This window comes from Halobacillus salinarum, from assembly GCF_022919095.1.
Lineage (GTDB): Bacteria > Bacillota > Bacilli > Bacillales > Halobacillaceae > Halobacillus_B > Halobacillus_B salinarum.
The window spans coordinates 862,668-978,010 of record NZ_CP095073.1 but is presented as its reverse complement, the minus strand read 5'-3'; the positions used below and the strand labels follow the sequence as shown (position 1 = coordinate 978,010).

General features: G+C 45.0%; 102 protein-coding genes, 3 pseudogenes and 1 riboswitch (2 of these 106 cut by a window edge). Of the genes and pseudogenes, 27 read left to right on the top strand and 78 right to left on the bottom strand.

What is annotated here, in order from left to right; genetic code table 11:
- From MUN89_RS05080 to rpoE, 4 genes are all read right to left on the bottom strand, one after another.
- Positions 1-291: the start of a CTP synthase gene (locus MUN89_RS05080; RefSeq protein ID WP_244711959.1), read on the bottom strand. It extends 1,314 nt beyond the left edge of the window; 291 of the gene's 1,605 nt are visible here — the first part of the coding sequence; the start codon lies at positions 289-291; its stop codon lies off the left edge, out of view.
- 45 nt (positions 292-336) lie between these two features.
- Positions 337-2,172, bottom strand: coding sequence for a hypothetical protein (locus MUN89_RS05075; protein WP_244711958.1), 1,836 nt, complete (start codon positions 2,170-2,172; stop codon positions 337-339).
- Positions 2,165-3,241 (bottom strand): bifunctional glycosyltransferase family 2/GtrA family protein, encoded by a 1,077-nt coding sequence (locus MUN89_RS05070; protein WP_244711956.1) that lies wholly within the window; start codon positions 3,239-3,241, stop codon positions 2,165-2,167. The genes MUN89_RS05075 and MUN89_RS05070 overlap by 8 nt, the downstream gene beginning before the upstream one ends.
- A gap of 353 nt (positions 3,242-3,594) precedes the next feature.
- On the bottom strand, positions 3,595-4,140 hold the full coding sequence (gene rpoE, locus MUN89_RS05065) for a DNA-directed RNA polymerase subunit delta (protein ID WP_244711954.1): 546 nt from the start codon (positions 4,138-4,140) through the stop codon (positions 3,595-3,597).
- A 581-nt stretch (positions 4,141-4,721) separates the two neighbouring features.
- On the opposite strand from rpoE, the gene MUN89_RS05060 reads away from it, so the two are divergent.
- Entirely contained in the window at positions 4,722-5,036 is a 315-nt protein-coding gene (locus MUN89_RS05060; protein WP_244711952.1) for a hypothetical protein, read from the top strand.
- Positions 5,037-5,076: 40 nt separating this feature from the next.
- On the opposite strand, the gene MUN89_RS05055 is transcribed toward MUN89_RS05060, so the two are convergent.
- The 9 genes from MUN89_RS05055 to MUN89_RS05015 form a co-directional block, all read right to left on the bottom strand.
- Complete coding sequence (locus MUN89_RS05055) at positions 5,077-6,351, bottom strand: helix-turn-helix domain-containing protein (protein WP_244711950.1); 1,275 nt, start codon at positions 6,349-6,351, stop codon at positions 5,077-5,079.
- Positions 6,352-6,517: 166 nt separating this feature from the next.
- On the bottom strand, positions 6,518-9,763 hold the full coding sequence (icmF, locus tag MUN89_RS05050; RefSeq protein ID WP_244713577.1) for a fused isobutyryl-CoA mutase/GTPase IcmF: 3,246 nt from the start codon (positions 9,761-9,763) through the stop codon (positions 6,518-6,520).
- 13 nt (positions 9,764-9,776) lie between these two features.
- On the bottom strand, positions 9,777-10,409 hold the full coding sequence (locus MUN89_RS05045; RefSeq protein ID WP_244711948.1) for a TetR/AcrR family transcriptional regulator: 633 nt from the start codon (positions 10,407-10,409) through the stop codon (positions 9,777-9,779).
- Positions 10,399-11,349, bottom strand: a complete 951-nt coding sequence (gene meaB / locus MUN89_RS05040) for a methylmalonyl Co-A mutase-associated GTPase MeaB (RefSeq protein ID WP_244711947.1) — start codon at positions 11,347-11,349, stop codon at positions 10,399-10,401. Before meaB ends, MUN89_RS05045 begins: the two co-directional genes overlap by 11 nt.
- 17 nt (positions 11,350-11,366) lie before the next feature.
- Positions 11,367-12,506 carry an acyl-CoA dehydrogenase gene (locus MUN89_RS05035; protein ID WP_244711945.1) on the bottom strand — a complete coding sequence of 380 codons (1,140 nt, stop codon included), beginning with the start codon at positions 12,504-12,506 and terminating at the stop codon, positions 11,367-11,369.
- A 14-nt stretch (positions 12,507-12,520) separates the two neighbouring features.
- The gene (locus MUN89_RS05030; RefSeq protein ID WP_244711943.1) at positions 12,521-13,666 is read right to left on the bottom strand and encodes an acyl-CoA dehydrogenase; all 1,146 of its coding nucleotides are present in this window, start codon (positions 13,664-13,666) and stop codon (positions 12,521-12,523) included.
- Positions 13,667-13,686: 20 nt separating this feature from the next.
- On the bottom strand, positions 13,687-14,538 hold the full coding sequence (locus MUN89_RS05025; RefSeq protein ID WP_244711941.1) for a 3-hydroxybutyryl-CoA dehydrogenase: 852 nt from the start codon (positions 14,536-14,538) through the stop codon (positions 13,687-13,689).
- Positions 14,539-14,551: 13 nt separating this feature from the next.
- The gene (locus tag MUN89_RS05020; RefSeq protein WP_244711940.1) at positions 14,552-15,739 is read right to left on the bottom strand and encodes an acetyl-CoA C-acetyltransferase; all 1,188 of its coding nucleotides are present in this window, start codon (positions 15,737-15,739) and stop codon (positions 14,552-14,554) included.
- 147 nt (positions 15,740-15,886) lie between these two features.
- Positions 15,887-18,019, bottom strand: a complete 2,133-nt coding sequence (locus tag MUN89_RS05015; RefSeq protein ID WP_244711938.1) for a heterodisulfide reductase-related iron-sulfur binding cluster — start codon at positions 18,017-18,019, stop codon at positions 15,887-15,889.
- Between the two features lie 192 nt (positions 18,020-18,211).
- On the opposite strand from MUN89_RS05015, the gene cls (MUN89_RS05010) reads away from it, so the two are divergent.
- Entirely contained in the window at positions 18,212-19,402 is a 1,191-nt protein-coding gene (gene cls / locus MUN89_RS05010; protein ID WP_244711936.1) for a cardiolipin synthase, read from the top strand.
- A 3-nt stretch (positions 19,403-19,405) separates the two neighbouring features.
- Here the strand turns inward: cls (MUN89_RS05010) and MUN89_RS05005 are convergent.
- From MUN89_RS05005 to speE, 6 genes and pseudogenes are all read right to left on the bottom strand, one after another.
- Positions 19,406-19,584 (bottom strand): annotated as a pseudogene (locus MUN89_RS05005) (XapX domain-containing protein).
- A 145-nt stretch (positions 19,585-19,729) separates the two neighbouring features.
- Positions 19,730-21,400 carry an arginine--tRNA ligase gene (gene argS, locus MUN89_RS05000; protein WP_244711934.1) on the bottom strand — a complete coding sequence of 557 codons (1,671 nt, stop codon included), beginning with the start codon at positions 21,398-21,400 and terminating at the stop codon, positions 19,730-19,732.
- Positions 21,397-21,837: a YwiB family protein gene (locus tag MUN89_RS04995; protein ID WP_244711932.1), complete on the bottom strand. Its 441-nt coding sequence runs from the start codon at positions 21,835-21,837 to the stop codon at positions 21,397-21,399. Before MUN89_RS04995 ends, argS begins: the two co-directional genes overlap by 4 nt.
- A gap of 84 nt (positions 21,838-21,921) precedes the next feature.
- Positions 21,922-22,368: a hypothetical protein gene (locus tag MUN89_RS04990; RefSeq protein ID WP_244711930.1), complete on the bottom strand. Its 447-nt coding sequence runs from the start codon at positions 22,366-22,368 to the stop codon at positions 21,922-21,924.
- Positions 22,369-22,454: 86 nt separating this feature from the next.
- Entirely contained in the window at positions 22,455-23,327 is an 873-nt protein-coding gene (speB, locus tag MUN89_RS04985; protein ID WP_244711928.1) for an agmatinase, read from the bottom strand.
- Complete coding sequence (speE, locus tag MUN89_RS04980) at positions 23,324-24,163, bottom strand: polyamine aminopropyltransferase (protein ID WP_244711927.1); 840 nt, start codon at positions 24,161-24,163, stop codon at positions 23,324-23,326. The genes speB and speE overlap by 4 nt, the downstream gene beginning before the upstream one ends.
- 152 nt (positions 24,164-24,315) lie before the next feature.
- On the opposite strand from speE, the gene MUN89_RS04975 reads away from it, so the two are divergent.
- On the top strand, positions 24,316-25,452 hold the full coding sequence (locus tag MUN89_RS04975) for a transglycosylase domain-containing protein (RefSeq protein ID WP_244711925.1): 1,137 nt from the start codon (positions 24,316-24,318) through the stop codon (positions 25,450-25,452).
- Positions 25,386-26,369 (top strand): penicillin-binding transpeptidase domain-containing protein, encoded by a 984-nt coding sequence (locus tag MUN89_RS04970; protein ID WP_244711923.1) that lies wholly within the window; start codon positions 25,386-25,388, stop codon positions 26,367-26,369. The genes MUN89_RS04975 and MUN89_RS04970 overlap by 67 nt, the downstream gene beginning before the upstream one ends.
- 543 nt (positions 26,370-26,912) lie before the next feature.
- Here MUN89_RS04970 and MUN89_RS04965 read toward each other — a convergent pair.
- Together MUN89_RS04965 and MUN89_RS04960 are read right to left on the bottom strand one after the other, a co-directional pair.
- Positions 26,913-27,254, bottom strand: a complete 342-nt coding sequence (locus tag MUN89_RS04965) for a YolD-like family protein (RefSeq protein ID WP_244711922.1) — start codon at positions 27,252-27,254, stop codon at positions 26,913-26,915.
- A 174-nt stretch (positions 27,255-27,428) separates the two neighbouring features.
- A complete protein-coding gene (locus MUN89_RS04960) occupies positions 27,429-27,968 on the bottom strand; it encodes a YwhD family protein (RefSeq protein ID WP_244711920.1) in 540 nt (179 codons plus the stop codon).
- Between the two features lie 175 nt (positions 27,969-28,143).
- Between MUN89_RS04960 and MUN89_RS04955 the strand changes: the two genes are divergently transcribed.
- Positions 28,144-28,326 carry a 2-hydroxymuconate tautomerase gene (locus tag MUN89_RS04955; protein WP_244711918.1) on the top strand — a complete coding sequence of 61 codons (183 nt, stop codon included), beginning with the start codon at positions 28,144-28,146 and terminating at the stop codon, positions 28,324-28,326.
- 62 nt (positions 28,327-28,388) lie between these two features.
- Here the strand turns inward: MUN89_RS04955 and MUN89_RS04950 are convergent, their stop codons facing one another.
- The 6 genes from MUN89_RS04950 to MUN89_RS04925 all read right to left on the bottom strand — a co-directional run bounded on the left by MUN89_RS04950 (position 28,389) and on the right by MUN89_RS04925 (position 33,479).
- Entirely contained in the window at positions 28,389-28,736 is a 348-nt protein-coding gene (locus tag MUN89_RS04950) for a VOC family protein (RefSeq protein WP_244711915.1), read from the bottom strand.
- On the bottom strand, positions 28,736-29,314 hold the full coding sequence (locus tag MUN89_RS04945) for a GNAT family N-acetyltransferase (RefSeq protein ID WP_244711914.1): 579 nt from the start codon (positions 29,312-29,314) through the stop codon (positions 28,736-28,738). Before MUN89_RS04945 ends, MUN89_RS04950 begins: the two co-directional genes overlap by 1 nt.
- A complete protein-coding gene (locus tag MUN89_RS04940; RefSeq protein ID WP_244711912.1) occupies positions 29,311-29,514 on the bottom strand; it encodes a hypothetical protein in 204 nt (67 codons plus the stop codon). Before MUN89_RS04940 ends, MUN89_RS04945 begins: the two co-directional genes overlap by 4 nt.
- Before the next feature lie 34 nt (positions 29,515-29,548).
- A complete protein-coding gene (locus MUN89_RS04935; RefSeq protein ID WP_244711910.1) occupies positions 29,549-31,534 on the bottom strand; it encodes an ABC transporter permease subunit in 1,986 nt (661 codons plus the stop codon).
- 131 nt (positions 31,535-31,665) lie between these two features.
- Positions 31,666-32,166 carry a YwgA family protein gene (locus MUN89_RS04930; protein ID WP_244711908.1) on the bottom strand — a complete coding sequence of 167 codons (501 nt, stop codon included), beginning with the start codon at positions 32,164-32,166 and terminating at the stop codon, positions 31,666-31,668.
- Positions 32,167-32,183: 17 nt separating this feature from the next.
- Positions 32,184-33,479, bottom strand: a complete 1,296-nt coding sequence (locus tag MUN89_RS04925) for an HD domain-containing protein (protein ID WP_244711906.1) — start codon at positions 33,477-33,479, stop codon at positions 32,184-32,186.
- Between the two features lie 206 nt (positions 33,480-33,685).
- Here MUN89_RS04925 and MUN89_RS04920 point away from each other — a divergent pair, with 206 nt between their 5' ends.
- Positions 33,686-34,528: an octanoyl-[GcvH]:protein N-octanoyltransferase gene (locus MUN89_RS04920; protein WP_244711904.1), complete on the top strand. Its 843-nt coding sequence runs from the start codon at positions 33,686-33,688 to the stop codon at positions 34,526-34,528.
- 703 nt (positions 34,529-35,231) lie between these two features.
- Here MUN89_RS04920 and pta read toward each other — a convergent pair.
- A complete protein-coding gene (pta, locus tag MUN89_RS04915; RefSeq protein ID WP_244711903.1) occupies positions 35,232-36,206 on the bottom strand; it encodes a phosphate acetyltransferase in 975 nt (324 codons plus the stop codon).
- Positions 36,207-36,423: 217 nt separating this feature from the next.
- On the opposite strand from pta, the gene hemQ reads away from it, so the two are divergent.
- The 4 genes from hemQ to MUN89_RS04895 all read left to right on the top strand — a co-directional run bounded on the left by hemQ (position 36,424) and on the right by MUN89_RS04895 (position 38,517).
- The gene (gene hemQ, locus MUN89_RS04910; RefSeq protein ID WP_244711901.1) at positions 36,424-37,161 is read left to right on the top strand and encodes a hydrogen peroxide-dependent heme synthase; all 738 of its coding nucleotides are present in this window, start codon (positions 36,424-36,426) and stop codon (positions 37,159-37,161) included.
- A 128-nt stretch (positions 37,162-37,289) separates the two neighbouring features.
- Positions 37,290-37,712 (top strand): cell wall hydrolase, encoded by a 423-nt coding sequence (locus tag MUN89_RS04905; protein WP_244711899.1) that lies wholly within the window; start codon positions 37,290-37,292, stop codon positions 37,710-37,712.
- Between the two features lie 21 nt (positions 37,713-37,733).
- Positions 37,734-38,189 carry a spore coat protein GerQ gene (gene gerQ, locus MUN89_RS04900; RefSeq protein ID WP_244711897.1) on the top strand — a complete coding sequence of 152 codons (456 nt, stop codon included), beginning with the start codon at positions 37,734-37,736 and terminating at the stop codon, positions 38,187-38,189.
- Positions 38,190-38,268: 79 nt separating this feature from the next.
- Entirely contained in the window at positions 38,269-38,517 is a 249-nt protein-coding gene (locus tag MUN89_RS04895) for a hypothetical protein (RefSeq protein ID WP_244711896.1), read from the top strand.
- A 54-nt stretch (positions 38,518-38,571) separates the two neighbouring features.
- Here MUN89_RS04895 and MUN89_RS04890 read toward each other — a convergent pair whose 3' ends face one another.
- The 3 genes from MUN89_RS04890 to MUN89_RS04880 all read right to left on the bottom strand — a co-directional run bounded on the left by MUN89_RS04890 (position 38,572) and on the right by MUN89_RS04880 (position 40,898).
- Entirely contained in the window at positions 38,572-38,940 is a 369-nt protein-coding gene (locus MUN89_RS04890) for a DUF423 domain-containing protein (protein WP_244711894.1), read from the bottom strand.
- Between the two features lie 15 nt (positions 38,941-38,955).
- Positions 38,956-39,270: a YwdI family protein gene (locus tag MUN89_RS04885; RefSeq protein WP_244711892.1), complete on the bottom strand. Its 315-nt coding sequence runs from the start codon at positions 39,268-39,270 to the stop codon at positions 38,956-38,958.
- Between the two features lie 287 nt (positions 39,271-39,557).
- Complete coding sequence (locus MUN89_RS04880) at positions 39,558-40,898, bottom strand: sodium-dependent transporter (RefSeq protein WP_244711890.1); 1,341 nt, start codon at positions 40,896-40,898, stop codon at positions 39,558-39,560.
- A 228-nt stretch (positions 40,899-41,126) separates the two neighbouring features.
- Between MUN89_RS04880 and MUN89_RS04875 the strand changes: the two genes are divergently transcribed.
- Genes MUN89_RS04875 through MUN89_RS04865 form a run of 3 tightly spaced genes read left to right on the top strand, consistent with a single transcriptional unit; the run spans position 41,127 to position 42,863 of the window.
- The gene (locus MUN89_RS04875; protein WP_244711888.1) at positions 41,127-41,333 is read left to right on the top strand and encodes a hypothetical protein; all 207 of its coding nucleotides are present in this window, start codon (positions 41,127-41,129) and stop codon (positions 41,331-41,333) included.
- Positions 41,330-42,361, top strand: a complete 1,032-nt coding sequence (locus MUN89_RS04870; RefSeq protein WP_244711886.1) for a GNAT family N-acetyltransferase — start codon at positions 41,330-41,332, stop codon at positions 42,359-42,361. Before MUN89_RS04875 ends, MUN89_RS04870 begins: the two co-directional genes overlap by 4 nt.
- Positions 42,362-42,374: 13 nt before the next feature.
- The gene (locus MUN89_RS04865) at positions 42,375-42,863 is read left to right on the top strand and encodes a GNAT family N-acetyltransferase (RefSeq protein WP_244711885.1); all 489 of its coding nucleotides are present in this window, start codon (positions 42,375-42,377) and stop codon (positions 42,861-42,863) included.
- Here MUN89_RS04865 and MUN89_RS04860 read toward each other — a convergent pair.
- The 4 genes from MUN89_RS04860 to coxB are packed head-to-tail and all read right to left on the bottom strand — an operon-like array spanning position 42,860 to position 47,646.
- On the bottom strand, positions 42,860-44,443 hold the full coding sequence (locus MUN89_RS04860; protein WP_244711883.1) for an FMN-binding glutamate synthase family protein: 1,584 nt from the start codon (positions 44,441-44,443) through the stop codon (positions 42,860-42,862). The two genes, MUN89_RS04865 and MUN89_RS04860, sit on opposite strands and share 4 nt — an antisense overlap.
- A 12-nt stretch (positions 44,444-44,455) precedes the next feature.
- Entirely contained in the window at positions 44,456-45,031 is a 576-nt protein-coding gene (locus MUN89_RS04855) for a cytochrome c oxidase subunit 3 (protein ID WP_244711881.1), read from the bottom strand.
- Positions 45,028-46,935 carry a cytochrome c oxidase subunit I gene (gene ctaD / locus MUN89_RS04850; protein ID WP_244711879.1) on the bottom strand — a complete coding sequence of 636 codons (1,908 nt, stop codon included), beginning with the start codon at positions 46,933-46,935 and terminating at the stop codon, positions 45,028-45,030. Before ctaD ends, MUN89_RS04855 begins: the two co-directional genes overlap by 4 nt.
- A 3-nt stretch (positions 46,936-46,938) precedes the next feature.
- The gene (coxB, locus tag MUN89_RS04845) at positions 46,939-47,646 is read right to left on the bottom strand and encodes a cytochrome c oxidase subunit II (protein ID WP_244711877.1); all 708 of its coding nucleotides are present in this window, start codon (positions 47,644-47,646) and stop codon (positions 46,939-46,941) included.
- Positions 47,647-47,798: 152 nt separating this feature from the next.
- Here coxB and MUN89_RS04840 point away from each other — a divergent pair, with 152 nt between their 5' ends.
- Positions 47,799-49,553 carry a methyl-accepting chemotaxis protein gene (locus MUN89_RS04840; protein WP_244711875.1) on the top strand — a complete coding sequence of 585 codons (1,755 nt, stop codon included), beginning with the start codon at positions 47,799-47,801 and terminating at the stop codon, positions 49,551-49,553.
- Positions 49,554-49,885: 332 nt separating this feature from the next.
- Here MUN89_RS04840 and MUN89_RS04835 read toward each other — a convergent pair whose 3' ends face one another.
- Together MUN89_RS04835 and MUN89_RS04830 are read right to left on the bottom strand one after the other, a co-directional pair.
- The gene (locus tag MUN89_RS04835) at positions 49,886-50,176 is read right to left on the bottom strand and encodes a phasin family protein (RefSeq protein ID WP_244711874.1); all 291 of its coding nucleotides are present in this window, start codon (positions 50,174-50,176) and stop codon (positions 49,886-49,888) included.
- On the bottom strand, positions 50,173-51,840 hold the full coding sequence (locus MUN89_RS04830; protein WP_244711872.1) for an ABC1 kinase family protein: 1,668 nt from the start codon (positions 51,838-51,840) through the stop codon (positions 50,173-50,175). The genes MUN89_RS04835 and MUN89_RS04830 overlap by 4 nt, the downstream gene beginning before the upstream one ends.
- 162 nt (positions 51,841-52,002) lie before the next feature.
- Between MUN89_RS04830 and MUN89_RS04825 the strand changes: the two genes are divergently transcribed.
- Positions 52,003-52,896, top strand: coding sequence for a GNAT family N-acetyltransferase (locus MUN89_RS04825; protein WP_244711870.1), 894 nt, complete (start codon positions 52,003-52,005; stop codon positions 52,894-52,896).
- Between the two features lie 76 nt (positions 52,897-52,972).
- A complete protein-coding gene (locus tag MUN89_RS04820; protein WP_244711868.1) occupies positions 52,973-53,839 on the top strand; it encodes a fructosamine kinase family protein in 867 nt (288 codons plus the stop codon).
- Here the strand turns inward: MUN89_RS04820 and MUN89_RS04815 are convergent.
- Positions 53,812-54,465, bottom strand: a complete 654-nt coding sequence (locus MUN89_RS04815) for a DUF1722 domain-containing protein (RefSeq protein WP_244711866.1) — start codon at positions 54,463-54,465, stop codon at positions 53,812-53,814. The genes MUN89_RS04820 and MUN89_RS04815 overlap by 28 nt on opposite strands.
- A gap of 158 nt (positions 54,466-54,623) precedes the next feature.
- On the opposite strand from MUN89_RS04815, the gene MUN89_RS04810 reads away from it, so the two are divergent.
- A complete protein-coding gene (locus tag MUN89_RS04810; protein WP_244711865.1) occupies positions 54,624-55,979 on the top strand; it encodes a YjiH family protein in 1,356 nt (451 codons plus the stop codon).
- Positions 55,980-56,043: 64 nt separating this feature from the next.
- Here the strand turns inward: MUN89_RS04810 and MUN89_RS04805 are convergent, their stop codons facing one another.
- From MUN89_RS04805 to ribD, 8 genes are all read right to left on the bottom strand, one after another.
- Positions 56,044-56,703 (bottom strand): type 1 glutamine amidotransferase domain-containing protein, encoded by a 660-nt coding sequence (locus MUN89_RS04805; protein ID WP_244711863.1) that lies wholly within the window; start codon positions 56,701-56,703, stop codon positions 56,044-56,046.
- A 439-nt stretch (positions 56,704-57,142) separates the two neighbouring features.
- Positions 57,143-58,159 carry an acyltransferase family protein gene (locus MUN89_RS04800; protein ID WP_244711862.1) on the bottom strand — a complete coding sequence of 339 codons (1,017 nt, stop codon included), beginning with the start codon at positions 58,157-58,159 and terminating at the stop codon, positions 57,143-57,145.
- Between the two features lie 416 nt (positions 58,160-58,575).
- Positions 58,576-59,817 carry an aminopeptidase gene (locus MUN89_RS04795; protein ID WP_244711861.1) on the bottom strand — a complete coding sequence of 414 codons (1,242 nt, stop codon included), beginning with the start codon at positions 59,815-59,817 and terminating at the stop codon, positions 58,576-58,578.
- A 93-nt stretch (positions 59,818-59,910) separates the two neighbouring features.
- A complete protein-coding gene (locus MUN89_RS04790) occupies positions 59,911-61,335 on the bottom strand; it encodes a cryptochrome/photolyase family protein (protein ID WP_244711859.1) in 1,425 nt (474 codons plus the stop codon).
- A 157-nt stretch (positions 61,336-61,492) separates the two neighbouring features.
- Positions 61,493-61,960 (bottom strand): 6,7-dimethyl-8-ribityllumazine synthase, encoded by a 468-nt coding sequence (gene ribH, locus MUN89_RS04785; protein WP_244711858.1) that lies wholly within the window; start codon positions 61,958-61,960, stop codon positions 61,493-61,495.
- A gap of 12 nt (positions 61,961-61,972) precedes the next feature.
- Positions 61,973-63,166 carry a bifunctional 3,4-dihydroxy-2-butanone-4-phosphate synthase/GTP cyclohydrolase II gene (locus MUN89_RS04780; RefSeq protein WP_244711857.1) on the bottom strand — a complete coding sequence of 398 codons (1,194 nt, stop codon included), beginning with the start codon at positions 63,164-63,166 and terminating at the stop codon, positions 61,973-61,975.
- 15 nt (positions 63,167-63,181) lie between these two features.
- Entirely contained in the window at positions 63,182-63,832 is a 651-nt protein-coding gene (ribE, locus tag MUN89_RS04775) for a riboflavin synthase (protein ID WP_244711856.1), read from the bottom strand.
- A 2-nt stretch (positions 63,833-63,834) separates the two neighbouring features.
- Entirely contained in the window at positions 63,835-64,926 is a 1,092-nt protein-coding gene (ribD, locus tag MUN89_RS04770) for a bifunctional diaminohydroxyphosphoribosylaminopyrimidine deaminase/5-amino-6-(5-phosphoribosylamino)uracil reductase RibD (protein ID WP_244711854.1), read from the bottom strand.
- A gap of 143 nt (positions 64,927-65,069) precedes the next feature.
- Positions 65,070-65,217, bottom strand: a riboswitch (FMN riboswitch).
- Positions 65,218-65,397: 180 nt separating this feature from the next.
- On the opposite strand from ribD, the gene MUN89_RS04765 reads away from it, so the two are divergent.
- Entirely contained in the window at positions 65,398-67,053 is a 1,656-nt protein-coding gene (locus tag MUN89_RS04765; RefSeq protein ID WP_244711853.1) for a glycoside hydrolase family 13 protein, read from the top strand.
- A 67-nt stretch (positions 67,054-67,120) separates the two neighbouring features.
- On the opposite strand, the gene MUN89_RS04760 is transcribed toward MUN89_RS04765, so the two are convergent.
- The 5 genes from MUN89_RS04760 to pepT form a co-directional block, all read right to left on the bottom strand.
- Positions 67,121-67,567: an OsmC family protein gene (locus MUN89_RS04760; RefSeq protein WP_244711851.1), complete on the bottom strand. Its 447-nt coding sequence runs from the start codon at positions 67,565-67,567 to the stop codon at positions 67,121-67,123.
- Between the two features lie 48 nt (positions 67,568-67,615).
- On the bottom strand, positions 67,616-68,071 hold the full coding sequence (locus MUN89_RS04755; RefSeq protein ID WP_244711850.1) for a GNAT family N-acetyltransferase: 456 nt from the start codon (positions 68,069-68,071) through the stop codon (positions 67,616-67,618).
- 40 nt (positions 68,072-68,111) lie between these two features.
- Positions 68,112-68,306, bottom strand: a complete 195-nt coding sequence (locus MUN89_RS04750; RefSeq protein ID WP_244711848.1) for an SE1561 family protein — start codon at positions 68,304-68,306, stop codon at positions 68,112-68,114.
- A gap of 121 nt (positions 68,307-68,427) precedes the next feature.
- The gene (locus MUN89_RS04745; protein WP_244711846.1) at positions 68,428-69,201 is read right to left on the bottom strand and encodes a TerC family protein; all 774 of its coding nucleotides are present in this window, start codon (positions 69,199-69,201) and stop codon (positions 68,428-68,430) included.
- A gap of 344 nt (positions 69,202-69,545) precedes the next feature.
- A complete protein-coding gene (pepT, locus tag MUN89_RS04740; protein ID WP_244711845.1) occupies positions 69,546-70,772 on the bottom strand; it encodes a peptidase T in 1,227 nt (408 codons plus the stop codon).
- A 155-nt stretch (positions 70,773-70,927) separates the two neighbouring features.
- Between pepT and MUN89_RS04735 the strand changes: the two genes are divergently transcribed.
- Entirely contained in the window at positions 70,928-72,013 is a 1,086-nt protein-coding gene (locus tag MUN89_RS04735; RefSeq protein ID WP_396266079.1) for an AI-2E family transporter, read from the top strand.
- Between the two features lie 137 nt (positions 72,014-72,150).
- Here the strand turns inward: MUN89_RS04735 and MUN89_RS04730 are convergent, their stop codons facing one another.
- From MUN89_RS04730 to MUN89_RS04715, 4 genes are all read right to left on the bottom strand, one after another.
- Positions 72,151-73,167 (bottom strand): DctP family TRAP transporter solute-binding subunit, encoded by a 1,017-nt coding sequence (locus tag MUN89_RS04730; protein WP_244713575.1) that lies wholly within the window; start codon positions 73,165-73,167, stop codon positions 72,151-72,153.
- Between the two features lie 91 nt (positions 73,168-73,258).
- Entirely contained in the window at positions 73,259-74,524 is a 1,266-nt protein-coding gene (locus MUN89_RS04725; RefSeq protein ID WP_244711841.1) for a TRAP transporter large permease, read from the bottom strand.
- A 42-nt stretch (positions 74,525-74,566) separates the two neighbouring features.
- Positions 74,567-75,106, bottom strand: coding sequence for a TRAP transporter small permease (locus MUN89_RS04720; protein ID WP_318036119.1), 540 nt, complete (start codon positions 75,104-75,106; stop codon positions 74,567-74,569).
- A gap of 272 nt (positions 75,107-75,378) precedes the next feature.
- A complete protein-coding gene (locus MUN89_RS04715; RefSeq protein WP_244711838.1) occupies positions 75,379-76,221 on the bottom strand; it encodes a GNAT family N-acetyltransferase in 843 nt (280 codons plus the stop codon).
- 96 nt (positions 76,222-76,317) lie between these two features.
- Here MUN89_RS04715 and MUN89_RS04710 point away from each other — a divergent pair, with 96 nt between their 5' ends.
- A complete protein-coding gene (locus tag MUN89_RS04710; RefSeq protein ID WP_244711836.1) occupies positions 76,318-76,500 on the top strand; it encodes an SE1832 family protein in 183 nt (60 codons plus the stop codon).
- Between the two features lie 75 nt (positions 76,501-76,575).
- Here the strand turns inward: MUN89_RS04710 and MUN89_RS04705 are convergent, their stop codons facing one another.
- A complete protein-coding gene (locus tag MUN89_RS04705; protein WP_244711834.1) occupies positions 76,576-78,438 on the bottom strand; it encodes a cation:proton antiporter in 1,863 nt (620 codons plus the stop codon).
- A 335-nt stretch (positions 78,439-78,773) separates the two neighbouring features.
- On the opposite strand from MUN89_RS04705, the gene brnQ reads away from it, so the two are divergent.
- Positions 78,774-80,093, top strand: a complete 1,320-nt coding sequence (gene brnQ, locus MUN89_RS04700) for a branched-chain amino acid transport system II carrier protein (RefSeq protein WP_244713573.1) — start codon at positions 78,774-78,776, stop codon at positions 80,091-80,093.
- Positions 80,094-80,275: 182 nt separating this feature from the next.
- On the opposite strand, the gene MUN89_RS04695 is transcribed toward brnQ, so the two are convergent.
- The 4 genes from MUN89_RS04695 to MUN89_RS04680 form a co-directional block, all read right to left on the bottom strand.
- Complete coding sequence (locus MUN89_RS04695) at positions 80,276-81,127, bottom strand: transglutaminase family protein (protein WP_244711833.1); 852 nt, start codon at positions 81,125-81,127, stop codon at positions 80,276-80,278.
- A 35-nt stretch (positions 81,128-81,162) separates the two neighbouring features.
- The gene (locus MUN89_RS04690; RefSeq protein WP_244711832.1) at positions 81,163-82,125 is read right to left on the bottom strand and encodes an alpha-E domain-containing protein; all 963 of its coding nucleotides are present in this window, start codon (positions 82,123-82,125) and stop codon (positions 81,163-81,165) included.
- Complete coding sequence (locus MUN89_RS04685) at positions 82,118-83,578, bottom strand: circularly permuted type 2 ATP-grasp protein (protein ID WP_244711830.1); 1,461 nt, start codon at positions 83,576-83,578, stop codon at positions 82,118-82,120. Before MUN89_RS04685 ends, MUN89_RS04690 begins: the two co-directional genes overlap by 8 nt.
- Before the next feature lie 133 nt (positions 83,579-83,711).
- Entirely contained in the window at positions 83,712-84,644 is a 933-nt protein-coding gene (locus MUN89_RS04680; RefSeq protein ID WP_244711828.1) for an NADP-dependent oxidoreductase, read from the bottom strand.
- A 104-nt stretch (positions 84,645-84,748) separates the two neighbouring features.
- Here MUN89_RS04680 and recQ point away from each other — a divergent pair, with 104 nt between their 5' ends.
- The 3 genes from recQ to MUN89_RS04665 all read left to right on the top strand — a co-directional run bounded on the left by recQ (position 84,749) and on the right by MUN89_RS04665 (position 88,866).
- A complete protein-coding gene (gene recQ / locus MUN89_RS04675) occupies positions 84,749-86,881 on the top strand; it encodes a DNA helicase RecQ (RefSeq protein WP_244711827.1) in 2,133 nt (710 codons plus the stop codon).
- Between the two features lie 65 nt (positions 86,882-86,946).
- A complete protein-coding gene (gene kynU, locus MUN89_RS04670) occupies positions 86,947-88,227 on the top strand; it encodes a kynureninase (protein ID WP_244711825.1) in 1,281 nt (426 codons plus the stop codon).
- 15 nt (positions 88,228-88,242) lie between these two features.
- Positions 88,243-88,866 carry a cyclase family protein gene (locus tag MUN89_RS04665; RefSeq protein ID WP_244711823.1) on the top strand — a complete coding sequence of 208 codons (624 nt, stop codon included), beginning with the start codon at positions 88,243-88,245 and terminating at the stop codon, positions 88,864-88,866.
- 50 nt (positions 88,867-88,916) lie between these two features.
- Here MUN89_RS04665 and MUN89_RS04660 read toward each other — a convergent pair whose 3' ends face one another.
- From MUN89_RS04660 to MUN89_RS04630, 7 genes and pseudogenes are all read right to left on the bottom strand, one after another.
- Positions 88,917-89,090, bottom strand: a complete 174-nt coding sequence (locus MUN89_RS04660; RefSeq protein ID WP_244711822.1) for a hypothetical protein — start codon at positions 89,088-89,090, stop codon at positions 88,917-88,919.
- Positions 89,091-89,323: 233 nt separating this feature from the next.
- The gene (locus MUN89_RS04655) at positions 89,324-90,571 is read right to left on the bottom strand and encodes an aminopeptidase (RefSeq protein WP_244711820.1); all 1,248 of its coding nucleotides are present in this window, start codon (positions 90,569-90,571) and stop codon (positions 89,324-89,326) included.
- 135 nt (positions 90,572-90,706) lie between these two features.
- Complete coding sequence (locus MUN89_RS04650; protein WP_244711818.1) at positions 90,707-92,599, bottom strand: ABC-F family ATP-binding cassette domain-containing protein; 1,893 nt, start codon at positions 92,597-92,599, stop codon at positions 90,707-90,709.
- Positions 92,600-92,746: 147 nt separating this feature from the next.
- Positions 92,747-94,155 (bottom strand): annotated as a pseudogene (locus MUN89_RS04645) (alanine/glycine:cation symporter family protein).
- Between the two features lie 375 nt (positions 94,156-94,530).
- Positions 94,531-95,046, bottom strand: a complete 516-nt coding sequence (locus tag MUN89_RS04640; RefSeq protein ID WP_244711816.1) for an acyl-CoA thioesterase — start codon at positions 95,044-95,046, stop codon at positions 94,531-94,533.
- Between the two features lie 62 nt (positions 95,047-95,108).
- Positions 95,109-96,437, bottom strand: a complete 1,329-nt coding sequence (locus tag MUN89_RS04635) for a sensor histidine kinase (RefSeq protein ID WP_244711815.1) — start codon at positions 96,435-96,437, stop codon at positions 95,109-95,111.
- Positions 96,434-97,128 (bottom strand): annotated as a pseudogene (locus tag MUN89_RS04630) (response regulator transcription factor). The gene MUN89_RS04635 and the pseudogene MUN89_RS04630 overlap by 4 nt, the downstream one beginning before the upstream one ends.
- Positions 97,129-97,294: 166 nt before the next feature.
- Here MUN89_RS04630 and MUN89_RS04625 point away from each other — a divergent pair.
- Positions 97,295-98,467, top strand: a complete 1,173-nt coding sequence (locus MUN89_RS04625) for a S1C family serine protease (protein ID WP_244711813.1) — start codon at positions 97,295-97,297, stop codon at positions 98,465-98,467.
- A gap of 145 nt (positions 98,468-98,612) precedes the next feature.
- Here MUN89_RS04625 and cls (MUN89_RS04620) read toward each other — a convergent pair whose 3' ends face one another.
- The 9 genes from cls (MUN89_RS04620) to MUN89_RS04580 form a co-directional block, all read right to left on the bottom strand.
- The gene (cls, locus tag MUN89_RS04620; protein WP_244711811.1) at positions 98,613-100,055 is read right to left on the bottom strand and encodes a cardiolipin synthase; all 1,443 of its coding nucleotides are present in this window, start codon (positions 100,053-100,055) and stop codon (positions 98,613-98,615) included.
- 123 nt (positions 100,056-100,178) lie between these two features.
- Positions 100,179-100,721 (bottom strand): transcription repressor NadR, encoded by a 543-nt coding sequence (locus tag MUN89_RS04615; RefSeq protein WP_244711809.1) that lies wholly within the window; start codon positions 100,719-100,721, stop codon positions 100,179-100,181.
- Between the two features lie 139 nt (positions 100,722-100,860).
- On the bottom strand, positions 100,861-102,324 hold the full coding sequence (locus MUN89_RS04610; protein WP_244711807.1) for a glycoside hydrolase family 32 protein: 1,464 nt from the start codon (positions 102,322-102,324) through the stop codon (positions 100,861-100,863).
- A gap of 13 nt (positions 102,325-102,337) precedes the next feature.
- A complete protein-coding gene (locus MUN89_RS04605; protein WP_244711805.1) occupies positions 102,338-103,282 on the bottom strand; it encodes an aminoimidazole riboside kinase in 945 nt (314 codons plus the stop codon).
- A gap of 164 nt (positions 103,283-103,446) precedes the next feature.
- Positions 103,447-103,941 (bottom strand): PTS sugar transporter subunit IIA, encoded by a 495-nt coding sequence (locus MUN89_RS04600; protein WP_244711804.1) that lies wholly within the window; start codon positions 103,939-103,941, stop codon positions 103,447-103,449.
- 146 nt (positions 103,942-104,087) lie between these two features.
- Positions 104,088-105,269, bottom strand: coding sequence for a methionine gamma-lyase (megL, locus tag MUN89_RS04595; RefSeq protein WP_244711802.1), 1,182 nt, complete (start codon positions 105,267-105,269; stop codon positions 104,088-104,090).
- 415 nt (positions 105,270-105,684) lie between these two features.
- The gene (locus MUN89_RS04590) at positions 105,685-106,884 is read right to left on the bottom strand and encodes an MFS transporter (RefSeq protein ID WP_244711800.1); all 1,200 of its coding nucleotides are present in this window, start codon (positions 106,882-106,884) and stop codon (positions 105,685-105,687) included.
- Positions 106,881-107,309 (bottom strand): MarR family winged helix-turn-helix transcriptional regulator, encoded by a 429-nt coding sequence (locus tag MUN89_RS04585; protein ID WP_244711798.1) that lies wholly within the window; start codon positions 107,307-107,309, stop codon positions 106,881-106,883. Before MUN89_RS04585 ends, MUN89_RS04590 begins: the two co-directional genes overlap by 4 nt.
- 87 nt (positions 107,310-107,396) lie before the next feature.
- Entirely contained in the window at positions 107,397-108,668 is a 1,272-nt protein-coding gene (locus MUN89_RS04580; protein ID WP_244711797.1) for an EAL and HDOD domain-containing protein, read from the bottom strand.
- A 146-nt stretch (positions 108,669-108,814) separates the two neighbouring features.
- Here MUN89_RS04580 and MUN89_RS04575 point away from each other — a divergent pair, with 146 nt between their 5' ends.
- Complete coding sequence (locus tag MUN89_RS04575; RefSeq protein ID WP_244711795.1) at positions 108,815-110,410, top strand: FAD-dependent oxidoreductase; 1,596 nt, start codon at positions 108,815-108,817, stop codon at positions 110,408-110,410.
- Positions 110,411-110,619: 209 nt separating this feature from the next.
- Complete coding sequence (rarD, locus tag MUN89_RS04570; protein WP_244711793.1) at positions 110,620-111,537, top strand: EamA family transporter RarD; 918 nt, start codon at positions 110,620-110,622, stop codon at positions 111,535-111,537.
- A 195-nt stretch (positions 111,538-111,732) separates the two neighbouring features.
- Here rarD and MUN89_RS04565 read toward each other — a convergent pair whose 3' ends face one another.
- Positions 111,733-112,698, bottom strand: a complete 966-nt coding sequence (locus MUN89_RS04565; protein WP_244711791.1) for an NAD(P)/FAD-dependent oxidoreductase — start codon at positions 112,696-112,698, stop codon at positions 111,733-111,735.
- A 303-nt stretch (positions 112,699-113,001) separates the two neighbouring features.
- A protein-coding gene (locus MUN89_RS04560) for an efflux RND transporter permease subunit (RefSeq protein WP_244711790.1) crosses the window boundary here: on the bottom strand, positions 113,002-115,343 show its 3' portion. The gene runs 862 nt beyond the window's last position; only the last 2,342 of its 3,204 coding nucleotides appear in the window; the start codon falls outside the window, past its right edge; it ends in the stop codon at positions 113,002-113,004.

Here is a 115,343-nt window from a genome sequence, read left to right as displayed (position 1 = left end):
CGAGTACACTTTCCCTGTTGTTACGTTACTGTATTTATTTAAGTTAATGTCAATAAAACGCTCATAGTGTCCAAGGTCGAGGTCTGTTTCTGCTCCGTCATCAGTTACAAACACTTCACCATGCTGATAAGGACTCATCGTTCCCGGATCCACGTTGATGTATGGATCAAACTTTTGGATGGTGACTTTTAAGCCCCGGTTTTTTAGCAGCCGTCCTAGGGAAGCCGCCGTAATTCCTTTTCCTAAGGAGGAAACAACGCCTCCAGTTACAAAAATGTATTTAGTTGCCACGATAATCCCTCTTTCTCTATGATCTTTTTTATAAAAAGCAGCGCGTTACTGCTCCGTCTCATCACCCTGAGGCAAATTCACTCGTTCTGTAATTTTGCCATCTTCTACTTTATAGGCGCCTTTTTTCACTTCCATCTGGCTGCCTATGCACTGCTTCATGTCTTTCCCGATGTTTCTCGTTACGACTAAATAATCGCTTTTCTTTAAGTCCTTATTCAGCCGCTGCTTTAATTTTTCTGAATCACAATACGTAAAAGTATAAGTGTTGAAATTCAATCGTTCGTAAGTCATCACATGATCCAAATAAAAGCTGTCCCGGTGGCCGAGGTCCTGGATCAGTGTCACCTCATCTTGCCCGGAGATGTTTTCAGCTTTTTCCAGCTTGTGATACATGTCCAACGCTTCTAAACGTAAGGAGCCTTTAGACATTTTCTGATGCAGCAGTGCATCCGCTTCTCCTTTGATCGGCAGGAGCAGAAGACCAATGCTTGCGGCCATCACTACCTTTAACAGCCAATACCGTTCAAGTCTTGTAATTTCCCGAATGATAAAGACGAGCAGCGTGCCCATGCAGAAAATCGCTGCCGATGCTTCGTACCGGGTAAAGCCGGCAAGATTAATCGCTTCGTTTTCCGGCATAAGAAACAAATAAAGCAAGTAAAGCAAAGCGCCGTAGAGCGCTTGAAATAAATTAACGAAAATAACACTCCAACTCAATGTCTTCGGCCAGCGCTTGTCTAAAGCTCGAATGATAAAAATCGCTGCCACGGCAATAACCGAACTGATGACCATCAAGTGGACTAATGTTGAATCTGCGATCGCATGACCAAGCTTGGATACCATCGTCCTTCCAAAATCGGAAGTGAACCGGTCTAAGCTGAACCGGCCTGCTGTCACCGCATGGCGGTTCGACCCATAGCTTGCATCATAAGCAAACAAGGTGTAAGCCATGAATAGAAAGTTCATCGCAATGGGAATGGCGAGCAGATTGACGAATCCACACAGGAAAGCCTTACCTTTGGCTCTCCCTTTTAAACGATGATTCTTCACGTAATTAATCATTAAACCGATGAGCCAGATTAAACAGAACGCATAAAAGATTTTGCCGCTGTCTTTTGTCAAAATCACAAAGGAAAGAATCGGCATTAGCAATACGGTCATCTTTTCAAATCGGTCCCGGTAATAGTAGGCGACCAACAGCGCCGCAGCAGGAATGTAGCCAAGAATTAAATCGACGAGCAGGGAATACACGTTATCTCCATCGACGAGTAAAAGAAACAAGGCAACAAAAAAGGAGGCAATCACAGCGAATGGCTTTTTCCAGCTTGAAAAAATAAAGAATGTAGACAATAAGCCTGCAATCAGCACCCCCTGCCCGATGAGTGCCGCACTCTCAGAATAGCCCACGAGCGTGACGACGTAGTACACAAAAATCGCTGTCCCTGGCGGATAATTCCTGAATGTAATCACAGTGGAACGGTCAGGAAGGCTGTTTTCTTCGACCATCTCTTTTACAATTAAACCCCAATGGCTGAAAATATCATACTGTATAAAAATGGCATCCCTTAATAAAAAAGCAAAAAACGCCGTACCGGCAATAAAAAACACCGTCGAAGGCGTAAGCAGATTGATAAATAACCGTTTGTCTCTAGCCATAAGAAACAAGCCGTATACAAACAGAAGAAGACCCACAGCAAAAATAAGGTAAACAGCAGGCAGGATCAATTGGACAAGCCCGCTGATAAATAAAACAACGACTATACTCGAAAACAAAACGATCGGAATAGCCGCTGGGACTAGGTTGAACTTGGATTTCAAGTAAATTCCATAGCCGGTAAAAGAAATCAGCATCAAAGTAAACATGATGATGACGCTACTCATATTCCACCTCTCGAATGCTCTCGGCAGGGCTTTGATCAAAGACCCATGCTTTTTGAATATAGAAGCTGAATAAGAATAAGACGGAGTCGACCCCAAGCTTAATCAATACTTCGTGATCACCTATCCATTCATAGAGATAATGCACACCAGCGGAAGAGCCAGCCAAAATAACAACAGCCAGCGCATAATACTTCACAAGCGTTCGTTTCGTATACTTATAAGATTTGAATACAATGTTGCGGTTCACAAAGTAATTAAACAAGGACGAAACAATCCTAGCAAGAATGGTCGGCACCACGATAAAACCGATCGGCAGAAACGCCTTAAAGATCGCTGAGAATAAAGCGAACATCCCGATATCCACGAGAAACGATGCGGCCGACGACACTAAAAACCTTAAAAATACGTAATAAATTTTGATCGAGTCGACGATCGGGTTAAAGTGGGAGGATTCGTTTTCATCAATATAGATGGTTTCGATCTCTACTTCGGAAATCTCACGCTTGTATGTTTTACAAGCGAGAATCATCCGCATTTCAAATTCGTAGCGGTCTCCTTCGACATAAAGGAGCTCGCGGCCAAATTCACGCGGGATCCCTCTCAGTCCCGTCTGGGTATCCGTCACTTTCATACCTGAAGTCAGACGAAGGACCGACTTTGTCATATTATTGCCAAAACGGCTTCGAAACGGAATATTTTCCGTAGTAAAATCCCTGACGCCTAGAACGAGTTCCTCAGGCTTATCAATAAGCGCTTCAGCTACCCTTTTAATATCTTCAGGAGAATGCTGGCCGTCCGCATCTGCGGTCACCATGCCGACTCCTTCAGGGTGATGATCTTTATAGTATTGAAAAGCGGTTTTCAATGCCCGGCCCTTCCCTTTGTTCTCAGGATGCTCAAGCAAAACACAGTTGCTGTATTCTTTCGAAATCTTGTCAAAAATCGTCTGACTTTCCAGGTGGCTTCCATCATTGATTACGACAATTTCATGAAAGCTGAACCTTATTAACTTGTCCAGCAAATCCAGTAATTTATGGTCAGGATTATAAGCCGGTATCACCACCGACACGTCCTTGTAAGAGTATGTCATGTATTAGCCAACTTTCTCCAGGAAGATAAAACATATGAGATTTCATTAATAAGTTACCAAAGCAATTATATGACACGGGACACGCGGTAGCAAATTACGCTTCATAGGTTACAGGCATGACTTCATTCACATTTCCGGCTGTAAAATTCCGCGCTTGAGCAATGGAACAGTTCCATCGTGATCATACCCTTTTGAAAGTCATTTATTACTCGTGTAAAAATAAAAAAACGCTCCCCGCTTTTGGGGAGCGTTCCGCATTTCATTTTAGAAAATTAAAGAGCCCAAATTGAATTGTACTTATTTACATTTGGAAAGTCAACCATACTTTTATGCTATTCTTCTTTCTCTTCGTCTTCTTCTCCTATGAAGCTGACATCGTCCTCGATCATCTCTTCCTCTTCTTCATCAAGGTCGTCATCTTCATAGTCACCTTCATAATCATCATCGTCGTCGTCATCAAGGTCGAGATCTTCGTCCGTCAGCTCTACGTCTTCTTCCAAGTCCTCATCGTAATCTTCATCATCATAATCTTCTTCGCCAAGCTCTTCGTCAAGCATCTTAGAAGGCTTCTTCTTTTTCTTCTTCCGTTTCTTAGGAAGGTTGGCAATCTCTTCTTCCATTTGTTCAACCGGATACCAGCGTTTCAGACCCCATTGGTTTGTTCCAATCGTCATGAACCGGCCATCAATATTCATATCCGTATAAAATTGAGCGATGTAGCTTTCCTTCTGCTCCTCTGTGAAACCTTTCATCGCAGCAATGCGGTTAAACATTTCATTAAAGTCGAGGGCCTGTCTCTCCTCTTCTAAAATGATCGTTGCAAGTTCGATCATGGAAATCTCATCCACTTGGTCTTTGCTTAGTTCTTTTAAGCTCACGATCCAGCACTCCTTTACCTTCTATAAATAGTATCCATAACTCCATAGGCATACGAATCACATTTTAATCATACCACCCATTATATGACCATAAAAAACAAAAATCAAATAGAAAAGCGGCGACGAGCGTTCAGATCCCTCAGGCTAAGCAAGCAGCCGCAAGAGGCATGGTTTTCTGCCTCTGGAGGATGATTGCTTAGATCAGCGGGGAGCTGCGAGTCAGAGCTGGACAATAGAAAAATGGAAGCGCCTTGGTCAGCTGCGACATGCATAAGACAAACGGTGCCGTGGCGTTCTTCGCCACAGCACCGGTTGACTTATGTCACGAGCAGCTAGGCGCTGGAATTAGACATAGAAAAGCGGAAGCGCCCGGATAGACACGACCAGCATAAGACAAACGGTCTATGCTATTTTCAATCATTCATAGACTACCATCCCTAAACCCCGGAATCAGGTGTTTCTCATCATTATACCAAGGAAACACGTCTCCCATACGGTGAGAACCGCATTTAACTTGGTCTTCCTTATCTTTTATCGTAAAATATAGAATAGACTGCACAGAAATAAAGGAGCGAGCTTGGATGAAAAACCACCCCCTGAATTGGATTTTTACGATCATCCTTGTCCTGACTGCCGGGGTATGGCTCTATACGAATTATGGCTTGATCCATACAAAGGAAATAAGTGAAGCGGTCATTTCCGAAAAGACCCATAATGATGAAGGGTATTTCATCAAAGTGAACGGGAAGGAGCTTCAAGTGAAGGACGAAAATACGTGGATGCTGCTAAATAAAGGGGAGGCCTACCATGTTACCTATGAATGGTACGGCACGAAAACCCCGTTTGTGACCCATGTCAATCAGCCGCATGATAAAGACCAGATTGGCGGCCATTAAAAAAAGGCCCTGTGTCGTCTTCATGACGTCTACCGGGCCTTTATCTTCCATTCATCCCGAACGCTTCGTATTGGTTCGTGCGATACCGGGCCGCTTCACGATAAACCATCGCTGACTTCCTGTACTCCTCTTTTTCAAGGAAAATCTCTGCCAGCATTTCCATCCCCCGCAAATAGTCTTCACGATCTCCACGGGCAAGAAAATAGGGAAGGATTTCATACTCCAGCTTATTCATACAGGCAAGCGTATCGGCGGTGTTCGTCACCGAGGCGTGCAGCATGTAAAGACGGTAGTGCTGTTTCGTATCGCTTGTCTCCTGAAACGCGTGCTGAATACAGGAGATCGCTTGTTCTTCCTCGCCTAGTTCATAATGAGCCCTTGCCAGACCATAATAAACGGCAGCCGTTTCCCCTATGGATGCCTCTAAATACGTAAGGGCCTGATAAAAACTGTCTAACGCAAGCTTTGCATTCCCTTTTCTTACAGCAATTGTGCCAGACAAAAGATACGCCTTCCCCGCTATCTCTGCATGCTCTTTTTTATCCTGAAGCGCTAAGATTTTCTTAACCGTTTTATGGGCTTCTTCGTGATCTCCAATAGCGTGAAAGCTTTCAGCAAGCAGGAGCTTACACTTGAGCACAGCTTTTTCATTTAAGGCCTCATGATAGAGCTGGAGAGACTCCTGCACATTGGAAATCGCTTTTAATGGCAGTCCGATTTCCAAATAAGTGACAGCCAGATAATAAAACAATTCAGGATCAACGTTATCAATGGTCCGATCTGTCTGCTGCTCCGCTGCCAGGAAATAATCGAGCGCTTTGTGGTGCTCGCCCGTTAAATGATAATAAAACCCCAGCATCTTGCTCGCTAAATAATGGCGGTCTCCCGTCCAATGGGGATGCCACTGCATCAGCGTGTGGACCTCCGCATTGACCATGACCGTCTGCTTTGCGGCCACTTCAAAACGAAAGCGGAATAAATCGTAATAATCATTGAGCTCCGTATAAATGGGATGGGGAAAACAGCTTGATAATTCGATATATTTCTGCGCTGCTTTCATATGCTGGTCATGCTTCATTAAATGGTACCAATGGAATAACTCTTTCTCTAAGAGCTCTCGCTGTTCTCCGCGGCGCTCTCCTTGTGCAATTCCCAGCCGCTCGCCTAAAAGATCTAGAATTTCGCTGCTCGGCTCAAGCGTCTCATTCTCCACTTTGCTCAAATAGGAAATCGAACAAATGCCTTCCGCCAGCCATTCCTGTGTAACACCCTTCTCTTTCCTTACGTATTTAATAATACGCCCGGAAATTCCCATAGTAAGGCTCCCCTTTTATAAAATCTCCTAATCCCAGCCTTATTTTCTTTCCTATTATTATCTCAAATTGATGCCGTCGAACTCCACTGGAGTTTGTCGAATGGTATGAACTTTTCGACAAAAAAGACCTCCAAGTCCTATTCCACCATGGCTTGGAGGTCTGCTTTTACATATTTCGACGATACTGCCCGCCCACTTCGTATAGGGCGTGGGTGATTTGGCCGAGACTCGCGTATTTCACAGTTTCCATCAGTTCAGCAAAAACATTGCCGCCGCTGTGTGCTGTTTCCTGCAATCGGCGCAGCGCTTCTGCTGCCTTAGCTTCATGCTGCGTTTGGAACTTGCGGAGTTCTGTAATTTGATGTTCTTTCTCCTCTTTACTGGCTCTAGCCAGTTCCATCGCGTTGATTTCATCTTCGGTAGGAGGATTCGGGTTCAAGTACGTATTGACCCCAATGATCGGCAGTTCGCCGGAATGCTTCTTCCCTTCATAATACAGGGATTCTTCCTGGATTTTGCCGCGCTGATACTGGCGTTCCATCGCGCCAAGCACTCCGCCGCGGTCGTTGATTCGTTCAAATTCCTGCAGCACCGCTTCCTCAACAAGGTCGGTGAGCTCACGAATGATATAAGACCCTTGCAGCGAATTCTCATTTTTCGTCAAACCGAACTCTTTACTGATAATCATTTGGATCGCCATCGCCCGGCGCACGGACTCCTCAGAAGGGGTGGTGATCGCTTCATCATAAGAATTGGTATGCAGTGAGTTACAGTTATCCTGAATCGCAATCAGTGCCTGCAAAGTTGTGCGGATATCGTTAAAGTCGATTTCCTGTGAGTGCAGTGAACGGCCGGACGTCTGAATGTGGTATTTCAGCTTCTGGCTCCGTTCGTTGGCTCCGTACTTATTTTTCATCACAATCGCCCAGATTCGGCGCGCCACTCTGCCGAGCACGGTATATTCAGGGTCGAGCCCATTGGAGAAAAAGAAGGACAGGTTTGGAGCAAACTTGTTAATATCCATCCCCCGGCTCAAGTAATATTCCACGTACGTAAACCCATTGGCAAGGGTGAACGCAAGCTGGGTAATCGGGTTCGCTCCTGCTTCAGCAATGTGATAACCGGAAATCGAAACGGAATAATAGTTACGTACTTCGTAGTCAATAAAGTACTGCTGGATATCGCCCATCATCCGGAGGGCAAATTCTGTGGAGAAAATACACGTATTCTGCCCCTGATCTTCCTTCAGGATGTCGGCTTGCACCGTCCCTCGGACAACCTTAATCGTGTCTTCTTTAATTTGGGCTGCTTCTTTTTCATTCGGCTTTCTTCCCTGTTCCTGCTCAAACTTATTCAGCTGCTGGTCGATCGCCGTGTTGAAATACATCGCAAGGATAATCGGAGCCGGACCGTTAATGGTCATTGAGACGGAAGTTGTCGGATCGACGAGATCGAAGCCATCATACAACTTTTTCATATCTTCAAGAGTGCAGATGTTTACTCCGCTTTCGCCGACTTTCCCGTAAATATCGGGACGTTCATCCGGATCTTCCCCGTATAACGTGACCGAGTCAAAAGCGGTACTGAGCCGCTTCGCCTCATCGCCTTCAGATAAATAATGAAAACGGCGGTTCGTACGCTCCGGCGTTCCTTCACCGGCAAACTGGCGCTTCGGATCTTCGCCTTTTCGTTTAAACGGAAAGACTCCCGCAGTAAATGGAAATGCTCCGGGCACGTTCTCGGTGAGCAGCCAGACGAGCCGGTCGCCCCAATCCGAATATTTCGGCAAGGCTACCTTTGGTATTTTTAACCCGGTCAGGCTTTCGGTAGTGATGTCCATCGTAATCTCTTTTTCTCTCACCTTAAACGTGTACGTATCTCCGCTGTACCTTTCGTGGAGACCATCCCAGTCCGCCAGTTTATCAGCAGCCTCTTTATCCAGCGACCGTTCATAATCCTCAATCAGGCGCTCGAGGCTCCTTTTTACCTCTTCCTCTTCGAGTGCTTCTACGGTCCCTTTGAGCTGGTAGAGCTTACGCGCTTTAGCCGCTTGATCCTGTGCTTCTTCATGATAGTTGCGGACCGCAAGGGAAATATCGCGTAAATACTGTTTACGTTCGTTCGGGATGATGACGTTCTGCTTTTCTACTTTACTGACACGCTCAAGCGTCGTTTCATCCTGCCAGTTGAAATCTTCGTTCAGCTTATCGACAATCGCTGCAAACAATGTGTTCGTACCAGGATCATTAAACTGGCTGGCAATCGTACCGTACACAGGAAACGCGCTTTTATCCTCGTGAAAAAGCATATGGCTGCGCTCATACTGCTTGCGCACCTGGTTCATGGCATCCTCAGAACCTTTCTGCTCAAACTTGTTGATGACAATAAAGTCAGCAAAGTCGATCATATCAATTTTCTCAAGCTGAGAAGGCGCTCCGAATTCAGCTGTCATCACGTACATGGACAAATCGGTGACATCGGTAATGGCAGCATCGCCTTGGCCGATCCCGCTCGTTTCAATAATAATAAAATCGAATCCGGCTGCTTTCGTAACCTGTACGGCTTCTGCAACAGCGGCAGACAGCTCAGACCGCGCTTCCCTTGTAGCAAGCGAGCGCATATATACACGCGGATTGAGAATTGCGTTCATGCGGATCCGGTCACCAAGCAGCGCGCCTCCGGTTTTCTTTTTCGTCGGGTCCACCGAAAGAATCGCAATCTTTTTGTCAGGGATCTCATTGATAAAACGGCGGATCAGCTCGTCGGTTAACGAGCTTTTTCCGGCGCCCCCGGTTCCCGTAATTCCGAGGACCGGCACTTTTTTATCGGTCATTTTTTCGACGGCCGTTTCAAAAGCAGCGACATCTTCCCGCTCATTCTTCGGCGTGTTTTCCACATACGTGATAAACCTCGCTACCGCCGGATGGCTGCCTTTGCACAGAGCTTCCACCCCTTTTTCGACATCAAGCGGCGGAAGAAAATCACATTCCTCCACCATTTGATTGATCATGCCCTGGAGCCCTAAGCTGCGGCCGTCTTCCGGTGAAAAGACACGAGCTACCCCGTAATCGTGCAGCTCTTTAATTTCCCGCGGGATAATGACCCCACCCCCGCCTCCGTACACCCGGATATGACCGGCTCCTTTTTCCTTTAGTAAATCGACCATATATTTAAAATACTCGACATGGCCGCCTTGATAGGAAGAAATAGCGATGCCCTGAACATCCTCCTGGATGGCCGCATTGACGACATCTTCCACAGAGCGGTTATGCCCTAAATGAATGACTTCAGCGCCTGTCGCTTGTAAAATTCTCCGCATAATATTGATCGAAGCATCATGGCCGTCAAACAAACTGGAAGCGGTTACAAATCGGACTGGATGCTTCGCCTTATATAAAGCAGGCTGTTCCATCATGATTCCTCCTTTATGATTGAGTTTCTTTGAGTTGACTGCTTAAGCCTTCCAGCAGTAAGTGGGTTTGACGTTCAATATAAGTGTCCAACGTAAACGACCGTTTTAAAATCCAGCGGCGGAAGCCCCACATCTGTCCTTGAACGAAAATGTTATTCGCAATTAAGGCGACATCTGCTTCTGGAATCTTTTCAGACAGGCTGTTTACAATCACCTGTTCAAGCATGGCAACCATGTCCCGTTCTTTTTGCAGCACGTAATCCTGCGCATCCTTCGATAAGGATTTGACCTCCTGGTACATGACGAGCACTTCGTCCTGCATGCCATCCATCAGCTGAAAATAGGAGCGAATGGCTTGCACGAGATTTTGAAGACTCGTTTCATTCGTATCAATCGAAGCTTCCATGCGTTCCTTTACGCGCTGGTAAATGGAATCACAGACGAGAAATAACACATCCTCTTTCTTGCGAATGTATTCGTAAAGCGTGCCGATGCTGAATCCGGAAGCTTTGGCAATTTCACGCGTGGTCGTCTTGTGGAAGCCTTTTTCTTTAAAAAGAGCCACAGCCCCTTTGATCATTTGATTCCTTCGTTTCGAGACGAGCGCTTCATCCTTGATCGAAGATGGAACTTGGTTATTCACCATGGTCATTCTCCCTTCTGATCCATTGTTGGAACCATTCGCGGGCAAGCTGGTAAGGATCAGCATCTACTTCTTTCAATGCTTGTTGTTTTTCCGGGTCTTTTTCGACCTCTGCCTGCACACTGCGCCAAATTTCCTCGCGGATCAGTTCGTATACTTCAAGCTTGAGCTGCTGATTGCGCTGCTTTTCACCTTGGGCTGTGTTCCATAAATAATCCCGGTGCCGGTTCAGCTCATTCCAAAGTGTATCCATCCCCGCATTTTCCGTGGAGATGGTCTCAACAATCGGCGGCTGCCACCCTTTCGGCTGGGCGATCATCATATATTCTTCAAGGGTGGTTTTTAATTTTTCCACCCCGGGTAAGTCTGCTTTATTAATGATAAATAAATCGGCAATCTCCATAATCCCTGCTTTGAAGATTTGCAGCACATCACCGCTGTTCGGCGTCAGCACGAGACCAGTTGTGTCGACGACCTTCATAATATCAAGCTCCGACTGTCCGACGCCGACGGTTTCGACGAGGATGATATCAAAACCGTAAGCATCGCAGACGCGGATCGCGTCTTTCGTCGCTCGTGCAAGCCCCCCTAAGCTGCCGCGTGTCGCCATGCTGCGAATGAAAATGCCGGGATCGGTAAAATGCTGGTTCATCCGGGTTCTGTCACCGAGAAGCGATCCGCCGCTGAAAGGACTCGTAGGATCAACGGCTACGACTGCAACCGTGAGATCCTGGCTGCGAAGGTAAGTGAGCAGGCGGTTGATGAGCGAGCTCTTCCCCGCCCCTGGTGAACCGGTGATCCCGATGTAGTGGGCATTTTTCTTAATGGAAAAAATGTCGCTCATCAGCTTCAGCTTCTCTTCGCCTTCGCCTTCTGCGAGTGAAATGGCCCTGGCGAGAGCCCTCATATCCTGTTTTTGAATCCTTTCAGCAAGCGGGTGCATACCATCGTCCCTTTCTGTTACTGTGTGACCATCCGCCCGATGACGAGTCGTTGAATTTCATTAGTACCTTCATAGATTTGTGTAATTTTCGCATCACGCATGTATCGTTCGACAGGATAATCCTTCGTATAGCCATAGCCGCCGTGAACCTGGACGGCTTCGGTCGTAATGTTCATCGCGGCATCTCCGGCAAACAATTTCGCCATTGCAGACGCTTTGGCATATGGAAGGCCTTCGGATTCCAAGTACGCCGCCTGGTATGTTAATAGACGAGCTGCTTCAATGTCCGTCGCCATATCTGCCAGCTTAAAGGAAATGCCTTGCATCTTCGCGATCGGCTTGCCGAATTGTTCCCGCTCTTTCGCGTAACCGACTGACGCATCAAGAGCCCCTTGAGCGATTCCCACGGCTTGGGCAGCAATGCCGTTGCGGCCGCCGTCCAGCGTCATCATCGCAATTTTAAAGCCCTGCCCTTCTTCTCCAAGCAGGTTTTCTTTAGGAATTCTGCAATTTTCAAAAATAAGTTCTGTCGTTGGAGACGAACGGATGCCGAGCTTTTTCTCTTTCTTTCCGAAGCTGAAGCCTTCTGTGCCTTTTTCTACGATAAAAGCACTGACCCCTTTACTTCCGGCACTCGGGTCTGTCTTGGCGAACACGATATAAAGGTCGCCGACGCCTCCGTTAGTGATCCATACTTTGTTGCCGTTCAGCACGTAGTGGTCGCCGTCAAGCTTCGCCTGGGTACGCATGGATGAAACGTCGCTTCCTGCTCCTGGCTCCGATAAAGCATAGCCTCCTAGTTTTTCTCCCGTTGCAAGCTGGGCTAAGAACGTTTTCTTTTGTTCTTCGTTCCCGAACTTGTAAATCGGCCAGCTGGCGAGGGAAATGTGGGCGGACAACGTTACCCCTGTCGACGCACACACACGGGATAGCTCTTCTACAGCGATTACATAGCTGACAAAATCTGAACCGATGCCGCCATACTCCTCCGGCCACGGAATCCCCGTCAAACCGAGCTCTGCCATTTTGTCAAAAATCTCACGGTCGAACCGTTCTTCTTCATCACGCTCAGCAGCCGTCGGCTCGACTTCTTTCTTTGCAAAATCCCGGACCATTTTTCTGAGCATTTCCTGTTCTTCTGATAATTTAAAATCCATTGCTGCTCCTCCTCTTAATCTTTCAACAAGTGGTTACTAATGACAATTCTCTGGATTTCACTCGTGCCTTCATAGATTTCGCATACTTTGGCGTCCCTGAAAAATCGCTCAACTGCATAATCCTCGGTGTAGCCGTAGCCTCCGTGAACCTGGACGGCTTCAATCGCTGTGTTCATCGCTGTCTTTGAAGCAAACAGCTTGGCGATGGATGCTTCTTTGCCGCATGGCTCGCTGTTGTTATGCAAATAGGAAGCCTGGTAAACTAATAGTTTTGCAGCCTCCACTGAGGTGGCCATATCGGCAAGCTTGAAGGAAATCCCCTGGTTTTTAGCGATCGGCCTGCCAAACTGCTCACGTTCCTTCGCATACGCCGCTGCGTGTTCAAAAGCGGCTTCCGCAATTCCAAGTGACTGGGCAGCGATACCGATTCTTCCAATGTTCAAGTTGGAAAGAGCAATTTTAAAGCCTTCGCCTTCGTTGCCAAGCAGCTGAGAAGCAGGCACCTGGCAGTTGTCAAAATTTAAAGAAACGGTACTTGAACCATGGAGCCCCATTTTTTTCTCAGGCTTTCCGACTGAAAAGCCAGGTGTGTCCCGTTCGACAATAAAAGCGCTGACGCCCCGGCCATTCTTCTCTTCCCGGTTAGTCCGGGCAAAAACGATAAACGTATCGGCTTCCCCACCGTTAGTAATAAATACTTTCGAGCCATTTAATACATAATGGTCTCCTTGCTTCTCCGCACGTGTTTTTAAGCTGCCGGCATCAGAACCGGCACTCGGTTCCGTTAAGGCAAACGCGCCTAAGTATTCCCCTGAAGCGAGCTTAGGCAAGTACTTCTGCTTCTGCTCATCTGTGCCAAAGTAAAGGATAGGATTGGTCCCGACAGACGTATGCACAGACAGGATTACCCCTAACGTCGCACTCACTTTTGACAGTTCGTGAATAGCAATAATGTACGAGGTATAATCCATAGCTGCCCCGCCGTACTCTTCCGGCACCGGAATTCCCATCAAGCCAAGCTCTCCCATCCGCTTGACTAACTCGACCGGAAAACGGTCCTCTCTTTCCATCCGTTCTACGGCCGGAGCTGCTTCCTTCTCGGCAAAATCGCGGACCATTTTTCTCATCATTTCCTGTTCATCGGTAAACCGTATGTTCATGCAGCTTCTCTCCTTCACCTTTATTCGTAGGTGTAAAAACCACGTCCTGACTTTTTGCCAAGCCAGCCCGCTTTCACATACTTTCTCAGTAACGGACAAGGACGGTATTTGCTGTCGCCAAAGCCATCATACAGAACTTCCATAATGTATAAGCACGTATCGAGACCGATAAAATCAGCGAGCGCGAGTGGGCCCATCGGGTGATTCATGCCGAGCTTCATCACCGTATCGACATCCTCAGGGGAAGCGACACCTTCATAAACCGTGTAGATGGCTTCGTTAATCATCGGCATCAAAATCCGGTTGGAGACAAAGCCTGGAAAATCATTCACTTCCACCGGGGTTTTTTCAAGCCTATTCGTCATATCTTTAATGGCTTCAAACGTTTCGGCGCTCGTCTGAATGGCACGGATGATTTCCACGAGCTTCATCACCGGCACCGGGTTCATAAAATGCATCCCGATGACCTGGGACGGCCGCTTTGTTGCAGCTGCGATTTCGGTAATCGGCAAGGACGAGGTATTGGAGGCTAAAATCGTATGCTCCGGCGTAATTCCGTCGAGCTGCTGAAACACTTTCGTCTTCACTTCCATGTTTTCAACAACGGCTTCGATGACGAGATCACAGTCCGCCGCGTCTTCTATGTTGGTAGTCCCGGATAAATGGTGGAAGGCCGTGTCCTGTTCTTCGGATGTCATCCTGCCTTTTTCCACTGCCCGTGCCAATCGCTTTTCAATGCCTGCCAACCCTTTATCGAGGGCTTCCTGCTTCAGGTCGTTGAGCTTTACATCGACACCTGCCCGGGCAAATACTTGGGCAATCCCTGCTCCCATCTGCCCGGCGCCGATGACCATTACGTTATTGATCGTCATCTATTTCTCCCCCTTATTGCTTTGGAACTTCGATTAAGACCGCATCGCCCTGGCCGCCGCCTGAACAGATCGCTGCAATGCCAAGACCACCGCCGCGGCGTTTCAATTCATAGGCAAGCGTCAATAAAATACGCGCTCCGCTCGCTCCAATCGGGTGACCGAGAGCAACGGCTCCGCCGTTGACGTTGACTTTCTCCGGATCGATGCCCGCTATTTTCCCACTCGCAAGAGAAACAGCAGCAAAAGCTTCATTGATTTCAAATAAATCAATCTCATCGATGGATCTGTCTGCTTTTTTCAATAGTTTATTAATGACAAGCCCCGGCGTCTGCGGGAAATCCTGAGCTTCGACAGCCACTTCATCGTGAGCCACAATCGTTGCGAGTGTCTCTGCCCCGATCTGCTTGGCTTTTTCATCCGACATGAGCAGCATCGCGCAGGCGCCGTCATTGACTCCAGGAGCGTTCCCGGCAGTAATCGTTCCATCTTTGTCAAAAGCCGGACGCAGCTTTGAAAGCCTTTCGATGGAAGTATCCTTTCTCGGGGCTTCATCGGTGTCGATGACTAGAGGATCCCCTTTTCGCTGCGGCACTTCAACCGCTACGATTTCGTCGTTCAACTTGCCGTCTTCCATTGCTTTAACGGCCCGCTGATGACTGCGGTAGGCCCACTCATCTTGAGCTTCGCGCGTCAATTCAAATTGTTCAGCCGTACGGTTGCCATACGTTCCCATGTGGACGTTTTCAAACGAGCACGTCAGTCCGTCGTGGACCATCATGTCCTTGACAGCAGCATCGCCCATGCGCAGTCCCCACCTTGCCTTTGGCATAAAGTAAGGAGCGTTGCTCATGCTTTCCATTCCACCCGCGACAACCACGTCTTCATCCCCCAGCCGGATGAACTGATCCGCCATCGTAACGCTGCGCATGCCGGAAGCGCACACTTTGTTTACGGTTTCGGTTTTTATATCCCAAGGAATCCCTGCTTCGCGGGAAGCCTGCCTGGACGGAAGCTGACCTTGGCCGCCTTGCAGAACAGATCCCATAATGACCTCATCCAGCTCCTCTGCCTTGTAGCCCGCTCGTTCAAGCGCTGCTTTTATGACAATTCCCCCTAGCTTCGCTGCTGTTAATGGAGCAAGCCCGCCTCCGAATTTGCCAAATGGTGTCCGTGCCCCTGAAACGATCACTGTTTTACGCATGTTTGATTTCCTCCCTTTATTGATAACGCTTTCAAAAAACGACGATTGAACGCTCGCTCAATTTCGCCTCATAAGGAAAGTGTACATAAAAGAGCGTACACTTTCCACAAATTTCATAATAAATTTACTTTTTTTACACGCTTTTCGCTAAGCGGTCTTTTCCTGTTTTTCAGGAAAGACAGACTTGGCGAGAATCTCGGCAATATCCATCGTGCTGACTTCTTCTTCCACTTCCTTCGCCTTCGTCCCGTCCGAAAGCATCGTCAGACAGAACGGACAGCCGCTTGAGATCATCGTTGGATTAACTTCCAATGCCTGTTCGGTCCTGGCAACGTTGACACGGTTGCCGGATTTTTCTTCCATCCACATCATTCCCCCGCCGGCGCCGCAGCACATTCCGTTTTGGCGGTTTCGCTTCATTTCTACCACCTTCACCCCAGGAATCATTTCAAGCACTTCCCGCGGTGGCTGGTACACTTCATTGTACCGGCCGAGATAGCAGCTGTCGTGATACGTGATCGTCTCATTCACTTCTGCTTCAGGTTTTATCCTGCCTTCTTTCAGCCACTGGGACAGCATTTCGGTATGGTGGTACACTTCAGCCTCCAGCCCGAAGTCCGGGTATTCATTTTTGAAAATGTTGTACGCGTGCGGATCAATCGTGATGATTTTCTTCACGTTATGTTTTTCGAATTCTTTCATGTTTTTCTCGGCAAGCTCCTGGAATAAAAACTCATTTCCCATCCGGCGCGCCGTGTCACCGGAATTCTGTTCTCTATTACCGAGAATCGCAAATTTGATCCCTGCTTTATTCATCAGCTTCGCAAAAGCAACCGCGATTTTCTGACTGCGGTTGTCGTAAGATCCCATCGAGCTGACCCAGAATAAATAGTCAAAGTCTTCGTCTGATTTCTTCAGTTCCTTCACGGTTGGGATATGAACATCCTCATCGATGTCACGCCAGTTTTCCCGTTCTTTTTTGGAAAGCCCCCACGGATTGCCCTGACGTTCGATATTCATCATCGCCCGCTGTCCATCGGAATCCATCTTTCCTTCCGTCAGCACTAAATACCGGCGCAGGTCGATGATTTTATCGACGTGTTCGTTCATGACTGGACACGCATCTTCACAGTTCCGGCAAGTCGTACATGCCCAGAGCTCTTCTTCGGTAATGACATCACCGATTAAGTTCTTTTTGTTGACTTCCTCAACAGCTGCCGCTGCTTCACCCGTGTCTTGAGAGCGGGCCATTTGCGCAAGCTGGTTGCCCTCGGTTCCGGAAAAAGCATACGCCGGCACCCATGGATTATTACCGGTTACGGCGGCTCCTTTTTCTGTTAAGTGATCGCGAAGTTTAATAATTAAGTCCATCGGCGACAGCATTTTACCTGAGCCGCTGGCCGGGCAGACATTCGTACAGCGGCCGCATTCCACGCAGGCATAGAAATCGATCATCTGCAGCTGCGTGAACTCTTCGATTTTGCCGACTCCAAAGGATACATCCTCTTCATCAGCCTCTTCATCAATTTCGAAATCAATCGGCTTAAGCTTGCCCGGCGGGTCTTCCCTGCTTAAAAACACATTGACCGGTGCCGCCAGCAAGTGGGCATGCTTCGATTGAGGCACATAGACGAGAAATGTTAAGAGAATGAGCAGGTGCACCCACCAGCAAATAAAAAACACGGTAGCTGCAGCAGCAGGCGGAAACCACGAGAAAGCGCTTGCAATTAAAGTCGCAACAGGCTCTGTCCAAGCTCCTTCATGCCCGTGCCATACAAGCCCCATGCCATTCCCCAAGAGGACGCTGATCATCAATCCGCCGATAAAGAGCAGCACAAGCCCTGCTTTAAAGCCGCGTTTTAAGCGGACGAGCTTTTCAATATAACGGCGGTAAAATGCCCAGATGACAGCGACTAAAATCATCAGTGTGACAAGTTCCTGAAAAAACGTAAAGCCCGGATACAGCGGTCCTAAAGGCAGATGGCTGTCCGGAGCCAGTCCCTTCCAAATGAAATCAATGGCGCCGAATTGTACTAATAAAAATCCATAAAACATCATGACGTGAATCGCGCCGGATTTTTTATCTTTTAGCAGCTTTTTTTGTCCAAATACATAAATCCATATTTTCTTTAGTCGTTTCTTAATCTCCCCATCAAACTCAAATTTCCGTCCCATTTGGATGTAAGCGATACGCGTTCTAACGATACGGACAAATAAGTACAAGCCGTAAACGGTTACACCAAGGAACAAAATCCAGTTTGCCACTAACAACGGATTCATTACCTCTCCCCCTCTTTGTTGTCATCGCAGCATGCGACATACAGCTCAGAAACCTGCCAATTTTCTGAATCTTATACCTTTACTATAAATTATGAATGAGCATTCAGTCAACATATATTTTCGCGTTCCTTTTGTTCAAAACCGTGAAATTGGGGAAACTATGTCTACCGATCGCAATAGGAGGAGATTCGTGTGGGACTGCTGCTTGCCATTTTTATCCTAATCATGTTCATATTACTGTTAATTGTTGATTTTATCATGGGCCGAAAAGCACATAAGCCATCTGCCCAGTACCTTTCGTTCGGAAAAAGTGAAGGAGAATACCAGCTCTATCAGAACGGTGCTCCTTTGTTTGAAGATTTCTTTCAGGATATCGCCGAAGCGAAAGAACAAATCGACGTGCTTTTTTATTTAATTGACGACAGCCAGATCAGTTTACAGCTGCTTGATTTACTGAAGAAAAAAGCCGAAGAAGGTCTTCCCGTCCGCTTAATGGTCGACCGCCTCGGCGGCTATAAAATGGACCGGAATATCGTCCGCGGGCTCAGGGAATCCGGCGTTTATTTCAGTTTTTCAGAATCCCCGCGGTTTCCCTTCTTTTTTTATAAGCTGAACCGGAGAAATCATAGGAAGATTACGGTGATTGATGGGAAGGCGGCCTATGTCGGAGGGTTTAATGTCGGGAAAAATTATATTGGGGAAAACGCCAAATTCGGGAATTGGCGGGACTACCACCTACGGATCGTCGGCCCTGCTGTCGAAGACCTTCACACCATTTTCGCTGCGGACTGGGAAATGGCTACAGGTGAAAAAATGGAACCTGTAAACTCCGATCACCAACTGGACCGTTACCGCCTTCGGTTCGCGGCGACTGATGGTGTGAATTTGGAAGAGGAGTTTCTGCAGTTGATCCACATGGCTGAGAAAGAAATCTTTATCGGCACGCCTTATTTCATCCCTACTGAACAACTGATGAGCGCCTTGGAGCAGGCGCTTACGCGGGAGGTAAAGCTTCACATCCTCGTCCCATTAAAAGCGGACCACCCGTTTGTCAAACCTGCAGCTATCCCTTACCTCAAACGGATGAAAGACCTCGGGGCAAAGATCTCCTTGTTTGACGCCGGTTTTTACCACTCCAAAATCTTCATTATCGATGAAAAAGTGGCTGATATCGGGACGGCAAACTTCGACCGCAGAAGCCTGTTTTTAAATAAGGAGGTCAATACATTCGTTTACGACCCTGGATTTATAAAAGAATTAAAAGAATTGTTTATGAAAGATGCCGGTCAGTCGATTGCTTTTGACGAAGCGTGGCTGTCCAAACGGTCGCTCACTACGAAAATAAATGAAAAGATCGCAATACTATTGCGACCTTTACTGTAACTGCTATTTAAACAGCTGAACGATCATCGGTCCCGCCCAGCTGAACAATTTAAATCCGAGGTAAATGCCGACGATGCCTGTGATCCCTGATAAGGCAGGGGAGCAGGTATCGGAAGCTTCAACGCGGCAAAGAGAACACCAACGATCAAGCCGGCTAATAAGGCTAAAAAAATTTTATCCATAAAAAACGGTACTCCTCTCATGGTTTCTGCTGTTTATATTATATGAATGCTGTTCTATTCTAGCAGAAAAATCTCTTACATCAAGCACAAAAAAAGAACGCCCCTGCCCAGCTTGGCAGAGACGCCCTTTTGTTATCCTATGCACTTACATTTGATCTGGTGCAGAAACACCGATCATTTTTAATGCATTCGAAAGTGTAATCTGAACCGCCTTCATCAAGGAAATACGTGAAGCTGTCCGCTCAGGTTCGTCTGGATCGAGCACTTTCTCCGCGTTATAGAAACTATGGAGATTTGAAGCGAGATCGAAGGCATACTGCGTTACGCGGTGCGGCGTTCTGTTCCCCGCTGCTTCTGCGACCACTTGCGGGAATTCCCCCAGCCGCTTCAAAAGATCCTCTTCTTTTTCGGAAGAAAGCCTGCTTCCGTCAAATTCCCCGACTTCGGTGAGTCCTTTCTCTTCTGCCTGCTTGAGCATCGTGCAAATCCGAGCATGAGCATACTGGACGTAGTAGACAGGATTTTCATTGGACTCGGAACGAGCCAGGTCCATATCAAAATCAAGGTGCGAATCGCTTGAACGCATCGAGAAGAAGTACCTCATGGCATCGATTCCAACTTCTTCCATTAATTCTCTAAGCGTTACGGCTTTCCCGGTCCGTTTACTCATCTTTACGCGTTCCCCGTTTTGGAACAGGTTGACCATCTGGATGATTTCAACTTCGAGTGTATCTTCCTTGTAGCCCAGCGCCTGGATGGCCGCTTTCATCCTTGGAATATATCCGTGGTGATCGGCGCCCCATATGTTAATTAGCGTATCAAAGCCCCGGTCAAGCTTATTTTTATGGTAAGCGATGTCCGGCGTTAAGTACGTATAGGTGCCGTCATTTTTAATAAGGACGCGGTCTTTATCGTCGCCGAATTTCGTCGTTTCAAACCAGGTGGCATCGTCTTTCTCATAAACATACCCTTGCTCTTTCAACACGTTTAATGCGGACTGGATTCTATCTCCTTCATACAGGGACATCTCAGAAAACCATTCGTCAAACGGAACACGGAACTCTTCCAGGTCCGTTTTGATCTTATTTAATTCGTATTTTAACCCGTATTCACGGAAGAAGCTGAGCCGTTCCTCCTCAGGCTTGTCCACCCACTTGCTGCCATCTTCGTCTGCGAGCTTCTGACCAAGGTCAATGATGTCCTGTCCGTGGTAGCCATCCTCCGGCATCGCCCACTCTTTACCAAGTGCCTGCATGTAACGGGCTTCTACAGACAGGGCAAGGTTGGCCATCTGGTTGCCGGCATCATTAATATAGTATTCCCGGGAAACTTCATAGCCTGCCGCTTCCAGAACATTGCAGAGAGAATCGCCTACTGCCGCTCCTCGTGCGTGTCCAAGGTGCAGCGTCCCTGTCGGGTTGGCCGAAACAAACTCGACTTGAATCCGGTGGCCGCCTCCTGTATTGGTCCGGCCGTATTGATCATTTTCCGTAATAATGGCCGGCACAAGGTCCGTTAAGTATTGATTGTTCATGTAAAAATTAATAAAGCCGGGACCGGCGATTTCCATTTTTTCGATCGATGCTTTCGACTTGTCGAACTCTTCAACAAGCTCTGCTGCGATGGCACGAGGATTCTTTTTAGCAATACGCGCGAGCTGCATGGCCATATTTGTCGCGTAGTCCCCATGAGCTTTATCCTTCGGCTGCTCAAGCACAACCGCCGGCATTTCATCCTCACCTGCCAGTCCTGCTGCCTTAACCGCACGAACGATTTCCTCCTTGAGCTTAAGCTCCGTTTTTTCAACGATATTCATGCTTTCCTCTCCTCCTCAAACGTCACGATCAAGCGATGGGCTTGGATGACTTCATGGTTTAATGTCATTTGATACTTAATGAACAGACGGCCGAGCTTTGACCCTTCAAGCGGCTCAAACTCGATGTGATCGGTTTTCGTTTTCATATGAAAAACGCCATACGTATGGCGGTACGTATTCTCGGTTTCGATTTGAGGATTGAATACCTGCCGCATGTCTACGCCCCCGGAACGTTTAATACTGACATGATTCGGCTTAACCGTAATCATCGTATCAACGGGCTCTCCTTCATCAGGATGCTCCGTAAACGTCAGCACCTGGGTATCCCCGCGCTGAAAAAACTGCCCTGGCTCCTCGATGGTCATCTGTTCTTTTCGATTTTCATCGCTGATTTCTGTCACGAGCTGGACCTGGACATCCGTGGCATTGCTCGGCATAGTTCATCGCTCCCTCATCACGTACTCTTTAACTTATCTATTATAAGAATTCACAAGAAAAAACACAAGCGCGACCTGTTTCCATCATGCGAGCAGCTGCTGTAACTGGCTCCGGATATCCTCGATCTCCTTTAAATGACCCGATGTGCTGTAGGCGGCATACAAGGCTGTAATTGCTAGTATTATAGTCACATACCAAGAATACGAAACCTGGTTTTTAAAGGGGCGCCGCTGTTTATAAAATAGAAAGAGCACAAACGGCAGCAGCAGCCCGATGACTGTCACATCCTGCCGCCAATGCTCGCGCTCGACCGACAACGCAAGCAGAAATTGGAGCATCTCTGCCTGCTTCCCTTCGACATTGATGGTATTTTCATCTGGGCTGATCCAACCTTTTTCCACGGTCAAGCTCTGGTCGCCGATCGTATAATCGTACCCCGACGGATTCCATTGAAAGCTGAAGGTAAGAATTAACAACAGCCCCATAATAACGGCATAAGAACCGATGATTGCTAGCATTTTCTTATTCAAATGAACGCGCTCCTTTTCATGAATAAAAGCCACTATGAAACCAATCACAGTGGCTTTTTTACCATTAACTTTTTCTATTCTATCATTTATTTCACAAAGCCTAAAAGCATTTCACGTACAAATTTACTGGCAGCGATGGGAGTTTTTTCAGTCGGATCATAAACAGGCGCCACTTCAACTAAATCTGCTCCGATCACTTCTACATTGGAACGGGAGATCGCATGGATGGCTTCCAAAAGCTCTTTGGAGGTGATGCCTCCTGCTTCTGCAGTCCCTGTACCCGGAGCAAATGCCGGATCGAGTACATCGATATCGATCGTAACATATACGGGACGACCACTTAATTCCGGAAGCACTTCCTTCAGCGGCTCTGCGACTTCATATTTCGACATGTACATTCCGCTTGTCTTCGCGTACTGGAACTCCTCACGCATGCCTGAGCGAATCCCAAACGAATAGACGTTGTCCGCACCGATCAGCCCGCAGGCTTTTCTCATCGGAGTGGAATGGGAAAGTACTTCGCCTTCGTATTCCTCACGCAAGTCGGCATGGGCGTCAATATGAATGACAGCCATGTCTGGATACTTTTTGTACATCGCCTGAAGCACCGGCCACGTAACGAGATGCTCCCCGCCGAGACCGAACGGGAATTTTCCTTTTTCAAGCAGCGAATCGATATAACCTTCGATGATTTGCAAGCTTTTTTCCGCATTGCCAAACGGGAGCATCATATCGCCTGCGTCAAAATAGTTTACCTCTTCTAAATGCCGGTCCAAATACGGGCTGTATTCTTCAAGTCCGATCGAGGCTTCGCGTATCCGGTTAGGACCGAATCGGGATCCCGGACGGAAGCTGACCGTCCAGTCCATCGGCATACCATAAATCACCACATCGGCGTCCTCTTCTTCTTTCCTGCTCATAATAAAGACTTTTCCGGAATAGCCGTGGTCAAAAATCATCGCCCTTCACCCTCCGTTAAATCTTTAACGAATTTCGGCAGCGCAAAGGATGCGGTATGCAGCTCTTTCGTATAATAGTTCGTCTCGATGTCGTGGAAGCGATCTTCAGCCACTTGAAGGGGGTCATAAATTTTGCTTCCCATCGTAAACGTCCACAGACCACTTGGATAAGTCGGGATATTAGCCGTGTACACTTTTGTAATCGGGAACGTTTCTTTTACATCGCTGTACACCTGACGGATCAGATCGCTCTTAAACCAAGGGTTGTCCGTTTGTGCAACGAAGATGCCATCTTCCTTCAGTGCTTTTGCGATTCCTTCATAAAAGCCTTTGGAAAACAGCTGAACAGCCGGCCCCACCGGTTCGGTTGAATCGACCATAATCACATCATATTTCCGTTCACTTTCTGCGATATGCATAAATCCGTCTTCGACTTTTACGGCCACCCGCTCATCTTCAAGCGCTCCAGCAATACTCGGCAGATATTGCTTCGAATATTCTATGACTTTCCCGTCAATCTCAACAAGCGTCGCCTGCTTGACACTCGGATGCTTCAGCACTTCACGAATCACACCGCCATCACCTCCACCGACAACGAGCACCTCTTTCGGACTCGGGTGGGTGAACAGCGGAACGTGAGCCATCATTTCATGGTAGACAAATTCATCCTTTTCCGTCGTCATCACCATATCATCAAGCACAAGCATATTGCCCCACTCTTCGGTTTCTAACATTTCCAGGTTTTGAAAATCGGTTTGTTCTTTATGCAAAGACCGGTTGATTTTAGCAGTAATGCCAAAGCTCTCCGTCTGTTTTTCTGTAAACCATGTAGCCATCTTTTATTCCCCTTCCGGTTAAGTAAAATCATGAAGCCTTAGAAATCATAATTTCTAATCCAGTAAAAAGCAACAATACGTTTATTTTACTAACTATTTATCCATAATAATAGCAATCTTATTGAATTCTTTACAGGCAGGAGTATAGAGCCATGATATTATTTATCCGTTTTACATTCAGATGGGCCAAACGAGGCCTGAAGCTCGCCGTGCTCGCAGCTGTACTCGGTGCCATTGCTGCTGCCGGGCTGCTGGGCTACGCCATTGCACTCGGACCGCCATCGCTTATGACTGAGCAGAATACACTCTATTACAGCAAGGACGGGTCGGTCATTGGCGAAGACCATGGGGCCGAAGAACGGTATTGGATCAAAAAAGAGGACATGCCGGAATCGATCATCGATGCGACTCTAGCGATTGAAGACCACCGGTTTTATGACCACTTCGGCTTTGACGTGCGGCGGATGGCTTCTGCTGCACTTACTGATTTAAAAACGTTGAGCATGGTTGAAGGAGCGAGTACGATTACGCAGCAGTACGCGAAAAATCTCTACCTTTCCCAGGACAAAACGCTGTCGAGAAAGCTGACCGAAGCTCTTTATGCCGTGCGGCTGGAATTATTTTATAAAAAAGATGAGATTTTAGAAGGGTATTTGAACACGATTTATTATGGACACGGGGCTTATGGAATCGAGGCTGCCAGCCGTTATTATTTTGATAAACACGCGCAGGATTTGAATCTTGCGGAAGCTTCTATGCTTGCCGGGATTCCAAAAGGACCAAGCTATTATTCTCCGTTCGCGAATGAACAGAATGCCGAAGAACGCCAGGAGAAGGTTCTTTCCGAAATGAAGGAAAACGGCTATATTAACACCTCAGAAGAAGCTGATGCTGCGGTCGCTTCGCTGAATTATACTGGGAAAAAAGAAACCAATCATAAAGATATTGCTCCGTACTTCCAGGACCAAGTCGTGAAGGAAGCCGCCGGTCTGTTGAACATTTCAAAAGAAGAGCTCAGAACCGGCGGGTATCATATTTACACCACTTTAGTACAGGATCACCAGAAGGATCTGGACAAAGCGATGTCCAAAGAAATTACAGACCAAACGAAAGTCCAGACAGCTGCTGTCGTCATGGACAGTCATACCGGTGCAGTAACTGCGCTTGCCGGGGCCGGGATTATGAGGAGAGTTCGTACAACCGGGCAACTCAAGCAAAGCGGATGGTCGGGTCAACCATTAAGCCATTTCTTTATTATGCGGCCCTTGATAAAGGATTTTCTCCCGTGACAATGCAGGTTAGTAAACCGACGACCTTTGATTTGAAGGATGGCAAGGTGTATGCTCCGACGAACTACAACAACTACTATGCCGACAAGGCGATTACAATGGCCCAAGCGCTCGCTTTATCCGACAACATATATGCCGTAAAAACCAACTTAAAAATCGGTCCGGAGAACCTGGTAAAAACACTGCACACGTTTGGCGTATCCGGAAAGCTGCCTTCCGTGCCTTCTCTGGCTCTCGGGACTGCTTCGATTTCTTTATACGATATGGTCAGCGCCTACGGAAGAATGGTAGCCGGTACAGAATCCATTCATGCTCATACGGTTGATAAAATTACTGACCGTCATGACAATGTGCTGTACGAATTCAAGCCTGTGTACAAAGAAGACGATAAAATCGATCCCGACCGCGCTTTTGAAGTCACTCACATGATGACCGGGATGTTCGATTCTTCCTTGGACGGATATATGAGCGTTACCGGCTCGACCATTGCCAACCGCCTGACGCGGATGTATGGCGGCAAGTCCGGAACGACCGATTACGACAGCTGGATGATCGGCTTCAGCCCGCAATACGTCACAGGTGTATGGACGGGGTTTGACGATGGCAGCAAGCCGCTCACGAAAACAGCTGATCACCAGATTCCGAAAGAAGTATGGGCGGATACGATGGAAGATATCCATAAACCGCTTCCTAACGCTGCTTTTACCCCTACTCCCGGGGTGAAGGGGGTCTATATCGATCCGGAAACGGGTAAGCTTTCTGGTCCGAATTGTCCGAAGGAACGGCTTGTTTATTTGGAGAAAAAAGATATTCCGAAAGAGACGTGTGGTGGGAATGAAAGCAAGCTGAAAGAGGAAATTGAGAAGCAGTTCAAGCATGATCCATGGTTCAAGGGGATTGTGGACTGGTTCTTCTAAATAAAAATGTGGAACTTCCAATCGGAAGTTCCTTTTTTGTAATCTGAGGATGAGGAGGTGAAAAGGGTGGCGGAAAACGCTCGCTTTCCGCAGGCGACGGTGTGTCTCCTCGGTCTGCGACCTGCGGGGCCACACCCTGTCTTGTACTCCTGCAGGAGTCTCACATTTCCCGCCACCCTTTTTGCCATAGATAGGCTTTCTGATTTTTTCTTTAATCGGCAATCCTTTTATCTAATGGCTCATAGTCTTGTCTAGTGCAAAGGAAAGCTCCACTGTTTCAGCTAAGGTATTTCTCCCTTCCCTATAGTTTCTCTTAGCCAGCAGGAATATTCCCTCTTCCTTTTCCACCACATTCAACATAGAACTTCCTTTTAAGGAAGAAGACAGAAAAAACGACCGGTGGTGTGCCGGTCGTTTTTTCTGTCCTAGTAATACATGTATGGTCCATGTGATACCTAATATATTACCACGAATGGATGGTCGTCAAGCAACGTATTCTAAAAATTCCAACATTAGATGTGAACATTTTGTGAACATGTTTTTTCAAACAATCGAAATGTCCGAAATTTCCTCAAGCTGAAAAGCCACTTTTTCCTTCGTCAGCCAGTCGACACCGAAGATTTTCCGATCCATCTTATTGATGTATTCCATTTTCATTTCTATTTCATCATAATCAAATCCATTATATACCTTCACTCGTACTGTTAAGTCATCATGCAAGGCGCGCTGTAAAATAAAATCAATTTCAATGGCTTTCTGTTCATCCATGATCCCTTTCTCCACGCGTTCATCTTCTTTCCAAAGCTTTTTGATCATTTCAACGTGCTCTGGAAGCATTAGTGATGTCCATTTAATCGACCCGCGGTCACGATTACTGCTGTCCATAGATGATCCTCCTTTAATACGAACGTTTGTTCTTATTGTACCATAAAGAAGCGAACCGTAAACTGGAATTTTCAGGATTATTAAATGAACTTATAGGAATCTAGTTGAAATTGAGCGTTAAACAGGCTGCTGGGATATTACTCCCAACAGCCTTCATTCATTCGGTAAATAGTGCTAATGCACACCTAACGAGTCTTTTAATTCCTGAGCCGTATTTTCCCAAAGTTCAGGTTTAAAGTCACGCAAGTATTCTCCTAAAATTTTCTTTGAAACATCGTCCATATGGTCAACGACAAAGCGGCCTTTCATCGATTTATCCATATGGTTGACATGCTCAGGCATCCGCTTGTAGCCGCGCTTAATTGAACGGTCCACGCGGAGCTCACTGCAGGCTACCCCGTAATAACAAGGATTCCCTTCACGATAATCCACGGTTACCCAGCCAATCCAATAAAGCTTGCCATTCGGAACTTCCGCTTTATCCGAAAGAAACTTAATGCGTTTTTCCACTTTACTTCGGGCGTGCAGGGCGCCCATATCGACAAAGGCCTCGCCTTCGTTTGGATCAACAATGACCGGTGTCATATTCTCCAGGCTGATGGAACCGACCCCATAGCCGCCATGACCGTCCGTGGAGTCATCTTTAATAATTGTAAACTGGTTTTTCTTCTTATCACGATCTTCTTTATTTTTAAATTGATCAAATTCCTTCATGCTCGCAATGTCCTCCTTTTGGCCTTTCTATTGTTCTCATTTTAACATATGCACTTGCTGGTTTTCAGCGTAGAGCAGGGCAGCAGGAAAATTTTTGTCTCGAAAGAAGGATTTTGGCCGAACATGGCGAATAAAGTAATGATCGATCTATACATATAAAAGGGGAGGTCGTGACATGCCTATTGTGACAGTTCAAATGCTGGAAGGGCGCACAGACAAACAGAAAAAAGCCTTAATTGAAGAAGTGACTAACGCCGTAACGGAAACAACGGGCGCTAGTAAATCAGCGGTGACTGTAGTGATTGAGGAAATGTCAAAAAGCAACTACGGTGTCGCAGGTCAACGACTTATCGATTGAACACATAGCTAGGCAGCAAAAGACCCTGAGCTCTCTTATTGCTCAGGGTCTTTTGTCTGCCTTCACGCCTGGATAAAACCTAGTTCATTGCCATCTAAATCAGCGATCGTAAACTTTGTAGAGCCATATTCCGTGTCAAACAGCTCTTCGACAACGGTTACTCGTGCCTTAAGCTCCTTCCAAAGCTCGTTCACGTCGTCGATATAAAAATTGAACCGGCCAGGGGAGGGATAGTCCGGATGCTCCATAATCGCAAAGATCGCGCCGTTTCCTTTTTCAAAATGAGCATAATTCGGCTTCTCAGGCGGCCACAAAGCTTCCACTTTAAAACCTAAATGAGTTTCGTACCAACCGATTGCTTTCTGTAAGTTCTTCACGTTGGCACGTACGTGTCCAAGACTCGTTTCCATTAGGATTTACCCTCCTTAATCAAACGTTTGTTTAACGCTGAGAATTCCTGTTTTAATAATGAAAAAACGACCGTATCGTGAAATTCACTGCCGTCAAAATCCGTTTCCCGAAACCTTCCCTCTTCCTTGAATCCATATTTCTCGAGCAGGCGGCGGGAATGGGCGTTCCCCGAAAAAATGTCGCCGACCAGACGGTTTAACTCAAGGTCTTCAAATACAAACGGAAGGATGCACGCGAACACTTCACTCATCACGCCTTTATTTTGGTGATCCGGATGTATGATCGCTCCCATTTCTGCTTTTCTGTGCCAGAAATGAAGCTTGTGAAGCCGGAAAAAGCCGATGACCTTTTCCTGATCCATAATGACCCACGGAATTTCTTTTTCGCCATAAAACTGATGAATTCGCTGCTCAATATACTCATTCATGTCTTCCAATGTTTCAACAGGATGAGGCGTAATAAATTTCATTGTTTCCTTATCTCCCATAAAAGCGAGCAGTTCTTGAGCATCACATATATTCAATCCACGGAGTTGATAGTTTTCCGTTGTCAGCACTGGTATCGTATCCCACTTCACTTATCCCCACTCCTTTTCATGGCGGTGACCTGTTTTTTAGTATTCACAAAGGCAGAACCATTGGTGGTCCATTCGCCATTTTTTGTATTTAATCCTCTTCTCCGCTTCTTTAATCGTTCTATCCAATGCTTTTTTTCTACTGTTAGAACTCCTACTTTTGCCTGCTGTACATTCTTAATTCCTTCTACGATGAACTGCATTGCGGAGCAAACGACCCACAAACAGCCCTTCTTTCTACAAGGTATTTGAACGTTCACTGTGGGTAAAAACAAAATCCCCTTCTTTCGGTGTATGGGGCTGAACGCCTGGTTTAGAGCGCTGTGGCAGCAGCCTTTTCAGCCAGTTGGTGTGTTCAACCGGAACCCCGACGCGTTTTTGCTGCACTTCTTTTATCCCTTGAACAATAAGCTGCATGGACAGGATTAAAATCATAAAGGAAACAAGAGCTGGAATGATCAGCCACCAATGCCCAGTCATAAGCGAATTCTTTGCTGAACCGATCAATCCGGACCATTCATAGGTCATGGACCTGGGAGGGTCCTGCATCAGCCCTCCATGCGTCAGCTTCGTTCCGCCAAAGAATAAGGAAAACACCCCTAAATGAATAAAAATCAAAAGTGTCTGGATAAATTGCTGGCCAAATACGATCCCCATGCGGGCACTTAAGTGCGGAAGAAGATGCTTCCATAACAGATGGAGAGAACTTCCTCCGAGAATCTTGGTACTCATGACAAACTCCTGCCTCATAATCAGTTTCATTTCATTGCCAAACAGCGTCACAATGAGCGGAACTACGACAAGCGTTAATACAAAGCCCTGATAGATAATCCTCTCGCTCATCGTCGTTGTAAATCCCCCGGGCGGCATGCTTAAGACGGGAGCAAGCAGAATAAACGCAATAATGGTCTGCGGCAGAAAATGCATGCCGTCGACAAGCTTCTCAATACCTCGCTGCAGGCGGTTCGGGAGAAAAAAAGCAAACGGAACCGCAAGTACAAAGCCGATAAACATACGGAGAAAAGCAATGATAAAAGCAAATAAAATCGTGTACTTGGCACCGGCAAGCAGCTCGTCAAAAATACTGAAACCAAGCGAATCGGTACCGAGAAACACATATTTTGGCGAGTGCGGGGCAGCAGAGACGAGACGGTGCTCATCGTTGTAGATATGGTAATACTTATCGATTAAAGGATCAGCAGTCATGGTATAAATAATGCTCGTCACAAGAATGCCGCCAATTACGGTAAACCCGAGCAGGAATTTCCAATTTTTGAAATGGGCTCCTGCTTCACTCAGCACCTGCTTCCAGCTGTTTTTATTAGCCTTAACAGCCCCCTGTCCAATAAAGCTGTTCATTTTAAAATCCACGTGTTGTTCCACGCTGCGGTCATTAAAAATAAACAGCTCAGTTCCTTGATAAAGCACAAAGAACGGGGTGAACAGCATGAAAAGGATGACTGCGGAAACAATGGGTGTGAAATCTTGAATAAAGGCATCGGTAATCCCATGAATATTAAAGATGTATTCAATAATTAACAGGCTGGATAAGCTCGCCCAGAGAATAATTTTGGAGTGATAAAACGCACTTTTCACTACGTTCCTGAGAATATGGACGTTGAGCACGTCTCCTTTCTCGATCCCTTTGCTTTTAGCCATTTGTACATATGATTTCGTCATCTCTTCATCGATCAGCATCAGCATCACCTTGTAAAGAGAAACCATCGGCAGAATAGCAATAGCGATGATCGGAAGCATGTACACTTTTTCCTGCCCTACAGAAGCAAACGGAATCAAAAGCGAGGTTTGTTTATAAAACCACACAACAAACAGCTGCAAACAGAAGGCAAGCAGCAGGTCCGGAACAGCTTCGAGCACATTCAATAATCGGCCGACAAGCTGCTTGGCCCAATTGGGAAGAAAAAATGTTCCCAGCGAAAGAAGTAAGGCGAGAATGAACCCCAGCACAATGCCCGAAAAGAAAATCGTCATCGAATATGTATAGGGCTCCCATAAGTATTGAAGCAGTGGAACCGGCCTGCCTTTAAAGTGATAGACCCACTGGTCCGGCTGTACGATTTGTGTGAAAAGATGTTGGAGCGAGGCGAAGTACGATGATAGTTCAAAGAAGCTGCCGTTTGTAAACAGAGCAGGCGAAGCACTAATAAACAGGATCCCTGCCAGGCCAAGTAAATAATAGACGGCAAATTTGATGATTTTCATTTGTTGACCCCCATTTCTACTATAAATCTCCCTATACCTGTGTCTTTTTCTCTAATTTTTTTTAATAATCAGACACAATCGAACAAAAAAAGATATACTGCATAACAGTATATCTTACACTCTATTACATTTTAATGAATCTGACGTAACATTTCAATAAAATTCCATCCGTCTTCCAAGTCTGCCTCGGTATACTTCTGCTTGCTTTTTACTTGATAAACCTTCTCGGCTACTTCTTCCCTTGGATACTCCTCAAAGTACAGCATCGTAGAAACCAGCTCGAGAAACTTGGAGCTTCGTTCATTCATTGCTTCTATGTGTTTGTCCAAAGGCGGCAGATCGATCGTGTAGTGCTTAAGAAAATCCCTGCCTTCCTCGGTCACCTCATAGCGGTATTGGTAGTAGTTTTTCTTCTCTTCACGAGTTTCATTGATAAAGCCGAGGTTGCACATCTCCTCTACTCTCAGCGTCAACTCTTCTGAATAGGGTCCGTAAAAATGAAATTGGTAGCGTTCTTCAAACGGGATCTCACACTTTTTCAGTATGTAAATCATTTTCTGCAGCTTTTTACGTCCAACAATGGCGTCTGAGCTCGAAAAAAACCTCATCAATTTAGCATGATTTTCAAGCATAATACACGCTCCACTCCTTATCCATACAAGATTTCCATAATTCGTTTCTTCGTTTTGCTCCGGCTCGACATCTCCTCAAGCTTATCAAGAGGAACGTAGAGCTTGTGGTCCGTTCGTTTCTTTCCAGAGATCGATTCAACGATATCTGAAAGCCTGGACAGCTCTTTTAACTCCTGATTCGGCTGCAGCAAGTGAATCGGCAGACGCTCCTCTTCTTCCCCGGGGCGGTAAAAATCATACGGAAGATCAGAGCTTGAATCGACGACTAAATAATAATCAGGATTCAGTCCGGCTTTTGAAAACAGTTTATAAAGCTCCATCCATTCATTCATCTGGGAATTCGGATTAAACTCAATGTATTTAAACAGGCGTCGGTTTACAAAGCGGTCGCACAAATCACTTAAGATCGGGTCCTCTTCCATCATCCATGACTGGAAATAAAAGAGCGTCACAGCTTCATCGAGCTCCAAGTATTCCTTCAGTGTCGGCTTGCCTGCGAAAAATGACAGAAAATGCGCAGGCACCAGCCTGAATTCGTACCCGTCCTCGTAAAGCTCTTTAGCCCGGTGAAGTATTTTGGAGAGGATCACCTCTGCACTGCGGGTTACCGGATGAAAATAAACCTGCCAGTACATTTGATAACGGCTCATAATATAATCCTCAACGGCGTGCATGCCGCTTTCTTTAATGACCACTTGATCTTCCATCGGCCGCATGACACGGAGAATTCGTTCCATATCAAAGTGGCCGTAGCTTACACCGGTAAAGTAAGCATCCCGCTGCAGATAATCCATCCGATCAGCGTCAATCTGGCTGGAGATTAAACTGACGACGAGCTTATTGCTGTAAGTCTTATTAATAACATCAGCCACTTTTTTAGGAAAGCCAGGCTCCACTTTTTTTAAAACTTCATGCACGTGCGTATCTCCGAGCAGGATGACCTGAGTGAAATGTTCATGGTCTAGTTTGAACACTTTTTCAAAAGAATGGGAAAACGGTCCGTGCCCTAAATCGTGCAGCAGAGCTGCACACAAGCAAAGCAGTCGTTCGCCATTATTCCAATTCGGGCGGTCTTTGAAATTCTCGATAATCCGCCTGACAATCTCATAAACGCCCAGCGAATGATTAAAACGGCTGTGCTCAGCCCCATGGAACGTTAAATACGTCGTCCCCAGCTGCTTGATCCGCCTTAAGCGCTGGAATTCCGGCGTACCTATTAAATCCCAGATTACCCGGTCCCTGACGTGGACGTAACGGTGAACGGGATCTTTAAATACTTTTTCTTCATGTAATTTCTCGTCACGATAAGCCATCCTTTTGTCCTTTCTTAACACCATTTTTTCTATTATATACCTTCTGTTGCGACAAAAAAACGTCTTGACAGCAATCTAAAAGAATAAAGCTAACCAGCGCTGACGATTCAGCCGGCAGCCTATTTTACCTTCCGTCTATCATTCATGCAACAGCAAAGTTCTGGTATAATGGAGTTTGCCTTGACGCATATAAAGGAGTAACGACTATGAAAAAGATTCATCCATTATTACAGCCCCAGAGCTATCGTTTTATCGACCAGAGCAGTCTTGGACCTCAGTTCTCTGCCTTGCAGTCGTTTGCGTTTGACGATGCTTTAGCCATTTCTGTCGGTGAGCATAACAGCCCGACCACAGCCCGGCTTTGGGTGCACCATGACACGATCGTGCTCGGTATTCCCGATGCCAGACTTCCATATATTGATGAAGGCATTCAATTTCTTAACTCAAAAGGCAACCAGGTGATTATTCGTAATTCCGGCGGACTTGCCGTCGTGCTTGATGAAGGCGTACTGAACTTGTCCCTCATCTTTCCAAATTCGAAAGAAGTCAATATTTACGAAGGCTATGACGCTATGGTTGACTTTATTAAACTGCTGCTTGCTGATATCACCAATGAAATTGAAGCCTATGAAATTACGCAGTCCTACTGCCCCGGCACGTATGATTTAAGCATCCGAGGCAGAAAGTTTGCCGGCATTTCCCAGCGGCGTGTCAAAAAAGGCTCTGCGGTCCAGATTTACCTTGATGTCACTGGAAGTGGCGCAGAACGCGCGCGATTATTAAAAGAATTTTATCAAATTGGCAAAAAGAATGAAGAGACCCGGTTTGAATACCCGGATATTGAGCCGGATGTGATGGCTTCTCTTAATGAACTGCTCGGAACAGACTTTACGGTTGCCGATATCCGCAACCGGATTCTCGAAAAATTAAACGAATTGTCTGGTGAAGTGACCACCCGCTCGCTTGAAGGCGAAGAAGTTGATCACTTCAACAAACGGCTGCAGCAAATGATTCAAAGAAATGAAAAAGCACTGGCTCATCTTGAATAGATGACCGGTGCTTTTTTAGATCATAATGATTTTATGTCCCATGGGGTAAAGATCACTTCGCTTTCCGCGGACGAACGCCCGAGCTTCCTCGCAAAAACCGCGCTGCTGGATCTCGGCTCGTCCGTTTTCCGCAGGAGCCTCGTTTTCCCACTCGAAAGCTGATAATCTTGAAAAAGGCTCTCCTTCAACTAGAACTAGCGTTGGTTTTGTCCAAGACTCTATTAAAATAGATAAAAATCACTTTAAATTATTGAGAAAAGATAGGCTGAGAACAGCTAAAGAGAACGCCAAGCCACTTAGCTGAACTTATTCTAGCTGATAAAGCGTTGTTCTTGTTTTCACAGGCAGCCATAAGAGTGCCTATTCTCGCCTATTTAGTTAATCACGTATGAAATATACGAACATGAGAATAGAATGGTATATGAAAACTTGAATCGTAGTCCAACATCCGTAGACTCCTGCGGGAACAGCACGAGCCGAAGACTCCGGAAGAAAGCGTTCGTTGCTTTCCGAGGAGGCTGAGGACGTGCCAGCGGATAGCGAAGGATGTTGACGAAGCGGCGCTATTCTGTACGGGAAATATGAAAAACACCTCCAAATGGAAGTGAATGATTTACCATTTGAAGGTGTTTTAATATGGCTCATTTAATTAAGTCTGGCTAAAATAAACAGTTCGTTTTTTCGATTATAAGGTTTTATAAGCTCAGGATAACGATTGAGCGGCTGTGATAATTGCCAGGTTGTAAACGTCATCGGAGTTGCATCCGCGGGACAGGTCGTTGACCGGCTGATTCAAGCCTTGAAGAATCGGTCCGACGGCATCAAAGCTGCCTAAACGCTGGGCAATTTTATAACCGATATTCCCTGCTTCAAGACTCGGGAAGATAAACGTATTAGCTTCTCCGTTTAATGGGGAGTCCGGTGCTTTCTTTTGAGCCACTTCCGGTACGAAAGCTGCGTCAAACTGAAATTCGCCATCGATCAATAAATCAGCGTTCTGTTCCTTAGCCAGAGCGACCGCATCTGTCACTTTTTCCGTTTCCGGTGACTTAGCTGAACCGCGCGTTGAAAAGCTGAGCATAGCGATTTTAGGATCAATGTTAAACAACTTGGCCGTGTCCGCACTTGCCAGCGCAATTTCTGCTAAGTCCTGGCTGTCCGGTGAAATATTAATCGCACAGTCCGCGAACACATACTTCTCTTCATCGCGAACCATGATAAAGACGCCGGATGTTTTTTTAATGCCTGGCTTTGTTTTTATAATCTGCAATGCCGGACGGACAGTGTCAGCAGTCGAATGAGCGGCACCGCTCACAAGCCCGTCTGCTTTGTTCATATAAACGAGCATCGTTCCGAAATAGTTCTCGTCTTTAAGAATATCTCTTGCCTGCTCTTCCGTAGCTTTCCCTTTCCTTCGATCGACAAAGGAAGCTGTCATTTCTTCAAAGCCTTCATAATTCTCCGGGTCAAGAATTTCAGACGTTGAAATATCCACTCCACATTCAGAGGCTTTCTGTTTCACTTTTTCTTTATTTCCTACTAGTACAGGTTGCACTAAGCCTTCTGCACCAAGTTTACTTACAGCAGTGAGGATTCGTTCATCTAAACCTTCAGGGAATACGACTCTCTTGCCTTGATTGTTGATTTTGGCCTTCAGCGTATCAAATAAGCTGCTCATAGGTTTCCCTCCAATTTACTATTGTGTACTATATAATAAGACCTTTTGTGTTCAATGAAAAGTCCTTCGAACCAAAAATTTCACGTTAAGCGATTTCATTTTCACTTTACCCTAAAAAATTGTTCACAATACTTTCAAATTGGCTGAACTGCTCTATTTTCACAACTATGTTATATTGAAAATGGAAAAAGTTTAGTGATAAAGGAGCGATCACGCCATGCCAGAAGCAGTTGTAACGATGGATGGATGGTATTGTCTGCATGACTTCCGTTCGATTGATTGGACGACCTGGAAATATGCCAGCAGTGAAGAACGTGAGCAGGCGATCCATGAATTTCGTGAATTAGTTGGAAAATGGGAAGATACGGAGCAGTCCAAGCAAGGCAGCCATGCCTTATATACGATAGTCGGCCAGAAAGCGGATTTTATGATGATGATCCTTCGCCCTACGATGGAGGAATTAAATGAAATCGAAACCGCTTTTAACAAGACAAAGCTGGCTGAATTCACGACGCCTGCTTATTCCTATGTATCGGTTGTCGAATTATCCAATTACATGGGAAATGCCAATGAAGAAGATCCAGAAATTCAAGCACGCTTGAAGCCGATTCTTCCGAAATGGAACCATATCTGCTTTTACCCGATGGACAAGCGCAGACAAGGAAATGATAATTGGTATGTACTTGAAAAAGACGATCGCGCCAAGCTGATGTATGCACATGGCATGACCGGCCGGCAATACGCAGGCAAAATCCGCCAGATTATTACCGGTTCTATCGGCTTTGACGACTGGGAATGGGGCGTGACTTTATTTGCTCACGATGTTCTCCAGTTTAAGAAGCTCGTGTACGAAATGCGATTTGACGAAGTCACCTCGCGTTATGGAGATTTTGGCTCCTTTTATGTAGGGAACCTGCTTAAACCGGAAGCCATTCCCCAATTTCTCCATATCTAAATTTTATACCATCTCTTAGAGGATGACCCATGTGGGTCATCCTCTAAATTTTTATTCATAACTATCAGGTAGGCTTACATATAGTTTAGAGAACAACCTTTGATGGCTGTACAAAGTGAGGTGACAGCATGGCTGTTATATCCTACAACGAGGCAGATGTGAACCTTTTGGCCCGCTTAATGAGAGCAGAAGCGGAAGGCGAAGGAAAACTTGGCATGCTTATGGTCGGTAATACCGGAGTGAACCGTGTCCGGGCCCAGTGCCTGGACTTTAAAGACATCGATACAATCAGGCAGATGGTCTACCAGAGTCCAGGAGGGTTTGAAGCAACACAGAAGGGATATTTTTACCAAAGAGCCCGCTCGCAGGAAAAGCGGCTGGCCCGAAAAAATATTAACGGCAAGCGTTATCATCCTGCCTCCAATTCTCTCTGGTTCTTTAAACCTCAAGGCAGCTGCCCTGCTCAATGGTATGGACAGTGGAATGTCGGGAGGTATAAATCTCACTGCTTCTATGCGCCTGTACAGTCCGATTGTCCGCGAGTCTATTAATTTGAATGAGGAGTGATTCAATTGGCACAACAGAAACAGCCGTCTGGTCAAGGGATGTATGGCCAAAATCCAAATCCGTACTATCCGTCTAATCCTTATCTCCAGTACTATCCATCTGCCCCACAAGGGAACCCTTACCAGCAAGGTCAAATGGTAGGCGGACAATCTACTGGAGTTAACCCTTCAGGCATGCTTCCATCAGAGCAGTCCTATGTGGAAAACATCCTCCGTCTCAACCAAGGAAAAGTAGCAACCGTGTACATGACCTTCGAAGGCAGCGAAAAATGGACGGATAAAGTATTTAAAGGCCAGATCGAAGCAGCCGGTCGTGACCATATCATCCTCAGTGATCCTGAGACCGGAAGACGTTACCTGCTGCTTATGGTTTACTTAGATTACATTACATTCGATGAGGAAATTGAATACAACTATCCATATGGAAACAATCCTGGAATGGCTCAATACTCCCCGCGCTAACCAAATCCTTGCACTGGAAACCCGCTCCTTCACCAGCGGGTTTTTGTACTTTTATTATTAAATAGAAAAGGGTGAACCTATGAGACATCCTTATGAGAACTACCAGCATGCCCAATTAGGTACTCTTTTAGTAGCTGTCATTCTTGCCATCATCGGCTTGTTCCAGCTCCAAAATCAGTGGATTATTCTACTTATGTTCTATGTATTAGCCGCGAGCTTTCTATTTGAAGCCCTGATCGAACTAAAAAAACAGCAAAAAGCATTCTTTATTATTCAACTGCTGCGCGCCCTGCTTATCCTGTTGTTTACAACGATTCTCTACTTTTAGTATAACGAAAAAAACTGGCTTCGAGATTAAGTCTCAAAGCCAGTTTTCTTTTATTTATAGAAATTTAATAATGGCATAGCCGAGCAAAATCCAGCCCACGAGAAAAGCTACGCCTCCAAGAGGCGTGATCATGGCAAAGGTTTTGATACCTGTAGGTGCGTAAATGTACAAGCTTCCGGAAAACAAAAGGATGCCGATGATAAATGCCCACCCTGCTCCAGTCATGAGACCGGATTGAATTTTACCCATTAATAGAGCAGTCGCAAACAGGGCCATTGTATGAAACATTTGATAGTCGACCGCTTTGCCCCACGTGTCGAGATTTTTTTCAGAAATCTTCCCTTCAAGACCATGAGCCCCAAAGGCGCCGAGTGCCACGGCTAGCAAACCATTCAGAGCGGCTATAATTAATAAGATCTTCATCGTTTTCCTCCTCTGTTAAAAATCAAAGATGGATGAGCCATTGGCATCATCTTCATCCAATTGGTCCGGTTTGGATGACTTCTCTTCTGCTTTGTCTGTCCCCATCATCTTACGAATTTCCTCAGCCGTAGGCTCCTGGTAGGATCCATTCTCTTTTGATGAAGCTGCCGGAATACCTGCCTCACTCCGTTCATGCTCCAGCAGTAAATCGGCAAGCAGACGGATGGAGCGGACGTGCTCCCGCACTTTCTGCTCATCGCTTTGATTCAGCATGGCTTCCTGTATTTCATTCGACATTGTCATAAGTACAGTTTTATTCGAAATCGCCATTGAAGAAACTCCTTTTACTAAACTTATGCTTCTGTCGTAGTTTAACACGTTCTGCTAAAAGTTGTCTTTTCTTTACGTGAATGTTCATAAAATGATTAAAAAAACATCTGCTGTAGCATCCATATTTCCACCTGACCAGACAAATGTGTTCCTCCACATAAAAAATTCCGAACGATGGTGAAATCTAATCAGAATTCACCATCATTCGGATGTTCGATGGGCTGACAAGCTTTTGTCGCCACCTGTGAGAACCGTCTTAAAGGACAAAACATTCACTCGTAATCTAATTAAATGACTCCCAGCTTATTTAAAAAGATGAGCACAATGATGATTGGTGCCAAAAATTTCACGATCGTGTACCAAATATTTCCTATAATCGCTGAGTGAGTTAAATCAGTTGCCTCAAGTGCTTCTGATTTCTTGAAATACCAGCCGGCAAAAAGCGCCATAGCTAGACCGCCAAGCGGAAGCAGAATATTAGAAGCGACATAGTCCATGGAATCCAGAATATTCCGCTCCCCAATCGGTGTCACATCTGCCCACATGCCAAATCCCAGCGATACGGTAATCCCAAGTGCAAACATAATCGTTCCCATCAATATACTCGTAAACCGGCGTGACCAATGGAAAACCCGCATAAAGTAGGCCGTGGGAACTTCGAGAATCGATACAGAAGACGATAAGGCTGCCAGAATAAGAGCAAAAAAGAATACGATGCCAATGATGCCGCCCATCGGCATTTGCTCAAAAATACTCGGCAAAGTAATAAAAACAAGCGGCGGCCCTGAACTCGGATCAATTCCAAAGGCAAAGACGGCCGGAAAGATGACAAGACCGGAAATAACCGCAAAGAAGGTATCCATAAGCCCGATCCCAAGCGCAGCGCTCGGCAGTTTATTCTCTTTCGTCAAATAGCTTCCGTACGTGAGCATAGCCCCCATTCCTAAGCTTAAGGAGAAAAAGGCCTGGCCGAGGGCCGCAATATAGATCGACGGCTCTTTAAGCGCCTCCCAATTCGGTTGAAATAAAAATCGCACACCTTCTACAGCACCTTCCAAAGATATGCTGTAAAATGCCAGTATAATTAATATGATAGCAAGAAGCGGCATAAATATTTTATTCGCAGCCTCAATTCCTTTTTTCACTCCACTGTAGACAATGACAATCGTCAAAATCATAAAAAGCGCTGTCCATAAAAGCGGATGCCACGCATGAGCCGTAAATCCTCCAAATGCCCCGGCATACCCTTCCGCTGGTTCTACGAAAAACTGGCCGCTCACATATTCCCAGAAATAATAAATCGACCAGCCGGCGACTACCGCATAAAAACTTAAAATTAGAAAAGCACTCAATACGCCAAAAAAACCGGTTAAAAACCATGGCGTTCCAGGCGAGAGTTTTTTAAATGAGCCGACGACGTCGCTTTCTGCCTTGCGTCCGATACTTACTTCCGTTAATAATAGGGGTACTCCGATAATAATGACACATAGTAAATATAAGAGTAAAAAGGCGCCTCCTCCATTGTTGCCCGCTACGAAAGAGAAACGCCAAATATTGCCCAGTCCGACAGCAGACCCCATTGCAGCCAGCATAAATCCAAGCTTGGAGCCCCACTTTTCTCTTGCCATATCCTTCTCATCTCCTTTCAAACTTCCTTTTAAATATTCCTCAGCATACCATAGATTATGTAAAGAGACGAGATGCATTCAGAAATTTCAATTTATTTACAACAAAACCGATCCCCTTAAAGCTTGAATTCTTATCCTTCCTTTCCATCCTCTTGAATAAAATCGGTTTCTATTCTTCCTTCGTTTGACTACAATAAAATAGCAGATGCCTGAAGAGGAGATGATTGAATGCAAATACGAAGAATGAACGCATTTGAACCTTTTACCGAAATATCGAGCCATTGCTATCCCGGCATGAAACTGACATCAAAAGAAGCGAAAAAGCGCTACACGGAGCACCGCCAAACAATGGACAAAGAACCAAACGTTGCACACTTTGGGATTTATGACGAAAACAAACTGGCCGGGGGAGCATCCATTACTCCCTCCCGATGAACGTTTATGGCCGGACAATTCCGACGCTCGGCATCGGAACCGTAGCCGTCGACCTCCCCTATAAAAAACAAGGACTTGCGAAGCAGCTGCTTCAGCATTTTCTAAAAGAGGCGGTTGATAAAAACTGCCCACTCACTCACCTCTACCCTTTCAAACCAGACTTTTACCGACGAATGGGGTTTGGATTCGGTCCACAGCTGAATGTCTTTCACTTCGCTCCTGCACAGCTTCCTTTCTTCAAGGATGCTGAACGAGCAGCAGCATTATCTGACAAAGACCTCCCCCGAGTCAAAGACTGCTATAAAAGATGGGCAGAAAGCACACACGGCGCCTGCCATAAGCAGGACTATGAATTTCGGTTTCTTAAAATGGAGGATACCGAGACCATCGGTGTTTATTTAGCTGGCGAACTAGAAGGATACATGAGTTTTCAAATGAAGCAGGCGCATGGAGACTCTTTCCTGCAGCACAACCTTCATGTGACCAACTGGTGTGCCAACTCAACAGAAGCCTTTCAAGCGTTGATTAATTTCCTTCATAACCAGAAGGACCAGGTAAAAAATATTGTCTTTCCGACTTTTCATGACACGTTTGCATTTTTACTGGATGATCCCCGCCGTACGAACCATGACCTGATCTTTAACATTTACCATGAAACCCACCGCAGAGGAACAGGAGTCATGTACCGCATTGTCGACTTTCCTTTGTTTCTGAACTACTTGAAAGATTATTCATTCAGCACAGACGATTTAACCATCGCCTTTGAAGTCTCTGATTCGTTTATGGATGAGAAACCATCGGATTACGCCGTGCACTTCTCCGGTTCAGGCACCCAATTCGTTGAAGGATACGAAGCTGATGCATCTATAAAACTCGATGTAGCCGAACTTTCTTCTCTTTTCATGGGATGTGTCACGTTAGAGGAGCTGCTGTTCCTAGGTAAAGCTGAGGCTTCCGGGGAGCGGGTCGAAGCAGCCAAACGGGTTTTCTCAAATCCAGTAAAGCCGGAAAATTGGTCGTTTATATAGGAGGGGACGGAAATTGAACTACCTGCCCATTTCACACGTATCTGAAGAAAAACTCAATGCTTTTTTTATAGAGCAATGGGGAAGCCTGGAGATGCTTACGGCTCAGGAGACTTATCAGCTTCGCGAGTTGGAAGGGTTTTCCTGTCAAACTATAAACGAGGACCTGATCGGGCTGGTGACATTCAAGGAGACTCGCGGCAGCTTGGAGATCGTGTCCCTCGATAGTCTTCAGGAAGGATCAGGCATTGGAAGCGAGCTTTTGAGGCTTGTAGAATCGGAAGCAGAGGTTCGCGGAGTAGAGCTTGTACAGCTGACGACAACTAATGACAACATCCGTGCGTTGGCTTTCTATCAAAAAAGAGGCTACCGAATCACCCAGGTTTCCCCAGATGCTGTAAGAGAGGCGAGAAGACGAAAGCCTTCCATCCCTCTTATAGCTGCTAATGGGATTCCTATCAGCGATGAAATACGGTTGGAGAAGAATCTTTTCAGCGGTCGTTAATGGACCGCTTTTTTGTTGTGCTCCTCAAAGGTTAACACTTTACTCAAGGCTTCTTTATAGCGGATATGCTTGCGTTCAAATTTAGTGGGACTGTCGATCCCTGCCGCAGCCGCCATATTAAACAACCCTTCACGTAAAGAGACGACATAGTTGCAGGTGCGGTATTTCTTTTCTTCGATATCCAGTGCCTTCTGCAGATCTGGGTCCGTGGTAGCAACGCCGACCGGGCAGTTATTCGTATGGCACACTTCAGCCATGATGCAGCCGACAGTCATCATAAATCCGCGGGCGATATTTACCATATCCGCCCCGAGGGCAAGCGCCATTGCTATTTTGTCAGGAGTAATAAGCTGTCCGGAAGCAATGATGTGAGTGCGCTCGCGCAGATCATACTTACAGAGCAAGTCGTGCACGAGCGGCAGCGCTGCAAAGGTCGGGAGTCCGACGCCGGAAGCAAGCTCAAAATAAGACGCGCCCGTCCCTCCATTGCCTCCATCTACTGTGATGAAATCAGGGACCAACTGCTCTTCGCTCATCACCCTTATCATATTTTCCACTTCTTCCTCATTGCCGACGACAATTTTGATCCCTACCGGCTTGCCGCCCACTTCACGAAGCTCCTGGATAAACGTGAGCATTTCCTTTACGGAATCAAACTGGCGGAACCGATTCGGGCTGTCAATATCCTGATAGGGCTCTACATCCCGGATCTCGGCAATTTCTTCGGTGACCTTTTTTCCATCAACATGGCCGCCGCGGGTTTTGGCTCCTTGACCAAGCTTAAGCTCAAAGGCTTTGACTTGCTCAATCTCCGATTTCTGCTTAAATTCTTCCCAGGAGAACTCTCCATCCTTTGTCCGCACCCCAAACAGCCCAGGGCCAATTTGCATGATGACATCGACACCTCCCTTGAGATGGTAGGGCGAGAGACTGCCTTCGCCTGTGTTCATCCACGTCCCTCCTGCCATGCCTAATCCTTTAGACAGAGCGGTGATCGCATGGTCGCCTAAAGAGCCGAAACTCATGGCAGACTGCCCGATCAGCCCGCTTACCGTAAAGGGATGTCTCACGGTATCCTTACCGAGAGTTATCCGATTCTCTTCCGTGAGCAGATAGGGATCAATTTCCGCATCTTCCCTGTGTTCTTTCCGGGCGAATAATTTATCTTCATCCACTTGATAGAGCTTTGTTTTTACTTTTGGCTCCTGGAGAATTTTTAATTCTTCCCTGTGCGTCGGGAACATGGAATTGGATACGTAATAGCCGTCTTTTTCAAAATCACGCTCAGAACCATACCCAATCATCCGGCTGTTGTATTTGCCCGCTACGTTAACGAAGACAAATTCCCTCCGGGTGAATGGCTTCCCCTCGTTATCATTATTAAACAAATACTGTCTGAGCTCCGGCCCCATTTTCTCAAGGATGTATCTTGCTTTACCTAAAACCGGAAAGTTGCGCAGAACCGAATGCTCTCTCTGCTGCTTATCGTGAAAATACAAGCGCAGAACAAGGATCAGAGGAACAACGATCACAAGAATTAATAAAAGAGTGACTAAGGTCATTAAAGTTGTTTGTACCATGTAAAGAACCTCCTAGAATACATATGGACTATAAACAATCAATACGATAAACACCCAGATGACATCTACAAAGTGCCAGTAGTAATTAAAGATCTTATGCTTTTCCACAAACAAAGCACGCGGAAGCTTCTGCCTGAATTGAAGCATTAATAAAATCATCCACACCAGGCCGAAGGTGACGTGGGAAGCATGAAGCCCAACGAGCACATAAAAGGAAGCAAGAAAATTATTCATGCTGATCGTGTAGCCGTCATGGGCATATTTATAAAATTCATGAACTTCCAGTCCAAGAAAGACAGCGCCAAGGATAAAGGTCATAGCAAGCCCAAGCCAGATCTTCCACCGCTTCCCATCCTTTAAGCCGCTTTCAGAGATTAACAGTGTCGCACTACTTGGAAGCAGGCATGCGGAAGTAAGAATGACTTCTCGCAGCTCGAAAACCTCCGTAGGCGTCGCTCCGCTCTTTCCTGGAGTAAAAATGACATACGTAGCAAATAGAGTGGAAAACATAATCGCTTCAACGGCAAGATAGAGGAAGAATCCTAGCCGTTTATCCTGAAATAAAGCTTCAGACGCGAGCTGCTTCATGATTCTTCCTCCTTCTCATACACGGGCTTTCTCTCATCTGTAAACGTCCTGATAACGAAGAATGCGAGACTGACAGCTCCTAAGATCACAACAAGCCAAAACCAACTGTAAACAAAGGCAATGCTGAACAAAATCATCGTCAATCCAATGAGAACCGGCTTGTACGTTTCTACTGAGATCGGCGAAGGACGCGGATGTTCCGCTGTTTTTAAAGGAACCTTGTTCAATTTGTGGTACCAGAAATTATCAATGGAGCTCACCTGCGGCATCGGGTCAAAAGGATGCTCCGGTGGCGGCGATGCGACGGACCATTCCAAGGTGCGCCCGTCCCAAGGATCGCCCACTACCTTAGTTCCGCAGCGCTGGGTTTTGTAAATATTCCAAACGAAAAACAGCATGCTGAACGCCATAATGTAGGCTCCAATTGTACTTATGAAGTTGTAGATAAAGATATCGTCTTCAGGGGTATAGGTGAACACCCGCCGCGGCATGCCATTCAGTCCGGCAAAATGCTGCGGCAGAAAAGTGACGTGAAAGCCAATTAAAAACAGCCAGAAGTGCCACTTGCCTAATTTTTCGTTAAGCATTTTTCCAGTCATCTTCGGATACCAATAGTAAATGCCGGCAAAGACCCCCATAATCGTCCCTCCGACCATGACGTAGTGAAAGTGTGCAACGACAAAATAAGTATCATGATATTGAAAGTCCGCAGCAGCAGAAGCAAGCATGACACCGGTTACTCCGCCCATGACAAACGTAGGGATGAATCCCAAGGCAAACAGCATAGGCGTCGACATCCGGATGACCCCGTCCCTCATCGTAAACAGCCAGTTGAATATTTTCACTCCGGTTGGGACGGCAATCATCATCGTCGTAATGGCAAAGAACGTATTAGCGAAAGCTCCTAAGCCTACGGTAAACATATGGTGCGCCCATACCATAAAACCTAAAAGACCTATAATCGCAAGCGCAAAAACCATCGATGTATACCCATATACCCGCTTTTTTGAAAAAGTAGAAATGACATCCGAAAAAACCCCGAAGGCTGGCAGAATGAGAATGTACACTTCTGGATGGCCGAAAATCCAGAACAAGTGCTGCCAGTAAATCGTCGACCCCATTCCTCCGGAAAAAAAGGAAGTACCGAAGTAGCGGTCAAACATCAAGAGCGCTAGAGCGATCGTCAAAACGGGAAAGGCAATCATGATGAGGACACTTGTAATAAGAGCCGACCAGGAAAACAGTGGCAGGCGTGTCCATTTCATTCCCGGAGCTCTCAGCCTGATGATCGTAACAATCATATTAAGCGCCGTTAAGATCGTCCCGAGTCCCCCTACCTGCAGGGCGAATATGTAATAATTGTTGTTCACTCCGGTTGTAAATGAATCGTTGGAAAGCGGCGTGTACGCGGTCCAGCCGGCATTTGGAGCGGCATTCATGAAAAAGGCGATATTAAAGATGATCGCCCCGGATGCAAACAGCCAGAAACTGACGGCATTTAAAAATGGAAAGGCAAGATCGTTTGCACCGATTTGCAGCGGAACAGCCACATTCATCAGCCCCAGCAGGAAGGGAGTGGCCACAAAGAAGATCATGGCAGTGCCGTGGGTAGTGAAGACTTCATTGTATTTATCTGCTTGAAAGACCCAGAATTCATTATCCGGTACGGCAAGCTGTGTTCGGATAATCATGGCATCCATACCTGCCCTGAAGAAAAACAGCGTACATAAGAGAATGTACATGGTACCGATTTTTCTGTGGTTGGTCGTCCTTAAATAGTCAAAGATGACCGGCCATACATTATTTTTCGTAAGCAACCACAAGAGAACTGCGCTTCCAAGTATCATCACAATCCAGGAAAAAATAATATCTGAAGGCACAAATCCAACCTTAGGTATATGCATCGTTCATTCCCCCTCTGTTCTCAGCCATTTTTCGTATTCATCTTCACTGACAACCCGGGCTTTAAAACGCATCGTTGCGTGCCCGGATCCACAGAACTCCGCACATTTCCCTTGATACGTCCCTTGTTTATTTGGAACGAAGGCTAAGTGTGTTTTTTTGCCGGGAATCGCGTCCATCTTTCCGCCGAGCCTCGGCACCCAAAAGGAATGAACCACGTCGACAGAGGAAATCGTCAATGCTGCTTTTTTATCTACAGGGAGGACAAGCTCAGTGTGTGACTTTTTCCCATTTTCATATGTAAATGTCCAGGCAAACTGCCGGGCTTCTACTTGAACATTGACCGCATCCTGTTTAAATCCTTCCCCGGCCGCTGATTTATACGTAAGGTCGTAGGTTGCTTTCACCGTTGGGACCGCAAGAACAACCAGCAAAAGTACAGGGAGTACCGTCCATATGATTTCATACAGTTTGTTCTCTTTTTTATCTCCGGGTATGCAGCCTATTCTTTCTCCCGTTTCCCGGTATTTATAAACAAAACGCGTAAATAAAATAATGACCACAATTAATACAAGCATCATTAGTCCAAAGCTTAAGTAAATGAGATTAGACTGGGTTTGTGCGGTATCACTAGCCGGATTCAACACACGTATTTGGCAGCCGCTCAGAAGTGTTACAAGCACGATAAGCGGCACGAATCGAAGGCATCTCATTCTACGGCAACCCCTTCGTCAGTTTGTGATTATTTCTCTATAGTTAATTAGCCCTTTTTCCCAGCTTTGAAACGTTGTAAAGAATTGAAATTTTTGGTCGATAAATAGAATAGAGAAATGTAGACTATGCTTTCAAAGATTAGGGGAGAATTATGTGGAAAAATCTTAGCATTGGGTGGAAATACGGAACAGCATTTATCGCAACGGTAGTGCTGTTTGTCATCGCTATTATTTTCGTATTTATGCAATTGGAAATGGCCAAGGATGATGTACAAATGCTGGATACACGAGGGACTACAGCTATTGATGCAGGCGAGCTTGCTTCTCTTGCGCGTACGAAGGATATCCGGATTGCAGACTACGTCCGTGAACCACGACGCACTTATATTGAGGAATTTCAGGAAAACCAGGCTGAGTTTGATAAACTGCTGAAGAAATATGACGAGCAGTTCGCTGAGACAGACATGGGCAGAAGCCTTGCTTCCATCAAGGAGCTGGATCAGCAGGTAAACGACTTGTTCTTAAAGGAAATGGTCGGCAACGTGAGCAATACTGAAAAGATTAATACGTTAAGAACAAAGACTCAAGGGCTAAGGCGCGATCTTGTTGAAGAATTAGACAAGCTTCAAAATGAAGCACAGAGCCAAATGGCTGATTCTGTGAAACAAGCAGAGGATGACATGGCTGCGACCGTTCTCATCCTAATCATCTCCACGATCATCGCCATCCTTGCAGGGGCAGCTATCATGCTGTTTGTGAACCGTTTAGTAAAGAAAAGAATGCGGCAGCTTGTCGCTTCAGCTGATCAAATTGCTGACGGTGAACTTTACCATGCACCATTTGATTATGACAGCAAAGATGAAATCGGCCAGCTTGGGGCATCCACGAATGTGATGAAGGCAAGCTTGGAGGAGCTCCTCAGAGAAGTCTCCGCCCTTTCCGGCAAAGTGCAGAGCCAAAGCAATGAGCTGAAGCAGTCTTCTTATGAGGTCCAGGAAGCATCTTCACAGGTGGCATCTACAATGGAACAGCTTTCTTCATCCTCAGAGCAGCAGGCGGGCGATGCTTCTTCCCTCGCTGAAATTATGGAGAAACTAACGAATAAAATTGCTGCTGCCAACCGAGCTGGAGTCAAAGTTTCCGAAGACTCCAGTCACGTTCTTGAGCTGAGCAATAATGGCCAGGAATTAATGGATACATCTGTATCGCAAATGAACGCTATTCACCAGCTGATGGAAGCTGCGGTAGGAAAAGTTCACAATCTCGATCATCAGTCAAAAGAAATTACAAAGCTGATCCACGTCATTCAAGATATTGCTGAACAAACTAATCTGCTGGCTTTAAATGCTGCGATTGAAGCTGCCCGGGCCGGGGAACACGGCAAAGGTTTTGCTGTCGTTGCTGATGAAGTAAGAAAGCTCGCAGAACAAGTATCCCGGTCTGTAGGCGAAATCACAACGATGGTAACGACCATTCAGTCCGAATCAAAAGAAGTTTCGTCTTCACTCGAAAATGGTTTCGAAAAAGTGGAAGAAGGCAGCCGGCAAATTGAATCGACAGGCTCAACCTTCCAATCCATCCAGAATTCTATCCAGTTTATGGTGGAGGGAATCAACGGCATTTCAAACAATATCAATGATATTGAAGTTCATACGAAAGACATGAATCAATCCATTGAGAATGTAGCCTCCAGTTCCCAGGAAGCTGCGGCAGGGGTCGAACAAACGACCGCTTCCGTTCAGCAGACGAACAGCTCCATGGAACAAATCGCCAGTCATGCCAAAGAGTTGGCTGACATGTCTGATCGTTTGGAAGAGCTTTTACAAAGATTCAAGCTTTCAGAAGAAGATGTGGAAGTAGATGCTCCTCATCTCGAAGAAACCCTTCCTCAAAATATAAGTGCATGATTTAGATGCTGAAATAGCCGGTTCGGAAATACACTCTGCTTTTCGCGGGCCTACAGGACGTAGGTCCGTGTATTTCCTACGCTGGCATGGTCCTCTATCTATTCCATGCTTCGCTTTCACCTGCGTAAACCGAACTACAGAGACCCATTTCTCCGTTTAATAAGACAATAGTTCACTGAAATGACAGGAAATAATTGTGGCGTTAATTTACAAAAAATCCGAACGATGGTGAACTATTCATAAGAAATTCACCTTCATTCGGATTTTATCATTGCTGAAAAGCTTATGTCCCAGACCCTTTTTTGTTTTTTATGGTTAGTAGAAAAGCTTATTCACGGTCGATTTTCCAGTTTTTCAATTCTTGCTTCCAGCGTTTCATATTCTTCCCTCGTGACAAAACCTAACGATTTCATCCGGTTTTGCAGCTTCGATTTCGCCTGGCCGTTCCAATCCTTGTCAACACTCTCTCCTTTGGAGATCCACGTGTTAATAATGGACTTAGCTTGTGAAGGAGTCATCTCCCCTTTTGAAACCATATCATTGACCATCTTTTCAAACTTTTCTTTACCGCTCACAGCCGCACCAAGACCTAAATAGAACCCTTTCTTCAACAGTTCACTCATCGTTCATTCCTCCTGTTTTGATGATATTTTTTTAATAAGCGAAAGTGGCTGATCATGAAAAAAAGCCAGCCTGCTGCTCCAACACCGGCCGCTGCTTCCCCGATCCAGACAGGGAAGAAAACGACTTCCATGACTGAAAGACCCGTTAACACTCCTCCAGCTGCAAAAATGACAAAAAACAACAGCGAATAAAATAAATAAAACTGATGATAAAGTTGATGACTCTGGCGGACCTGCTCGGCTTTCCGCTGTTTATCCCCATCTTCCAAATAATTCACAAGGGCACGTGGAAGAGACAGCAACGGACGTGCGGTTTCTTTGGCTATATTCTTGTATAAGGCATACGCAGAATCCTCGCCGGCCATCCATTCCTTCATGACCGGTCTCCCCCACTGAATTAAATCCACCTTCGGATAGATCGTCGTCAGCACTCCGATAATAATGGAGGTCGCTCTGCCAAGAAAAGCATAATCAGCAGGCAGCTGGATTGGCTGTTCTTTGACAAATTCCTGCATTTCATTCAGGATATCATTCATCATATGCGCATCCAGCTTGTCAAAATTCCCTTCCAAATACATCGTTGTCGTTTGTTTGAGTAATTTTTTCATATGTTCGGTATCGGCATGCTCCAGTAAAAATTCCATTTCCCGCAAAGCCTCAATTACTTTGTCATAGTCATCCAGGATAAATCCCTGAATCATTTTCCTAAGCGAATGAACATCTTCATTACGTACTTCCCCTACCATCCCGAAATCAATCAACACAAGGGTACCGTCAGACTTCAGCATTAAATTTCCCGCATGGGGATCCGCGTGAAACATGCCTGCATAAAGAAACTGATCAATCCCTAAATCAAACAGCGTTTTGGCTAATTGCTCGCGATTAATTCCGTGATTATGAATAAAGGATAAATCCGTAATTTTTGTCCCTTCAATCCATTCCATGACGAGCACCCGATTGGTCGAAAGATCCTCGTAATAGTCCGGGATATACAAGGAAGGAAAATCTTGAAACCGGCTTTTGAAATGCAAGCCGTTTTTCAGTTCCATCGTGAAGTCAAGCTCGTTACTAATCACAAGGACTACTTCCCGGTAAAGGGCCTTTAAATCGGCTTTTTTTCCATAACGGGTGAAGCGGGAAAGCATCCAGAACACAATTCGAAGCGCCTTAAAATCCATTTTGAATATATCGTTGACCCGGTAGCGCTGCACTTTCACCGCAACCGGAGTCCCATCTTTGAGAAAAGCTTTATAGACTTCGCCAATTGACGCTGAAGCTACCGCCTGTTCATCAATGTGAGAAAGAAAGTGGTCGAGCGGTGCCTTCCATTCTTTTTCGATAATTCTTCGCGAATATCGAAAAGGTGTCGGTTCTACACGGTCCACCAATCCCTCCAGCTCCTCGATAAACGACTGAGGCAGTAAATCTCCCCGTGAGCTTAGGAACTGGCCGAATTTAATCAGCAAACCGCCAAGCAGAATAGCCTTTTCCCTGTATTCACGGGCTTGTTTTTCCAACAGTTCCTTCCATGCCCGCTTCGTTTCCTGATCCCACATCCGGTGCCTGGTTTGAAACCAGAAGATTTGCAGTAAAAACTTTGCCGCCATCCAAACGATTACCGTAATCCGATAGATCGATATGTATTTCATACGTCGATTCCCCATAGACGTCCACCAATCCTAATACTTTTTTTATTCCTATTACCCCGCTTGCCTCCTTTCAATCATTCTCCCCTGATTTTTTTAAAAAATCCGTACAACTATCTATTTAGTTGAGAAGTAAAGGCAGTCTGTGGCATGCTTTGATTAGAAGGAGAAGGTGATCAAATGAACGTGACTGAACTGAAAGTAAAGAATTTACATAAAACTGCGCAATGGCTTCATGATATGAATGCTCAGGATAAGCATTTTGTTGCTTGGCTTGCGTCTGATCCAAACGAAATTTTCGAACAAATCTGGACACTCACTCAATTCCAGGAGCCTCTTGCTTATGTAGCATGGAACGATGAAGGAGATATGATCGGCTTTCTCGGCATCCTGCCTTTTTTTGAGCAGAATCTCTGCCGTCTCCTTGGGCCTTTCGCTCTAGAAGATGAGGAAGCCGTCATAGAACAATTGTGGGACAAAGCTTCCTTAACGATTCAGCTCCATTTCAAGGCCGTAAAGGTCGCTTGTTTTGAAGCCAATCATGCACTGGTCGCTTTTACCGAGCGACACAATTTCAGCCTTTATAATGTTGAAAAAACACTTGCCCTTCATAAAGAGCATTACTCCCCCAGCCATGAAGGAAGTCCTGCTATTGTGCCGTTACAGCCTGAAGATCTCCCCCGCCTCAAGGAGCTTCATCCTGAAGGAGCCTATTATTCGGCAGATGAAATCATGAATTACAGTCAGCAGGCTGCTAATAACCTATGGGGATATCAACAAAACGGTGAACTTATGGGATATGTTTACTTTGAAACAATCCTGGCTGAAGAAGAAGGAGAGATTTGTTTTGTCAACGTAGCCAAAGCCCACCGCGGCAAAGGAATCGGCAGCAAATTGATTGAGCATGCCCTGCAATATGCAATGGAAATTCATAAACTGGAGGTTGTCACAATCTCCGTACGGACGTTAAATGAACAAGCAGAACAGCTTTATAAACAGTTGGGTTTTATAGAAGTGAATAAAATTTTTGCCTATGAAAAAGTCTGGGACCGACCCGGCTCTTCTTTCCATTAAGACGATTATCACTTGATTTACGGGAAGCGGTTAAAGATTCTGGTTGAATTTCGCACTAAGGATAAAAGGAGGAACTATGAAGGAAGCGATAGAACGTGCACTCGATCATCTAGGAGACCACTCTCCCATCACAGCTGTAGAGCAGGTGAGCGGCGGAGATATTAATCGTGCTTACTATGTACAGACCCAAGCTGAAGAATATTTTATTAAAGGCAATGAACACGTCCCTGCCCATTTTTTCAGGGCAGAAGCTTACGGTTTGTCTCTTATCAAGGAAACGAATACCATTCATGTCCCAAAGGTTCATTACTATGACGAGCCGGAAAACGGAGAACAAGCTGTGCTCGTGATGGACTGGATTGAAGGCGGAAGCCAGTCGGCTGATGGCGAGAGGCTTGGACATGAGCTTGCCCGCCTTCACCAGCAGCAGGCAAATGAATTCGGTCTTGGGGAATCTACATTTGTCGGCACCCTCGAACAGCCAAATGAGTGGTGTTCAAGCTGGCTTGACTATTACCGTGAATTCCGCTTAAAGCCTCAGCTTACCACAGCTATAGCTAAAGACCGAATGGCTGGCAGCAGACGTTCAAAGCTGGAAACAGTAATCAGCAGACTTGAGGAGTGGATTACCCACGAGCCAAAGCCGGCGTTACTGCATGGCGATCTGTGGGGAGGCAACTGGATGACAGGACCGGATGGACCTTATTTAATCGATCCTTCTGTACTATATGGTGATCCTGCCTTTGAATTAGCTTTTACAGAGCTATTTGGCGGGTTTCCTTCCTCCTTTTATAAAACCTACGAGGAAACCAGTCCGCTGCCGCCACATTATGAAGACATTAAGCCACTATATCAGCTGTTCTATCTGCTTGTGCATTTAAATATGTTTGGCGAAGGTTATGGACGTTCGGTAGATCAAATAGTAACAAGGTACGTTGGATAAGGTGCAAAATAGGTCTGCTGTAATAAATAGTCTTTCTGATACCGATCCGCCAAAGAATATAACTGTTCGGTGATTACAGAAAGTGACGTACTTCCATCCAGGTACTCCATCATCTTTGATTTCAGTGCTTCTTTCTCGTTTTCTGTAAGCTCGTGTTTAAAATACCCGGCTATATGCTGACACACATTCACATGTGAGGAAGCTTTAGCCGGGTATTTTAATAGTTCTTCAAGCTTCTCATTATAGGTATTTCTTACTTTTGTAAAAGACTCCTGCTTATGGTTGGCTGCAATCGCCCCCAACTGCTTTAACAAATAAGAATGATAGCTCATCAGCAGATACTTGTTTTCTGAATGAAACGCGAATAATTGCTTAGCGTTTTCTACGTGGCGAAAATAGGCAAGGACGTATAATTTACGAAAGAATTCTTTTCGGAGTTGGATGCTTTCCCATTGGTTTTCCGTTACACAGACTACAGGGATCTGCGCTTTAGATGCTGGGAGTTCTTTTAAAACGCTTCCGTCTCCTGAACCAGCTGTAATTTTCATATACGGCGCCAGCTCTTCTTTTATTTCCTGGTGGACATCATCTTCTATTTGAATGTGCGGAACTGGAAAATTCCTCATCACCACTCCCCCGCTTCTCTTGTTCTTAATTGAAGGATTTCCTGCAGAAAAAGTCGAATAAACCATTATGGAAGAAATTAATTCTTGGCATTTATACATACATGTATTAAAATGTAGAACGTTGTATAAATATTAGCGCCAGTCAGGAGAGATGCTTTATGAAAGCTAAGCAGCATAAGCTTTCTTCCCACTTACGTTTTATTATTCCATCTTTAATCGGTATTATTTTATTTATGGTTCCCATTTACAATTCAGAAGATGGATCCGTTACGATTCCGATCGCTATTCTGGCCGGATGGGTCGAAGAGGTCCTCGCAAACCAGCTGTCCTTAATTATGATGTTGATTATCTCGATTACGGCCATCAGCACCCTTGTTGTAAAAGCGCTGCGGCCGGAAGCAGTGAAAAGATCGCCTTTTTTCACGTCACTGCTTGATGTTCCCGGTGTCTGGGTCATTACGAGAGTACTCGGAATGATCTTTGCGATCATGGTCTATTTTCAAATTGGACCGGAGGCTGTTATTTCTGATGATGTAGGCGGCCTTCTACTGGGTGACCTGCTTCATGTATTGTTTGCAGTATTTTTATTTGCAGGACTGTTTCTGCCTTTATTATTGGATTATGGACTGCTTGAATTATTTGGAGTCCTGCTCACAAAGTTAATGCGCCCGCTGTTTAAACTCCCTGGACGTTCCTCCATCGATGCGCTTGCTTCGTGGCTGGGAGATGGGACGATCGGCGTTTTGCTTACAAGTAAACAGTATGAAGAAGGCTTCTACACGAAGAGAGAAGCAGCTGTAATTGGTACGACCTTCTCAGTCGTTTCGATTACATTCAGCCTTGTTGTGATTCAACAGGTAGGTCTTGATACTATGTTTGTTCCATTTTACCTTACCGTCGTTGCTTCCGGTTTTGTTGCAGCCTTGATCATGCCACGAATTCCGCCGCTGTCGCGTAAAAAAGATACGTATGTAACAGAAGAAGGCGGCGATATCGACGAAAGCATTCCTGGACATCATAACGTGTTCAGTTATGGGTATCAAAAAGCGGTGGAAAGAGGAGCGAGCTCCAGCAATTTTGCGAGCTTTTTGAAGCAAGGCACACAGAACATTCTGGATATGTGGATGGGAGTTGCCCCGATCGTTATGGCGCTTGGGACAATTGCGCTCGTCATCGCCACGTCCACTCCTTTTTTCCAGTGGCTTGGAATTCCGTTCATCCCTTTATTGGAGCTTTTACACATTCCCGAAGCTGAAGCAGCTTCAGAAACGATTCTCGTCGGGTTTGCGGACATGTTCCTCCCGGCTATTCTCGGGAGCTCAATCGAGAGTGAAATGACCAGATTTGTCATTGCATGCTTGTCTGTGACGCAGCTCATCTACATGTCTGAAGTCGGCGGGTTGATTCTCGGTTCCAAAGTACCGGTGAATATTTTTGAACTGTTTATTATCTTTATTCTGCGTACAATTATTACGCTTCCAGTGATCGCGTTAGCTGCTCACCTGCTATTCTAATCAAGAAAATGAATGAGACATGCAGAAAGCCGCAAGGAATATTCTTCCTATGCGGCTTTTTTTCCTATTGCAGCAGGCGTACAACGGCTTGTGCTGCGCTTAAGCTCGACTGTGGGTTTTGTCCTGTCACAAAGTTTCCATCCACCTCTACATGATCCTGATAAGCTCCCCCGGCAACAAATTCCGCTCCTGCTTCAGAAAGCTTGTCTTCCAGCATAAAAGACAAAGCGTCTGTTAAACCTGTTTCTGCTTCCTCTTCATTCGTAAAACCGGTCAGCTTAACGCCATTCACGAGCGGCTTCCCGTCACTTTTTTCTGCTCCAATAAAACCGGCCGGTCCGTGACAGACAGCTCCAATGATTTTGTGGTTGTCCGCAAAATGCTGGAGCACGTTAGCTAACACTTCGCTGTTTGGAAAATCAACCATTGTACCGTGGCCGCCGGATAGAAAAACAGCATCATAGTCGGCAGGCTGTATTTTACTGAGCACCTTCGTATCTTTTAGAGGCTCCATTACTCCATCCCATACCTTAGGAAGGCGGTTACTGTAGCTGTTCGGGTCAATCGGAATTTTTCCACCATTCAGGCTGGCCGCTGTAATTTCGAAGCCGGCGTCTTTAAATTCAGTGGAAGGCTCAACAAACTCCTGCAGCCAAAGACCTGTCGTATGTCCAGAATCCAATTGGTCTGCATTTGTTACAATCATAAGGATCTTCTTTGACATCAACGTACGCCTCCTTCATTTGCTTCTTACCTATTGTTTACCATTTCCCTTTTTCCATCCACCCAAACACCCGGCAGCATTTCACGCACATAGAGAACCTCCCATAGTACATGTGGCCACTGAAAAAGTTCTTTCAAAATTTATAGATGCTGTAATGTCTGTCGTTCATTCTCACGAATCGCTTGTCGGTGGATGCTTGAAGCAGGCACTGTGCCTCAGCTAATTTGGTCAAGAAGATCACTTGACCAAGTGGATCTTCGACTCGCGCTGTTTCTTCAGGCGTCACTACCGATCGCTCATTGTGGATTCAACAGAGATCGTATAAAAGAAGCCGAATTGCACGATATTATCGTTTCAATTCGGCTTCTTTTTTTATGCATAACTTAAAAAGTCATCCGTTCTTTAAGCAGCGCTCATGGCTGAGGGAGTTCTCTTGTCGTCATGATTCTATAGAAGATTGTTTATTGGTTATTCTCGCCCACCACTTTTGCAGCTGGCTCGTGCGCCCTTCAATGACAGGCTGGGTAAAGGTGCGGATCGGGTTCGTCGACAGAATAAGAACAATCGTTGCCGCCATTATCGCAAGTCCGAGAAGGTCGAGAATATTATCCACTTTGAATAAATGTTCATGCCTGATGAATTGGATGATGAACCCATGGAGAAGATAGACATAAAGAGTTCTTGAACCAAAATGGCTTAAGCGGAACTCCTTGTTCGGTACCCAGGCAAGAATACTAATGGTCATCAATCCAGCCAGAATGTAGACCGCCAGTCTGAACAATCCGCCAAGTTCAGGAGTGCCAAGCACTTCGTAGGATTTTGAGCCAAGCAGCCAACCGGAACTGAATTCCGGAAAAATCGCAATAACTGCAGCAATCACAGCCATTACCACCAGGCTTGCTTCCTTCACCCAGGTCGTCCTCCATTTGTGCACTTGCTCCTTCGTCAGCCAGTAACCTGCCAGGAAGAACGGGAAGAACACAAAAGTTCGGGAAAGACTGAACAATTGTCCAACGTCACTGACATAGCCGATAATCAGCCCTATTTCTACGGAAATAAGGATCCCCATAACCGGCGGGAGTTTCTTAAACCAATACAGAAGGATATGCCAGCAGAATAAGCTGAATAGGAACCATAATGACCAATGCGGCAGAAACGGTCCGTTCAGCCAATCTTCATCGCCCATTAGGAAAAAATAGCCCGTGTACACAGATTGAAAGATTAAATAAGGCAGAATTAATTTTCTTGCTAGCTTTAGAATGTAATCTTTATGGCCTGATCCCTTGGCAAAAAAGCCGGACAGGAATATAAATGCAGGCATATGAAAGGTATAGATCCACGTATACAGCGTGTATATCGGTCTAGATCCGTCTGTGAATGGCTGGATCATATGGCCAAACACAACGAGAAAAATAAGCAATAATTTGGCATTATCAAAATATGCTTCCCTTTTCATTGAATTCACCCTTTATTTTCATAGACTATTGTTTTTTATCTGTCTACTCGTCATAGACGTGGTCAGTCACCTTATATTTACCATATTTAAAAGCAAATCATGCGTAAATCACTTCGATTTAAACAAACTGTAACGAAGCTGTTAAACTCTGTCATGAATGACTTCAATATGTAAAAAATGCTTGCTGATAGATACACTTTCAAACGATAAATATGGGATTAAAGTAAAGGTCTGTCAGGCTCTTATTTGGGTTAAGGGCGAGGGAAAAACTCGTTTTTTTCTGTGTGGCTAAAGGATGCAGGTAAGTTCGCCATTTGGAGACTGAATATAAAAACCCGAATCATTAATGATCCGGGTTTACGGTTTATTTTCTTCTATCTAAGGTATTCCTTTTAAGGGAATGTCTAGTTCAATGGTTATTCGAACTCCATGGCCCAGGAGCCTTTACGAAAAATAGGTTCGAAGCTTCCGTCCTGCGTTTCACCGTCGATGTCGAGTTCAGCGGAGCCCATCATGAAATCTTCATGGACAAGGCTGTCGTTGACTCCGTGTTCATCCATTTCCGTTTTATCCATAGAAGAGCCCTCTTTAATATTGGTAGGGTAGGCTTTCCCTAAAGCTAAGTGGCAGGAAGCATTTTCGTCATAGAGCGTATTAAAGAAAATATGACCGGACTGGGAAATGGGCGATTCGTTAGGAACGAGAGCTACTTCACCCAGCCGTTTTGCTCCTTCGTCGGTTTCAAGCAGATGCTTTAATGTATCTTCTCCGGATTCTGCCTCAAAATCGACCACTTTGCCATCTTCAAACGTAAGCGTGAAGTTCTCAATTAAGTTCCCGCCGTAGTTCAGCGGCTTCGTGCTGGTCACTTTCCCTTGAACGCCGTATTTATGCGGCATGGTGAAGACTTCTTCCGTCGGCATGTTCGGATTAAATTCGACACCATCAACAGAATGGGTCGAGCCCCCGTGCCAGATGTGGTTGTCGACAAGCTCAATCGTTAATTCGGTGCCTGGTGCTTTATAATGCAGCCGCTTATATTGCTTTTCATTTAAATATTCTCGTGCCTGCCTCAGCTTTTCATTGTGCTCTTCCCAGGCTGTAATCGGATCGTCCCGATCAATACGCGTAATGGAAAAAATCTGCTCCCAAAGCTTCTCCTTTGCTTCCTGAACAGGAGCATCCGGGAACATTTTTTCTGCCCAAGCTGTCTGCGGGTAGGCGACAATGCTCCAGGTTACTTTATCGTTCATAATATAATCCCGATAGTTGGACAGAGCTTCCGCGGTCGCTTTGTTGGCTTTTGCCACTCGTTCTGAATCTACTTCTTTAAGCAGATCAGGATTCGGCCCGTAAACAGATAAGAGGGCATAACCATCCTCGACCATTGTCTCTAATCCCTTAGCCTTCCACTCCGGAAAGTTCTCCAGCACGTTCATAGGCGCATTTTTCATTTTCAAGTAAGTGAGAATTTCATCAGACCATTCCACATGAACGTCCTTTGCTCCTTTGCCATAGGCTTTGGCAGAAATGATTCGTACAAGGTCCGATGCCTCGATCGGCGCGTTAATAATAAGACCTTGTTCTTTTTGAAGATTGACGCCTTTTTTTAATGCTAGTTCAGCGTACTTTTCTAATTGCTGCTGGTGTGTTGTCACTTCAATAACCTCCTCTATGTAACTTAATATTCTTATTATTTCATAACTTCATGCCGTTTCCTAATCATTTCCGTTTTCAAATTCGCCGTTTGTTCACGTTTCTTTTTTAAACATTTCGATGGCTCGTTTCCGCATTGTTTTATGGTCTACGACCGGTTCAGGATAATCCTCCCCTACGACACAGCTGCTTTCCCACTGATCGCTGTCTGACATTTTGCCAGGCTCATGAATGTATTTCTTAGGGACATCTTTAAGCTCCGGGACCCACTCTTTAATAAATCGTCCGTGAGGGTCGAAGCGCTCGCCTTGAGTGGTAGGATTAAACACTCGAAAATAAGGGACAGGATCTGTTCCTGTGGAAGCAGCCCACTGCCACCCTCCGATATTGGAAGCCGGATCATAATCCACCAGTTGTTCAGAAAAGTAACGCTCCCCTAAACGCCAGTCCATGAGTAGATCCTTCGTAAGAAATGATGCCACGGCCATCCGCAGCCGGTTGTGCATCCAGCCTGTTTCATTCAACTGGCGCATCGCGGCATCGATCAGCGGGAAGCCGGTTCTTCCCTGTTTCCACGCACGGAAGAGCTCCTCATCCTCATTCCAGGAAAGGCCACGGTATTTCTGCACCATTTCAAGATCATCCGCATCAGGGTAAAAGTAATAGATCATATTATAAAAATCTCGCCAAGCCAGCTCCTGTACGTACGTTTCTATTCCTTTCTGCTGTTTTCTGCCATCGGTTTCCTCCATGACTTTGGAGTATACGGTCCGCGGAGAAATTGCCCCTGTCCGCAAATAACGGGACATCAGACTTGTGCCGTCCACTGCAGGGAAATCACGGTCCTCGTCATAATCATAGATGGCTCCCTCAAGAAACCACTGCAGGCGGTCGAGAGCATCCTTTTCTCCTGTGCCTCCCCATTTCCCCTGGCATTTTCCTACTAAGTGTTCATACCGCTTCCTGCCAGTGACAAAATCGTTCTCCCTGTCTATAACCAGCCTCTTCAGCTTCTCATGATCTATTTTTCTTGGCTTCGGCTTATCTAACTGCTGCCATTGCTTGAAGTACGGGGAAAAAACTTTATAGTGCCCGCCTTCCTTTTTATTCACCTCCCTGGCACTATGGATATGATGATCAATGGCAGGAAAAACACCAATGCCTCTGTTCTCCATCCATTGTATAATCAAGTCATCCCTTCTTTTACCAAACCCCGTTTCGTCATAATTAAAATAGACTTCCTCTACCTCTTCCGTTTTCAGCAAATCGTTGAACGCCTCCTCTGGTTCACCATATAGAAAATGTAGAGGAGTTCCGAGTTCTTCACAGCTTTCCACGAATGAACAGAGTGTTTGGAAATAGTAATCATGACGAGGAGTAAAATTCTCTATTAACGCAGGATGGATCTGATAGATCAACAGGAGGCTGTCGTTGTCACCAGCGTTATCTATCGCTTTAGCCAGCGCCGTATGATCATTTAAACGCAGATCTTTTCTAAACCATACCACTTTGGTACCCATGCCTGTTCCCCCTTCATTACAAAACCCTTCTGACTGATTATTTCCCTTTATTTATGCAGGAAAACACAAAAGAACCGCTTCAGTTTGTTCTGAAGCGGTTCTTAATGCAGGCTTGTCTTAAATTTAAGCTTGAAAAATCATTAGGCTTGGCAGCAAACTATTCAAACAAACGATTTAAATTTGCCATCTCAATGGCTCCTGCCGCTGCTTCCCAGCCCTTATTACCAGCTTTTGTTCCAGCTCGCTCGATCGCTTGTTCGATCGTATCCGTCGTAATCACTCCGAAAATGACGGGTACCCCGCTCTGAACCGAGGCTTGAGAAACACCTTTGGCCGCTTCCCCGCACACGTAATCGAAATGAGGCGTAGAGCCTCGGATAACGGCTCCAAGCGTAATCACAGCATCGTACTTCCCTGAATTCGCCATCTTCCCAGCTACCATGGGGATTTCAAAGGCGCCAGGCACCCATGCCGCTTCGACTTGATCCAAATCGACGCCGTGGCGTTTCAGGGCATCGACGGCTCCTTCGTATAATTTGGACGTAATAAATTCATTAAACCGCCCCGTAACAATTCCAATTCTCAATTCGCTGCCTACTAGATTCCCTTCCAAAGTTCTTACCATCTTCACCACTCCTTAATAATGGAACAAATGTCCAAGCTTCGTTTGTTTTGTTTTTAAATAATTTTCGTTTTCTTTTCTCGATTCCATTTGAATCGGTACCCTCTCCACAACTTCCAAATCATAGCCGCCGAGACCGGAAATTTTCTTAGGGTTGTTTGTTAACAGTTTAAGTTTAGAGATGCCGAGATTTTTCAATATTTGGGCTCCTACTCCATAATCACGCAAATCCGGTCCGAAGCCCAGCTTTTCATTCGCTTCCACCGTGTCGAGCCCCTCTTCCTGCAGCTTATAAGCATACATCTTATTCAATAAGCCGATTCCCCGGCCCTCCTGCCGCATATACACGAGAATACCGCTGCCGTTTTCTGAGATTTGCTTCAGCGCATTGTGGAGCTGTGGACCGCAGTCACATCGGTATGACCCGAAGACGTCACCAGTTAAACATTCCGAGTGGACACGCACAAGTGTAGGTTCACCTGGGTTGATCTCTCCTTTAATTAAAGCGATGTGGTCTTTATAATCGATATCATTGGTAAAAGCAACCGCTCTGAAATCGCCGTATTCTGTCGGCAGTTGGATTTCTACTTCCCTCTTCACGTGGTTTTCGTTGCGATAGCGATATTTGATCAGATCCGCAATTGTGATCATCGGAATATCAAACTCATCCGCCATTTCCCTGAGATCGGGGACTCTTGCCATCGTTCCGTCTTCTTTAATAATTTCACAAATCACACCGGCAGGCTTAGTGCCCGACAGCCTTGCTAAATCAACTGCCGCCTCCGTATGGCCGGCACGGCGAAGCACCCCGCCTTCTTTTGCTACAAGCGGGAAGATGTGGCCGGGACGCTGAAAATCACCCGCCTGGGCATCTGTGTCCAAGAGCTTACGAATGGTTAAGGCGCGTTCATCCGCTGAAATCCCTGTTGTTGTATCTTTATAATCTACACTGACGGTAAAAGCCGTCTGGTTAGGATCCGTGCTGTTTTTAACCATCGGCATGAGTTCAAGCTCAGCAGCTACCTGCGTAGTTACCGGTGTACACACGAGACCTTTCCCGTGAGTAATCATAAAATTTATCATTTCCGTGGTCGCGTATTCCGCAAGCCCGACAAGATCTCCTTCATTTTCCCTGTCTTCATCGTCACAGACGATGACAAGCTTCCCTTGCTTCAAACGCTCCAGAGCTTTATCTATTGAATCAAACATGTTTCCACCCTCTTTTTATGTGAAGCCATTTTCTTTAAGAAATTGTTTGGATAACTCAGACTTAGGTTCATCCATTGTCTCGCCTTTTAAGAAATGGGCCACATATTTACTGATCATATCTACTTCTATATTGACGGTATCACCGGGACCCTTTCCGCCCAGGACCGTATGTTCCATTGTATGTGGGATGAGTGAGATCGTCACCTGGTTCCCGTTGACACCAAAAACCGTTAAACTCGTTCCGTCTACCGTAATCGATCCTTTATGAACAAAGTACGGGATGAGCTCTTCCGGAAGCTCAAGCTCATAATAAACCGCGTTCGATTCGCGTTTTTTCGTTACAATCGTTCCTGTCCCGTCAATATGTCCTGAAACAAGATGGCCGCCAAATCGTCCATTTGCCGCCATGGCTCTTTCCAGGTTCACTTGGCTTCCCTGTTTTAAGTAGTGAAGGTTCGTCGCCCGAAAAGTTTCAGGCATGACGTCAAAGCTTGCACTTTTGTCATTAAAACCTGTCACTGTCAGGCAGACACCGTTTACTGAAATGCTTGCACCAAGCTCTATATCACTCATGATTGTTTCCGCCTGCACATGAAGCTCAAGCGCTTCTGTTTTTGCAGTGATTCCTTTTATTATGCCAATTTCTTCTACAATTCCTGTAAACACGCTTAACCCTCCTTGACAGAGACAATTTTGATATCCTGACCCAGTTGTTCATGTGATTGAATCGTTAACGATTGCACATTCTTCAAATGCGGGATCCCTTCTCCGCTTACAGGGGTAAGCGCATTTTTTCCACCGATCAGCTTTGGTGCAATATAGGAAATCATTTCATTCACACGACCTGCACGGACAAAAGCATCGGCTATTGTCCCTCCGCCTTCGATTAAAAGAGAAGTAATCTCCTGCTCTCCTAAATACCTGAGCAGCTCCTCCACTTTTATTTCTTCTGCTTCAAGCGGAATAATCGAAACATGAGGAAAACCGGAAAAATGTTCACGTTGCTCTGGAGAAACTGTTCTGCCCGTAAAAATCCAAGTTTGTGCTTCGCTATTTTGAACGAGCTGAGCAGAAGGCGGGGTTCTTAAATGGGTATCCAGAATAATCCGGACAGGATTAATGCCTCCTCCTTGAATGCGGGTGGTAAGCTTAGGATTATCCGTTAATACAGTATTCACTCCTACGAGAATAGCATCCGATTTGTGCCGGTACTGATGACCATCCAAGCGGGCCTTCTCCCCAGTAATCCACTGGCTCTCTCCAGTTGAAGTAGCGATCTTTCCGTCAAGACTCATCGCTGATTTCAGCCGGACGTACGGCTCTGATGTATTAATATAATGGAAAAAAGACAGATTAATTTGATCGGCTTCTTTTTTTAATACATTGACTTTCACTTCAATCCCTGCTTCTTCCATCATGTCTATGCCGCGTCCTGCTACTTTTGGATTGGGATCGGTCGTTGCAATCACTACCCGCTCAATCCCGGCATCGATAATCGCTTTCGCACAAGGAGGCGTTCTTCCGTAATGGCTGCACGGTTCAAGAGTTACGAAAATTTCAGCTCCCGCTGCCTTATCCCCAGCCATCTGGATGGCATGCACTTCCGCATGAGGTTCTCCAGCTTTTACGTGAACACCGATTCCTGCCACTTGATTTTCTTTGACTACGACAGCTGCAACAGAAGGATTCGGGCTGGTCTGTCCGATCGTTTCCCTGGCCATCTGCAGAGCCATTGCCATATAATGCTGATCTCGATCCATTTCATCACCTCAATGATTTCAATCCAGATGCTAAAAATAAAAGACCCTGAAGAAGACATACTTCTCCAGGGTCTTAGGAACGTATTTTTTGTGTACACCTAATAAAAGGTACACGTATAGAAAAATTTGTACCGTTACGTTCTCCAATCCTTCTCCCATCCAGACTGTAACTGTCGGCTTTGGACTCACACCAAATCAGGAGGAAACGTGGCTTGCACTGCTTCCCCGTCGCGGGCTCTAACAATCGTTATTACCGCCGGCTGGGATTTTCACCCGACCCCGAAGGACAACTTATTCAATTGTCTTACACTTAATATATAAGAAATTGCTGGTTTCCGCAATTATTTCCCCTTTATAAATTTCATTGTAAATCGAGACAAAATCAGCTAGTATTATCATATAGTTGATGCAATCGTTTGCACTATTTCTTTTAGTACGCTCACTTATTCTCATAGGAAAAGAGGTTTTTCAATGGAAAGAATTTGGTGGAAAGAAGCCGTAGGTTATCAAGTGTATCCCCGAAGCTTCCAGGATTCCAATGGAGACGGAATCGGTGACCTTCAAGGAATCATCCAGCGCCTCGATTATTTAGAGGAACTCGGCATCGATTTCATCTGGATCTGCCCGATGTATAAGTCGCCTAAGGATGACAACGGCTATGACATATCCGATTACAAGGATATATTAGAAGAATTCGGTACGATGGATGACTTTGACCAGCTGCTCCAGGAAGTGCACAGCCGCGGAATGAAGCTGATCATTGATCTCGTCTTAAACCATACAAGTGATGAACATCCGTGGTTCATCGAGTCCCGCTCTTCTAAAGATCATCCGAAAAGAGACTGGTACATTTGGCGGGATGGGAAAAACGGTGGCGAACCGAATAACTGGGAAAGCATCTTTGGCGGATCTGCCTGGGAATACGATCAGAAAACGGAACAGTATTATCTCCACGTATTTTCAACGAAACAGCCGGATTTGAACTGGGAAAACCCCGAAGTTAGAGAGGCACTCTATGAGACGGTCAACTGGTGGCTCGATAAAGGCGTGGATGGTTTCCGGATTGATGCCATCAGCCATATCAAAAAACGCCCGAACCTGCCGGACATGCCAAACCCGGACAACCTTCCGTATGTCTCCTCGTTTGATATGCACATGAATCAAGAAGGGATTCATAAGTTTTTACAAGAATTTAAGGACCGTACTTATGATAATTATGATGTGATGACTGTCGGAGAAGCGAATGGAGTGAGTGCGGATGAAGCTCACCTCTGGGTTGGAGAACAAGGCAAAATGAACATGGTTTTTCAATTCGAACATTTGGACTTGTGGGATCAGGATGCCGAGCAAAAACTTGATATCAAGGGACTTAAGCAGGTTTTGACCCGCTGGCAGACAGGGCTTCAGGATATTGGCTGGAACGCTTTGTTCGTGGAAAACCACGATAAAGCCCGAGTCGTTTCCACCTGGGGCGATGATGAGGAATATTGGCGTGAAAGTGCAACAGCAATCGGAGCGATGTACTTTTTCATGCAAGGCACACCTTTTATTTATCAAGGACAGGAAATCGGCATGACCAACGTGGCCTTTCCTTCAATCGAAGATTACGATGACGTCGCTGCTAAGAACTTTTATGCCAGCAAAAAGGCTGAAGGCTGGGACGAACAGGAGATTATGAAGGTACTTTGGAACACTTCAAGAGATAACAGCCGCACACCGATGCAGTGGAGCACTACCGCTCATGCAGGCTTCTCAACTGCAGAGCCGTGGATGAAGGTCAATCCTAATTATTCAGAAGTGAATGTAAAAGACCAGCTTGACACCCCTGAATCGATTTTGAATTTTTATAAACAGATGATCGACCTCAAAAAAAGATACGAGCTCTTTACGTACGGAGTTTATCAGCTGTTGATGGATAACGACCCGAAGGTTTATGCCTATTCGCGTACGTTTGAAAATCATAAGGCTTATATTATTACGAACCTGACGGATCAAGAAGCGGAGTTTCACTCCCCCCGCCTCCTTCCTTACGAGACGCTTGCGCTTGCTAATCAAACCGTCGAGGAACATGAACCGTTAAATACTTTTGGTTTGCGGCCATATGAGGCACGCATTTATATTTTTTAAAACGATTTAAGCTTGCAGGGAAACTTTCCCTGCAAGCTTTATTTCTTGTGAAATAGAGCGTTGATCATCAGCCTATGCTTGTATCCGCTTGTAATTCTAAAGCTACGTTTCCCTGGACAGCCTTTGATATCATGCAGCTCGTCTCTGCTTTTTCCACGAGTGTATTCAGCTTATCCAGATGCTCTTTCTTCGCCTCACTGGTTAAGACAACACGTGGCTTATGGATGATTTTTTCGTACGTAAATACTCCTTTGGTCACGTCAACGATGCCTTCAGAATCCATCTCCATTCCCTTCAATGGTAAACCGGCACGTTCAATCATTGCTGCTAACGTAATGATGTAGCAGGTTGCCGCTGCCCCAAGCAGCATCTCATCTGGATTTGTACCGATATCCGGACCGTCCATCTCTTTAGGAATTGAGATGTTCGTTTTCAGCTTATCTGCCTCGATTGTCCCTACTTCATTTCGTCCTCCCGGCCAGCTTGCCTTTAAATAGAAATGGTGCAATGCCATACTCTCTCCTCCCCTTTTCTCTTCCATACTAGTAAGTTTTTCTCAAGATTAAAAGTGCATGTTCATCCTAATAAACGGATAGACACCGCCATTGGTCTTCTGAGGGTAAGTCTCTATCTTCTTAAAACCGGCACGTTCATATACAGTGATTGCACGCCTGTTAAATTTTGCTACGGCCAAGGTAACAGTATGAGGATCGTATTCTTTTTTTACAAATTCAAGCATCGAGGACAGCTGTTCCTCTCCTCGTCCTTTTCCAGTCAAATCCGGGCGCATCCCTAATCCGATCTCCACTTTTCCTTCATCCACCGGGATAGCCGTGAGAAAACCTATGATCACCCCTCTTTCAAAAACGCTGTATGTATGCTCACTTCGCTTGCGGGGATCTATAAATTCCTGATAATCTTCTTCATCAGCGGTTATGTCATAAAAATCATAAGGAGGAGGATACTTCCATTGGGAGATTTGCACGGCTTCTGCCTGTTTTATCTTTCTATATTCCATCGTTTCTCCTCCTTACGAAGACTCCCACAGCCCGGATCGGCTATGACTCACTTTCCCAGTCCTTTTTAAAACGTTCCATCTTTACTTGAAGCTGCTGAATCATTTCCAGCACTCTCGTAAAATCATTCATATCCACTTGATCCGGATCCATGGTTGAGACCACCTGGTTCAGCATTTGAATTCGATTTTTTATATAGTGAAATTGATCGCCTGGGTTATTCGAAGCTTTCCCCATTGAATCGCCCCCTTCAACCTTGTGTTACTTTTATTTTACCCTGCATAGTACAGAAGAGAAACTTAAACGGACTGGCTGCAGGAAAATAACTGCCGGTTGTGAAAGACCGGCAGATTGACCGTTAAGATTGAGCTTCTTCTTTTTTGCTGGACAAAAACCAGCCTAATGCGGCAATGACGACTAATACAACATAGAATATGATTTTCCAGAGGGCCGAATGCGCGAAGTGCTCATCAATGATATGCACATTCGGGTGCGCCAGGGTTGATACAACGAGCTTAACTCCCACCCAGCCGACGATTACAAATGCAGCAACCTCAAGTCCTGGACGAGAATGAAGCAATTTGACAAATATGTTCGCTGCAAACCGCATGATGATTATCCCAATCATTCCTCCTGCAAGAATGACCATAAACTGTGCCCCGTCAAGACTTCCGACACTAGGAAGATTCGTTTCCGGCAGGGACACGGCTAAAGCAACTGCCGCTAATATAGAGTCAACAGCAAAAGCTAAATCCGCCAACTCCACCTTGAATACGGTTGCCCAAAATCCTTTTCCACGTGAATCTTCCTCTTCTTCTTCAGGATCACTGGCGTCCTTGTTCCGAACTTTCCACTTGTCATAAAGGTGCTTCACGGAAATAAACAGGAGATATGCGGCCCCGAGTGCCTGTACCTGCCATACGTCGACAAGGAAGGAAATGATAAACAACGAACCAAACCGAAGGATAAAGGCACCGAACAATCCATAGAAGAGCGCTTTTTTCCTCTTTTCTTCAGGCAGATGCTTGACCATGATGGCAAGCACCAAAGCGTTATCCGCTGCTAAAATCCCTTCCAGTCCTACAAGTACGAGTAATACCCAGCCATATTCAATCAGCAATTGTGCATCCATGAAATAATTCTCCTTTTCTATAAAAAAATGGCCTTACCTGCCACTGAGGTAAAGACCATTAAAATAGACCTTTACCACGGTGGGTAAAGGTCTCGCTAACAACGTACGTTGCCAATAAAGCCGGGGATTCCTCCCGAAATGACGACTTTACTGTCCAGCTACTCCCCTTTAGAGAAAGCTAAATTCTATTCTCATCATAGCATGCCACCGTGTTTTGTCAACTATTATTTGAACCTTAGTATGCAAAAGTCCATTCAAGCTTATTCAATACAGGCACAATCTATTGATTCATATACAATCAGGCTTCACACAAGTTAAACAAACGTTTGATTAACCCTCTTTTCTTAAGCTTTTTCTTCAAAAAGACGCGTAATCTCTACGATTACTTTTGCAGCCTGCTCCATGTTATCCAAGGAAATGTACTCATATTTACCGTGGAAATTCTCCCCACCTGTGAAAATATTCGGCGTAGGAAGTCCCATATAAGAAAGCTGTGAACCATCGGTGCCTCCCCTGATCGGCTGGACAACCGGCTTAATATCGAGCTTCTCCATCGCTTCATAAGCCATATCTACGATTTCTTTCACCGGCTTAATCTTGTCGCCCATATTGTAATATTGATCGTTCACTTCTATCGTCACACTGGCTTTTTCATATTGACGATCGATTTTTGCAGTCAAGTCCTGCAGCGTCTGTTTCCTTTTTTCAAATTCTTCTTTGTCATGATCCCGGATTAAGTAATCCAGCTTGGCCTCTTCTACGTCTCCTTTGATGGAATGCAGATGATAGAACCCTTCATACCCTGCTGTATGCTCTGGCGCCTGCTGTTTTGGGAGGGCTTCATTAAACTCCATGGCCAGCTTAGCCGCATTGACCATTTTTCCTTTGGCCGTCCCCGGGTGTACGCTATTTCCTTTAAAAGTGATATGGGCTGAAGCAGCATTAAAGCTTTCATACTGCAGTTCTCCAAGCGGTCCCCCGTCAACCGTGTAAGCGTACGAAGCGTTAAAACGGCCGACGTCAAATTTGTGAGGGCCTCTGCCAATTTCTTCGTCTGGTGTAAAAGCTACACGAATCTTTCCATGTTTTATTTCGGGATGATGCAGTAAATAGTCCATAGCTGTCATAATCTCCGTGATTCCTGCTTTGTTGTCTGCTCCTAGTAAGGTCGTCCCGTCCGTCGTGACAAGCGTATGCCCTTTATAATTCTTGAGCTCTGGAAAATCAGCAGGAGATAAGATGACAGCATCATTTAACGCAATGTCGCCGCCATCATAATTTTCCACCACTTGCGGATTCACATGTTCACCGGTAAAGTCTGTCGCAGTATCGATGTGGGCTAAAAAGCCAATGACCGGGACACTCTTTTCAGTATTAGCGGGGAGAGTAGCCATTACGTAGCCGTATTGGTCCATTTCCACCTCTTCCATCCCTATTTCTTTCAATTCTTCTACAAGCTGCTCTGCCAATTCGAGCTGGCCGCTGGTGGAAGGAGTGGTCTCCACTGCTTCATTTGATTGAGTATTGACTTTAACGTAGGAAGTAAATCTTTCGAGTAGCTGCTGTTTCATTTTATCTCTCCTTTATTACGGTTGTTCTCTTTTAAGAAGACCGTCTATGACTTTTCTTCATTATGTAAATAGTATAGACTAAGAAGAAACTTCTTAGAGGAATATGCTGGATAAATCACGAATACGAACAAGGTACGAATATCATACATAAAGGTGTGTCGCAGTTGATTCATAAACGGTGGTTCCAAACTATTATAACAGTGATTCTCGCAGCATTGTTAATCTATATGCTTCATAAAATCAGCTTTTTCTTTCAGCCTATCTTTACCTATATTGCTGCCATTGCCGTTCCACTCATAGGAGGAGGAATACTTTTTTACCTCTCGCGGCCGGTCCTTCAGTGGCTGGAGAGAAACAAAGTCCCGCGTGTGCTGGCCATCCTGGTGATCTTTGCCTTGTTTCTTCTCGTCGGGTTTTTGATCGTACAGTACATTGCACCGATAGCCCAGCAGCAATTTACAAGACTTATCAATAATTTCCCTACGATGGTGGATATGTTCACCGACAGCATTAATTATTGGCAGCAGAATCAGGATATTATCCCGAGCCAATTTGATAGTGCATTGAATAACGTTGTTCATAACCTGCAAAGTTATTTGGAAAATGCATCGAAAATATTGATTAATTTTATCAGCCAGTTAATTGGGTTTGTCTTCGCCCTGGTGCTCGTTCCCTTCTTCTTGTTTTTCATGCTGAAGGACGGGGATAAGCTCGTTCCTTTTATTAAGCAGTTCCTAAACCCTCGAGTTGGCAGCAGCTTTGAGAAGCTTGCACGTTCCATTGACCATACGCTTCATTCATTTATTATCGGCCAGATGACCGTCAGTGTTGTCGTGGGACTGCTTTTACTCGTCGGTTACTTAATCATCGGGCTTCCGTACTCACTTACTCTGTCTCTGTTTGCGATGTTTATGAACGTGATCCCTTTTATCGGCCCATTCATCGCTGTCATTCCGGCGATGCTTGTCGGGTTATTCCAGGATCCTATGATGGCTGTGTACGTAGCTATTATTATGGTGATTGCCCAGCAGATCGAAGGGAACCTTGTCTCACCTAACGTGATGGGCAAAGCGCTTCATATCCATCCATTAACGGTTATTACTTTGATTCTTGCTGCTGGAAGTCTTGCAGGCTTTTTAGGCTTAATCTTTGCCATCCCCGCCTATGCTGTCATTAAGGCGATTATCAGCCATATTTATCAAGAATGGCTCGCCCACCGTGCGACAGGGGAAAATGACTAACTGTATAAGATGGAGACTAGAAAGAAATGGGTCCTATCCCATCTTAAGACGACCAGAGAAGGTTAGGGAATTTGGTTAATGCACAGAAGATAACCTATTAAAAAAGCTGCTGCCTTTTTGAGGCAGCAGCTTTTTCTTTATTGTGCGTCTTTAATTTCTTTTTGAAGCTTATCGAGGATTTTTCCATCCACGGTTGATACTTCATTACGGTAGAAATCGCGGACAGGCATTGCTTTTTCTTTAAAGGCTTCACGTTGTTCGTCCGTCAATTCTACAATTTCTGTCGGGTTTTCTTTATCGTTTTTAATCTTTTCAAGCCATTCCTCGTTTTGTTTCTTCTGTTCTTTAAACACCCAGTCCTGCATTTCTTTTGTCGTTTCATCTACCATGCTTTTAATGTCTCCGGAAAGACCTTCATACCAGTCTTTATTCACCGTAGTCATCGCCACATAGTTATTGTGGTTAGATAAAGTCATATAGTCCTGCACTTCGTTGAAGGAAGCATCGCCAATAAAGAAAATCGGGTTTTCCTGACCTTCTACGGTTCCGCGATCCAGTGCAGTATAAAGCTCTGACCAGCTCATCGGTGTTGGGTCTGCTCCGTAAGCTTTATAGGACTTCAAAATTAACGGAGACGTTTGTGTACGCATTTTAAAGTTATTGAAATCAGATGGCTTGGAAATCTTCTTACTGGATGTCCATTCCATGGCACCTTCTGTCCAGAAAGACAGCGGTGTAATACTGTGCTCTTCGTATTTGTTACGCAAGTCAGTATTAAGGGCTTCACTTTCATTTAAAATCTGCTGCGTTTTTTCTACACTCTCAGGGAATAGGAAATGTAAAGCGAAAATCTGTCCTTCCTTCACCATGTTTCCTGTAAACCCAGGAGACATAACCGCCATTTCAACAGCGCCATTTTGAAGCTGTTCCACCTGGTCCACTTCACTGCCAAGACCACCGAACTCATAGACGGTAATATTGACTTTGCCGTCAGATTTCTCTTTCATACGTTTAGCAAACTCCTCAGCATATTCGTATTGAACCTGGCCTTTCACTTCTTCCGTGACAAATTTCCAGTTATACGTTTCTCCATTACTGCCAGTATCCGTTGACCCTTCATCTTTTTGACCACAGGCAGAAAGCACTAAGCTCATCACAAACAAGACAATTAAACCAAAAACACTCTTCTTTTTTAAAATTTTAATGACCTCCCAAATTAGTAAATATCATTTCATGCAGATTCTCTTACAGTAGTGCGAGTGATATCTGATCAAAGAAAATGAGCAGGACAGAAATAATCACCAGCATGATAATGTAAGGCGGTGTGCCTCTAATTACATCCAGATATGGCCGGTTAAAGACGGCACTCGCCGTAAATATATCTACACCAAACGGCGGAGTCGCAGACCCTAACGCTGCCTGGAATGTAATAACCACCCCTAAGTGAACGGGATCAACCCCTGCATTCACTGCCGCAGGGTAGAAAATCGGTGTAAGCACTAAAATCACGACAATTGGATCGACAAACATACAGCCAATAAAGAAGAAAATCGTCACCATCAGCAGCACATAGACTTGTGTTGGATTGGGACCAAGTACCGCTTCAGAAATCATTTGAGGAATGCGGGCAAATGAGATAATCCACGTGAATGCTTGTCCGCCAGCGACAAGCACGAATACAGCGGAAGTGACGAGTCCGGTAGAACGAGCGATCCGGGGCAGTTCCTTTAAATGAATAGACCTGTATATGACTACTTCAAGCAGAAAAGCGTACAAGACAGACATACCCGCAGCTTCTGTAGGACTGAAAATTCCGCTGTAGATCCCCCCGATGATAATGATAGGGAACCCTAATGGCAAAAGCGCTCTTCTTGTCATTCTTAAGCGTTCCTTCCAGGAAGCTTTAGGGGCAAGCGGTATGTCCGCCACTTTTGCATGAATGACACCATAAATAGCAAAGCTTGCAAATACGATAATTCCTGGGATAATTCCGGCGATGAAAAGGTCGCCTACGGACGTACCGGAAACGAGACCATAAATGATCATCCCGATACTCGGCGGAACAAGTAAAGCTACATCACTGGAATTAATAATCAGCGCGATGGCTGATGAGTCTTTATAGCCGATTTTCAAAAGGCGCTGTCTCATTGGTTTTCCAATCGCGACCACGGTTGCCTGAGTCGAACCTGAAATGGCTCCAAAAAGTGTACAGGCAGCAGCTGTTGTAACTGCATATCCGCCTCGAACGTGCCCGATAAAAGAACCAATAAAATCAAGGAGCCGGTTGGACGTTTTACCTGTTGTCATAATATCTGCTGCAAAGATAAATAACGGAACAGCCAGCAAAACATACGGCTCAATTCCGGTAGAAAACTGTTGCATGAGAATCATGGGATCCAGGTTAGGAAAATAAATGAACATGACGATTAATGGAGCCGCCATCAGCGGTATCATCATAGGAAAGTTCAATAACAGCAGGACCACCATGATTATGAGTAATGTCGCGACCATATTTTTATCCTTTCTTAGTTCAATTTTTAATGGAAGATCGTGTTAAAGATGAATTTCTTCGCTTACGTCGCGGTGGTCTTCATCGTTATAATCTTTAGCATCTGTCCCGAGATAAACGGCATCCCGTTTGCTGATATTAATCCACGCATTTCTGAGAAACTGAATGCCTCCGAGCAGAAATCCGATCGGGATGAAAATGTATAAATAATAAGACGGCATTTGTAACGCTGGAGTCACGCGGCCTGATTCATACACATCCATCACGTATAAATATGAAAAATAAGTAAGTACAAACATAAATATCGCCGATATGACCGGGATGAAAATCATAAAAGCCTTCCTCACTTTAAAGGGGGCAAGGTCATAAAAAGCTGACATACTGATATGTCTTCCTTTTCTCGCGGCAAAGCTGATTCCCATAAAAGTGGCAATCACAATACAGATTTGACTGACTTCATCTGCAAAGGGCGGCGAATAACTAAACAGAGCCCTTGATACAGCTTTCCCTACAACCATTAATGCGATGATGATGACTGCGTAGCTCAAAATGAATTCTTCGAGCTTAAGAATAATCTTGTCCAAAAATCTTAATAGCTTCAAATGTTAGTGACCTCCTCTGCTAATAGGTAGGAAAGCTCAGTTACTATTATCATACCCAACGTTTACAAAACTTCTCAAATTGAATAAGACTGAATATTTTGTAACATGTTTGTAAATTCTTTGATAACATTAAAAAAAAGAGCGATCATTGGATATATGATCGCCTTTGCTATCTATAAGTTTCATTTGCTCCAAATTTACTATAATTATCTAAAATTTATAAATAATTTTACATATAATCCATATTATGGACATTAAACAAAATGATAAACCTTTGAATTTCCTATCCATTGGTACCCGATTTTTTTATAAATCGCATTTGAGGTTGGATTCGAAAGATCCGTATACAATGCACAGAATTGATAGCCTTTTTTCAAAAGTAAATCAGTGAGCTCCCATACCGCCCTCGTTGCATACCCATTTCTTTTCTTTTCATCCGGAGTGAACACTCCGTTAACGGTTACGCCATGAGGGGTCGTTCTTGCCCTTGCCGCCATGGATACAGCTTCACCGTCAACGACCCAGAGGTACACACGCTGGTCTTCGATCCATTGCTCTGCTACTTCGCTTGCTTCCTGATGAAGCGATATACCTGTTTCCTGCTCAAATTGGACCAGCCAGCCCGTTAACAGTGAATGGTGCTCCTTAGCAGCAGTGACTAAATTCCCATTTCCCTCTGGTTTTGCCAATAACGTATCCAGCTGGTAGACTGCTTGATGCATCTGGAGCTCTGCCTCCTGACCGGTCAAGCTTTTCCAGCTATCAAGAAACCATTGAATTCCTTGTTCTTCCCCAATTACCCCGGGCACCTCCAGGGAGCGCTTCCAAAAATGATGAGTCAGCGCTTCGATGTGCTCGATTTTCAGGGAGGGTACATCTGGAAGAATCCAAAGATGGGGAGGCGTCCTCATCGTCATATAAACAGGTTCGCCTTTTTCCTTGATTACGTACATAAATACCTCATCCTGTTTAAAAGTCCCTTTTACTAATCGATCAATAATGCCAAGAGGCAGGTTATTGGCCGCTTCCTTTTCCATAAGTAACGGCTCGATGATGTCAGCAAATTCCTGAGGATTGCAGTATTGAACGACTTCCATTGAAACCCTCCCCTTTCTCTTGTTAATTGTTAGAAAATTACTTCTATTATAGCCGCTTGACACATCTTCTACAATAGAAGAAAGGAGGAATTGTTCGTGAATAAAAAAGAAATTGAAGACCAAATTACTTTTTTAAAATCGGATTACATCCGCATCCAAGGAGATCTTGATAAATTAGAGGCATCCGGAGCAAATGTGCAAAATGCAGAAGACCAGCTGGCCCGGATAGAAAAGGAATTAAAAGACTTAAAGAAGGAACTGGCTCAAGCAAAATCTTAACTCTGAAAGTAAATTCATATTTTAAAATTGCATAAAAACAGGTGGCCGGGATGTTCCCGGCCACCTGTTTTCTAATCAAGCTTCCTTTTTCTTATTTTGACCATTCCGCTGCTCTTCCAGTTTTTCCTGTATTTTTTCGAACTCTTTGCTAGGTGGTGTAAGAGAGACAACTACGTCTCCTTTTTCAGCTCTCATCGCCTGTTCATGGCTGAAGAATTCAATAGCTCCAGATGGTTTCTTTACACATACGAGCAGCGCACTATCATTGATATTTTCTAAATACTGTTCGAAGGTGTACTGGTCCGTAATATTCGTCTTTCTAAATACATAACCATGCTCTACCATGGAATTAAGTTTCTCCCAAGAAACCCCTTCCTTAAACAACACTCTTCCGCCAATCGTATGAACGAGGTTCTCAAGATTATCACCTTCATCGTTATTCAAACTCAGTTGAAACAAGTTGTTACGGCCAAATGCCGGAACAAAAGTCGTGCAGACAAGCGCATTGTAAGAATCCAGTTCTGTCGCAGCAATCAAGTATTGGTAAGGCGTCATATCAAGCGAGTACTCTGTCTGTTCTGAAAGAATCTCTCCATGATAGGTTTTCACTCCTGATGCCCTTACCTTGGAAAGACGTTCCCAAGATGAATCCGCAACAAGCACAGGAACGTTCAGCTCTTCAAAGGTCCTGGCCAGCCCTGTAGCAAACTGACTTCCACCGGAAATAAGCACTCCAGGCGGTCCCTCATTGGACAAGCCCAGCTTCCTTGACAGCCACCCGATTGAAAACCCGTGGGCGACAACGGTAGTAAATACAAGAGCGAACGTCAGCGAAGTTAAAATTCTTGCATCTTGAAAACCGGCTTCCCCAAACACATTGGCAAAATAACTGGCTACTGTTAAAGCAACAATTCCCCGCGGAGCTATCCAGCCCACGAGCAGCTTCTCCGCTTTGGACAAGTCTGTGCCCCAAGTGGATAGGAATATAGATAGCGGCCGGACGAAAAGCAGCATAAGCAGAACAAAGCCGATAGTTCGGAAGTGAAAAATCTGCATCAAAACATCCTGGGTTAATGATGCGGTCAGCATGACAAAAATTGTCGAGATGAGCAGTAAAGATATATTTTCTTTAAAGTGCCTCATATCATCAATCGAAGAAATATGCATGTTGGCAAGCGTCATTCCCATTGCCGTTACGGATAACAGACCCGTTTCATGTGTGATTTCGTCTGCAATCGTAAAACAAGCAATGACTACGCTGAATACTACCGGCGATTTGAGAAATTCCGGTACATAGCCGGACTCAAACATCCAGCCTGTTCCTTTTCCACAGCCCCAGCCTAAAAACACCGCAAAGACAGAAGCTGCCAGGAAAGATAGCAGTTGTGCCGGGTTACCAGAATTATCCATTAAAAACTTTATGATTTCAAAGGCAAAAACCGCAAGCAAAGCCCCAATAGGGTCAACGATAATGCCTTCCCATTTAAGAATTTTTGCCGGGCGCGGCTTAAGCTTTGCCTGACGCAGCAGCGGCAGAATGACCGTCGGACCGGTTACGATAAACAGGCCGCCGATGACAAACGCAACAGCCCAGGTTAAACCAGCTACGTAGTGAGCCGCAAGCGCACCGAGAATCCAGCCGAGGAAGGCCCCAAAGGTAACGATCCTAAAAACCGGCTTTCCAAGGCCGCGAACTTCTTTAAAATCGAGATTAAGACTTCCTTCAAAAAGGATGACGGCAACGGCTAAAGAAATAATCGGGCGGTAAAGATCTCCAAAATCCTGTTCTGGATTGATCAGGCCAAAAACCGGACCGGCAAGCAAGCCGACAATCGACATAATGACGATAGCCGGCAGACGGTAACGCCAGGCGACCCACTGCGAGCCTATGCCCAGCAATCCGATTAACATAAATTGAAGCAGGATCGAATCTATCATGACATGTCTCCCTTATCGAAGGCTTCATTTCAATCGTTATAGCCATATTCTATATCCCCCATATCTCCTGTAAACTATCTTGTTCCCTCCCCCATGTTTCCCGTTTTTAGTGTAATCGCTTACTGTGTTGTTATGTAAAGAAGTGAAATAAAAAAAGGATTGACATAATTTTTTGACATTGATAATATTACGGCGTTGCTTTCGTTTAAGAGGCAGATCTTTCTTACTCCTGTCTGCGCTTCTCCTTTATTTGGGAGAGCTTTTTTTTCGTATGCACATACTCATTAGACCCTTAATTTTCAGAATATAAACACACCTTAGAGGAGGACTCCATGATGAAAACGAGAGATATATTATTCATAGGCTTTACATTATTTGCTTTATTCTTTGGTGCTGGGAATTTAATTTACCCTGTTTCCCTAGGTATGGAAGCAGGCACCTCCTATTTTGCCGCGATTGCCGGGTTTGTTCTTACAGGAGTTGGAATCCCTGTCATTACCGTGGCAGGCATTTCCCTCGTAAGAAATGGGGCGGTCGAATTGGCCGGCAGAGTGCATCCTTTATTCGGCATTCTTTTTACTTCGGTTATCTATCTTGCCATCGGTCCGTTTTTCGGCATTCCAAGAGCAGCCAATGTTGCCTATGAAATCGGGGTCTCTCCCTGGCTTTCGCATCCTTCATCTGGAACGCTGCTCCTATTCACCCTCGTATTTTTCGCGGTTGTCTTTTGGGTGAGCCTGAATCCTTCTAAGCTCGTAGACCGAATCGGCCAGTGGCTGACACCGGCCCTGTTTTTAGCGATTGTTGGCCTTGTGGTCGGAAGCTTCTTCTTTCTTGATGGCCAAATTCAGCCGCCTGAGGAGAAATATCAAACGCAGCCGTTTTTCACTGGATTTATTGAAGGCTATTTAACAATGGATGCCATCGCTGCTTTAGCTTTTGGAATTCTCGTAGTCCATTCCTTCCGTTCCCGTGGGGTGGAAAATGAAAAAACGCTGACGATCAAAACATTACAAGCAGGACTGGTGACAGCTGCCGGTCTTACTGGTGTTTACGTTTCCATTGGATGGATAGGAGCAAAAATGGCGTCTGAAGGTACGTATGCTAATGGAAGCGCCATATTAGCGGCTGCCTCCAAGCTTATGTATGGCGAGGTCGGCACCCTGTTGTTAGGCATTATTGTAGGACTTGCCTGTTTTACGACTTGCGTAGGTCTCACTGTAGCATGCGGGCAGTTCTTTTCAGAACGGGTGAAGTTTCTTTCTTATAAAACTGTCGTTACCCTGATTACGCTGCTTAGCTTTGGCGTTGCGAATATTGGTTTGAATCAAATCATTGCTTACTCTGTTCCTGTTCTCGTATTCGTCTATCCGATTGCTATTGTGTTAGTCATTTTGACATTTACAGGCGGCCTGTTTCATCATTCCAAATATGTGTATCGTGGCGCGATTTTCTTTACAGCAATACTCAGTCTTTACGACGGCTTAAAAGCCTTAGGAGCAGATGTGACATTTGCAGAACCATGGGTCAGCCAGCTCCCTCTCTTTTCCCTTAATTTAGGCTGGATGGCTCCAGCTTTAGTGGGAGTGCTTCTTGGCGGGCTGTATCATTTGATTAAATCCGCAGCTTCCGCGTCCGAAGGCTACCAGGGTTAAAGAACCACCTTTATAGAAAAATTGCCAGGTTCCCCGCAGGGCCGTCTGTCGAAAGAAATACCTTTTCATGGCGTCCCGGCGATTTCAGTGGGGAATCAAAATCCGCCTCTCTTTATTACAAAAAAAGCGTGTAAAAAACATAAGTTTTTTACACGCTGAACACCTTTAGGGTGGATAAGGTTTTATTTGTCAAGCAGCATCACGCTCACCTTGACATCGAGGTTCTGCCCGCCGCCGCGATAGACTCCCTGAAGCGGGCTTACGTCTGCATAATCACGACCGGTGCCAATACGAATGTGCTGTTCCAAAGCTTCCACATTATTCGTAGGATCAAGTCCTACCCAGCCGATGCCGGGGATCATCACTTCGACCCAGGCGTGAGTGGCAGCATCTCCAATCAAGGCGGAATTCTCTCCAACATACAAATAACCGCTCACATATCTGGCCGGGATTCCTACTGCCCGCAGCACTCCGAGCATGATATGCGTATAGTCCTGACAAACCCCTGCCTTGATCGGCCAGGCTTCATAAGCTTTCGTATTCACATGCGTAGCAAGAGTATCGTAGACGAGGGATTGATTGATATAGGCCATCAAATCCAGCGAAAATTGAATCGGATCTGATGCATCCCCTACTGCTGCTGCAATTTCATCCACTTGTTCCTTGTACAAGAAAGTGTACGGGGTCTCGTTTAGATAGGCTAAATAATGCTTATGAAACAGCTCCGAATGAAAGATAGAGTTCATTTCATCCGTACTGTGGATCATTCGAATAAACGGACTTTTCTGGATACTGACTGTGGAAATGGTTTTAACTGTGAGATGTTCATGCTTCTCTGGAATAAAAAAAGTTTCCACATGGTTGCCCCATAAGTCAATATGCTCCTTCGTCATCGAGCTTGGAATGATTTCCGTCCAGTATTCGAGCAGACGCTGACACTCATCTGTCCGCGGCTTAAGACGTATGTGATTCATGCTCTGGTCTACAAAATTTTCATAATAGAAGGTATTGGTGTGTTCAATTTGATACTTCACCCGGTTCTTCCCCCTAGGCGTTCCTCGTTCTATATTTATCTTACTCGAACAGGTTCTACTAAATAATAAGTTTCTGTAAAAATACGGCTGACCGTATGACAGCGGTCTTGGAAATGATCCAGAAATCTCATCAGTTCCTCCATATTCATTTCTTCAATATTCGTTTCATTCAATTCTTCTTCTACTGTAGAGAGTATTTGAAAGAGATCTTCCGAGTAATCGGAAACTTTCCCTTTTTCCAATTTATTTACCGCACTTAACACGTGATTCATACAATAGCGAATCGAACGCGGGAACTTCGGTTCATCAATTAAAAAGCTGAGAACCTGAGCAGGATGCATCGTTGGCGGGTGCTCTTTTATATAAGCATCGTAGCCATTCACTAATTGCAGTCCTGTCAGCCAATAATAATAGCTGTTTGAATTTTCCACGGCCTGCTTTTTGTTCTTCTCACAGACTACATTCAAAATCCTTGCTGTTTTTTCTGCCCGTTCCAGCCATTTAGCCACTTTAATAAACGTATATGAATTGCCGCGGGTCATGCTTGATTCAATAATACCCTGTGCGGTCATTGATGTGTTAATCATATGCTTAATGTACCCTTGCGTATGCTGAATGGTAAAGGAATGCTCCTCCCAACCCTTCTGCTCAAGATGAAACTTGTTCAGCACCTGCCATAATTCATCAGGGATGTTATCCCGAGTGGACTTGGCGTTTTCGCGTGCATACTTCATACAATTGGCTAATGAATTTACATTGATTGGATTGATCGTTAAATAGTTAATCAACGTATCCCTGTCCAATCGATCGTAATGGGCATAGTAGTCATGAACCGAGGCACAAACCTCCAGAATTTCTTCCCAATCACGATCCAGCACCTGCTGGTCAGACGCCTCCAGCATATGAACAAGCTGAACACTTAGCGCTCGCGCATTATTTTCTGCTCGTTCAATGTTTCGCGACATCCAATAAAGGGAGTCAGCTACTCGACTAAGCATTGGCAACACCTCCCCCAGCTAAAATCCACGTATCTTTGCCGCCGCCTCCTTGTGAGGAATTTACGACAAGTGAACCTTCCTTTAAAGCCACCCGGGACAAACCACCCGGCAGCACATGAGTCTCATGTCCATTCATAACAAACACACGTAAATCAACGTGGCAAGGGTAGAAACGTCCATCCTGGTAAGCGGGTGCTCTTGACAGTTTTATAGTAGGCTGGGCAATATATTGAGCCGGGTTTTCAAGGATTTTCTTTCTGAACTCCTCTCTTTCTTCTGGCTCTGAGTGCGGGCCGATCAGCATATCATATCCTCCGGAAGCACCTACATTCTTTATTACTAATTTCTCCAGATTTCCCAAAACATAATCAAGCTGTTCCGGATCTCTGAGAAAATAGGTTTCAACATTAGGAATAATTGGTTCTTCGTCTAAATAATACCGGATCATATCAGGCACAAAAGCGTACATGGCTTTGTCATCCGCAACACCGTTGCCGATGCCGTTAAGTATGGATACATTGCCTTTCCGGTAAGCCCGGAGAAGTCCTGCGACTCCAAGTGCGGAATCAGGACGAAAAGCTTCCGGGTCAAGAAAGTCATCATCAATGCGCCGGTAAATAATGTCGACTCTTTTCAGACCCCTGATTGTCTTCATATAGACGATATCGTCTCGTACAAGCAGATCTCTTCCTTCCACCAGCTCAATCCCCATTTGCTGAGCTAAAAACACATGGTCGTAGTAAGCGGAATTATACATTCCCGGGGTAAGGAGTACTGCATTAGGGGCTTTTCCTTGGGGTGCGTGCTCCGGCATATGACTGATCACAGCCTGATGAAGCTCGGAAAACTGCTGCTCGAGGGTTTCTATGGCATGCTGGAAAAACAACTCCGGGTAGACCTGCCTCATGACATAACGATTTTGAAACACATAGGACATGCCCGACGGGTTTCTTAAGTTATCTTCCAGCACCCGGTATTCTCCGTTTTCATCACGTATTAAATCAATTCCTGCAAGAAAGATCGGTTTTTTGAGCGGCACGTTTATTCCTTCTGCCTGCTCCTTATAATAATAAGGATTTTGCTCAATGAATTCAGCGGGAATAATCCCATCCTTTACAATTTGCTGTTCATTATAAATATCGCAAAGAAAATGGTTCAACGCTGCCACCCGCTGGGCCATCCCCCGCTCAATCTGTTTCCATTTAGGGTCAGGGATAATAATAGGAACAAAATCAAACGGCATGGTCCGTTCTGTACCCCCGGTATGGTTATAAACGGTAAACGTAATCCCCTGTCTCAGAAAGCTGAGCTGGGCCGTTTCATGTTTTTCTAAAAGCTCTTGCTCCGAAAATTGATGAACAAGCTGGTAAAACCATTGATAATGAGACCTGGGTTCTCCATTTTCACTGACCATTTCGTCAAAAAATTCTCCAGATTGATAATTAGTTAGCACTATTTCTCTCCTCCCATGTATATTTGTAGGTATATACCCTAATATAACATGAGGTACTCAATAATAGTTAGAATAGTGAGAAAATTTGTAAATTAATACTCATCTGCCTGATTACAGACAGATGAGTATCTTGTTAAACATGAATGACAATTTTTCCCTTAGCATGGTGTGATTCACTTATTTCATGAGCTTCCTTCAATCCATTTTCAGTTAGTGGAAGCTTATGTCCAATCACTGAGGAAAGCTTCCCGTTTACAATCAGGTTACTAAGCTTTTCAAGCTTCCGGCCGCTTTCCTCAAGCCAGACAAATTCAGCTTCTACTCCGTGCTTCTCTGCGGATTCCCCTTCCGGAGGCTGAACGATGGAAGCAAGTTTTCCTCCCTCTTTTAACACTTGATAGCTTTTCTCCTGAATGTCTCCTCCAAGTGTATCAAGGACAAAGTCATAACCGCTCAACACCTCTGCAAAATCCTCTTCCTTATAGTTAATAAATCGATCTGTTCCAAGTTCTTTCACCCAGCTCTGATTTTCACCGCTGGCCGTAGCAGCTACTTGGGCACCGAGAGCTTTAGCTATTTGTATGGCATAATGGCCGACACCGCCTGACCCTGCATGGATGAGCACTTGGTCTCCTTCACCAATCCCGCCAAAGTCAACAAGGCACTGCCAAGCCGTCTGCCCAGCCAGCGGGACAGCAGCCGCTTCCTCAAAAGTAATATTCTCAGGCATTAAAGCAAGTAAATGTTGATCAACGGTTGTGTATTCTGCATAGGTCCCTTGACGAGTTGTCGCCGGACGTGCGTAGACCCTGTCCCCTTCTTTAAATTCAGTCACTCCGCGTCCGACCTTCTTCACGATTCCGGCTGCATCCCAGCCTAGAATAATAGGAAAATCAAAATCAAGCTTATCTTTTAAAAAACCTTCCCTCAGTTTCCAGTCTATTGGATTGATCGAAGTTGCTTTTACTTCGACCAGCACTTGGTTGTCCTTCACTTCGGGAATGGATACTTCCTTTTCTTTTAATTGGTCTTTATCTCCATACTTCTCAATGACAATAGCTTTCATTGAATATCCGCTCCTCTTTTCGTAGTCACAGTCTAACTTTTCCCCATGGGAATCGAACAAAACATGTTAGAATGAGTAATGAATTTAATAAAAGGATGAGTCAAATGATCGATCAAGCCCGCCAAATCTTAGAGCATTATTATGGGTTTTCTTCTTTTCGTCCAGGACAGAAAGAAGCCATTTCCCACGTTTTACATAGTGAAAATACTCTTGCCGTTATGCCTACCGGAGGTGGAAAATCACTTTGCTACCAAATTCCGGGACTTTTTCTCGAAGGAACAGCCGTCGTCATCTCGCCGTTGATCTCTCTTATGAAAGACCAGGTGGACGCCCTGCATTCTTACGGGATCTCAGCGACTTATATAAACAGCTCGCTTTCAACTGAGGAGCAGCAGGAACGAATGAGGAATCTTAAAAAAGGCAAATACGACTTTGTATACGCTGCACCTGAACGATTAGATTCGCCGTCTTTTAAACAGGCGCTTCATACCGTTAAGCTGTCATTGATCGCTTTTGATGAAGCTCACTGTATATCCCAATGGGGCCACGATTTCAGACCAAGCTATCGATCTGTCGTAGCTTCTTTGCGTGATCTTCCGAATTTACCTGTCCTTATGGCGTTGACAGCCACAGCTACCCGAGAAGTGATTAAGGATATTCAAGGTCTGTTAGACATCCATCCACAGAACGTTGTCAATACGGGATTCGCACGGGATAATCTTTCTTTTCGGATTATTAAGGGTCGGGATAAACGGGAATTCGTCGAGGAATATGTGAAAAACCGGCCGCATGAATCCGGGATTATTTATACAGCTACGAGAAAAGATGCGGACCATTTGCAGCACTTCCTCGTTGAGAAAGGATTTTCTACAGGAAAATACCACGCTGGCATGACTGAAACTCAGCGGAAAAAAGCTCAAATGGATTTTGTCCAGGATGAACTCCAAGTCATCGTTGCTACCAATGCGTTTGGTATGGGGATCGACAAATCGAATGTCCGATACGTCCTCCACTATTCCATGCCTATGAATATCGAATCCTATTATCAAGAAGCCGGCCGGGCAGGACGAGACGGGGAACCGGGAGACTGCGTCCTGCTGTTCTCCAGTCCCGACATTCATTTACAGCGTTTTCTTATTGATCAGTCTCCTTCAGAGGAGAAAAAGAAAGAAGAATATGTAAAGCTTCAAGCCATGATCAATTATTGCCATACCCATACATGCTTACAAACTTACATTCTTGAGTATTTCGAAGATAACATCCCGGCAGAGCCATGCGGCAAATGCTCCAACTGCACCCATCAGGGAGAATTTCAGGATATGACCAAAGAAGCGCAAATGGTTCTCTCCTGCGTCAAACGTATGGGCGATAAATTTGGGACTGGCCTGACAGCGAAAGTTCTTAAAGGTTCTAATGACCAAAAAGTGCGGCAATTTAAGTTCCACACCCTTTCTACTTATGGAATCCTTTCGCAATACACGGAAAAAGAGCTCACACGCTTTATTCACTTTTTAACAGCGGAAGGTTATCTTGACCCAGGACATGGCCGATATCCTGCACTGCAGTTGACGAAAAAAGCGGTCGGTGTCCTTAAGGGAGAGCAGCCGGTAAAAATGCTTGTGGAAGCAGCCGGCTCGACCGAAGAAAAACATTACAACATCGAATTATTTGAAGAACTCAGGAAGCAAAGAAAACAGCTTGCCGATGAAGCAGGTATTCCGCCGTATCTCATTTTTTCAGATGCCACACTGAAAGAGTTTGCGCTCTACCTGCCAGAAAATGAAGAAGAGATGCTGAAAATCAAAGGGGTCGGTTCTCAAAAGCTTGAACAATACGGCAAAGCATTCCTGGCTGTTCTCGAGCCCTTCAGCGAACAACCTGTCCCAGAACCAAAGCCAGCTCCGCAAACGTTTGAAAAGAAATCCAGTGAGCGAGGAGAGGCAAGTCACCTTCAGTCCTTTTTATTGTGGAAAGAGGAGGGAAAAAGCTTAAAAGAAATCGCTGAAGAACGAGGGATGAATGAACAAACGATTGAGAATCACATCTTCCGTTGTGCAAAGGAAGGAGAAGCTCTGGAATGGAGTGAATGGTTCAGCTTAGATGAAGAGAAGCAGGTTCTGCTGGAATACAACCAATTAACAGAACCAAAGCTGAAACCTTTAAAAGATGCCCTGCCTGAAGAGATGACCTATCGAAAGATTAAAGCAGTTCTCGTGAAAAATGATCTTTGGAAGTAACCTACTGTAAACGTTTGCGCTATCAAATTCAATCTATTTATAATGGATGACACAGGAGGGATGGAATGACAAAGCCTCAAATCTCAGTAGAAACTGTACAACAAATGGATAAGCAGGATCCCTTGCACGCATTTAGAAATGAATTTCACCTTAAGTCCGACCATTATTATATGGATGGAAATTCATTAGGCTTATTATCTAAAAGAGCCGAACAATCCCTGCTTACCTCTTTAGAAGATTGGAAGGATTATGGCATTGAAGGCTGGACTGACGGAAGAGAACCATGGTTTTATATGGCTGAAAAGCTTGGAGCTATGACAGCCCCGCTGCTCGGCGCAGAAGCAGAAGAAGTCATCAACACCGGTTCGATCACGACCAACCTGCATCAGCTTCTGGCTACCTTTTACAAGCCGAAAGGTTCACGGACAAAAATCATTGCGGATGAACTTAATTTCCCCTCTGATATCTATGCCCTGAAAAGCCAGCTCGAGCTGCATAATCTTGACCCGGAAGAGCATCTGGTCCGGGTTAAAAGCAGGGACGGCAGAACTCTGGCTGAGGATGACATCATTGAAGCAATGGATGAGACAACTGCACTTCTGCTCCTGCCCTCTGTTCTTTATCGCAGCGGTCAGCTGCTTGATGTCAAGCGCATTGTCAAGGCTGCTCATGATAAAGGAATTATCGCAGGTTTTGACTTAGCTCATTCTATTGGAGCACTTCCTCACCAGCTTGACGAATGGCAGGTTGATTTTGCTGTCTGGTGCACCTATAAATATTTAAACAGCGGTCCTGGTGGTGTCGGCGGCTTGTATGTAAATAAACGTCACTTTGGCACGAGCCCCGGACTTGCCGGCTGGTTCAGCTCTAATAAACAAAAGCAGTTCGATATGGACCATCACCTCTCCGCTGCTGATGACGCGGGAGCTTATCAAATCGGTACTCCGCACATATTAAGCTCCGCACCCCTGCTCGGATCACTGGAACTTTTTCACGAAGCCGGCATCCATAAAATCAGACAGAAATCACTGCAGCTCACTAGACTGATGATGGACCTTCTCCACCAAGAGCTTGATGGATTTGGTTTTGAGTTAGCTACACCAATAGAGGATGAAAGACGCGGGGGACATATCAGCCTCGTCCATCCAGAAGCAGCAAGGATTTGCAAGGCGCTTAAAGCTGCCAGCATCACACCGGATTATCGTGCTCCTAATGTCATTCGACTTGCTCCTATTGCGCTCTATACTTCTCACGAGGACGTTTATGAAGTCATGCAGATATTAAAGGAGATTATCCAGGAAGAAAAACATAAGCAATATTCCAATGAACGAGGGATTATCGCTTAAAGGAGGAAGAAAAGCATGTCACTGATCGATATATCAATGCCGCTGACGAACCAAACACCGGGGTGGCCCGGAGACGAAGTTTTCCGATACCAGCTTAGTGCCACATTTGAAGATACTGGAACGGTCAACGTAGGGAAGTTCAGTTCCAGTAACCATACAGCTACCCACGTGGATGCCCCTTTTCACTACGATCCGAACGGATTGAAATTAGGTGAAATTCCGCTTGAACGCTTTTCCGGCGATGCGTTAGTTGTCAATGTGGAAGGGATAGCAGAGATTACAGCCTCAGACTTAAAGCCGTTTGATTTTTCCAACGTCAACAAAGTACTGTTTCGATCGAATAGCTGGGCAGACCGAACGCGCTTCCCTAATCATGGCTACACTGTTATTGGGGAAGATGCTGCTCCGTTTTTAAAGGAACAGAACATCGATCTGATCGGGGTAGATACACCTTCTGTTGATCCGGAAAACAGCAAGGAATTAACGGCACACCACTCCCTGTATAAACAGGACATTCTTATCCTTGAAGGGATACAGCTTGATCATGTAGCACCCGGCATTTACGAATTATTTGCCTTCCCATTAAAAATGGAAGAAGCTGATGGCAGCCCTGTACGAGCTGTACTAAAACAAAAATAATGTCAATCCGCTCCACATTAAATAAGGGTGTCGAAATTCGACACCCTTATTTATTCAGATTCATCGTATTCAATATCCTTATCTTTATGACGCTGCAGGCAGTCTTTACAAAGCTTCATTTCCTTTTCCGTCTTCGTCGCAAGAAGCTTGCCGCAACGGCCGCATTTTCCAAATTCATTTGGATTCGCCTGAAAACCAGCTAACTCATTTTCTGGACCTGGCATAATGATCTCTCCTTTTCATTCTCTTTCCTTATTCATTCCCTCGTTTAGCAATCTTCAATCATTCACCAAAACTCAAGTGGACCTCTTTTTCAAATCAAAAAAACAAGAATCATCCTCAGATAGATTTCCAAAAAAAACAGCCTGCCAAGTCTCCCTGCATTGGTGCAGAAAAGCTTGACAGGCTGGGTATCTGTATCATTTGCATGACCTGTTACGATTGGGTTTTTCTTCGCTTATTCAAAAGATAATGCCCAGCTGCCACTGCGCATGACTGGCTCTGTTGAACCATCCGCTAGAACGCCATCGATATCTAATTCTCCTGAGCCCATCATAAAGTCCACATGGTTCAAACTGTCATTGACACCATGCTTATCCAGCTCTTGCACATTCATATCCGAGCCTCCTTCAAGACTATTCGGATACGCCTTACCTAAGGCTAAATGGCAGGATGCATTTTCATCATACAACGTATTGTAAAAAATCAGTCCCGACTGGGAAATTGGGGATTCATGAGGGACTAGAGCAAGCTCACCAAGATGGCGGGAGCCTTCATCCGTCTCAAGAAGGTGCTGCAGCGTTTCCTCTCCTGCTTCTGCCTGATAATCTACGACTTTGCCATCCTTAAACGTTAATGAAAAGTTCTCAATAACATTGCCGCTGTAATTCAATGGCTTTGTGCTTGCTACCTGTCCATTCACACCATACTTATGAGGAACCGTGAATACTTCTTCTGTCGGCATATTCGCGTTAAATAAAATGTTTTGTCCCTCCGTTTTTGATGAGCCGCCTTTCCATACGTGACCTTCCGGCAGATCAACTTCCAGATCAGTGCCGGGAGCTTTATAGATGAGTTTCTTATACTTCCTGTCATTAAGAAAATCACGCACGTTCGCCAGCGTTTGATTGTGTGCTTCCCAGGCCGCCACGGGATCTTCCTGATCCACCCTTACAATGCTGAAAATCTGCTCCCACAGCTTTTCAATCGCCTGCTCTTCAGAATCCTCAGGGAAAATTTTCTTCGCCCAGGCCGGGATGGGAATACTGATAATCGACCACTGAATCCGGTCGTTCATCGTAAAGTCACGGAATTTCGCCATCGCTTTCGACCTTGCCTTGTTCGCTGCAGCGATCTTTTTGCCATCCAGACCTTTGAGCAGATCAGGGTCTGTAGAACGTACGGATAGAATAGCTGCTCCTTCTTCCCCGAAGGACGTGTACATTTTGCGCTGCCACTCGGGAACTTCCTCAAGTACGAATTGCTCCGCATTTTCAAACCGAAGGCGTGTCAGTTCATCATCGCTCCAATTAATATGTACGTCCTCAGCTCCCATTTCAAAAGCTTTCTTGGCGATGATTCGTGTAAACTCTGCTCCTTCGATCGTGGAATTGATTACCAGCTTTTGGTCTTTCTGCAGATTCACTCCTGTACGGAGGGCTAAATCCGCGTACTTATCCAGTTTTTCTTTGCTTGGAAATATCATGAATAAAAACCTCCTGAATTCTAAATGTATTCGTTTCTATTATTCCATAACCAGCACAAGACTACAAAGCGACCAGAACCGCCGTTCATTTAAATCATATCCAGCAAGGAAAGGGAAACCCGGCAGCCGGACTTCCTATCCTTCATTCTCTTCAACAATTAAGGAAAGCTCTTCCCAGCGATCCATTTTTTCTTCAAGCCGGGCTTCCAAATCGTTTTGTTTCTCATATAATTCCTGTACTTTGGCTAAGTCGCTTCCTGAAGCTGCAATCTCTTCTCCGACTTCTTCCAGCTGATCCTCTAATGCAGAGATCTCATCCTCGATGGTTTCCCATTCCTGCTTTTCACGAAAGGACAGTTTTCTTTTCCGGTTGGATCTCCTCGTTTCTTCCTGGGCCGATTTTGGCTTTCTTTTCTCATCATCCCGTTGTTCTTCCTTACGTACCTCAAGATACTCCGTATAATTCCCAAAAAATCGGTGGATAGTTCCCTTTCCTTCAAAGGTAAGCAGCCGGTCTACTACACGATCCAAAAAATAACGGTCGTGGGAAACTGTAATAACTACGCCGGGAAAATGCTCTAAATACTCTTCAAGTACACTAAGCGTCTCCGTGTCCAAGTCGTTCGTCGGCTCATCGAGCAGCAGCACGTTAGGCTCCTGCATAAGCACCCTCAACAAATAGAGCCTGCGGCGTTCGCCCCCGGATAGGCGCCGAATATAGGTCCATTGTTGGGAGCGCGGAAAAAGAAACCGTTCCAGCATTTGTTCGGCTGTGATTTCATCGCCTCCTGCTGTCGAAATGACTTCTGCTGCTTCTTTAATATACTCGATTACTTTCAAAGAACCATCGATTTCCTGATGGTCCTGCGTGTAATAGCCGATTTTTACGGTTTGTCCTTCGAGAACTTCCCCTTCGTCTGGAGAGAGCCGCTTGGCCATTAAATTTAGTAAGGTGGTTTTTCCAGAACCATTTGGTCCAATAATGCCAAGACGTTCTCCAGGAACAACCAGATAATTAAAGTCTTGGATAACGGCTTCATTCTCATACATGTATGTGACACCTCTAAGCTCAATAACCTGATCGCCAAGTCGGGTAGAACCGACGGCCACATCCATTTGGGAGGATTCATTTGTAAAACTTTGCTCTTTCATCGTTTCAATGCGCTGTTTTCTTGCTTTTTGTTTGGTAGATCTTGCTTTTGCGCCTCGTTTGAGCCACGCAAGCTCTCTCCTCAGCGTATTTTGATGTTTTTGTTCCGCCTGCCGTTCCCATTCTTCCCGTTCTGCTTTTTTCTCAAGGAAGGTTTGATAATTGCCTTCATAGATAAACAAACGGCCCCGGTCAAGCTCGTAGATTAAGTTGGTGACACGGTTTAAGAAATAACGGTCGTGAGTGACGACGATAAGCGCACCTTTGTAATGGGAAAGATATTCTTCCAGCCACTCAATCGTTTCATTATCTAAATGGTTGGTCGGTTCATCAAGCAGCAGTAAGTCCGCAGGCTGAATCAATGCTTTAGCAATAGCCACCCGCTTTTTTTGACCGCCGGATAAATCTCCCGCTTTTTTATCGGTTGCCTGTATCCCAAGCTTCGTTAAAATGGTTTTTGCCACCGTATTTGCTTCCCAGGCATTTGTTTCATCCATCTGCTGTTGTAGTTTCAGCATTTTTTCCTGCAAGCTTGTATTTTGAGGATCCTGGGCGAGTTCATTCAACACACGCTCATAACTGCGCATTACCCTCATAATCTCTGAATCTCCATAATAAATTTGCTCAAGCACCGTCTTATCTTCTTCAAGTTCCGGCTCCTGAGGGAGGTATTCAATCGTAAAATCCTTAGCGTGATCCAGACTGCCCGCATCTGCCGGCTCCATTTCTGCAAGAATCTTCAGCAATGACGATTTTCCACTACCATTGACGCCAATTAACCCAATCCGATGGCGATTAGAGATGGTAAAAGAAAGATTGTCAAACAGCTGCTTATCCCCATAGCTTTTGCTGATCTGTTCTACTGATAATAAACTCATCGCGATCCATCCTTTAAATTCAAGAATCTGTTCCTATAATATCACACCCCTATGGATGAATAACTAATGATTGAATTAGCCAAAGCCCCTCATCTGCTCGAAAATAATAAAGTCCAGAGCCGTATGGATTCGGCTCTGGACTTCTGTTTAGCGATAGGACTCTGACTGCTTTTCAGTTTCCTCATATTTAATTGGCTGATGACGCTGCCAATACTCCATCCCTTCGACTCCAGGGAGGTGATCATCATAAAATACAGGGTCTTTCCCTTCTTTTCTTTGTCTGCTGTAGTCCAAAAGTGCTGCATAAGCCACTTTCGACAGCCTGAAAATAGCGTACAAGTTGATAAGCGCCATGATTCCCATTGTCAAATCGGCTAGCGACCAAACCAGTCCAAACTTTGCAACAGCTCCGAACATAACCATGAGCAGAACAGCTATTCTGTAAACGAATAATATTCCACTATTCTTCTTAATAAATTCGATGTTCGTTTCCCCATAATAATAGTTTCCGATGATAGAGCTGAACGCAAATAAGAAGATGGCTACAGCTATAAAGATCGATGCCCAAGTACCAAGCTGAGATTCAAAGGCTACCTGAGTAAGCTGGATCCCATCAAGATCAGTGCCCACATATTCTCCTGAAAATAGAATAATAATCGCCGTAGCACTGCAAATGATCAATGTGTCCGTAAAGACTCCAAGCGTCTGGATCAAGCCCTGCTTAACAGGGTGGGTAACTTCAGACGTAGCGGCAGCATTAGGTGCACTTCCCATACCCGCTTCGTTTGAAAAGAGACCCCGCTTAATACCTATCAAAACCATTCCGCCAAATGTACCGCCTGCAAACTGTTCAAATCCAAATGCACCTTGAAAAATCTGTGAGAACATATTCGGTACTTGTCCAATATTATTAATAAGTACAATAGCGGCTAGAATAATATAAAAGATAGCCATAAATGGAATAATAAACTGGGTAACAGATGCAATTCTTTTTAACCCGCCGAAAATAATTAAGGCAACAATGACGGTTAATATGACAGCCATCAACCACTTGCTGGCACCAAACGACCGTTCAAAGGCCAACCGGATGGTATTCGATTGTACGGAACTGAACACCAGGCCGTATGTAAAGGTGATCGTGACAGCAAAAGCAATACCAAGCGCGCGATTTTTTAATCCTTTTTCCATGTAATAGGCAGGACCGCCTCGATATTGATTTTTTTCAGGGATTTTAAAAATTTGTGCCAGCGTACTTTCAATAAAACTGGATGCTCCTCCAAGAATGGCGACCATCCACATCCAAAAAACTGCTCCCGGCCCCCGATCGTAAGCGCTGCAGCAACACCAGCTAAGTTACCGGTTCCTACCCGCGAAGCTGTACTAATAGTAAAAGCCTGAAATGGCGACGTTCCTTTCTTTCCTTCTGCGGTAATGGAACGCTTATCAAAAAGAACACGAATCATTTCAGGGATGTACCGGAACTGGACAAATCTGAGCTTAATGGAAAACCAGAGTCCCAGTCCTAACAGGACAATGACAAGGACATACCCCCACATGGCATTATTCAGCCATTCTAACACTTCTTTCAAAATCTCCACCTCCAAATTTTATAAAAGCAATACAAATTATTACCATTTAATACCCTATTCCTCAAGGTAATAATCTTTAAACGAATGAAAGCATGCTTCCTACTTTACCAATGTTCAAACTTTTTGAAAATAGGTGGAGAGGAGGTGAAGACTTACTATTTTTTCCACAAGCAGGATAGACTTATTACACCTTAAGAACTGTAATAAAAGCATTTTCTTTTTACCGCTTCGTTAACATCCTATTCCTTCCATAGGCGACGTCCAGTTACCTCAGTCCATGGAACAAAAAAAAGCTTTAGGAAAACTATGCGTTTTCCTAAAGATTAATTATTTTCCTAATAATCAAGGCTTCCAAGGTAAGCTCGTACCGAACATTCTGGCTAGTTCTTTAGATTCCTGGCGTCTTTCATTCCTATGTTCACGGCGTTTAGGAGCACTATTATGAAGCCATTTTTCTTCTTCAGATTCAGGATAAACAGCCGGGACCGGGCTCGGCTGGTTATCTTCATCTACCGCAACCATGGACAGGAAAGCGGTCGTGCATACTTTTCTTTCTCCAGTAAGTAGATTTTCCGTAATGGCTTTGACGAAAACTTCCATCGACGTATTATGGCTCCAAGTAACGAAAGCTTCCAAGCAAATCGTATCTCCTTCGAATACAGGCGCAAGGAAGTCGACCGAATCGGTAGACGCCGTAACCACCGGTTTTCTGCAATGTCTTACCGCAGCAATAGCTGCCACATCATCAATGTGGGCCATCAGTCTTCCGCCAAATAACGTACCGTGACTGTTCGTATCAGGCGGGAGTACGTGCGAATTTTTTACAGTTAATGAATCAATACATGCTTTTGCTTCCATCAGTATTCCTCTCTTTCAATGGAATCGTTCCCACTAGCTATTATATCATGATTGCCTCTATTTCACTCCATCGCTGGTAAAGTGAGCTCAAATACGGCTCCCGTCTCTTCTTCTTTATTAGAAGCTTTGATCGTACCGCCGCTTCTGACAACGATCGCACGGGAAATCGCAAGACCTAATCCTGTTTCCCCTTCTTTTCCTTTTATAAAACGTTCAAACAAGTGAGGAAGCAGGTCTTCCGGAATCCCCTCTCCATCGTCAGAAATGCGGATGGTAATCTGCTTATCCTGCAATAGAGATTCTATCGTTACGATTTGGTGAGCGTGGCGAATCGCATTACCGATCATGTTAATGAGTGCCTGCAGCACTCTTTCGCTGTCTACATAAGAATAAAAAGTCCCCTCTGTAAGGAAACGCAGCTCTACTTCTTTATCACGTGCTAACGGGACGAGTCGGTCTTTTGCCTGGGAAACAAGATGGACAACCTCTGTTCTTTCAGGATGGTAGACATCCTCGCTGCTGTCGAGCTTTGCCAGCAAGATCATTTCGTTAACGATTTTCTTAAGCCGCTCTGTTTCACTCACCATGACATTTAAACCTTTATTCGCAGCTTCACCTTCAAAGATTCCATCGCGAATTCCTTCTGCATAGCCCTGGATTGACATGAGCGGGGTTTTCAACTCATGAGAAGCGTTTTGGAAAAACTGCTTCTGAGAGGTAATGTATCTTTCCAATTCAGACGCCATTTGTCTGACACTTTGTTCTACTTCTTTAATTTCTCCTGTGGAATGGACCGGTTTAACTTCTGTAAATTGCCGCTGTTCAATTTTCTTCATCTCCTGCTTTAACCTCGATAGCGGTGTAACCAGCCGTCTCGTTAAAAAGTGGCTGACGACGACTGCAAGAACCAGGCCGATTAAAAAGACAGCAAGCATTCTGTAAGTCAGCCCCGATTGGACGATTTCTAAATCATCAAGGGGAGTTGCCATGACAAGTATGCTGCCATCCCTGCCTGAAGAAAAGGCATACGCAACGTACTTCTTGCCATTTCCTTCCCAGACTTCATCCTTAATTAAATCGTCAAAGTCAGCAATCCACTCCTCTGACGTTTCCTTTGGGAGAGTGCGGAATAAAATTTTCCCTGTCCGCTGATCGAACAGAAGCAATGGGAAATCTCTGTCCTGGATGAGTTGGGATAATTGAGGAATCCGTACTGAAGGATCCTGTTCATTAATGATATCAGTCATAAACTTAGCTCGTGCTTCCAATTGACGCTGCTCATCCTGAATCAGAACATCCATTAACAGCGAGTACGTGAAAAAGGCAGTGATGGACATGACAATGACGAGAAGAACTGTAAACGCGGTATTAAGCTGATAGAGAAGTTTCATGCATCTCGACTACTTCTTAACCGGTATCCATGTCCCCACACCGTTTCTAATGGAAGGTCCTTCATCTTTTTCCTTAACCGTTTGACTAAATCATCCACTGCCCTGTCGCTGCCAAAGTAATCGTCGCCCCATACACGAACAAGTAATTCTTCTCTGGAAAAGGCTCGGTTTTCCTGTTCAGCAAGTATTCGTAACATTTCAAACTCCTTTGTCGTAACTTCCACTTCCTCACTCTTAAAGTAAGCACTGCGCTCGGTTTGATTTAAGACCAGCTCTCCCGCCCGAATGGTCTCGTCTACAGAAGCAGCATTTTTGTCAGGCTGCATGACCTGCCAACGCTTTAAGTGACGCTTCACCCTGGCCACTAGTTCCCTGGGGCTGAAAGGTTTCGTTAAGTAATCATCCCCTCCTAATTCAAGACCAAGGATTTTGTCTACCTCATCATCCTTCGCCGATATGATAATAATCGGAACTTCAGACGACTGACGAACGCGCTTGCAGAACTCATAGCCATCCATCCCGGGAAGCATCAAATCCAGCACCCATAAATCAGGGGGGTGGTGTCAAACACTTCCCATGCCTTTTCTGCCGTCTCCATTGCGAGCACTTCATACCCTTCTTTATTTAAGTATCCTTCAACGATATCACGGATATTCGGATCATCTTCTACTAGACCAATGGTTTGGTTCACTATTCTATCCCCCAATCCATAAGATTCTTTATTATCTTCTCATATTTTTCGGTTAATCTCCCTTTTTACACACTTTTTCCACATTTTCTCCAAAGTCATGCCATAAGTGGCAGGTATGATAAGAATTGTACAGAGGGAGAACGGAAAGTCCTCCTGGAGATCATTTATGAAAGGGGCGACTGGAAGTATGATCGATGAAGAAAAAGAGAAACAAGCCAAGCGCCGGTACAGGCGTTCTGGACTAGCTTTTAGTGTGCTAGGTGCTATCATCGCTGTATTTATCATCACTACCGTTTTTCAGTGGAAAGGGATCACGATTAACGTAGATACCAATGAGCCCACCGCCCAGGCGGACGAGCTTCATTTAGGTAAGAATCAGGAAGATGTAACTCAGGCTATAGAGGAGAATTCAGACGCTGTGGTCGGAGTCAGCAATCTGCAGCAAACAGCCCAAGGTTTACAAAAAGCCAGTTCAGGATCTGGGGTCATCTATAAAAAGGATGGAGGCAGCGCCTTCATCGTAACCAACAACCACGTTGTAAAAAATGCTTCTGAACTAGAAGTAGTCTTAAGCAACGGGGAAAAAGCAAAAGCCGAATTGAAAGGCACAGACCCTTTAACAGACCTGGCTGTTATACAAATAGATAGCGATAAAGTCAAGAAGGTTGCCAAGCTAGGATCAGCCGAAGACGTAGAGGTTGGTCAAACAGCCATAGCTATCGGCAACCCGCTGGGGACTGATTTCGCTGGATCAGCTACAAAAGGTATTGTCAGTGGTCTAAACCGTAATATTCCAGTGGACATAAACGGGGACCAACAGCCAGACTGGCAGACCGAAGTAATCCAAACGGACGCAGCCATAAACCCTGGAAATAGTGGCGGTGCGCTGGTCAACCTTGAAGGGGAAGTCATAGGGATCAACTCTATGAAAATTGCCCAGGAAGAAGTTGAAGGTATTGGCTTTGCCATTCCAATGGATGTCGTTAAACCTGTCATTGACGACTTGGAAACAGAAGGAAAAGTCACCCGACCATATATGGGAATTTCTCTTCAGGATTTAAGCCAAGTACCTGGTACTGTATTACAGCAGCAATTGAACCTGCCAAGCGACGTATCCAAAGGAGTGATTGTCGCCGGGATTGAACAAGGTTCACCTGCTTCAGATGCCAATCTGAAAAAATATGATGTCATTACTGCAATTGACGGCAAGAAGATTGACTCTCTTATGAGCTTGCGCCAATATCTGTACAGCAAAACAGAGAAAGGCGACCAAGTCGAGCTCACGGTTTACCGTGATGGTAAACAAATGAAAGCTGAACTCGAGCTTTCCTCCCAATAAAAATATAAAAACCAAAAAACCTCTCTTTCCAAAGAAACCTGCGTGTCGGTGCGCAGGTTTCTTTATGTGTAAAGCTGTCTTGCGGGGACACTTATATTTTTTCACATGCAAAAAAGCAGCCTGAACGAGGCTGCTTTTAGTTCTTTTATAGTATTGGGGAAAGCAGGCGGGCGATGGCTTCTTTGAAGCGAATCCAATTCGACCGGTTCTTGTAAAGCTTATACGTTAATTCAGTAGATTCAGCAACATCTTCGTGAAAACGATCTGCCAGCAATTCTGCAACTTCCGGGTGGTACAGGAACGCATTCACTTCAAAATTAAGCCGGAAGCTGCGGACGTCGATGTTCGCCGTTCCTACGGAGGCAATCACACCATCTACAACAATCGTCTTCGCATGTAAAAACCCTTTTTGATAGACATAAATTGCAGCCCCCGCTTTAAGAAGGTCTCCAATATTAGAATAAGTGGCCCAGTACACAAAAGGATGATCCGGTTTGTTAGGAATCATTACTCGTACATCCACTCCCGAAAGCACGGCAATTCGAAGAGCATCGAGCAGGCTGTCATCCGGTATAAAATAAGGCGTTTGAATATAGACATATTCTTTTGCTGAAAGGATCATTTTAATGTAGCCGTTTTTTATCTGTTCCCATTCGGAATCTGGTCCGCTGGATACTATCTGCATGGCGACATCGCCTTCAGCCTCTCCTTGATAATACCGCTCCTCATAGACGATATCTTTACTGGAAGCCTGGTTCCAATCAAGGATAAAGCGCGTCTGCATGTTATGCACGGCTCCTCCAACGACTCTAACGTGCGTATCTCTCCAATAACCAAAACGCTTGCTGTAGCCTAAGTACTCGTCTCCAATGTTAAACCCGCCGATATAACCAATCTTACCGTCGATAATGGCAAGCTTACGGTGATTTCGATAGTTGATTTTTAAATTCAGCTTTGGGATCAGCGGCGGGAAGAATGATTCCACCTCTACCCCGGCTGCTCTAAGTTTGTGAACAAACTTTCTTTTAACGGACCTCGAACCCATATCATCATAAAGAAGCTTAACTTGTACATTTTCTTTCGCTTTTTTTATTAAGGCATCAGCCAGGCGGTTTCCAAGCTGATCATCACGCACAATATAATAGAGCAAATGAATGTGATCCTGCGCATTCTCGATATCTTCCATAAGCGCATGAAACTTCTTCTGCCCGTCTGTGAATACTTCCACTTCGTTATTCTGGGTAAGGAGGGCATCATTGTTCTTTAAATGCATATAGATCAAATCTTCATAAGGCACAATGTCTTCATGCTGTACCTCGAGCGTATTTTCTTTAATTCCTCTCAGCTGCTCCTGAACGGCTGCCAATAAACCTAATCGGCTCTTTTTATCCCAAGTGAAAATCTCTTTGTGGCTCAACCTTCTACCAAATATTAAATATAATATAAATCCAGCAATCGGTAAAAACAGTAATACCATCAGCCAAGCCCATGTTGCACTTGCATCTCTGCGTTCTAAGAATATAATGGCAAGTGCCAGAAGAACGTTCAGCGCAAGGATGGTACTCAAGATATAAGGTGCAATATTCACTACGACCCACCTCCCTTTTGGACATCTTTTGCGTATTAACTATAGCATATTATGAATGTACGGCTAAACTATTAAAGAGATATGTTTCTATAAAGAAAACATACCTCTTTAGGCGGTTCTTTACTATTCTTTTACAAGTATTCCCGCTTCTGAAAGCTCTTCAACTGCTTCCTCGAGCGCTTCCTCGCTGTCTGAGTAGATTTTGTGGGTGTGGATGCCGTCTGTCAGCTCTGATAAAAAAGAGGAATTCGTTGAGTCAATGCGCTCAATAAACTTTCTTACATCCCTGCGGTTTGATATTCGCAGTTGAGCTGTTAAATCTCCGTAAATCGGGTGTTCAACTACCACATCCTGGACGTGAACACCATGATCCACAAGAATGTTCAGCTCAAGTTCAGTCTCAGCAGGCGAATGCTTGCAGACAATCGTCCGTTCATAACCAAGTTCGTCTTTTGCCTCCGTCATGTACATATAGCCCTGGCTGGTTGCAACGATAGGTTCTCCTTGGGCTTTTAACAGGGACACGTCTCCTACAATAACCTGTCTAGTCACGTTCATCTCTTCTGCAAGCGAACTTCCGGTCACAGGCTTTCCATGCTGTTTTAAGAGCGATAAAATATGTTCCCTTCGTTCATCTGTTTTCAACTTATTCTGCGCTTCACTCATATGGACGACTCCTTCACCAATTTGCGTACACCTATTTTATCATAAATGGGGGCTCTACGAATTTTTGTCGACTTTTGTCCATTTTTTTCTATAACGCTTTTCACTATTTCCAGAGTCTTAAAACCTTCCCCCCCCGCACTCACTGATAAATAAAGCCCGAGAGTGGCCATTGTTCAATGGAAAAGCTTGTACAGCCAAGAGAAGTAAAAAGCAGATCTTTTACTTCAGGCTGAGGAAATATTCGAGACGTAAACACTTCCTCCCCATTATTCACAAAAATTTCAAGCGATGAGGTATCCACAAAGATTCTAAGCTGGGTTAAATCATCCTCAAGCTTCACACGTCTGAATTCAGTCCTGCTCTTATCCTGAAAATGCGGACGAGAAAGCGTCAGAATTTGGTCCCTCTTCTTATAACTGAGTGCTGCATATTGGTAAAATTCTATCGCAAACTGATCGTCTACCTGTTCAAGTTCTATGGAAAGCTCCATGCTTCTGCCTTCGATTCCTCTGACCGCTTTTTGATCGTTTTCAATAGAAATAGAGGAGTGGAGCAATACAGGTCCACGCATAGCTTCGTATTCTTTCAACGGATGCTGAGTTAATTTTCCATTCAGCAAAGTGAGCTGCCTCGGCATGGTCAAACAATGAATCCATTGGTTTGCAACGGTAGGATGGTCCGCTTCGTATTGATCAGGAACGCCCATCCAGCCAAACAGAATTCTTCTGCCGAGATCATCCTCCGTCGTTTGCGGAGCATAGAACTCAAACCCTCTATCCAGTTCTGTAAAGGAACCATGAGTATATTGAGGCCGATCATAATCTAGATCTCCAATAAAGTACCCGCTTTGATAGACATTGGCATAATCCATGCCTTCGGGTTCAAGCCCTTGCGGTGAAGCAATCAGGATGTCTTCCCCATCAATATCAAATAAGTCAGGGCATTCCCACATATAACCGAATTCACCGAGGTTATGCTCGCCACTGCCGGCAATCTTACCTAAAAATACCCAATCCATCAGGTTTTCTGATTGAAAAAGGACGACCTTCCCTTGCAAATCCTCGGTCTGGGCTCCAACAATCATGTACCAATGGTCTCCTCTTTTCCATACCTTTGGATCGCGAAAATGGGCCGTATACCCTTCAGGAAGCCGTGCCACTACTCCTTTTTTTTCAAAGTTGACCCCATCTTCGGAGACAGCCAGGCATTGGTATGTCTCCCGTTCTCCCGCTTCATTTTTTACATTACCTGTGTAAAAAAGGTAGAGTTGATCCTCATGGACAACAGCGCTTCCTGAATAACAGCCGTCTTTATCAAACCAATCCGAAGGGGCAAGCGCAATTTTTTCATGCTGCCAGTGAACGAGATCTTTAGAAGAATAATGCCCCCAGAACTTGGCTCCGTGTCCGGTTTTAAAAGGCATCCATTGATAAAATAAGTGATAGGTTCCATTCCACTGGACAAATCCATTCGGATCATTTAACAACCCTGCTGGAGGCATGTGGTGAAAGTTTAGGCGGTAAGGATCTGACTCCACTTTTTCTTTTTGTTTCTTGACTTCTTCCCAAGCCAGACTTCGCAGTTCATTGTCTCTATGCTGCATTTCCTTCCTCTCCTTATCCTAAGTATCTTGTTACTTCGTCTAATGTTGGTAAAGCTGTCATAGCTCCTTTAGTAGAGGCAGCAAGAGCCCCTGAGACGCTCGCAAACCGAGCTGTCTTTTCTATCTCTTCAAGCGAAAGCCTGGATAAAGGCTGGTCATATTCGCTGAACTGATAAAGGAGACCAGAGACGAAAGCATCGCCAGCCCCTGTTGTATCTACGGCTTTCACACGCATAGCAGGAACGTGAGCGTGCTTCCCTTTGAAAAAGATATGGCTCCCTTCACTCCCCATTGTTACAAATAACAGCGGGATACCATAGCCATTCAGCACTTCTACTCCTGCTTCAATAGTCGTTTCTCCTGTTAAAAATTCCAGTTCTTCTTCAGATATTTTAACAACATCTGCTTCCCCAAGCATGGATTGAATCGTTTTCTTCGCCTGCTCTTCAGACTTCCACAAATTCAGGCGGAGGTTTGGATCATAAGACACAATCAAACCATGCTGCTTTGCAAGCCGGACGGCTTTTTTTGTAGCGGATTTAGAGGGTTCATCAATCATGGAGATCGAGCCAAAGTGGAAGAGGTTATGAGTCGTGAACAGGTCTTCCTTTACTTCGGATTCAGTCAAGTAACGGTCTGCACTCGGGTCAATATAAAAATCAAAGCTTCGCTCCCCGTCTTCGTCCAGAGTTACAAATACCACGCCTGTCCTTACCTCTTTAGTCAGCAGCATCGAACTGGTATCCACGCCGTATCCGTGTAGAATTCCCTGTAAAAAATGACCGAGAACATCTTCGCCTACTTTTCCTAAAAAGGTTGATTTAGCACCGAGTCTCGCGAGTCCTACGGCTACATTCGCAGGAGCGCCGCCAGGACTTTTTTGAAAATTAATATTTTCATTATCAAGAGGGATGAAGTCAATCAACGCCTCCCCCATGCTGATGATTCCTTTAGTCATTCCGCCACTTCCTTTCCATGATAAAGAGCCAGGCTCATGAGCTCTTGCAGCCTGACTAGTCTGCTTCCATTATACCTTGAGAGAATCGGACTTTTCCAATTGAAAAAGTCTAAATGAACCCGCTTTCAACTAAAAAGCTTGTCCTTTTAGACTTTTAGCTGCAGTTATTTCGTTTGGAGAGTAGCTATGACAGTTTCGCCAGCTTGTGAGGAATCTGTGTAGGCAGGATCAAAGCTTTCTACAATATCATCAAAATTTGTAATGACAATCGGAGTAATCGTGCTCTTGGCTTTCTCGGTCACTAGTGCAGGATCAAATGAAATTAAATGGTCCCCGGCTTTTACTTTATCACCGGCTTTCACGTGCCCTTCAAACCCTTCCCCTTCCATAGAAACCGTTTCCAGACCGATATGGACGAGAACTTCTACACCAGATTTTGTTTTTATACCAACCGCATGATTGGTTGGAAACAGCTGGACAATTTCGCCATCGACCGGGCTGACTACTTTTCCATCGACGGGTTCAATGGCTACCCCGTCCCCCATCATGCGCTGGTTAAAAACAGGGTCGTCCACCTCATCCAAAGGAACAACCTTTCCATTAAGAGGAGCTACAAGCTGCTCTTCTACTTGTTTATTACCAAATAATTTTTTAAACATCGTCCCATTCATCCCTTCGTAGTAAGTGTCTTCCTTGCTACTAAATTTCTCTTAACGTAAATGGAATATGTCAGCATGTCAAGTTATTGCTCATTTTCCCTTCCCGGGACTTAATAAACATACAATAACCAGGCATTACTGGCTGTTTATGCCAGTAATGCCTGGTTTAAGTCCTTCCATATATCCTCCCAGTGTTCCAGCCCGACAGAAAGTCTTAGAAGCGTATCGGAGATTCCCATTCTTTCCCTTTCTAAAGGAGGAATAGTCGAATGAGTCATCGTAGCTGGCAGCTGGATAAGTGTTTCAGCATCGCCTAAACTGACTGCAATCTTGATCAGCTTCAATTGATCCAGGACTCGTTCAGCGTCCTCCCGATTTCCTTTTACTTCAAAAGAGAGAATGCCTCCTCCCTGACTCATTTGCTGTTTCACAATATCATAGTCGGGATATCGAGCGCTTCCGGGAAAATACACCTGTTGGACTCTGGGGTGATCCTGGAGCCTCTCACTGACCTTTAAAGCATTGAAGCAGTGTCTATCCATTCGGATGTGCATCGTTTTCAAACCACGGATAAGCAGCCAGGCATCAAAAGGCGACAGGATGCCCCCTATGTCCTTTTGCGTTGTTTTAGCAAGCATTCCGATAAACTCTGACTTTCCAACGACCAGCCCGGCTACTACATCTCCATGACCGCCGATGTATTTGGTGGCACTATGCACCACAACCTCACATCCACAGTCTAATGGCCGTTGTAGATACGGAGTAGAGAAGGTGTTGTCTACGACGACGGGTATATCGTAATTTTTCGCTATACGCGCGGCCATGTGTAAATCAATCGCCCTCATTGTAGGATTAATCGGAGTTTCTATAAAGATGCAGGTCGTGTTGGGCTGAATCTGCTTTCGAAGCTCTTCCTCGCTTGTCATCGCACAAAAGCTGTGACCTACTTTATATTTATCTTGAAGCAGGGTTAATAATCCGTACGTACAGCCATAAAGGCCGTTCGTACATACAATATGGTCTCCCGAACTCGTTAAAGCCAGGAGCACACTGGATATGGCCGCCATTCCTGATGCAAATGCGAGTCCTTTTTCTCCGCCTTCCAGGGCAGCTATCCGGTCTTCTAATACTCGTACGGTCGGATTGGCCAGTCTGGAATAAATATAACCTTCTTCTTCCCCCTTAAACCGTGCGGCACCTTGGGCAGCGGTTGAAAAGGCAAAGGTTGAAGTCTGAAAAATTGGTGTTGTTAAACTTCCAAAATCGTTTATAGGTTGGGAATCGGTATGAATTAACGACGTTTCTATATGGCTTTTCTTTTGGACCATTCTTCCCCTCCTTGCTAAGATGATGTCTATTATCATCTTATGCAGGACCTGTCCAAAACATTGTAGGAGAAGAGGTTTTTCTAATGAAAAAGAAGGAATTTACCTTCTCAGCTTGGAGAAACCCTTTATTTTCACTACAAGGTTATTCTTACGGGCGTGCGAATACCACTCGCTTTCCACGGACGAACACCCGAGCTTCCTCGCTAAACTCACGCTCGGCGATCTCGGATCGTTCGTTCTTCCGTAGGAGTCTCGCAGTATTCTCCCTCCCGTAGCGAAAAAAGACTTTCACTTCTAAATGATTTTATCTGGCGAAGGAGAATACGTTCTAATAGTTGATCTTACTGTTCTAGTCAAAATCCTTTTCTAGTAATATCAAAAATCCTTCTGCGAAGTCTCTGAAGGACCTCTCTTTTTACCGGGTGTGCTGCCATTTGTATTTTCTCTGCAGCTGGCTTTGACGTCCATGCATTCCCATATAAACAAGCACGACGGCAAGTACAATAAAAGAACTGTTGAAATAAAGGGAGGAGAATCCTATATTGGTTGCTAAGGCCCCGACTACATAAGACCCTAAACCGATGCCAGTATCAAAAATGGAAAAGAAGGTTGCGGTTGCTGAACCTGCTCTTTCAGGCGCTTTTTTCAATGCGATAGTCTGGAAGCTCGGGACTATGGTTCCCCAGCCGATTCCTATCAATCCTCCAGCTGTAAGGAGGAGCCCAGGCGTATCTGCCATACTCAAAATAAGTAAGCCTGCACTGAATGATAGAATGGACGGAATTACGATTACATTTTCACCATATCGGTCAAACCATTTCCCAGTAAACGGACGGGAGAGCAGCAGAACTACTGCGTACACAACAAAGAAATAAGTGGAGGCTTCCTCCAATCCATTCTGCTTGGCATAAACTGATACAAAAGATAAAACCCCAGCGTAAGCCACGGCCATCAGTGCACCGGTAAAAGCAATAGGAATGACAGGTTTTTCAAGAAGGCCTTGAACAGCAGGCATAAGGCTTGATTTCGCTAAATCAGCTCCTCCTGTTCGTTTCGGAATTTGTATCATCATCCCAGCGATAAAGGCAATCGCTGCAAATAACGCACTGATCGTAAACATGGAACTATAAGTAAAAGAGTGGATAATGGTTAGTCCGAGAAAGGGGCCGATAACCATTGCAAAGTTCATGGACATCGCGAAATACCCCATCCCTTCCCCTCTTCGCTCCTTAGGAACAACATCCGCAGCAAGCGCTCCAATAACCGTGGTCGCCATTCCAAATCCGAGCCCTTGGATAAAACGAATGATTAATAGGAGCGGAAAGCTTTGGGTAGTCAAGTAAAGTACAGAACTGCTGAAGAAAATGACTAATGCCATGATTAAAACAGGTCTGCGCCCCACCGTATCCACCCAATGACCCGCGAATGGCCGTATAACAATAGCAGCAAATAAAAAAATAGTAATGATTAATCCTGCCTGTCCTTCTTTCACATGAAGCTGATCGATCGTATAAATAGGCAGAGTCACAAACAAAAGATAAAAGACTAAAAAGACAAAAAAATTACTCATACATACATTGACGAAACTTTTCGTCCATAACGGCTGTTTATTCATTCCACATTCTTCCCCCTTGTCTTAATCGTTTGAGAAAAATGATGGATTCTTTCTTCAAATTCCATGAGCTGATCTTCATCGAACAACGTTAACAATCCGTTTTCCTGCTCTTGGATTAATGATTTCCACCTTGGATAATTCTCTTTGCCTTCAGCAGATAATTGAAGATCATTTGTCCTTCTGTCATCACTGGCCCATTTTTCCACATAGCCAAGTTTAATCAGCTTTTTTATGGTTCTTGATAAAGGAGGTGCTTCAATATTTAATCTTTCTTTAAGCTCCGCCTGAGTCATCCGGCCATTTTCCCCCAGCTGATAAATGACTGCCCAATGAGACATATAAATGTCCTCTTGAACAAGGCCTTCGTTTAAGTATTGATTCACTGTACGGGATAGCTGTTGTATGTGATGAAATAATAAAGTCATATTCTCACTCCAATCGTTACCTAGGTAACAGTTTCATTAAAAAAATTGCCCGCAATTCTGCAAGCAACACTTTTAAATATAACATATTTATTTCGGTTTTTCATCTTTTTGATTAGAACCATAGTTAAAATACTCACTAAATAAATGATCCGACCAGGAAATCGATTGACCATAAATTTCGAATAGCTCATGGTAAGAGAGCGACTTACGGTAAAGCATCTGCTCCAATCCTTCAAAGTCGGCCCGTTCCATAGCAATGACAAGGTCAAGGACGTATCGATAGCTGTTTTGCTTTTTATTCAAAGCTTCTTTAATCTCGTTGTCAAGCGGCAGCATTTCCGTCACTTCGTGGATCGGTTTCTTTGTAATCACATCGATCAAGGAAATAAAGCCGATTAGGAAATACCCCTCTGAATTATGCTCGAGCCCAAGCTTTATCGCCACCTGCTCACACATTTTAGCCCGCTGCAGACTACTCTTCATGACATGTTGGGAACCTTTTGGCATATTTGGTGCAGATTGAACAGATAACACATATAACCACTTTTTTAAAGCATCCGTTCCGAGCATCATCACTGCCTGCCTGATGGATTGGATCGGAATGGACACATTCTTCGCAGACGAATTGATCAATCTCAGCAGCTTATAGGTTAACGCCAGATCCTTTTCAAAAAGCTCCGTTATTTTATCAATATTGATTAAGTCCGTCGGTACAGATAATTCTTTGATCATTTCAAAGTATGTTGAACTGAAAAAAGGCATGTCTACAGAAGATAAGACAACTGGCTTGCTGTAAAAATAACCTTGAAATAATTCAAAGCCTTCTTCTACACATTGCTGGTGCTCTTCTCTTGTTTCCACTTTTTCTGCAAGAAGTGTGATTCCCAGGTTGTTGGCTGCTTGAATAATTTCCTGCCGGTCAATCTCTCGTGTAATTTGTATATCCACCTTGATAATGTCCACATAATTCAACAACTCCACCATATCTGTATCACGAACGCTCACTACATCATCCAGGGCAATAAGAAAACCCAGCTGCTTTAATTTCCGACAGACGCGCACCAGATCCCGTGAATAAGACACATCCTCAAGAATTTCTACGACCAGCTGTCCAGGATCAAAATATTCAGGAACCTGTTTCAGCAGAAGCTCTTCGGTAAAGTTGACAAAGCAGGGTTTATTTTGGGAAAGCTTTTCGAGGCCAATGGTCGTAAAGCTGTTCATCAAAACCTCTGAAGTAGCCCGGTTTGCATCAATGTATGTAAACTTATTTTCTTTACTGCTTCTATATAAAAGTTCGTACCCAAATACTTCTTCATTTAATTGTAAAATGGGTTGTCTTGCCACAAATACTTCCACCCCTGCTCTTCCTCCCCTTTTATCACCTAACCATAGTTAAATTATACTACATTCGCTAATCCTTGTTAATTTGAAATTCCAATTCATACATGAAAAAACCTCGGTAGGACAGACTGAAAGAAAAGGATTCCTGGAGGAGGAAGGCAATGAACAAGAATCGAGAATGGGAGCATACAGCACCAATGTGGAGACAGGATATCCATATCCCTGACTTTACAGCCTTAAAGGAAAATGCCCAGACAGAGGTCTTAGTTGTCGGAGCAGGTATTACGGGAGTAACTACGGCTTTATTACTAGCCCAGGCAGGTAAGCAAGTGACTTTACTGGAGGCTGGAAAAATACTTAATGGAACTTCTGGTCATACCACTGCAAAGGTGACTGCGCAGCATGGTTTGATTTATCACGAGCTGATCCAGCACTTCGGATTAGAGAAAGCCTCTTTGTATTACCAGGCTCAGGTACAAGCTCAATCCCTCATTGAAAAACAAATCCACGACTTAAACATTTCCTGCGACTGGAAAATAGAGGATGCCTGCTTATATTCTGAAACGGACGAAGGTGCCAGGGAATTAGAAAAAGAATACCAGGCATACAAACAGTTAGGAATTCCTGGCAGCCTACATGACACAATAGACGTCGATATCGATATGACAAAAAGTCTGGTTATGAATCATCAGGCGAGTTTTCACCCACTCAAATATTTGACGGCTTTAGTAGACGAGCTTCTTCGTTTAGGTGGTCAGCTATATGAAGATACGGAAGCTGTGGATGTGACAGAAGAAGACACCGTCCAAGTATCTCTCGCTAATGGCGCTGTCGTAACTTGTGACCAATTAGTCTGCTGTACCCACTTCCCGTTTTATGATGGAAAAGCGCTCTACTTCAGCCGAATGTATGCAGAACGATCCTATTTAATTGCCATTGAACCAGAGAAGGATTGTCCGGATGGGATGTATTTGTCCGTCGATGAACCCAAACGCTCCATTCGCCCGGCTCAATTTAACGACAAACCTGTCTTGTTGATCGGCGGAGAGAGCCACCGTACTGGGGAAGGAACGGATACCCGGTTTCATTACCGCGCCCTGGAAGAGTTTGCTGCAGAGGCCTTTGGAATAAAAAATGTTCTGTTCCGCTGGTCTGCCCAGGACTTGACGACGCTTGATAAAGTCCCCTACATCGGGCCAATTAACCGGAACAATAAACAAGTCTTTGTGGCAACAGGTTACAGAAAATGGGGCATGACGAACGGGACCCTGGCTGCTCATATCAACACAGAATACGTGCTGGGAGAAGAATCCCTGTTCCATTCTTTGTTCAAGCCTTCCCGTTTTAAAGCGGATCCTAGTATGAAGCAGTTTCTTTCCCAAAATTTTAACGTTGCTGCCCACTTAGTAGAAGGAAAACTGGAATTGGTCGGCAATCGTCCAGAGGCCCTGAAAAAAGGGGAAGGTGGTGTCGTGCAGTGGAAAGGCGAACGTGCCGGAGCCTACAAAGATGAAGACGGCACCCTTTATGTACTTGATACGACATGTACCCATATGCACTGTGAAGTTGAATGGAACAGTGCAGAGCGGACGTGGGATTGTCCATGCCACGGTTCACGCTTTTCCTTCGATGGAACTGTGATGGAAGGCCCGGCTAAAAAACCGCTTCAGGAAATTCCGTTCTCAAGCACTGAGGAACTCACTTTCCTTCCTAAAGAAGATGAAACCACGGGATGGGAAGAAACCGATCCTTCTTAATTCATCAGCTCTTCAACTTTACAAAAGCTTGTCAAGAATACAATTTTCTCGACAAGCTTTTTTGTTTTATGGCCATTGCTTAGTCAACCTCACGCCCCGTAATTCCCAGCGGCAGCCTATTCTTTCGAATATCGAAACAAATTCCTTTTCTTTTACCCCTTTGCCCGACTAAAATGAGTTTAGATCTTACATTGAAAGGATAGGAAGCCATGGAAAACGAACAAAGACTCGGCGTTCTTTATACGTCAGGCGCTTATATATTATGGGGTTTTTTACCAATTTATTGGAAGTTGATTGAGCAAATACCTGCTTTTGAAATTTTGGCTCACCGGATCGTCTGGTCCTTCGTTTTCATGATGGGGATCATAGTAGTCCTGAATAAATGGGGCTCATTTATTCAAGAATGCAAATCGATAGCTTTGAATAAAAAGAGCCTTTTCGGGATCGTCCTTGCCTCCCTGACGATCAGTACAAACTGGGTTACCTATATATGGGCAGTCAATGCCGATCATGTAGTCGAAGCAAGCCTCGGTTATTATATTAATCCACTCGTAAGCATTTTGTTAGGCATGATCGTTTTAAAAGAAACCTTTTCAAAAATGCAATGGCTTGCTTTTCTGCTGGCAGGCATTGGTGTCCTTTATATGACGGTCCATTTCGGCTCGTTTCCGTGGATTGCTTTACTGCTCGCCTTCAGTTTTGGATCCTATGGGCTCGTTAAAAAGCTTGTGCCATTAAACGCGATGTTCAGCCTGACAGCAGAGACTTTAGTCGTCTCCCCGCTCGCGCTCATTTATCTGTTCGCTAAACAGGGAGACCACTTGTCAGAAGTACATTGGTTATCGGCGACCCCCTTATTGGTCTTCGGAGCGGGAGTAGTAACAGCCATTCCACTGCTTTTATTTTCTGCAGGAGCAAAGAGAATTCCGTTATCGATGGTAGGGTTCCTGCAATATTTTGCTCCAACGATAATGCTCGTATTAGGGGTGTTTATCTATCACGAGCCCTTTACCTCCGTCCATGGAATATCTTTCTCCTTCATTTGGGCCGGCCTTGCTGTTTATACATTAACTCGAATGAAACGGTTGAAAAAACAGGAGAAGAGAAAAGAAAGACGTGCCATTTAACTATCCCGCGATTCGGTTAAAGCTGCATATTCAAAAGTAATGATAGGAATTGGATCAGGCGTTCAACTACCATAAAAAATCCGGATGAAGGTGAAAAAACTCCACCTTCATCCGGATAATATAATGACAAAACTGTTGTCCGAGACTCTACATTTTAGAATGGACGTTCCCTTTATTCTCTTTTTAAGGCATCGCCTATTTTGCTAAATACTCTCCTGCGTCCCTTCCAGATAAAAAGGCGCTTTCAAATCGGGTACGGCCCGCCTGATCATCTTCTCGAAGGAATGTGTCTCCGGCAGCAAGGAGCTTCTTGTTCTCATTCAAGTTCATAAAAGAAGTGTTGATCGTTTTCTTCGCCTGTGAGTACCTCCACCTCTTCAGCTGCTCGGATTCAAGCTCAGACCATTCCAATAGCTCTTCGGTGTTTTCCTTAATTAATGACATGACATAGTCATCTCCAAAATGGCGCCGGGACCAATCTCCGGTCATATATACACTTATGATCGGAACCTGCGAGATTCCCTTTTTCTCATGGTCTACAATCCTTTCCACCCCATCCGGAAGATTTTCGTCCAAATGCCCATGATCAGGCAGGTGGGTCGAAGAATTAAATTCAAAAATCCCAACATAAGAAGGGAGAAATGAAATCGAGCGGAGACTTTTTACCGAATCAGGAGAAAGAGCCACTTCACTATTTTTTAAAAGGTCAATAATTTGAGGAACCGGGGTTGTAATCAGTACTTGTTCGCTCCTCCACACATTGCCGACAGAATCTGATAAAATAAATTCCTTAGCACTCTCAATAATTTTTACAACTTTTGTATTGACCGAAACAGGAAGTCCTTCCGCCAAATGTTTTGCTAGCCCATTCATGCCATCCACTGCTGTATAGCGAGGATATTGATCACCAAACCAGCGTTTGACCCAGCCCTTATTCAGCCATTGATCTACTTCCGACTGTAATTCTTCCGTTCGAACTGTGAAAAATTGCGCTCCGTGATCCGCTTTTCCTTCAGCCACTCTCCTCGTGGCTAAGCGGCCTCCTACACTTTTTCCTTTATCTACGATTAAGAAGTCATCATTTCCCTGCTCTTTAAGCTGTTTTGCCGCCATAATCCCCGACAACCCAGCACCTATTATAGTAATTGGATAGGAATTCACTTTTCCACCTCCATCTCTCTTTATTCACTCTTTTTTAAAGTACCAATTGTAGTAATGATACCTGTTTACGGACGGAGATTACAATCTATTTCTATTTTCATTTTTCTAGTAATTTCGGCAATGAATAAAAACGAATCTCCATACTACAGCATGACTTCAATAATAAGGTCAAGTCAAGGTAAAGTGATAACTTCCCTGTGCGAGTCCAATCAAGGGTCTAAAACTGTTCTCTTATGAAAAAAACTTGCAGAGAAACGAATACGTTCTCTGCAAGCTGGTCAAAGTGTAACTATAGATTTTATCTTACTCTGTGCGTTTCTTTCTGCGGAATTTACTTAAAATTTCATAAACGAGCGGGACAATCAGCAGGGTCAGCAGTGTAGAGCTCGCTAAACCTCCAATAACTGTGACACCTAAGCCTTTACTAATAATCGAGCCGCCTTCAAAGCCGAGAGCTAGTGGCAGCAGCGCTCCGATCGTAGCAAGGGCAGTCATTAAGATTGGCCGCATTCTTGTCATACCAGCATCAAGCAGAGCTTCTCTCGTTGTAAATCCTTCTTTTTCTTTGTTGATGACCCTGTCAATGAGGACAATCGCGTTGGTTACTACGATTCCAATTAACATCAATGCCCCAATCATAGCTGAAATACTTAAGGTTTCTCCACTTATGAGCAGACCAAGCACAGCACCGATAATTGTAAATGGAAGCGCGAATAGAATAGCAAGCGGTGCGAGTCCCCCTCCAAAGAAGATGACAAGCACTAAATAGACAATCGCAATTGCTGCAAGCATGGCTAATCCAAGCTGCGTAAACGATTCTTGGATATCTTCCGTTACCCCGCCCATCGATATATCGATATTAGAAGGATGGTCGATTTCATCCAATTTTTCATTTACCGCCTGGGAAACGGAGCCTACATCATCGGAAGTGATTTCAGCGCTGACGCTGGCGTAGACACGTCCATCTTTTCTCGTAATGGTATCTTCAGTTGTGCCTTCCTTCACTTCAACAACATCACTTACAGCCACCGTCTTACCTGTTGGTGTCTGAAGCTCTTTCCCAGTTAAGTCATCGATACTGTTGTATTCTTCAGCATCTTCATCAACATAAACATTCAGCGTTTCCCCATTGTCATCTATCTTCGTTACGACTGGTCGCTGGCGGTTTTGGTTCAGTTCCATACCTACTTGGGAAGCCGTTAAACCAAGTTCACTCAGTTTTTCCTGATCCGGAACCAAGGTATATTCATCATAGGATTCTGACAAGCTTGAATCAATATTTCTTAAGTTGTCCTGTTTCGACAGCATATCTTCTACATCTTTAATCACTGGCCTTATATCGTCGGTATTATCGCCGTAGACGAGCAGTTCTAAATCACTGCTTGAGCCTGAAGAAGAGAAGTCTTGAGAACCCCATTCTCCTTTAGATGTTTCTTTATTTAATCCCTCTATTACTTTTTGTGTTTCATCAGAGAAATTCTCCGTATCGTCATTATATTCAACATAGAAGACTGCCTGATTGGATGCACCAGGGTTCATCGGATTTTCTCCGCCTACAGAATATTGAACCGTCTCTGCCCCATCTCTGCCTTCAAAAAAGTCTTGCGCCTTCACTGCTACTTGCTCGACGTCATCTTCGGTTTGTCCAGGTTCAGGATTATAGGTAGCTACTACCATTTTCTGCTCCTGATCAGCCAGGAAGCTCGTCCCTACTAACGGAAGAAGAGCGATACTTCCTGCTAATATCGCGATCGCTACTATCGAAGAAATAATCTTGTGATTGAGCACGCTGTTTAATAGAGAACGATAGCCAAGGACCATACGCCCACGATTCTCGTGCTTTTCACCCTTAATCTTTGACTGCTTTAACAGGCTGTGGGCAAGCATAGGTACAATAGTAACCGCCACTAAAAGGGAAGCTAGCAGCGCGAATACGACGGTAAGCGCAAACGGAAGGAATAGTTCCCCTACGGTACCTTCCACAAGCCCAAGCGGCAGAAATACAGCAATCGTAACAATGGTGGAAGAAAGAATCGGCATGAACATTTCCCGAGTTGCCGCCCTTACTAATTCTTTTCCGCGAAGTTCCTCCCCTGTAAGAGACATTCGCCGGTAGATGTTTTCCACCACCACAATGGAATCGTCTACCACCCGCCCGATCGCAACGGTCATGGCTCCCAAGGTCATAATGTTCAACGTTATATCCATTTGCTTAAGCAGTAGGACTGCGATTAAAAGCGATAATGGAATCGAAATAACGGATATAATGGTTGTCTTAAAGTTACGCAAGAACAGAAGGATTACGAGCACAGCGAACAGTCCGCCAAAGAGAGCCTTGTTCAGCATCGTACTGACAGAGTTCTCAATCGGTTCCCCCTGGTCAAATGAATAAATAAAGTCCATGCCGTCTAAGTCCGTCTTTAAGTCTTCTGTGCTGTCTTTGACTTCATTTACGACATCAACCGTATTGGCTTCCTGAGATTTTACTACTTGAATAGAAATTGAATCTTTACCATTCGTACGGGAAATAGACTCGCTCTCCCCGACGACTTTAATATCGGCAATATCTTTCAGCTGCACGGTAGGAATCGCTGCCTGAGCCTGCTGGCCTGCTGCAGATCCCGCTCCTTGCTGCGGAGTTTGTC

Coding starts and splice junctions, on each gene's coding strand:
- MUN89_RS04780 (WP_244711857.1), bottom strand. CDS start 63,166: ATGTTTGATTCAATAGATAAAGCTCTGGAGCGTTTGAAGCAAGGGAAG.
- MUN89_RS04890 (WP_244711894.1), bottom strand. CDS start 38,940: ATGAAGATCTTATTAATTATAGCCGCTCTGAATGGTTTGCTAGCCGTG.
- hemQ (WP_244711901.1), top strand. CDS start 36,424: ATGCCAGAAGCAGTTGTAACGATGGATGGATGGTATTGTCTGCATGAC.
- MUN89_RS04950 (WP_244711915.1), bottom strand. CDS start 28,736: ATGGAAACGAGTCTTGGACACGTACGTGCCAACGTGAAGAACTTACAG.
- MUN89_RS04800 (WP_244711862.1), bottom strand. CDS start 58,159: ATGAAAAGGGAAGCATATTTTGATAATGCCAAATTATTGCTTATTTTT.
- MUN89_RS04895 (WP_244711896.1), top strand. CDS start 38,269: ATGAGACATCCTTATGAGAACTACCAGCATGCCCAATTAGGTACTCTT.
- MUN89_RS05075 (WP_244711958.1), bottom strand. CDS start 2,172: ATGAGTAGCGTCATCATCATGTTTACTTTGATGCTGATTTCTTTTACC.
- MUN89_RS04705 (WP_244711834.1), bottom strand. CDS start 78,438: ATGATAGATTCGATCCTGCTTCAATTTATGTTAATCGGATTGCTGGGC.
- MUN89_RS04755 (WP_244711850.1), bottom strand. CDS start 68,071: ATGGAATATAGAAAGATAAAACAGGCAGAAGCCGTGCAAATCTCCCAA.
- MUN89_RS04925 (WP_244711906.1), bottom strand. CDS start 33,479: ATGGCTTATCGTGACGAGAAATTACATGAAGAAAAAGTATTTAAAGAT.
- MUN89_RS04965 (WP_244711922.1), bottom strand. CDS start 27,254: ATGGACAGCAGTAATCGTGACCGCGGGTCGATTAAATGGACATCACTA.
- MUN89_RS04690 (WP_244711832.1), bottom strand. CDS start 82,125: ATGCTTAGTCGAGTAGCTGACTCCCTTTATTGGATGTCGCGAAACATT.
- kynU (WP_244711825.1), top strand. CDS start 86,947: ATGACAAAGCCTCAAATCTCAGTAGAAACTGTACAACAAATGGATAAG.
- ribD (WP_244711854.1), bottom strand. CDS start 64,926: ATGGATCGAGATCAGCATTATATGGCAATGGCTCTGCAGATGGCCAGG.
- MUN89_RS04880 (WP_244711890.1), bottom strand. CDS start 40,898: ATGGCAAGAGAAAAGTGGGGCTCCAAGCTTGGATTTATGCTGGCTGCA.
- MUN89_RS04715 (WP_244711838.1), bottom strand. CDS start 76,221: ATGGAAGTCGTTCAATACTGCAATCCTCAGGAATTTGCTGACATCATC.
- MUN89_RS04660 (WP_244711822.1), bottom strand. CDS start 89,090: ATGCCAGGTCCAGAAAATGAGTTAGCTGGTTTTCAGGCGAATCCAAAT.
- MUN89_RS04815 (WP_244711866.1), bottom strand. CDS start 54,465: ATGAGGAATTTTCCAGTTCCGCACATTCAAATAGAAGATGATGTCCAC.
- MUN89_RS04760 (WP_244711851.1), bottom strand. CDS start 67,567: ATGGCATTGCACCATTTCTATTTAAAGGCAAGCTGGCCGGGAGGACGA.
- MUN89_RS04600 (WP_244711804.1), bottom strand. CDS start 103,941: ATGTTTAAAAAATTATTTGGTAATAAACAAGTAGAAGAGCAGCTTGTA.
- MUN89_RS04860 (WP_244711883.1), bottom strand. CDS start 44,443: ATGGTACAAACAACTTTAATGACCTTAGTCACTCTTTTATTAATTCTT.
- MUN89_RS04870 (WP_244711886.1), top strand. CDS start 41,330: ATGAACGTTTATGGCCGGACAATTCCGACGCTCGGCATCGGAACCGTA.
- MUN89_RS05015 (WP_244711938.1), bottom strand. CDS start 18,019: ATGAATCCGTTGTTAGTGGCAAACTGGATTTTGTTCCTTGGTGTAACC.
- MUN89_RS04615 (WP_244711809.1), bottom strand. CDS start 100,721: ATGAGTGAAGCGCAGAATAAGTTGAAAACAGATGAACGAAGGGAACAT.
- pepT (WP_244711845.1), bottom strand. CDS start 70,772: ATGAAACAGCAGCTACTCGAAAGATTTACTTCCTACGTTAAAGTCAAT.
- MUN89_RS04575 (WP_244711795.1), top strand. CDS start 108,815: ATGAACAAGAATCGAGAATGGGAGCATACAGCACCAATGTGGAGACAG.
- MUN89_RS04585 (WP_244711798.1), bottom strand. CDS start 107,309: ATGACTTTATTATTTCATCACATACAACAGCTATCCCGTACAGTGAAT.
- MUN89_RS04885 (WP_244711892.1), bottom strand. CDS start 39,270: ATGGCGATTTCGAATAAAACTGTACTTATGACAATGTCGAATGAAATA.
- rarD (WP_244711793.1), top strand. CDS start 110,620: ATGGAAAACGAACAAAGACTCGGCGTTCTTTATACGTCAGGCGCTTAT.
- MUN89_RS05020 (WP_244711940.1), bottom strand. CDS start 15,739: ATGCGTAAAACAGTGATCGTTTCAGGGGCACGGACACCATTTGGCAAA.
- MUN89_RS05060 (WP_244711952.1), top strand. CDS start 4,722: ATGAAAAACCACCCCCTGAATTGGATTTTTACGATCATCCTTGTCCTG.
- MUN89_RS04960 (WP_244711920.1), bottom strand. CDS start 27,968: ATGAAGGAATTTGATCAATTTAAAAATAAAGAAGATCGTGATAAGAAG.
- MUN89_RS04830 (WP_244711872.1), bottom strand. CDS start 51,840: ATGGGGAATCGACGTATGAAATACATATCGATCTATCGGATTACGGTA.
- brnQ (WP_244713573.1), top strand. CDS start 78,774: ATGAAAACGAGAGATATATTATTCATAGGCTTTACATTATTTGCTTTA.
- MUN89_RS04790 (WP_244711859.1), bottom strand. CDS start 61,335: ATGGGTACCAAAGTGGTATGGTTTAGAAAAGATCTGCGTTTAAATGAT.
- MUN89_RS04725 (WP_244711841.1), bottom strand. CDS start 74,524: ATGGTCGCGACATTACTCATAATCATGGTGGTCCTGCTGTTATTGAAC.
- argS (WP_244711934.1), bottom strand. CDS start 21,400: ATGAATATCGTTGAAAAAACGGAGCTTAAGCTCAAGGAGGAAATCGTT.
- MUN89_RS05030 (WP_244711943.1), bottom strand. CDS start 13,666: ATGAACATACGGTTTACCGATGAACAGGAAATGATGAGAAAAATGGTC.
- MUN89_RS04840 (WP_244711875.1), top strand. CDS start 47,799: ATGTGGAAAAATCTTAGCATTGGGTGGAAATACGGAACAGCATTTATC.
- MUN89_RS04935 (WP_244711910.1), bottom strand. CDS start 31,534: ATGAAAATCATCAAATTTGCCGTCTATTATTTACTTGGCCTGGCAGGG.
- MUN89_RS04730 (WP_244713575.1), bottom strand. CDS start 73,167: ATGAGCTTAGTGCTTTCTGCCTGTGGTCAAAAAGATGAAGGGTCAACG.
- MUN89_RS05035 (WP_244711945.1), bottom strand. CDS start 12,506: ATGGATTTTAAATTATCAGAAGAACAGGAAATGCTCAGAAAAATGGTC.
- MUN89_RS04875 (WP_244711888.1), top strand. CDS start 41,127: ATGCAAATACGAAGAATGAACGCATTTGAACCTTTTACCGAAATATCG.
- MUN89_RS04745 (WP_244711846.1), bottom strand. CDS start 69,201: ATGGATGCACAATTGCTGATTGAATATGGCTGGGTATTACTCGTACTT.
- MUN89_RS04955 (WP_244711918.1), top strand. CDS start 28,144: ATGCCTATTGTGACAGTTCAAATGCTGGAAGGGCGCACAGACAAACAG.
- MUN89_RS04825 (WP_244711870.1), top strand. CDS start 52,003: ATGAACGTGACTGAACTGAAAGTAAAGAATTTACATAAAACTGCGCAA.
- MUN89_RS05025 (WP_244711941.1), bottom strand. CDS start 14,538: ATGACGATCAATAACGTAATGGTCATCGGCGCCGGGCAGATGGGAGCA.
- MUN89_RS05045 (WP_244711948.1), bottom strand. CDS start 10,409: ATGGTGAATAACCAAGTTCCATCTTCGATCAAGGATGAAGCGCTCGTC.
- MUN89_RS04605 (WP_244711805.1), bottom strand. CDS start 103,282: ATGACTAAAGGAATCATCAGCATGGGGGAGGCGTTGATTGACTTCATC.
- MUN89_RS04940 (WP_244711912.1), bottom strand. CDS start 29,514: ATGCAGTTCATCGTAGAAGGAATTAAGAATGTACAGCAGGCAAAAGTA.
- MUN89_RS04975 (WP_244711925.1), top strand. CDS start 24,316: ATGATATTATTTATCCGTTTTACATTCAGATGGGCCAAACGAGGCCTG.
- MUN89_RS04820 (WP_244711868.1), top strand. CDS start 52,973: ATGAAGGAAGCGATAGAACGTGCACTCGATCATCTAGGAGACCACTCT.
- MUN89_RS04590 (WP_244711800.1), bottom strand. CDS start 106,884: ATGAATAAACAGCCGTTATGGACGAAAAGTTTCGTCAATGTATGTATG.
- MUN89_RS04805 (WP_244711863.1), bottom strand. CDS start 56,703: ATGTCAAAGAAGATCCTTATGATTGTAACAAATGCAGACCAATTGGAT.
- MUN89_RS04995 (WP_244711932.1), bottom strand. CDS start 21,837: ATGCCGAGCAATGCCACGGATGTCCAGGTCCAGCTCGTGACAGAAATC.
- MUN89_RS04665 (WP_244711823.1), top strand. CDS start 88,243: ATGTCACTGATCGATATATCAATGCCGCTGACGAACCAAACACCGGGG.
- MUN89_RS04655 (WP_244711820.1), bottom strand. CDS start 90,571: ATGATATTTCCAAGCAAAGAAAAACTGGATAAGTACGCGGATTTAGCC.
- coxB (WP_244711877.1), bottom strand. CDS start 47,646: ATGAGATGCCTTCGATTCGTGCCGCTTATCGTGCTTGTAACACTTCTG.
- MUN89_RS04855 (WP_244711881.1), bottom strand. CDS start 45,031: ATGAAGCAGCTCGCGTCTGAAGCTTTATTTCAGGATAAACGGCTAGGA.
- MUN89_RS04905 (WP_244711899.1), top strand. CDS start 37,290: ATGGCTGTTATATCCTACAACGAGGCAGATGTGAACCTTTTGGCCCGC.
- MUN89_RS04930 (WP_244711908.1), bottom strand. CDS start 32,166: ATGCTTGAAAATCATGCTAAATTGATGAGGTTTTTTTCGAGCTCAGAC.
- MUN89_RS04680 (WP_244711828.1), bottom strand. CDS start 84,644: ATGAAAGCTATTGTCATTGAGAAGTATGGAGATAAAGACCAATTAAAA.
- MUN89_RS04810 (WP_244711865.1), top strand. CDS start 54,624: ATGAAAGCTAAGCAGCATAAGCTTTCTTCCCACTTACGTTTTATTATT.
- MUN89_RS04650 (WP_244711818.1), bottom strand. CDS start 92,599: ATGAGTTTATTATCAGTAGAACAGATCAGCAAAAGCTATGGGGATAAG.
- MUN89_RS04920 (WP_244711904.1), top strand. CDS start 33,686: ATGAAAAAGATTCATCCATTATTACAGCCCCAGAGCTATCGTTTTATC.
- ctaD (WP_244711879.1), bottom strand. CDS start 46,935: ATGCATATACCTAAGGTTGGATTTGTGCCTTCAGATATTATTTTTTCC.
- MUN89_RS04635 (WP_244711815.1), bottom strand. CDS start 96,437: ATGAAACTTCTCTATCAGCTTAATACCGCGTTTACAGTTCTTCTCGTC.
- megL (WP_244711802.1), bottom strand. CDS start 105,269: ATGGTCCAAAAGAAAAGCCATATAGAAACGTCGTTAATTCATACCGAT.
- MUN89_RS04640 (WP_244711816.1), bottom strand. CDS start 95,046: ATGGAAGCAAAAGCATGTATTGATTCATTAACTGTAAAAAATTCGCAC.
- speE (WP_244711927.1), bottom strand. CDS start 24,163: ATGGCTACATGGTTTACAGAAAAACAGACGGAGAGCTTTGGCATTACT.
- ribH (WP_244711858.1), bottom strand. CDS start 61,960: ATGGTAAGAACTTTGGAAGGGAATCTAGTAGGCAGCGAATTGAGAATT.
- pta (WP_244711903.1), bottom strand. CDS start 36,206: ATGAGCAGCTTATTTGATACGCTGAAGGCCAAAATCAACAATCAAGGC.
- icmF (WP_244713577.1), bottom strand. CDS start 9,763: ATGGAACAGCCTGCTTTATATAAGGCGAAGCATCCAGTCCGATTTGTA.
- MUN89_RS05055 (WP_244711950.1), bottom strand. CDS start 6,351: ATGGGAATTTCCGGGCGTATTATTAAATACGTAAGGAAAGAGAAGGGT.
- speB (WP_244711928.1), bottom strand. CDS start 23,327: ATGATTTTTGACCACGGCTATTCCGGAAAAGTCTTTATTATGAGCAGG.
- MUN89_RS04750 (WP_244711848.1), bottom strand. CDS start 68,306: ATGGGGAAAGCTTCGAATAACCCAGGCGATCAATTTCACTATATAAAA.
- recQ (WP_244711827.1), top strand. CDS start 84,749: ATGATCGATCAAGCCCGCCAAATCTTAGAGCATTATTATGGGTTTTCT.
- MUN89_RS04625 (WP_244711813.1), top strand. CDS start 97,295: ATGAAAGGGGCGACTGGAAGTATGATCGATGAAGAAAAAGAGAAACAA.
- MUN89_RS04610 (WP_244711807.1), bottom strand. CDS start 102,324: ATGCAGCATAGAGACAATGAACTGCGAAGTCTGGCTTGGGAAGAAGTC.
- MUN89_RS04835 (WP_244711874.1), bottom strand. CDS start 50,176: ATGAGTGAACTGTTGAAGAAAGGGTTCTATTTAGGTCTTGGTGCGGCT.
- MUN89_RS04765 (WP_244711853.1), top strand. CDS start 65,398: ATGGAAAGAATTTGGTGGAAAGAAGCCGTAGGTTATCAAGTGTATCCC.
- meaB (WP_244711947.1), bottom strand. CDS start 11,349: ATGCACCCGCTTGCTGAAAGGATTCAAAAACAGGATATGAGGGCTCTC.
- MUN89_RS04970 (WP_244711923.1), top strand. CDS start 25,386: ATGGTCGGGTCAACCATTAAGCCATTTCTTTATTATGCGGCCCTTGAT.